This is a genomic window from Pseudomonas sp. PDM20, from assembly GCF_014852575.3.
Classification (GTDB): Bacteria; Pseudomonadota; Gammaproteobacteria; order Pseudomonadales; family Pseudomonadaceae; genus Pseudomonas.
Genome location: NZ_CM181224.1, coordinates 2072501 through 2182768, shown reverse-complemented (window position 1 = coordinate 2182768; position 110268 = coordinate 2072501). Strand labels below are relative to the sequence as shown.

At 66.1% G+C, this 110268-nt stretch carries 109 protein-coding genes and 3 rRNA genes (2 of these 112 only partly in view); 45 read left to right on the top strand and 67 right to left on the bottom strand.

Annotation, left to right across the window (positions count from 1 at the left end; all coding sequences use genetic code 11):
* A protein-coding gene (locus IB261_RS10365; RefSeq protein ID WP_081520589.1) for a hypothetical protein crosses the window boundary here: on the top strand, positions 1–38 show its end. It extends 307 nt beyond the left edge of the window; 38 of the gene's 345 nt are visible here — the last part of the coding sequence; its start codon lies off the left edge, out of view; its stop codon occupies positions 36–38.
* A gap of 78 nt (positions 39–116) precedes the next feature.
* A complete protein-coding gene (locus tag IB261_RS10360) occupies positions 117–1301 on the top strand; it encodes an MFS transporter (protein ID WP_081520590.1) in 1185 nt (394 codons plus the stop codon).
* Positions 1302–1355: 54 nt separating this feature from the next.
* Here IB261_RS10360 and cysB read toward each other — a convergent pair whose 3' ends face one another.
* From cysB to IB261_RS10335, 5 genes are all read right to left on the bottom strand, one after another.
* Positions 1356–2330 carry an HTH-type transcriptional regulator CysB gene (gene cysB, locus IB261_RS10355; protein ID WP_024765699.1) on the bottom strand — a complete coding sequence of 325 codons (975 nt, stop codon included), beginning with the start codon at positions 2328–2330 and terminating at the stop codon, positions 1356–1358.
* 167 nt (positions 2331–2497) lie between these two features.
* Entirely contained in the window at positions 2498–2983 is a 486-nt protein-coding gene (locus IB261_RS10350) for a universal stress protein (protein WP_081520591.1), read from the bottom strand.
* Positions 2984–3079: 96 nt separating this feature from the next.
* Positions 3080–3991 (bottom strand): 5'-nucleotidase, encoded by a 912-nt coding sequence (locus tag IB261_RS10345; RefSeq protein ID WP_081520592.1) that lies wholly within the window; start codon positions 3989–3991, stop codon positions 3080–3082.
* Between the two features lie 19 nt (positions 3992–4010).
* Positions 4011–4958: a putative 2-dehydropantoate 2-reductase gene (locus tag IB261_RS10340; protein WP_192383182.1), complete on the bottom strand. Its 948-nt coding sequence runs from the start codon at positions 4956–4958 to the stop codon at positions 4011–4013.
* Positions 4958–5344, bottom strand: a complete 387-nt coding sequence (locus IB261_RS10335; protein ID WP_151186546.1) for a YbbN family protein — start codon at positions 5342–5344, stop codon at positions 4958–4960. Before IB261_RS10335 ends, IB261_RS10340 begins: the two co-directional genes overlap by 1 nt.
* Here IB261_RS10335 and IB261_RS10330 point away from each other — a divergent pair.
* Both IB261_RS10330 and IB261_RS10325 read left to right on the top strand, forming a co-directional pair.
* The gene (locus tag IB261_RS10330) at positions 5343–5762 is read left to right on the top strand and encodes a PilZ domain-containing protein (RefSeq protein ID WP_081520595.1); all 420 of its coding nucleotides are present in this window, start codon (positions 5343–5345) and stop codon (positions 5760–5762) included. The genes IB261_RS10335 and IB261_RS10330 overlap by 2 nt on opposite strands.
* Positions 5763–5942: 180 nt before the next feature.
* Positions 5943–7019 carry a 3-deoxy-7-phosphoheptulonate synthase gene (locus IB261_RS10325; protein WP_081520596.1) on the top strand — a complete coding sequence of 359 codons (1077 nt, stop codon included), beginning with the start codon at positions 5943–5945 and terminating at the stop codon, positions 7017–7019.
* A 213-nt stretch (positions 7020–7232) separates the two neighbouring features.
* Here the strand turns inward: IB261_RS10325 and IB261_RS10320 are convergent, their stop codons facing one another.
* Both IB261_RS10320 and IB261_RS10315 read right to left on the bottom strand, forming a co-directional pair.
* Positions 7233–7517 (bottom strand): GNAT family N-acetyltransferase, encoded by a 285-nt coding sequence (locus IB261_RS10320; protein WP_024765462.1) that lies wholly within the window; start codon positions 7515–7517, stop codon positions 7233–7235.
* 22 nt (positions 7518–7539) lie between these two features.
* Positions 7540–8814: a hypothetical protein gene (locus tag IB261_RS10315; protein ID WP_192383184.1), complete on the bottom strand. Its 1275-nt coding sequence runs from the start codon at positions 8812–8814 to the stop codon at positions 7540–7542.
* Positions 8815–9051: 237 nt separating this feature from the next.
* On the opposite strand from IB261_RS10315, the gene IB261_RS10310 reads away from it, so the two are divergent.
* The 4 genes from IB261_RS10310 (at position 9052) to IB261_RS10295 (ending at position 11719) form a co-directional block, all read left to right on the top strand.
* Positions 9052–9741: a crotonase/enoyl-CoA hydratase family protein gene (locus IB261_RS10310; RefSeq protein WP_045208591.1), complete on the top strand. Its 690-nt coding sequence runs from the start codon at positions 9052–9054 to the stop codon at positions 9739–9741.
* A 159-nt stretch (positions 9742–9900) separates the two neighbouring features.
* Complete coding sequence (locus tag IB261_RS10305) at positions 9901–10092, top strand: hypothetical protein (protein ID WP_192383186.1); 192 nt, start codon at positions 9901–9903, stop codon at positions 10090–10092.
* A gap of 348 nt (positions 10093–10440) precedes the next feature.
* Entirely contained in the window at positions 10441–10662 is a 222-nt protein-coding gene (locus IB261_RS10300; RefSeq protein ID WP_081520598.1) for a hypothetical protein, read from the top strand.
* Between the two features lie 85 nt (positions 10663–10747).
* Entirely contained in the window at positions 10748–11719 is a 972-nt protein-coding gene (locus IB261_RS10295; protein WP_081520665.1) for a magnesium and cobalt transport protein CorA, read from the top strand.
* Positions 11720–11842: 123 nt separating this feature from the next.
* On the opposite strand, the gene IB261_RS10290 is transcribed toward IB261_RS10295, so the two are convergent.
* From IB261_RS10290 to IB261_RS10275, 4 genes are all read right to left on the bottom strand, one after another.
* Positions 11843–12580 (bottom strand): amidotransferase, encoded by a 738-nt coding sequence (locus IB261_RS10290; RefSeq protein WP_081520599.1) that lies wholly within the window; start codon positions 12578–12580, stop codon positions 11843–11845.
* A gap of 204 nt (positions 12581–12784) precedes the next feature.
* Complete coding sequence (locus IB261_RS10285) at positions 12785–13339, bottom strand: cysteine hydrolase family protein (protein WP_192383187.1); 555 nt, start codon at positions 13337–13339, stop codon at positions 12785–12787.
* A 92-nt stretch (positions 13340–13431) separates the two neighbouring features.
* On the bottom strand, positions 13432–15576 hold the full coding sequence (locus IB261_RS10280) for a 3-hydroxyacyl-CoA dehydrogenase NAD-binding domain-containing protein (RefSeq protein ID WP_192383189.1): 2145 nt from the start codon (positions 15574–15576) through the stop codon (positions 13432–13434).
* A 17-nt stretch (positions 15577–15593) separates the two neighbouring features.
* Positions 15594–16799 (bottom strand): acetyl-CoA C-acetyltransferase, encoded by a 1206-nt coding sequence (locus IB261_RS10275; protein ID WP_192383191.1) that lies wholly within the window; start codon positions 16797–16799, stop codon positions 15594–15596.
* Positions 16800–17471: 672 nt separating this feature from the next.
* Here IB261_RS10275 and IB261_RS10270 point away from each other — a divergent pair.
* Entirely contained in the window at positions 17472–18275 is an 804-nt protein-coding gene (locus tag IB261_RS10270) for a cytochrome c (protein WP_192383192.1), read from the top strand.
* Between the two features lie 138 nt (positions 18276–18413).
* Here the strand turns inward: IB261_RS10270 and IB261_RS10265 are convergent, their stop codons facing one another.
* From IB261_RS10265 to IB261_RS10250, 4 genes are all read right to left on the bottom strand, one after another.
* Positions 18414–19148, bottom strand: coding sequence for a proteasome-type protease (locus IB261_RS10265; RefSeq protein ID WP_192295394.1), 735 nt, complete (start codon positions 19146–19148; stop codon positions 18414–18416).
* 67 nt (positions 19149–19215) lie between these two features.
* Positions 19216–20025, bottom strand: coding sequence for a transglutaminase family protein (locus IB261_RS10260; protein ID WP_151186541.1), 810 nt, complete (start codon positions 20023–20025; stop codon positions 19216–19218).
* Positions 20022–20972, bottom strand: coding sequence for an alpha-E domain-containing protein (locus tag IB261_RS10255; protein ID WP_192383194.1), 951 nt, complete (start codon positions 20970–20972; stop codon positions 20022–20024). The genes IB261_RS10260 and IB261_RS10255 overlap by 4 nt, the downstream gene beginning before the upstream one ends.
* 2 nt (positions 20973–20974) lie before the next feature.
* Positions 20975–22387 (bottom strand): circularly permuted type 2 ATP-grasp protein, encoded by a 1413-nt coding sequence (locus IB261_RS10250; RefSeq protein ID WP_081520606.1) that lies wholly within the window; start codon positions 22385–22387, stop codon positions 20975–20977.
* Between the two features lie 328 nt (positions 22388–22715).
* Here IB261_RS10250 and ydcS point away from each other — a divergent pair, with 328 nt between their 5' ends.
* From ydcS to IB261_RS10225, 5 genes are all read left to right on the top strand, one after another.
* Positions 22716–23888, top strand: a complete 1173-nt coding sequence (gene ydcS / locus IB261_RS10245; protein ID WP_081520607.1) for a putative ABC transporter substrate-binding protein YdcS — start codon at positions 22716–22718, stop codon at positions 23886–23888.
* A gap of 134 nt (positions 23889–24022) precedes the next feature.
* Positions 24023–25042, top strand: coding sequence for an ABC transporter ATP-binding protein (locus IB261_RS10240; protein WP_138216385.1), 1020 nt, complete (start codon positions 24023–24025; stop codon positions 25040–25042).
* A gap of 47 nt (positions 25043–25089) precedes the next feature.
* The gene (locus tag IB261_RS10235) at positions 25090–25941 is read left to right on the top strand and encodes an ABC transporter permease (RefSeq protein WP_225601947.1); all 852 of its coding nucleotides are present in this window, start codon (positions 25090–25092) and stop codon (positions 25939–25941) included.
* Positions 25931–26752 (top strand): ABC transporter permease, encoded by an 822-nt coding sequence (locus tag IB261_RS10230; RefSeq protein WP_192383196.1) that lies wholly within the window; start codon positions 25931–25933, stop codon positions 26750–26752. Before IB261_RS10235 ends, IB261_RS10230 begins: the two co-directional genes overlap by 11 nt.
* A gap of 93 nt (positions 26753–26845) precedes the next feature.
* Positions 26846–28270 (top strand): gamma-aminobutyraldehyde dehydrogenase, encoded by a 1425-nt coding sequence (locus IB261_RS10225; protein ID WP_192383198.1) that lies wholly within the window; start codon positions 26846–26848, stop codon positions 28268–28270.
* A 250-nt stretch (positions 28271–28520) separates the two neighbouring features.
* Here the strand turns inward: IB261_RS10225 and IB261_RS10220 are convergent, their stop codons facing one another.
* The 6 genes from IB261_RS10220 to IB261_RS10195 form a co-directional block, all read right to left on the bottom strand.
* Positions 28521–29225 (bottom strand): type 1 glutamine amidotransferase, encoded by a 705-nt coding sequence (locus IB261_RS10220; RefSeq protein ID WP_081520612.1) that lies wholly within the window; start codon positions 29223–29225, stop codon positions 28521–28523.
* 228 nt (positions 29226–29453) lie between these two features.
* Positions 29454–29792 carry a ribonuclease E inhibitor RraB gene (locus tag IB261_RS10215; RefSeq protein WP_045208619.1) on the bottom strand — a complete coding sequence of 113 codons (339 nt, stop codon included), beginning with the start codon at positions 29790–29792 and terminating at the stop codon, positions 29454–29456.
* Positions 29793–30073: 281 nt separating this feature from the next.
* On the bottom strand, positions 30074–30757 hold the full coding sequence (locus IB261_RS10210; RefSeq protein WP_192222935.1) for a hypothetical protein: 684 nt from the start codon (positions 30755–30757) through the stop codon (positions 30074–30076).
* 154 nt (positions 30758–30911) lie between these two features.
* Positions 30912–31670, bottom strand: coding sequence for an SDR family oxidoreductase (locus tag IB261_RS10205; protein WP_192222934.1), 759 nt, complete (start codon positions 31668–31670; stop codon positions 30912–30914).
* Positions 31667–32644: an alpha/beta hydrolase gene (locus IB261_RS10200; RefSeq protein ID WP_192383200.1), complete on the bottom strand. Its 978-nt coding sequence runs from the start codon at positions 32642–32644 to the stop codon at positions 31667–31669. The genes IB261_RS10205 and IB261_RS10200 overlap by 4 nt, the downstream gene beginning before the upstream one ends.
* On the bottom strand, positions 32628–34103 hold the full coding sequence (locus IB261_RS10195; RefSeq protein WP_192383201.1) for a flavin-containing monooxygenase: 1476 nt from the start codon (positions 34101–34103) through the stop codon (positions 32628–32630). The genes IB261_RS10200 and IB261_RS10195 overlap by 17 nt, the downstream gene beginning before the upstream one ends.
* 146 nt (positions 34104–34249) lie before the next feature.
* Between IB261_RS10195 and IB261_RS10190 the strand changes: the two genes are divergently transcribed.
* Complete coding sequence (locus IB261_RS10190) at positions 34250–35266, top strand: AraC family transcriptional regulator (protein WP_192383203.1); 1017 nt, start codon at positions 34250–34252, stop codon at positions 35264–35266.
* Positions 35267–35285: 19 nt separating this feature from the next.
* On the opposite strand, the gene IB261_RS10185 is transcribed toward IB261_RS10190, so the two are convergent.
* The 3 genes from IB261_RS10185 to speE all read right to left on the bottom strand — a co-directional run bounded on the left by IB261_RS10185 (position 35286) and on the right by speE (position 39600).
* Positions 35286–36071 carry a sulfite exporter TauE/SafE family protein gene (locus IB261_RS10185; RefSeq protein ID WP_081520618.1) on the bottom strand — a complete coding sequence of 262 codons (786 nt, stop codon included), beginning with the start codon at positions 36069–36071 and terminating at the stop codon, positions 35286–35288.
* A 267-nt stretch (positions 36072–36338) separates the two neighbouring features.
* Positions 36339–38417: an LTA synthase family protein gene (locus IB261_RS10180; RefSeq protein WP_151186532.1), complete on the bottom strand. Its 2079-nt coding sequence runs from the start codon at positions 38415–38417 to the stop codon at positions 36339–36341.
* Between the two features lie 322 nt (positions 38418–38739).
* Positions 38740–39600, bottom strand: a complete 861-nt coding sequence (gene speE, locus IB261_RS10175) for a polyamine aminopropyltransferase (protein ID WP_192383204.1) — start codon at positions 39598–39600, stop codon at positions 38740–38742.
* Between the two features lie 194 nt (positions 39601–39794).
* Between speE and IB261_RS10170 the strand changes: the two genes are divergently transcribed.
* Together IB261_RS10170 and IB261_RS10165 are read left to right on the top strand one after the other, a co-directional pair.
* Positions 39795–40700 (top strand): DNA-3-methyladenine glycosylase family protein, encoded by a 906-nt coding sequence (locus IB261_RS10170; RefSeq protein WP_192383206.1) that lies wholly within the window; start codon positions 39795–39797, stop codon positions 40698–40700.
* Between the two features lie 2 nt (positions 40701–40702).
* Positions 40703–41179, top strand: coding sequence for a methylated-DNA--[protein]-cysteine S-methyltransferase (locus IB261_RS10165; protein ID WP_081520622.1), 477 nt, complete (start codon positions 40703–40705; stop codon positions 41177–41179).
* 26 nt (positions 41180–41205) lie between these two features.
* On the opposite strand, the gene IB261_RS10160 is transcribed toward IB261_RS10165, so the two are convergent.
* Together IB261_RS10160 and IB261_RS10155 are read right to left on the bottom strand one after the other, a co-directional pair.
* Positions 41206–41739 (bottom strand): methylated-DNA--[protein]-cysteine S-methyltransferase, encoded by a 534-nt coding sequence (locus IB261_RS10160; RefSeq protein ID WP_192222928.1) that lies wholly within the window; start codon positions 41737–41739, stop codon positions 41206–41208.
* 24 nt (positions 41740–41763) lie between these two features.
* Positions 41764–42342 carry a TetR family transcriptional regulator gene (locus tag IB261_RS10155; protein WP_192383208.1) on the bottom strand — a complete coding sequence of 193 codons (579 nt, stop codon included), beginning with the start codon at positions 42340–42342 and terminating at the stop codon, positions 41764–41766.
* A gap of 67 nt (positions 42343–42409) precedes the next feature.
* Here IB261_RS10155 and IB261_RS10150 point away from each other — a divergent pair, with 67 nt between their 5' ends.
* Positions 42410–42937 (top strand): dihydrofolate reductase family protein, encoded by a 528-nt coding sequence (locus tag IB261_RS10150; protein WP_151186527.1) that lies wholly within the window; start codon positions 42410–42412, stop codon positions 42935–42937.
* 53 nt (positions 42938–42990) lie between these two features.
* Here IB261_RS10150 and IB261_RS10145 read toward each other — a convergent pair whose 3' ends face one another.
* From IB261_RS10145 to aroC, 6 genes are all read right to left on the bottom strand, one after another.
* Positions 42991–43182 carry a PLDc N-terminal domain-containing protein gene (locus IB261_RS10145; protein WP_045208647.1) on the bottom strand — a complete coding sequence of 64 codons (192 nt, stop codon included), beginning with the start codon at positions 43180–43182 and terminating at the stop codon, positions 42991–42993.
* Positions 43183–43265: 83 nt separating this feature from the next.
* Positions 43266–43949 (bottom strand): acireductone synthase, encoded by a 684-nt coding sequence (gene mtnC / locus IB261_RS10140; protein WP_192383210.1) that lies wholly within the window; start codon positions 43947–43949, stop codon positions 43266–43268.
* Positions 43950–44113: 164 nt separating this feature from the next.
* On the bottom strand, positions 44114–44659 hold the full coding sequence (locus IB261_RS10135) for a 1,2-dihydroxy-3-keto-5-methylthiopentene dioxygenase (RefSeq protein WP_024765430.1): 546 nt from the start codon (positions 44657–44659) through the stop codon (positions 44114–44116).
* A gap of 47 nt (positions 44660–44706) precedes the next feature.
* Positions 44707–45333 (bottom strand): methylthioribulose 1-phosphate dehydratase, encoded by a 627-nt coding sequence (locus IB261_RS10130; RefSeq protein WP_151186524.1) that lies wholly within the window; start codon positions 45331–45333, stop codon positions 44707–44709.
* Positions 45317–46477, bottom strand: a complete 1161-nt coding sequence (locus IB261_RS10125; protein ID WP_192383211.1) for an MFS transporter — start codon at positions 46475–46477, stop codon at positions 45317–45319. The genes IB261_RS10130 and IB261_RS10125 overlap by 17 nt, the downstream gene beginning before the upstream one ends.
* Positions 46478–46532: 55 nt before the next feature.
* Complete coding sequence (gene aroC, locus IB261_RS10120) at positions 46533–47624, bottom strand: chorismate synthase (protein ID WP_081520629.1); 1092 nt, start codon at positions 47622–47624, stop codon at positions 46533–46535.
* A gap of 123 nt (positions 47625–47747) precedes the next feature.
* Here aroC and IB261_RS10115 point away from each other — a divergent pair, with 123 nt between their 5' ends.
* Together IB261_RS10115 and IB261_RS10110 are read left to right on the top strand one after the other, a co-directional pair.
* Complete coding sequence (locus tag IB261_RS10115; RefSeq protein ID WP_192222924.1) at positions 47748–48767, top strand: alpha/beta hydrolase; 1020 nt, start codon at positions 47748–47750, stop codon at positions 48765–48767.
* A 49-nt stretch (positions 48768–48816) separates the two neighbouring features.
* Positions 48817–49596 (top strand): hypothetical protein, encoded by a 780-nt coding sequence (locus tag IB261_RS10110; RefSeq protein ID WP_151186521.1) that lies wholly within the window; start codon positions 48817–48819, stop codon positions 49594–49596.
* Between the two features lie 70 nt (positions 49597–49666).
* Here the strand turns inward: IB261_RS10110 and prmB are convergent, their stop codons facing one another.
* A complete protein-coding gene (gene prmB / locus IB261_RS10105; RefSeq protein ID WP_192383213.1) occupies positions 49667–50581 on the bottom strand; it encodes a 50S ribosomal protein L3 N(5)-glutamine methyltransferase in 915 nt (304 codons plus the stop codon).
* A gap of 180 nt (positions 50582–50761) precedes the next feature.
* On the opposite strand from prmB, the gene IB261_RS10100 reads away from it, so the two are divergent.
* The 3 genes from IB261_RS10100 (at position 50762) to IB261_RS10090 (ending at position 52478) form a co-directional block, all read left to right on the top strand.
* Positions 50762–51358, top strand: coding sequence for a cysteine hydrolase family protein (locus tag IB261_RS10100; protein WP_081520633.1), 597 nt, complete (start codon positions 50762–50764; stop codon positions 51356–51358).
* 173 nt (positions 51359–51531) lie between these two features.
* Positions 51532–51852: a hypothetical protein gene (locus IB261_RS10095; RefSeq protein WP_151186520.1), complete on the top strand. Its 321-nt coding sequence runs from the start codon at positions 51532–51534 to the stop codon at positions 51850–51852.
* Positions 51853–51920: 68 nt separating this feature from the next.
* Positions 51921–52478 (top strand): Smr/MutS family protein, encoded by a 558-nt coding sequence (locus IB261_RS10090; RefSeq protein WP_151186519.1) that lies wholly within the window; start codon positions 51921–51923, stop codon positions 52476–52478.
* Here the strand turns inward: IB261_RS10090 and IB261_RS10085 are convergent, their stop codons facing one another.
* Positions 52479–53027: a carboxymuconolactone decarboxylase family protein gene (locus IB261_RS10085; RefSeq protein ID WP_192222923.1), complete on the bottom strand. Its 549-nt coding sequence runs from the start codon at positions 53025–53027 to the stop codon at positions 52479–52481.
* Positions 53028–53101: 74 nt separating this feature from the next.
* Between IB261_RS10085 and IB261_RS10080 the strand changes: the two genes are divergently transcribed.
* Both IB261_RS10080 and folE read left to right on the top strand, forming a co-directional pair.
* Positions 53102–53443, top strand: a complete 342-nt coding sequence (locus IB261_RS10080) for a winged helix-turn-helix transcriptional regulator (protein ID WP_081520637.1) — start codon at positions 53102–53104, stop codon at positions 53441–53443.
* A 91-nt stretch (positions 53444–53534) separates the two neighbouring features.
* Entirely contained in the window at positions 53535–54080 is a 546-nt protein-coding gene (folE, locus tag IB261_RS10075) for a GTP cyclohydrolase I FolE (protein ID WP_024765420.1), read from the top strand.
* A gap of 63 nt (positions 54081–54143) precedes the next feature.
* Here folE and IB261_RS10070 read toward each other — a convergent pair whose 3' ends face one another.
* The 4 genes from IB261_RS10070 to IB261_RS10055 all read right to left on the bottom strand — a co-directional run bounded on the left by IB261_RS10070 (position 54144) and on the right by IB261_RS10055 (position 57616).
* Entirely contained in the window at positions 54144–54995 is an 852-nt protein-coding gene (locus IB261_RS10070) for a cache domain-containing protein (protein ID WP_225606132.1), read from the bottom strand.
* A gap of 97 nt (positions 54996–55092) precedes the next feature.
* Positions 55093–55554, bottom strand: coding sequence for a bacteriohemerythrin (locus IB261_RS10065; protein WP_081520638.1), 462 nt, complete (start codon positions 55552–55554; stop codon positions 55093–55095).
* Positions 55555–55845: 291 nt separating this feature from the next.
* Positions 55846–56448, bottom strand: coding sequence for a glutathione S-transferase family protein (locus IB261_RS10060; RefSeq protein WP_081520639.1), 603 nt, complete (start codon positions 56446–56448; stop codon positions 55846–55848).
* 10 nt (positions 56449–56458) lie between these two features.
* The gene (locus tag IB261_RS10055; RefSeq protein WP_192383215.1) at positions 56459–57616 is read right to left on the bottom strand and encodes an aminotransferase-like domain-containing protein; all 1158 of its coding nucleotides are present in this window, start codon (positions 57614–57616) and stop codon (positions 56459–56461) included.
* 82 nt (positions 57617–57698) lie between these two features.
* On the opposite strand from IB261_RS10055, the gene IB261_RS10050 reads away from it, so the two are divergent.
* A complete protein-coding gene (locus IB261_RS10050; RefSeq protein WP_081520641.1) occupies positions 57699–58142 on the top strand; it encodes a MarR family transcriptional regulator in 444 nt (147 codons plus the stop codon).
* On the opposite strand, the gene IB261_RS10045 is transcribed toward IB261_RS10050, so the two are convergent.
* Complete coding sequence (locus IB261_RS10045) at positions 58139–58780, bottom strand: hypothetical protein (protein WP_081520642.1); 642 nt, start codon at positions 58778–58780, stop codon at positions 58139–58141. The two genes, IB261_RS10050 and IB261_RS10045, sit on opposite strands and share 4 nt — an antisense overlap.
* 166 nt (positions 58781–58946) lie before the next feature.
* Between IB261_RS10045 and IB261_RS10040 the strand changes: the two genes are divergently transcribed.
* Genes IB261_RS10040 through IB261_RS10030 form a run of 3 tightly spaced genes read left to right on the top strand, consistent with a single transcriptional unit; the run spans position 58947 to position 61980 of the window.
* Positions 58947–59549, top strand: coding sequence for a LysE family translocator (locus IB261_RS10040; protein ID WP_081520643.1), 603 nt, complete (start codon positions 58947–58949; stop codon positions 59547–59549).
* A gap of 13 nt (positions 59550–59562) precedes the next feature.
* Positions 59563–60762 (top strand): benzoate/H(+) symporter BenE family transporter, encoded by a 1200-nt coding sequence (locus tag IB261_RS10035; RefSeq protein WP_081520644.1) that lies wholly within the window; start codon positions 59563–59565, stop codon positions 60760–60762.
* Positions 60763–60816: 54 nt separating this feature from the next.
* Complete coding sequence (locus tag IB261_RS10030; protein WP_081520645.1) at positions 60817–61980, top strand: AAA family ATPase; 1164 nt, start codon at positions 60817–60819, stop codon at positions 61978–61980.
* A gap of 368 nt (positions 61981–62348) precedes the next feature.
* On the opposite strand, the gene IB261_RS10025 is transcribed toward IB261_RS10030, so the two are convergent.
* The 3 genes from IB261_RS10025 to IB261_RS10015 all read right to left on the bottom strand — a co-directional run bounded on the left by IB261_RS10025 (position 62349) and on the right by IB261_RS10015 (position 65360).
* Complete coding sequence (locus IB261_RS10025; RefSeq protein ID WP_192222917.1) at positions 62349–62648, bottom strand: LasR-specific antiactivator QslA; 300 nt, start codon at positions 62646–62648, stop codon at positions 62349–62351.
* Positions 62649–63338: 690 nt separating this feature from the next.
* Complete coding sequence (locus tag IB261_RS10020; RefSeq protein WP_081520646.1) at positions 63339–64229, bottom strand: bile acid:sodium symporter family protein; 891 nt, start codon at positions 64227–64229, stop codon at positions 63339–63341.
* A 369-nt stretch (positions 64230–64598) separates the two neighbouring features.
* A complete protein-coding gene (locus IB261_RS10015) occupies positions 64599–65360 on the bottom strand; it encodes an SDR family oxidoreductase (protein ID WP_081520647.1) in 762 nt (253 codons plus the stop codon).
* Positions 65361–65597: 237 nt separating this feature from the next.
* On the opposite strand from IB261_RS10015, the gene IB261_RS10010 reads away from it, so the two are divergent.
* Together IB261_RS10010 and IB261_RS10005 are read left to right on the top strand one after the other, a co-directional pair.
* Positions 65598–66602, top strand: coding sequence for an NADP-dependent oxidoreductase (locus tag IB261_RS10010; RefSeq protein WP_081520648.1), 1005 nt, complete (start codon positions 65598–65600; stop codon positions 66600–66602).
* A 492-nt stretch (positions 66603–67094) separates the two neighbouring features.
* Positions 67095–68840 (top strand): SulP family inorganic anion transporter, encoded by a 1746-nt coding sequence (locus IB261_RS10005; RefSeq protein WP_081520649.1) that lies wholly within the window; start codon positions 67095–67097, stop codon positions 68838–68840.
* On the opposite strand, the gene IB261_RS10000 is transcribed toward IB261_RS10005, so the two are convergent.
* The gene (locus IB261_RS10000) at positions 68808–70763 is read right to left on the bottom strand and encodes a methyl-accepting chemotaxis protein (RefSeq protein WP_192383217.1); all 1956 of its coding nucleotides are present in this window, start codon (positions 70761–70763) and stop codon (positions 68808–68810) included. The genes IB261_RS10005 and IB261_RS10000 overlap by 33 nt on opposite strands.
* A gap of 274 nt (positions 70764–71037) precedes the next feature.
* Between IB261_RS10000 and IB261_RS09995 the strand changes: the two genes are divergently transcribed.
* Positions 71038–71412, top strand: a complete 375-nt coding sequence (locus tag IB261_RS09995) for a hypothetical protein (protein ID WP_081520651.1) — start codon at positions 71038–71040, stop codon at positions 71410–71412.
* Between the two features lie 24 nt (positions 71413–71436).
* Here the strand turns inward: IB261_RS09995 and IB261_RS09990 are convergent, their stop codons facing one another.
* Positions 71437–72045, bottom strand: coding sequence for a flavin reductase family protein (locus IB261_RS09990; RefSeq protein WP_192383219.1), 609 nt, complete (start codon positions 72043–72045; stop codon positions 71437–71439).
* Positions 72046–72110: 65 nt separating this feature from the next.
* Entirely contained in the window at positions 72111–72389 is a 279-nt protein-coding gene (locus IB261_RS09985; RefSeq protein ID WP_081520653.1) for a hypothetical protein, read from the bottom strand.
* A 152-nt stretch (positions 72390–72541) separates the two neighbouring features.
* Between IB261_RS09985 and IB261_RS09980 the strand changes: the two genes are divergently transcribed.
* The gene (locus tag IB261_RS09980) at positions 72542–72889 is read left to right on the top strand and encodes a GFA family protein (protein WP_081520654.1); all 348 of its coding nucleotides are present in this window, start codon (positions 72542–72544) and stop codon (positions 72887–72889) included.
* A gap of 265 nt (positions 72890–73154) precedes the next feature.
* On the opposite strand, the gene mnmH is transcribed toward IB261_RS09980, so the two are convergent.
* Together mnmH and selD are read right to left on the bottom strand one after the other, a co-directional pair.
* Positions 73155–74255, bottom strand: coding sequence for a tRNA 2-selenouridine(34) synthase MnmH (mnmH, locus tag IB261_RS09975; RefSeq protein ID WP_151186509.1), 1101 nt, complete (start codon positions 74253–74255; stop codon positions 73155–73157).
* Entirely contained in the window at positions 74255–75289 is a 1035-nt protein-coding gene (gene selD, locus IB261_RS09970; RefSeq protein WP_192383221.1) for a selenide, water dikinase SelD, read from the bottom strand. Before selD ends, mnmH begins: the two co-directional genes overlap by 1 nt.
* Positions 75290–75397: 108 nt before the next feature.
* Here selD and IB261_RS09965 point away from each other — a divergent pair, with 108 nt between their 5' ends.
* Positions 75398–76435 (top strand): patatin-like phospholipase family protein, encoded by a 1038-nt coding sequence (locus IB261_RS09965; protein WP_138525199.1) that lies wholly within the window; start codon positions 75398–75400, stop codon positions 76433–76435.
* A 199-nt stretch (positions 76436–76634) separates the two neighbouring features.
* Here the strand turns inward: IB261_RS09965 and IB261_RS09960 are convergent, their stop codons facing one another.
* The 6 genes from IB261_RS09960 to kdpF all read right to left on the bottom strand — a co-directional run bounded on the left by IB261_RS09960 (position 76635) and on the right by kdpF (position 84764).
* Positions 76635–77327, bottom strand: a complete 693-nt coding sequence (locus IB261_RS09960; protein ID WP_151189646.1) for a response regulator — start codon at positions 77325–77327, stop codon at positions 76635–76637.
* A 40-nt stretch (positions 77328–77367) separates the two neighbouring features.
* Positions 77368–80025, bottom strand: coding sequence for a DUF4118 domain-containing protein (locus IB261_RS09955; protein ID WP_192383223.1), 2658 nt, complete (start codon positions 80023–80025; stop codon positions 77368–77370).
* Between the two features lie 154 nt (positions 80026–80179).
* Positions 80180–80728 carry a potassium-transporting ATPase subunit KdpC gene (kdpC, locus tag IB261_RS09950; protein ID WP_192383224.1) on the bottom strand — a complete coding sequence of 183 codons (549 nt, stop codon included), beginning with the start codon at positions 80726–80728 and terminating at the stop codon, positions 80180–80182.
* A 170-nt stretch (positions 80729–80898) separates the two neighbouring features.
* On the bottom strand, positions 80899–82959 hold the full coding sequence (kdpB, locus tag IB261_RS09945; protein ID WP_192383225.1) for a potassium-transporting ATPase subunit KdpB: 2061 nt from the start codon (positions 82957–82959) through the stop codon (positions 80899–80901).
* 12 nt (positions 82960–82971) lie between these two features.
* On the bottom strand, positions 82972–84666 hold the full coding sequence (kdpA, locus tag IB261_RS09940; RefSeq protein WP_192383226.1) for a potassium-transporting ATPase subunit KdpA: 1695 nt from the start codon (positions 84664–84666) through the stop codon (positions 82972–82974).
* Positions 84667–84674: 8 nt separating this feature from the next.
* On the bottom strand, positions 84675–84764 hold the full coding sequence (kdpF, locus tag IB261_RS09935) for a K(+)-transporting ATPase subunit F (protein WP_192383227.1): 90 nt from the start codon (positions 84762–84764) through the stop codon (positions 84675–84677).
* 321 nt (positions 84765–85085) lie between these two features.
* Between kdpF and IB261_RS09930 the strand changes: the two genes are divergently transcribed.
* From IB261_RS09930 to IB261_RS09910, 5 genes are all read left to right on the top strand, one after another.
* Positions 85086–85841 carry a response regulator gene (locus IB261_RS09930; RefSeq protein WP_138216433.1) on the top strand — a complete coding sequence of 252 codons (756 nt, stop codon included), beginning with the start codon at positions 85086–85088 and terminating at the stop codon, positions 85839–85841.
* On the top strand, positions 85822–86952 hold the full coding sequence (locus tag IB261_RS09925; protein WP_192383228.1) for a sensor histidine kinase: 1131 nt from the start codon (positions 85822–85824) through the stop codon (positions 86950–86952). The genes IB261_RS09930 and IB261_RS09925 overlap by 20 nt, the downstream gene beginning before the upstream one ends.
* Positions 86953–87059: 107 nt before the next feature.
* Positions 87060–87848 carry a XopAW family type III secretion system calcium-binding effector gene (gene xopAW / locus IB261_RS09920; RefSeq protein ID WP_192383229.1) on the top strand — a complete coding sequence of 263 codons (789 nt, stop codon included), beginning with the start codon at positions 87060–87062 and terminating at the stop codon, positions 87846–87848.
* Between the two features lie 127 nt (positions 87849–87975).
* A complete protein-coding gene (locus IB261_RS09915; RefSeq protein ID WP_192222908.1) occupies positions 87976–88623 on the top strand; it encodes a FadR/GntR family transcriptional regulator in 648 nt (215 codons plus the stop codon).
* Positions 88624–88666: 43 nt separating this feature from the next.
* Positions 88667–89932: a CynX/NimT family MFS transporter gene (locus IB261_RS09910; protein ID WP_192383230.1), complete on the top strand. Its 1266-nt coding sequence runs from the start codon at positions 88667–88669 to the stop codon at positions 89930–89932.
* Positions 89933–90117: 185 nt separating this feature from the next.
* On the opposite strand, the gene IB261_RS09905 is transcribed toward IB261_RS09910, so the two are convergent.
* From IB261_RS09905 to IB261_RS09855, 11 genes are all read right to left on the bottom strand, one after another.
* A complete protein-coding gene (locus IB261_RS09905) occupies positions 90118–91173 on the bottom strand; it encodes an AI-2E family transporter (RefSeq protein WP_081519166.1) in 1056 nt (351 codons plus the stop codon).
* 89 nt (positions 91174–91262) lie between these two features.
* The gene (locus IB261_RS09900; protein WP_412548399.1) at positions 91263–92153 is read right to left on the bottom strand and encodes a DUF4892 domain-containing protein; all 891 of its coding nucleotides are present in this window, start codon (positions 92151–92153) and stop codon (positions 91263–91265) included.
* 83 nt (positions 92154–92236) lie between these two features.
* Positions 92237–93097 (bottom strand): alpha/beta hydrolase, encoded by an 861-nt coding sequence (locus IB261_RS09895; protein WP_192222907.1) that lies wholly within the window; start codon positions 93095–93097, stop codon positions 92237–92239.
* A 9-nt stretch (positions 93098–93106) separates the two neighbouring features.
* Positions 93107–93907, bottom strand: coding sequence for an alpha/beta fold hydrolase (locus tag IB261_RS09890; protein WP_138216440.1), 801 nt, complete (start codon positions 93905–93907; stop codon positions 93107–93109).
* A gap of 229 nt (positions 93908–94136) precedes the next feature.
* Positions 94137–94784 carry a LysE family translocator gene (locus IB261_RS09885; protein ID WP_081519163.1) on the bottom strand — a complete coding sequence of 216 codons (648 nt, stop codon included), beginning with the start codon at positions 94782–94784 and terminating at the stop codon, positions 94137–94139.
* A gap of 45 nt (positions 94785–94829) precedes the next feature.
* Entirely contained in the window at positions 94830–95633 is an 804-nt protein-coding gene (locus IB261_RS09880) for an AraC family transcriptional regulator (protein WP_081519162.1), read from the bottom strand.
* A gap of 357 nt (positions 95634–95990) precedes the next feature.
* Positions 95991–96416, bottom strand: a complete 426-nt coding sequence (locus IB261_RS09875; RefSeq protein ID WP_081519161.1) for a hotdog fold thioesterase — start codon at positions 96414–96416, stop codon at positions 95991–95993.
* A gap of 15 nt (positions 96417–96431) precedes the next feature.
* Positions 96432–98099, bottom strand: coding sequence for an AMP-binding protein (locus IB261_RS09870; RefSeq protein WP_192383231.1), 1668 nt, complete (start codon positions 98097–98099; stop codon positions 96432–96434).
* A 259-nt stretch (positions 98100–98358) separates the two neighbouring features.
* The gene (sixA, locus tag IB261_RS09865) at positions 98359–98823 is read right to left on the bottom strand and encodes a phosphohistidine phosphatase SixA (RefSeq protein ID WP_151186492.1); all 465 of its coding nucleotides are present in this window, start codon (positions 98821–98823) and stop codon (positions 98359–98361) included.
* Positions 98820–99176 carry a DUF4389 domain-containing protein gene (locus IB261_RS09860; RefSeq protein ID WP_192383232.1) on the bottom strand — a complete coding sequence of 119 codons (357 nt, stop codon included), beginning with the start codon at positions 99174–99176 and terminating at the stop codon, positions 98820–98822. The genes sixA and IB261_RS09860 overlap by 4 nt, the downstream gene beginning before the upstream one ends.
* Positions 99177–99188: 12 nt before the next feature.
* Positions 99189–100211 (bottom strand): NAD(P)H-dependent glycerol-3-phosphate dehydrogenase, encoded by a 1023-nt coding sequence (locus tag IB261_RS09855; RefSeq protein WP_081519157.1) that lies wholly within the window; start codon positions 100209–100211, stop codon positions 99189–99191.
* A gap of 182 nt (positions 100212–100393) precedes the next feature.
* On the opposite strand from IB261_RS09855, the gene IB261_RS09850 reads away from it, so the two are divergent.
* The 6 genes from IB261_RS09850 to IB261_RS09825 all read left to right on the top strand — a co-directional run bounded on the left by IB261_RS09850 (position 100394) and on the right by IB261_RS09825 (position 107889).
* Complete coding sequence (locus tag IB261_RS09850) at positions 100394–102502, top strand: TonB-dependent receptor plug domain-containing protein (protein ID WP_318653079.1); 2109 nt, start codon at positions 100394–100396, stop codon at positions 102500–102502.
* A 1-nt stretch (position 102503) separates the two neighbouring features.
* Positions 102504–103424, top strand: coding sequence for an ABC transporter substrate-binding protein (locus tag IB261_RS09845; protein WP_192383233.1), 921 nt, complete (start codon positions 102504–102506; stop codon positions 103422–103424).
* Positions 103421–105337, top strand: a complete 1917-nt coding sequence (locus tag IB261_RS09840) for an ATP-binding protein (RefSeq protein ID WP_192383234.1) — start codon at positions 103421–103423, stop codon at positions 105335–105337. Before IB261_RS09845 ends, IB261_RS09840 begins: the two co-directional genes overlap by 4 nt.
* A 230-nt stretch (positions 105338–105567) precedes the next feature.
* On the top strand, positions 105568–106083 hold the full coding sequence (fabA, locus tag IB261_RS09835; RefSeq protein WP_017517389.1) for a 3-hydroxyacyl-[acyl-carrier-protein] dehydratase FabA: 516 nt from the start codon (positions 105568–105570) through the stop codon (positions 106081–106083).
* A gap of 10 nt (positions 106084–106093) precedes the next feature.
* A complete protein-coding gene (gene fabB, locus IB261_RS09830) occupies positions 106094–107311 on the top strand; it encodes a beta-ketoacyl-ACP synthase I (protein ID WP_045208787.1) in 1218 nt (405 codons plus the stop codon).
* A gap of 119 nt (positions 107312–107430) precedes the next feature.
* Complete coding sequence (locus IB261_RS09825; protein ID WP_192383235.1) at positions 107431–107889, top strand: GNAT family N-acetyltransferase; 459 nt, start codon at positions 107431–107433, stop codon at positions 107887–107889.
* A gap of 209 nt (positions 107890–108098) precedes the next feature.
* Here the strand turns inward: IB261_RS09825 and rrf (IB261_RS09820) are convergent.
* From rrf (IB261_RS09820) to IB261_RS09810, 3 genes are all read right to left on the bottom strand, one after another.
* Positions 108099–108214, bottom strand: a 5S ribosomal RNA gene (gene rrf, locus IB261_RS09820).
* Positions 108215–108319: 105 nt separating this feature from the next.
* Positions 108320–108435 (bottom strand): 5S ribosomal RNA (gene rrf, locus IB261_RS09815).
* Positions 108436–108569: 134 nt separating this feature from the next.
* Positions 108570–110268 (bottom strand): 23S ribosomal RNA (locus IB261_RS09810) (it continues 1193 nt past the right edge of the window).

The window sequence follows — 110268 nt, the reverse complement described above, 5'->3', positions numbered from 1 at the left end:
CCGAACTGGCCCAGCGCGACGACCTCGATCGCCTCTGAGCGTCGTCTTTGACGCTTTCTTGATGCCCGTTCGGCCAGACTGTTTTCTCCTTCCCTGACGCACAAGGATGTTTCGCCATGGCCGACGGCACGGATCGCAGACGCCCCCGCATTCCCGCCACCGTCTGGGCACTGGGTTTCGTCAGCCTGTTCATGGACCTGTCCTCCGAACTGCTGCACAGCCTGTTGCCGCTGTTCCTGGTTGGCAGCCTCGGCCTGAGCATGGTCGCGGTGGGCCTGATCGAAGGCATTGCCGAAGCCACCGCGCTGATCGTGAAGGTATTCTCCGGCGCCATCAGCGACTACCTCGGCCGGCGCAAGGGCCTGGTGCTGTTCGGCTACGGCCTGGCGGCGCTGTCCAAGCCGCTGTTCCCGCTGGCTACCTCCGGCGAGACCATCTTCGCCGCGCGGCTGCTCGACCGTATCGGCAAGGGCATCCGCGGCGCACCACGCGATGCACTGATCGCGGACGTTTCGCCGCCGTCGATCCGTGGCGCGTGCTTCGGACTGCGCCAGTCCATGGATACCGTCGGCGCCTTCGCCGGCCCGCTGCTGGCCATCGTGCTGATGCTCTGGCTGGGCAACAACCTGCCGCTGGTGTTCTGGTTCGCCTGCATTCCGGCCGGCGTCGCGGTGCTGGCCATCGTCTTCTTCGTCCAGGAGCCGGAACAGGCCGAAGGCACCCAGCGCTTCCGCTCGCCGATCCATCGCGATGCGCTGCGCAGCTTCCCGGCGCGCTACTGGTGGGTGGTCAGCATCGGCGCGGTGTTCACCCTCGCGCGCTTCAGCGAAGCCTTCCTGGTGCTGCGCGCCCAGGACATCGGCCTGCCGATGGCCTGGACACCAATCGTCATGGTGGTGATGGCCCTGGTATTCATGCTCTCGGCCTACCCGGTGGGCTGGTGGTCGGACCGCACCGACCGCACCGGCCTGCTGGCCATCGGCATGCTCCTGCTGGTGGCGGCCGACCTGCTGCTGGCCTGGGCTGACTCCACGCCGCTGATGCTCGTCGGCGTCGCACTGTGGGGCCTGCACATGGGCTTCACCCAGGGGCTGCTGGCGACCTTGATCGCCGACACCACGCCAGCCGACCTGAAGGGCACCGCCTTCGGCGTGTTCAACCTCGCGAGCGGAATCGCCATGCTGCTGGCCAGCGTGCTGGCCGGCTGGCTGTGGCAGAGTTTCGGCGCCAGCTGGACCTTCCTGATCGGCGCGGCGCTGGCCTTCGCCGCCCTGCTGTTGCTGCGCTGGCGCATCCACTGAAGTCAGCAATGAAAAAGCCCGGCATCTGCCGGGCTTTTTCGAGAGCGGAGGCGATCAGTAGACCGGCAGTTCGATGCCGTCGAACAGCTCGTCCAGCTCGGTCTTGTTGTGGCACTGCACGGCCTTGGCCAGCAGGTCGCGGGTCAGGTGCGGGGCGAACTTCTCGATGAAGTCGCACATGAAGCCGCGCAGGAAGGTGCCGCGACGGAACCCGATCTTGGTCACGCTGGACTCGAACAGGTGGCTGGCGTCGAGCATCACCAGGTCGCTGTCGAGCTTCGGATCGACCGCCATGTGGGCCACGATGCCCACGCCCAGCCCCAGGCGCACGTAGGTCTTGATCACGTCGGCGTCGGCCGCGGTGAACACCACTTTCGGCACCAGGCCACGCTGGTTGAAGGCTTCGTCGAGCTTGGAGCGGCCGGTGAAGCCGAATACGTAGGTCACGATGGGCTGCTCGGCGAGCAGTTCCAGGGTCAGCTTCGGCACCTTGGTCAGCGGGTGGCCCTGAGGCACGATCACGCAGCGGTTCCAGCGGTAGCACGGCATCATGATCAGGTCGCCGAACAGCTCCAGCGCCTCGGTGGCGATGGCGAAGTCGACGGTGCCGTCAGCGGCCATCTCGGCGATCTGCATCGGCGTGCCCTGATGCATGTGCAGGGAGACGTCCGGGTACTGCTTGATGAAGCCGCTGATCACGCCGGGCAGTGCATAACGCGCCTGGGTGTGGGTGGTGGCGATGGACAGCGTGCCCTTCTTTTCGTTGGAGAACTCCTGGGCGATCTGCTTGATGCTCTCGACCTTGCGCAGGATCTCGCCAGCGGTGGTGATGATGCGCTCGCCGGCCGGGGTGACGCGGGTCAGGTGCTTGCCGCTGCGGGCGAAGACTTCGACGCCCAGCTCGTCTTCCAGCAGGCGGATCTGCTTGCTGATGCCGGGCTGGGAGGTGTACAGGCTTTGGGCGGTGGCCGAGACGTTCAGATCGTGGTGCGCGACTTCCCAGATATAGCGCAGTTGCTGAAGCTTCATGGACTTTCCTCGAAATGAATGTCGCGACCCGCGATCAGGGGCTTGTCGTTTTATAACCATATTAATGGTTTAAGGAATAAAACTAGACGTTTTTTTTCGCCCTGCATGCCATTCGTCTAAAGCCCCACGGAAATTCCGGGCTTGCCCGACGTATCGTCACAAAGCCTTCAGCGGTGCTGCAGCATCGGTACCAGGTAGACCGGCACTTCGGCCAGCTGTACCAGGCGCGCGGCGGTGCGCCCCAGCGGCGTGTTCAGGCCATCCCCATGGCTGTGGCTGCCGGCGACGATGATGTCGACGTCCAGGCGCTTGGCCTCGTCGAGAATCACCATCGGCGCGTCCCCCTGCACCACGCGCACCGAGCGGATCAGCTCGGCGTCCTGGCGCGCTTCCCCCAGTTCATCGCGGAACCCTTCCATCACCCGCTGCTCGATGCTGCCCATGACGTTGGTCAGGCCGTTGGTGCGCATCTCGTTCAGCGTGCCTTCATCCAGGTAGGTCTGCAGGACGGACTCGGCGAACAGCCCCAGCGGTTCGACCGCGTGCACGACATACACCTCGGCTCCGTAGGCACGGGCCAGCGAAAGTGCGTGCTGAAGGACGTAGGGGGCGTAAAGACCGAGGTCGGTGGCGTAAAGAATCGTTCGGATCATGCGGCCTCCTCGACTGCCTGCGCGGCGGGGCCTATCCAGCAGCGTAGCAGGAGAACGCGAATCGCTCCGAGAAGGCCGGATGTCGCGGCCGGGCGACTAACCGGCGACCTTCTTCTCGTTGCTCACGCCATGGGGAACATGGCCGGTCGCCACCACTTCCCGCGCCTTCTCGCAGTGCATCGGCTGGTCGTCGAAGAACACGTCGGCGGCGAAGGCTTCGAGGAAGGCGGCCTTGTCCAGGCCACCGAGGAACAGCGACTCGTCCAGGCGGATGTCCCACTCGCGCAGGGTGCGGATCACCCGCTCGTGGGCCGGGGCCGAGCGCGCGGTGACCAGCGCCGTGCGGATAGGGCAGGACTCCTGGGGGAAGGCCTGCTGCACGCGATTGAGCGCCTTCAGGAAGGGTTTGAACGGGCCGCCACCCAATGGCTCACGGGCGGACTCGCGCTCGTGGGTCTGGAAGGCCTCCAGGCCACCCTGCTGGTAGACGCGCTCGGAGTCGTCGGAGAACAGCACCGCATCGCCGTCAAAGGCGAAGCGCAGCTCGCCATTGGCTTCCCGGCGGGTGCCGCCGGAAAGGATGGTCGCGGCAGCGAAGCCGGCGTCCAGCGCGTTGCGCACGTCCTCTATGTGGGTGGAGAGGAACAGGTGGCAGTTGAACGCCTTGAGGTAGGGATAAGGGCTGCGCCCGCCAACGAAGGCGGCGCGGGAGATGCCCAGGCCGTAATGCTGGATGGAATTGAATACGCGCAGGCCGGTATCGGCGCTGTTGCGCGATACCAGGACGACTTCCACCGGCGCGCTGTCGGTCCCGCCGTTGAGGGCGAGCAGCTTCTGCACCAGGGCAAAGGCATCGCCCGGCGGCAGGACTTCGTCCTCGCGGTCGATCTGGTACTGGCGATAGGCTTCGACGCCCTCGCTTTCATAGACCTGATGGCTTTCCCGCAGGTCGAACAGCGCCCGCGAGGAGATCGCCACCACCAGCTTGTCGCCCAGCCCTTTTGCCATGCTTCCCCCCCGGTGCTCGTCAGCGAGTCTGGTTGCGCGCGTCGATGAAACGCAGCGCGCGATACAGTGCCTCGATCTTCGGCAGTTCGCGCCCCGCCCTGCGCGCAGCTTCCAGAGGCGCCGCATAGATGGCGCCCAATTCCAGCGGCCGGCGCTGGGCAAAATCATGGTACATGCTGGGCAGGTAGTCCGGCATCGCATCGGTGGAGCTGAGCATCGCCCCGACTATGCCCTGGGGCAGCGAGTGCCCGCACGCGGCGGCGCCGGCGATGACTTCCTCCATCAGTTCGGCCACCAGGGTGCGACTGTCGGGGTTGCCCATGATCACCCGCGTGCCGCTGTCGAGCAGCACCGAGAGACCGTTGTAGGGGATGTTCCAGACCAGCTTCTGCCAGCGCGCCTGCTCCAGGTTGGGCATGGCATTGGAGTCCAGGCCGGCGCTGCGGAACAGCGCGGCACCCTCCTCCACGATCGCCTGGCGCGCTTCGGCCTCCTGCGCGGAGCCCGAGTGATAGCCAATGTTCACCCCACCGAAGGCCTGGTGTTCGATCACACCCGGCTCGGCGCGGTGCACGCAGATGAAGCAGAGTCCGCCGAGCAGGTGGATGTGGTCGGGCAGCAGCGCGCGCAACTCGTCCTCCACGGCGAGGCCGTTCTGCAGCAACAGGACCTTCGCCCCCTGCGCAGCGGCCTGAATGATCAGCGGCGCGAGGTCGGCGTTGCTGGTGGTCTTGGCGCACACCAGCAGCCAGTCGCAGGACGGCATCTTCGCCACATCGTCGTAGGCGTTCACCGGCGACAGGCTAAGCGCGCCGTGCACCTGGCTGTTCAGACGCAGGCCGTTCTGGGCGACGGCGGGATACTCGCTGCGCAGCAGGAAATGAACGTCATGGCCGGCGCGGGCCAGCATCAGGCCGTAGAAACCGCCAATGGCGCCGGTTCCGATGATGCCGATTCGCAGATTCATCAAGGCAATTCCTCAGCAGGGCGCGCCAGGGCAGCGCGCAGGGCTTGGGTCAGGGGTTCGGGGCGCAGCGGTGCGTGGACCGGGCCCAGGAAGTGGCCGTCGCGCACCAGGAACAGGGACGGCAGGTGGAAGACCTCATAGCGCTCGACCAGGCCGCCGCTGTGCCCGGCGTCGATCCAGCACAGGCGGTCGATGGGCAGGTGGAACTGCGGCAGCACCTGCCGCGCCCAGCGACAGGTGGAGCAGCCAGCGCCGGTGAAAATCAGCAGCGATACGCCCGGCAGCTCCAGCAGCCGGCGGTCGGCATCCAGGTCGGTCAGCTCCAGGGCCGGCACTATACTCAAGGTGCCACCACTATAAAGATTGCAGTCGGAGCGTTCCGTCATGCGTCAGTTCCTGCGCCACCCGTGCGATTTTCCGGTCGAGCTGGTCATCCGCAAACAGACTTTCCTGCCGCGCCAGCGGTTGCACAATATCAGCCTCGGCGGCGTCGCGTGCAATTCGCCACGGGGCTTTCGCCGCGGCACCTCCATCGAGCTGCGCATTCCCCTGCTGGGCGACTCCGCCTGCTACCCCGGCGTCATCGCCTGGAGCCGCAAGCAGGCCAGCGACTACCGCGTAGGCATTGCCTTCATCGACGAAGACACCCTGTTCCGGGCGCGCATGGTCGAGCAGGTCTGCCAGATCGAGCAGTACCGTCGCCAGCAGGAACAGGCGAGCGGCAGCAGCCTGCCCTTCGAGACCCTGGCGCTGGAGTGGATCGCGCAGAACGCCGCCGACTTCCCGATGTTTTGCGCGGTCTGACCAGCGCCCCGCAGAAAGTCGCGCAAATGCCCGTGTTGCGGGCATTTTCCTGCATCGAGCCATTGTCGAGGCTACGCCTGAACGGTTAAGGTTCGGGTTCCCCTTAGCGACACCTCTGCCTGCGCCCCATCGCACGGGGATTTCTGGCGGCCGGCACCCGTGACCTGATTGAGTACCACGATGGCTGATTTACAGATCGACGACCTTAACGTTGCCTCCAACGAGACACTGATCACGCCGGAGCAGCTCAAGCGCGAAATCCCCCTGACCGACGCCGCCCTGCGCACCGTCGCCAACGGCCGCCAGGTCGTCCGCGACATCCTCGACGGCAAGGACCACCGCCTGTTCGTGGTAATCGGCCCCTGCTCGATCCACGACATCAAGGCCGCCCACGAATACGCCGAGCGTCTGAAGGTGCTGGCTGCGGAAGTCTCCGACACCCTGTTCCTGGTGATGCGCGTGTACTTCGAAAAGCCGCGCACCACGGTCGGTTGGAAAGGCCTGATCAACGACCCGTACCTGGACGACTCCTTCAAGATCCAGGACGGTCTGCACATCGGCCGCCAACTGCTGCGCGACCTCGCCGAAATGGGCCTGCCCACCGCCACCGAGGCGCTCGACCCGATCTCCCCGCAGTACCTGCAGGACCTGATCAGCTGGTCGGCCATCGGCGCGCGCACCACCGAATCCCAGACCCACCGCGAGATGGCTTCCGGCCTGTCCTCGGCGGTCGGTTTCAAGAACGGCACCGACGGCAGCCTGACCGTGGCGATCAACGCCCTGCAGTCGGTATCCAGCCCGCACCGTTTCCTGGGCATCAACCAGGAAGGCGGCGTCTCCATCGTCACCACCAAGGGCAACGCCTACGGCCACGTGGTGCTGCGCGGTGGCAACGGCAAGCCGAACTATGACTCGGTCAGCGTCGCCCTGTGCGAACAGGAACTGACCAAGGCGAAGATTCCGCTGAACGTGATGGTCGACTGCAGCCACGCCAACTCCAACAAGGACCCCGCCCTGCAGCCGCTGGTAATGGACAACGTCGCCAACCAGATCGCCGAAGGCAACAACTCCATCGTCGGCCTGATGGTGGAAAGCCACCTGGGCTGGGGCGCTCAGCCGATCCCGAAGGACCTGTGCCAATTGCAGTACGGCGTGTCGATCACCGATGCCTGCATCGACTGGGACACCACCGAGAAGGCCGTGCGCAGCATGCACACCAAGCTCAAGGAAGTCCTGCCCAAGCGCCAGCGCGGCTGACGCTCAAGGCACGAACGAAAAAGCCGGGCATCTGCCCGGCTTTTTTTATTGTTCCGCCGCCTCGCGGGATGAACCTGTAGGAGCGAGCTTGCTCGCGAACAGAGTCTCCGCCAGCGCCAGCGTCAGGCAATTCGCGAGCAAGCTCACTCCTACGAAAAGCCAAAGAAAAAGCCCGGCATTGGCCGGGCTTTTTTCATTTCAGCGCGCTGAACGTCAGAGCGCTGTATCGGTGTGACGCTGGCGGCGTTCCAGGTAGCGCTCGACGTAGGAGCACGACGGGATGACGCTATAGCCCTTGCGCTCGGCGAACTGCAGCGCATGCTCGGTTAGAGCGGCGGCGATGCCGCGACCACGCAAGCTGTCCGGAACGAAGGTGCGGTAGATGTCGAGCGTCTGCTTGCCCAGATCCATGTAGGCCAGATAGGCGCGATGACCATCAACAGTCGTTACGAACTGGTGGCTGGTTTCATCATGCTGGATGGACAACGACTCACTCACTTGCTCTCTCCTTCGCAGGGCCTCACAACATGACCCGCACCTGATTGATCTTGTTCAGGCGGAGGAACATTTCCGCCGAGCCCGTCCCGATCATGACGGTGATATAGACTCGGCCGTTCTCCACCTTGTGCAGCACACCCTGATAATAGGCACCATCAAACGTGATGAACTGCAGGCGCTTGTCTGTGTACTGGGCAAGACTTTCAACGCTAACGAACTCATATTGCTGCGTTTTGGCCTGCGACTCAACCGTTTCCGGGGCCGAAACCATTTGATACTGGCTTTCCGGCGTGAGTTTTTCCTTAGCCGGATCGACCCACGCGAACCCCAGCGGTGTGACTGACTGCTGGTTCACTAAGACGACCGGATGCAGCATCTGGATCACATCCTTGGGCTCGAAAAATTGCAGACCGCCCCAGGCCATTCCCTCACTGGGCATCAGCTCGATGCGCAGCGAACGCGGATCTTCCAGGTAACGGCCATAGGCCTCGAGTAGCGGCTTGTCGAGCGCGACGCGCTGCTGGCGCAAGGCCTTGTCGAATTTCTCCAGCGACAGCGCGGTGTAGGCTTTCTGATCGACGCCCAGCTTGCCACGGCAGAATTCGCTGACCCGGCGCTGGTACTGGTTGTCGTTCATCTCGAAGACAACCTGGGATACCCGCGGCGGGTTCACGCGCATGTCGCCCGGACGCTCGGAAACGTTCATCAGTGTCATGCTGGTGTGCATGTCGAGCATGTCGCGAGTGTCGCTGCGCAGGTCGAAGGTCAGGGTCTGCGCGCCCGGCTGCATGCGGTAGGAAAACTCGATATCCGACTCGAGGGTGCGGTACCCCATCTGCAGCAACTCATCGACGCCGATGTTGCGGACGTTGCCGCAGGCCACTTCGCTCATGGCAGTGAAGGCGCTCTTCTCTGCCGGCTTGGCGTACAGCGATTGCATGAACGGACCGTGGATCTGCAACTCGACGCCCTTGAGGTCTGCTGCCATCTGCTCCGGCAGCTTGCCCTCATCCAGACGCTCCTTGAAGCTCAGCAACTCGCGCAGCCCATTGAACTTCAACTGGGCGTGGGAGACCTTCAGGCTGTCACCGGCCATGGGCACCCTGATCACCACGTTCTGCAGACCGACACGGCCGTCGAAGGACGAAGAGATTCCGCCATAGGTGATCTCCATGAACGGAGAGACGCGGGCGATGGCTTCGTTCACCACGCTGCGTACGGAAAGCCAGAGCGACGCCTTGATGATGAGGGCGATCGCCACGACGGCAAAAAGGGACCACTTGAGAATCTTCGACATGGCAGGCACATCCTGGATTGTGCGAGAGCGGGACGCAGGGATACTGGCAGCTTAACAGTACGCCTGAGACCTCTCCACGAACGCCGTCGGAATTTGCGTGCACAGCGCACAGAAATCGCCCGAATTTAGTGGCATGCGGCTGACTCATCAGTCAGTCAAAACGCTTTACGCACCAGGCCTGCGTCAGTATGTTCTGGCCACTTCCAACCCAAGGACTGCAACCCAGGACCCTCTGCCATGAGTGAGCTGATCAGCTACCAATTCGAAGACGGCATCGCCACCCTGACCCTGAACAACGGCAAGGTGAACGCCATCTCCCCGGCGGTCATCGAAGCCTTCAACCAGGCCCTGGACCAGGCGGAGAAGGACCGTGCCATCGTCATCGTCACCGGCCAGCCGGGCATCCTCTCCGGCGGCTACGACCTCAAGGTGATGACCTCCGGCCCGGAAAACGCCGTGAACCTGGTGGCCGCCGGCTCCACCCTGGCCCGCCGCATGCTGTCCCACCCGTTCCCGGTCATCGTCGCCTGCACCGGCCACGCCGTGGCCAAGGGCGCCTTCATCCTGCTCTCGGCGGATTACCGCATCGGTGTCGACGGGCCGTTCCAGATCGGCCTCAACGAAGTGGCCATCGGCATGACCATGCACCACGTCGGCATCGAACTGGCCCGTGACCGCCTGCGCCGTTCCGCCTTCACCCGCTCTGTGGTGAACGCCGAAATGTTCAACCCGCGCGACGCCGTGGACGCCGGTTTCCTCGACAAGGTGGTGCCGGCCGAACAACTCCAGGCCGCTGCCCTGGAGGCCGCCCAGCACCTGAAGAAGCTGAACATGACCGCCCACCGCAACACCAAGCTGAAAGTGCGCAAGCAGTTGCTGGAAACCCTGGACAAGTCCATCGAGCTGGACCGGAACCACCTGGCCTGATCGCCCGATGACCAAAAGCCCGGCCTGGTGCCGGGCTTTTTCATGCCATTACTATTACCTAAATAGCAATACTGATTAAGCCTGTTTGCTATTTTTCAAAAATTATTACGCATTAACCTATAGATGAACCCGAAACAAACCAACCCAGAGGTGTTCATCATGAAACTCAACATCATCGCCGCCGGCGTACTGGCCGCCGCTACCGCCTTCGCCGCCCAGGCCAGCTTTGCCGAAGAGTCCCCGCTGATGCAGGACCGCATGGTTCACATGACCCAGGCCGCTATTCAGCAACAACAGTCCGAGCAGTCCGCCAGCCAGGTGAATGTCGAAGCCGCTTCCAAGCAGGGCTGAAACCCTCACATCCCGCCAGCCGCCTGCAGCAGGTGACGTCATGCAACCCTGCCCGAAGCGAAAAGCCCGGCGTGATGCCGGGCCTTTCAGGGACGATGACGCAACCTCAGTGCTTTTCGACGGCCGCCACGCCCGTCGCCTCCCCTCCCTGACGAGGGTCAAGCAGCCATGAAGCCCGCCAGAGTTCCGGAAACATCCGATAGCGTCCCGCCACTCACCTCCTTGCGTCTGGTCGTAGCGCCGCCATCTATCAATTTGCCTGATACCGGGAACCAACCGGCATCGTTATTCAATCGAAATGACCAAAGCGACACTGGGCCATCACTTCCCCTGACCCGAGTCGCCAGCATGAACCGCCAAGCCCACCGCTACGCCCGCAACGGCGCCCTCGCCGCCCTGGGGCTCTACACCATCGTGATCCTGGTGGTCACCGCCCTCAGCGCCGGCTTCGACGGCGCGCGCCGTGCCCCGGTGGACAACATCGACCGCAGCGGGCTCTTCGAACGCTTCAACCAGGCGGTGCCCGTGGCACTGCAAGGGCTCCAGGAAGCGCTCACGCCTCACTCCTGATTCCGCTTCGCTGGCGCGTCGCGCCAGGCTGGCCAACACTCAATCCCTGCAGAACGACCTATCCAGCAGCAGGGTGGGCTTGAGCATGGGCCGAGTCATCGCTTCCGCCGTCTACAGCAAGGGCCGCAAGGTCTCCGACATCCCGCTCGAGGACGGCTACCGCTGGGCGTGTCAGCCCGACCACTTCGTCTGGACCGGCCTGCAGGAGCCAACGCCGGAAGAGATGTTCAACCTGCAACGGCAGTTCAACCTGCACGAACTGGCCGTGTCAGACGCGCTGGAAAAGCACAGCAGGCCGAAGCTGGAAACCTTCGGTGACGCGCTGTTCATCGTCATCTACTCACCGATCCGCGCCGATAGCCGACTGATGTTCGTCGAAACCCACCTCTTTGCCGGCATCGGCTACATCATCAGCGCGCGCCACGGCTTCTCCCAGTCCTACGCCCAGGTCCGCCAGCGCTGCGAGGCGCGACCGCTGCTGCTGGCCCATGGCACCGACTTCGTGCTCTACGCCCTGCTGGATTTCGTGATGAGCAATTACGAGCCGGTGGTCGAGGCGATCCGTGCGGAGATTGAGGAGGTGGAACAAGAGGTGCTGCGCAAGTCGCTGACCCAGGAGCAGATCGAAAAGATCTACGGCCTGCGCCGTGAAGTACTGCGGCTCAGGCGCTATGCCGCGCCCATGGTGGAAATCTGCCAGGAGCTGCAGCGCCTGGACTTCCCCTTCATCGACAAGCAGATGCGCCCCTACTTCCGCGACGTGGCGATCCACGTGAACCGCCTGCTCGAAGACCTCACCACTTTGCGCGACGTGGCCAGCCAGACCATCGAGGTCGGGCTGGCGCTGGAGTCCTCGCGGCAGAGCGTGGTGCAGCGCAAGTTCGCCGCCTGGGCAGCCATCCTCGCGTTCCCCACCGCCGTGGCCGGCATCTACGGGATGAACTTCGAGTACATCCCGGAGCTGCACTGGCACTACGGCTACTTCCTGATCATGGGGCTGCTGGCGCTGGGCTGCGTCGGGCTCTACATCAGCTTCAAGCAGGCCGACTGGCTCTGACCGCAAGCTACAGATGCCCCCGGGAAGCTCCGCCCATCCTACAAAAGCCGTTTGCCGATACGCCGTCTCCAGAATCGAAAACGCCGCTCGATTGAGCGGCGTTTTCAGTCAACACGGCAGGAGTCAGGCCGCGCTCTTCTTTTCATCACGCCCCTGCTGGACGAAGCGCATCATCCATTCGCCGACCGCCGTACCCTGGTGCGGGCGCGAGAGGCTGTCGATGCCGGACTGGAATACCGGCTCGCTGAAGATGTGCTTGCGCAGCTCGAGGATCGCCTGGGAGTAGTCGCTCTGGAACTCCGGGTGGCCCTGGAAGCACAACACCTGGTCGCCGATGGCGTAGGCGGCGTTCGGGCAGAAGTCGCTGGAGGCGATGCGACGGGCGCCGTGGGGCAGCTCGGTAACCTGGTCCTGGTGGCTGACCAGCAGGGTCAGGCCATCGCCCGGCGCCGGGCTCATCCACTCCGGCTGCTCCTCGATGCGGTAATCGTGGATACCCACGCCCCAGCCCTGGCTCGCGCGCTCGGTCTTGCCGCCCAGCACCAGTGCCAGCAGCTGGTGGCCGAAGCACACACCCAGCAGCTTGTCGCCGCGCTGGTAGAGCTTGAGCACGTAGTCCTTGAGGGTCTGGATCCAGGGATCAGTGCCGAAGGAGTCCGCCTTGCTGCCGGTCACCAGGTACGCGTCGAACTTCTCATCTTCGGGCGGGTAATGCCCTTCCACCACGTTGTAGACCGTGAACTCGGCCGGAACGGGTTGCTTGGCGAACAGTTGCTGGAACATCCAGCCATAGCCCTTGTACTGATCGATGAGTTCGGGGCGGAGGATGTCGGTTTCCAGAATGCAGATGTGCAACGACATGCAGGGGTGATTCCTGGGGGGTTGGCGGCTGATAAGAATGGTTTTCCTGACACTGATGAAACGCGCGTGAAAATTACGCCCTATTTTTTCACCACACAAGATGCCGAGGCCGATTCTTGTGTAGGAATTTCAGGGGAAATACCGGAAAAACCGACTTCCTTCAATTGCACGGATGCACAGGAGTGACGGCCGGTTGGCAAGGATTCAGCCGATGGACAGCCTTTGCAGCAGCGAGTTCGTGTCCAGGACCTGCGCGTACTCGCCCTGCAGGTTGGCCAGGGACATGGCGTGGACCTCCTCGGCACTGCGTTGCACACCGTTGAAATCGCGCTTGTCGAAGGCGAAACAGGCGTCGGCGACGACCTGCGTAGTGAAGCCCAGGTTGCCCGCCGTGCGCGCCGTGGCCTCCACCGAGTTGTTGGTGCTGACGCCGCAGATCACCAGCGCCCCGATATCCCGCACACGCAGCCAGCGCTCCAGCCCGCTGTGGATGAAAGCGTCGGGGACGTTCTTTTCCACCACGTGCTCATGCTCCAGCGGTGCCAGCGCCTCCTGGAACTCGGCGCCCGGCTGTCCCGGCCAGAACGGCGAGCCCGGCGTGCGCGACATGTGGCAGATATGTACCAGCGGCCAACCTTCCCGGCGCCAGGCCGCCAGCAGGTCGCCGATTCGCTGCTCGGCCTGCGGGTTGTTGCGCGGCTCGCGGCTGTCACGCATGCCTTTCTGCTGGTCGATGATCAACAAAGCGGGAGGCGTCATCGGAGCGATCCTGCTGAAGGGGAAGACGCCATCCTACGGTTTGCACAGGCAAGAAAAAACCGGCACAGGGCCGGTTTTTCTTGCAGGTACGGTCAGAACTGCTCGTTACGTGCGGCCTTCTCCAGCAGCAGCGCCGGCGGCAGGAAACGCTCGCCGTACTGCTCGGCCAGATACTCGGCGCGGGCGACGAAGTCCTTCAGGCCGTACTGGTTGATGAACTGCAGTGCGCCGCCGCTCCAGGCCGCGAAGCCGATGCCGAAGATCGAGCCGATGTTGGCGTCGGCGGTGGAGGTCAGCACGCCCTCCTCCACGCAGCGCACCGTCTCGATGGCCTGCACGAAGAGAATGCGGTCGCGCACATCCTCGGCGGAAATCTGCGCGTCAGCCTTCTCGAAGCGCTGCTTCAGCTCCGGCCACAGGTGCTTCTTGCCGTTGGCGGGATAGTCGTAGAAGCCGGCGCCGGCGGCTTTGCCCGGGCGCTTGTACTCGTTGACCATCAGGTCCACCACCGCGAAGGCCGGGTGTCTGGGCAGTTGCTTGCCTTCTGCTTCCAGATCCCTGCGGGTCTGCTCGCGGATGTGGGTCATCAGGCTCATGGAGACTTCGTCGCTGATCGCCAGCGGGCCCACCGGCATGCCGGCCTGGCGCGCCTGGTTCTCGATCATCGCCGCCGACACACCCTCGCCGAGCATGGCCAGGCCTTCGTTGGTGAAGGTGCCGAACACGCGGGAGGTGAAGAAACCACGGCTGTCGTGGACGACGATCGGGGTCTTCTTGATCTGCAGGACGTAGTCGAAGGCGCGGGCCAGGGTGGCGTCGTCGGTCTTCTCGCCGCGGATGATCTCCACCAGCGGCATCTTGTCCACCGGGCTGAAGAAGTGCAGGCCGATGAATTTCTGCGGCTGCGCTACCGCCTCAGCCAGGCCGGTGATCGGCAGGGTCGAGGTGTTGGAGGCGATCACCGCATCGGGCAGCGCGGCAGACTCGGCGGCAACGCTGACCTTGGCCTTCAGGCCACGGTCCTCGAACACCGCTTCGATGATCAGGTCGCAGCCTTCGAAGTCAGCGTCGCTGGCGGTCGGCTTGATCCGCGCGAGGAAGGCATCGCGTTTCTCGGCGCTCATCTGGCCCCGGCCGACCTTCTTGTCCAGCAGGCCGGCGGAATAGGCCTTGCCCTTCTCTGCCGACTCCAGGGAAACGTCCTTGAGCACCACCTCGATGCCGGCGGCGGCCGAGACGTAGGCGATGCCCGCGCCCATCATGCCGGCACCGACTACCCCGACCTTCTTCGTCTGCTGCGGCGGGATACCCTGCGGACGGGATTTGCCGGCGTTGATCTCGTTGAGCTGGAACCAGAAGGTGCCGATCATGTTCTTCGCCACCTGGCCGGTGGTCAGCTCGGTGAAGTAGCGCGCCTCGATCAGCTGAGCGGTGTCGAAGTCCACCTGCGCGCCTTCGACGGCGGCGCACATGATCTTCTCCGGCGCCGGGAAGCAGCCCTTGGTCTTATCGCGCAGCACGGAAGGCGCGATGGCCAGCATCTGCGCCACGGCCGGGCTGGATGGCGTGCCGCCGGGGATCTTGTAGCCAGCGCTGTCCCACGGCTGCTTGGCGGCCGGGTTGGCGGCAATCCACTCACGGGCCTTGCTCAGCAGCTCGTCGCGGCTGGAAGCCAGCTGATGGATCAGGCCGGCCTTGAGTGCCTGGTCCGGGCGCACCTTCTTGCCTTCGGCCAGGTACGGCAGGGCCTTCTCCAGGCCGAGCAGGCGCACCATACGCACCACGCCGCCACCTCCTGGCAGCAGGCCCAGGGTGACTTCCGGCAGGCCGAGCTGGACGTGGCTTTCGTCCAGGGCGATGCGGTGGTGACAGGCCAGGCAGATTTCCCAGCCGCCGCCCAGGGCCGCGCCGTTGATGGCGGCGACTACCGGCTTGCCGAGGGTCTCCAGGCGACGCAGCTGGCCCTTGAGCACCAGGATGCCTTCATAGAAGGCCTGGGCATCGGCCTTGGTCACCTTGATCAGTTCATTGAGGTCGCCGCCGGCGAAGAAGGTCTTCTTCGCGGAAGTGATCACCACACCGGCAATCGACTCCTTCTCGGCTTCCAGGCGCGCCACTGTGGCGGCCATGGCCTCGCGGTAGACACCGTTCATGGTGTTGGCGCTCTGGCCGGGCATGTCCATGGTCAGGACGACGATATTGTCCTGGCCTTTCTCATAACGGATGGCGTCGGTCATTTTCTTGTTCTCCGGCCTCAAACCCTTTCGATAATCGTCGCGATACCCATGCCGCCGCCCACGCAGAGGGTGGCCAGGCCGTAGCGCAGGTTGCGCCGCTCCAGTTCATCCAGCAGGGTGCCGAGGATCATGCAGCCGGTGGCGCCCAGCGGGTGGCCCATGGCGATGGAGCCGCCGTTGACGTTGACCTTGCTCTCCGGCACGCCCATGTCCTTCATGAACTTCATCACCACCGAGGCGAAGGCTTCGTTGACCTCGTAGAGGTCGATGTCCTCGGCCTTCAGCCCGGCCTTGGCCAGCGCCTTGCGGGTCGCCGGCGCGGGGCCGGTGAGCATGATGGTCGGGTCGGTGCTGGTCACCGCGGTGGCGACGATGCGTCCGCGGGCCTTAAGGCCCAGTTCGCGGCCCTTGGCCTCGGAGCCGATGAGCATGGCGGTGGCGCCGTCGACGATGCCCGAGCTGTTGCCCGGCGTGTGCACGTGATCGATGCGCTCGACGAAGCTGTACTTGCGCAGCGCGCTGGCGTCGAAGCCCATCTGCCCCATCATTTCGAAGCTGGGTTTGAGCGCGCCGAGGCCTTCGAGGGTGGAGTCGGCGCGGATGAATTCGTCATGGTCGAGCAGGACGATACCGTTCTGGTCCGTCACCGGTACCAGGGATTTGCCGAACAGCCCTTCAGCGCGGGCCTTGGAGGCCTTCTGCTGGGAGCGCAGGGCGAAGGCGTCGACGTCGGCGCGGCTGAAGCCTTCCAGGGTGGCGATCAGGTCGGCGCCGATGCCCTGGGGCACGAAGCTGGTGTGCAGGTTGGTTTCCGGGTCCAGCGCCCAGGCGCCGCCGTCGGAGCCCATGGGCACGCGGGACATGGATTCCACGCCGCCGACCACCACCAGGTCCTCGAAGCCCGAGCGCACCTTCATGGCGCCCAGGTTGACCGCTTCCAGGCCCGAGGCGCAGAAGCGGTTGATCTGCACGCCGGCGACCTGCTCGTCCCAGTCGGCGACCAGCGCGGCGGTCTTGGCGATGTCCGAGCCCTGGTCGCCCACCGGGGTCACGCAGCCCAGGACGATGTCGTCGACCTGCGCGGTGTCGAGCTGGTTGCGCTGCTGCAGCGCGCGCAGGACCCCGGCCATCAGGTTGACCGGCTTGACGCTGTGCAGCGCGCCGTCCTTCTTGCCCTTGCCGCGGGGAGTACGCACCGCGTCGTAAATGAATGCTTCGGTCATGGCGTTCTCTCTTAGAGTTGTCGTCACGCAGGCGTGGCGTGTCGGCCTACCTTAGCGGCGTATCGGCGCGCGGCAATGACCGCAGCGCTCAGCGCAATTGACCGCCACGCTCAGCCACCGACCGGCGGCGAACGGGTCGAAGGCTCTGGAAAGGGGCTGCCGGAGCAGGCAGACGAACGGTCGAAAAGCTGAACAGAGCTGTCACGGCCCGGTCATATAGAGGGAATATGCCTGAAGCTGCAGGACTTGCTGCCAGATGGTCTAAGCCCCCGCGGCACTAGGCTTAGACTCAATCAGGCAGATGATGCGAAGAGTGCCGTTGCCGGGTTTTGCCGGCTCGGCTCGATAAACCAGAAGCCAAGGCATGGGCGTCACTATCAACAGGCCGTGAGTGAGCCGTGCCAAGAACAAGAAAGGCGGAAGGACATCATGGACAAACAATCGAGAAAGTGGCGTCAGGCTAGCCTGATCGTCTTCGCAACCACCGTTGTTTTGATCATCCCCAATCTGAGTCGTCTGGTCGGCTAGGGCCAACACCCGGCAACCCCGCCGCTGCGTACCGCGTGCCGCCATTCGCGAGCCACGGTCAACGCAGCGCGGGAGCCACCTGCCTCCTGCTGCGCCCACTCCTCTGCTAATGTTCCGCGGCCCTCTCCCGCCACGGATGCGACCATGCGCCCACTGCTGCTGACGCTGCTGCTGCTCTGCCCCACCACTTTCGCCGCCACGCTCACCCTGGAACTGCCCGACGGCAGGCACGACTTCAGCACGGAACAACTGCTGACCAACCCCAAGGCGCAGGACATCGAGATTCCCGCCGACGTCTCCTACAACCGCACCATGCATTACCGCGCGATACCGCTGGCGGCGCTGCTGCAGGGCGTGAAGCCGGCCGACCACCTGCAGGCCGTGGCGCTGGATGGCTTCGCTGCCGAACTGCCGGCCGCGCCGCTGCTGGCGGAAAAAGGCTCGCGCGCCTGGCTGGCCATCGAAGAGACAGGCAAACCCTGGCCACCGTTGGCCGAAGGCAAGCCTTCCGCTGGGCCTTTCTATCTGGTGTGGACCGATCCGAAAGCCGCCGGCATCGGCCCGGAGCAATGGCCCTTCCAGGTCGCCAGCATCCGTTACCTCAAGCCGCTGGCCGAGCGCTTCCCCGCGCTGCTGCCGGCGAAGAATGCGCCTGAATCAGTGCAGAAGGGCTTCGCCCAGTTCCAGAAGAACTGCCTGGCCTGCCACCGCCTGAACGGCGCCGGCGACTCGCAGTTCGGCCCGGACCTGAACCTGCCGCACAACCCCACCGAGTACTTCGCGCCGGGCTATCTCAAGCAGTACATCCGCGATCCGCAGAGCCTGCGGCACTGGCCGGAAGCGCGGATGAAGGGCTTTGCGGCGGATGTGGTCAGCGATGCGGAACTGGAGCAGATCGTCGCCTACCTGAAGCACATGGCGGGGCGGAAGGTAAAAGCCGGCGGATAAAGGCATCCAGCTCTTGTAGGGCGCATAACGCGCCAGCGTTATCCGCCGCTTGGGGGCACGGCGGATAACCTGTTCCAGGTTATTCGCCCTACAGTGCAGGTCGTCAGGATCGGCGCGAACCCGCCCCTGCGACCGCGCTCAGTGCCAGTAATCCCCCGGCGGCGCCGGCAGTTCACCGAGCAACTGGCGCAGCCCCGCGCCCCACTGGTTGCGAATGCCCTCGAAATACGGGTCACCCTCCTGGATGCGGTACCCCGCCGGCACCTCCAGGCTGCCCTCGCGGTACACCAGCAGGTCCAGCGGCATGCCCACCGAGAGGTTGCTGCGGATGGTCGAGTCGAAGCTGATCAGCGCGCAGCGCAGGGCCTGTTCCAGCGGCGTGGCGTAGCTCATGGCGCGGTCGATGATCGGCTTGCCGTACTTGCTCTCGCCGATCTGGAAGTACGGCGTATCGCGGCAGGACTCGATGAAGTTGCCCTGCGGGTAGACGTTGAACAGGCGCGGCACTTCGGTGCCGATCTGCCCGCCGACCAGGAAGGAGCTGCCCAGGTCGACACCCTGGTTCTGACCAATATTCTCGTCGTGATCGACCACTTCACGCAGCGTCGAACCCACGAGGCGCGCGGCCTCGAAGAGATTCTCCACTGTGCCGAGGTTCGGTCCGTCGCCGCCCATGCGCTGGCGCAGCGTGCTGATCACCGACTGCGAGGTGGCCAGGTTGCCGGCGCTCTGCACCACGATCAGGCGCTCCCCCGGCGTGCCGAAGATATGCAGCTTGCGGAACACCGCGATGTTGTCGACGCCGGCGTTGGTGCGCGAATCAGAAACGAAGACCAGGCCCTGGGCGAGGTTCATGGCGACGCAGTAGGTCATGGCTTTCTCATGGCGGCAGGAACTGGCACCGATCTTATGCCGGTGCCGTCGCTTGTGCCACGCATCCTCACTGTTGCGCCTGCTGCATCTGCTGCAGATGACCCGGCGCCACGGTGACGCGGGCGTGCATCTGCTCGCCACCGCCGCCCCGGCGCATCCCGCGCACCGGGCAGGCATCGAGGTAATCCAGGCCCACCGCCAGTTTCAGGTGGCGCTCAGGGCGATCCAGCACGTTGGTCACGTCGAAGCTGTACCAGGCGTCATCGAGCCAGGCCTCGGCCCAGGCGTGGCTGGCCAGGTGATCCTCGACGTCGGTGTAGAGATAGCCGGAGACGTAGCGCGCCGGCACACCGAGGTAGCGCAGGCAGGCGAGGAAGGCGTGAGCGTGGTCCTGGCAGACGCCCTGCCCGGCCGCGAAGGCTTCGGCGGCGGTGCTGTCCACCTGGGTCGAGCCCGGCACGTAGGCGATGCGCTCGTTCAGCGCCTGCATCAGGCGAATCATCGCCTTGCGGTCGCGGCGATCGGAGCACTGGGCACGGGCGAACTCCTGCAGCGCGCCGTCGGCCTGGGTCAGCCGGGTGCTGCGCAGGAACGGCAGCGGCGACAGGTGATCGTGCTCGCGCTCGTTCTCCACGTCGATTTCCACGTGACCGTGGGCGGCGATGACAATGGCCTCGTGGGGCTCATCCAGGGTCAGTACGTGAAGGATGTTGCCGTAGGCATCGCGCTGCGGGTGTGCCGGTCGCGGCAGGTGCAACTGCCAGTCGAGCACATGCTGGCGCTCGCTTTCCTGCGGGGTCAGGCGCAGGTACTGGATGCTCGCGCGCACCTGGTCTTCGTAGCGGTAGGTGGTGTCATGGCGGATGGAGAGTTTCATGCGGCCTCCAGGTACGAGCTGTGAATGGCGTTGGCGAGCTGGCGCACCAGCCCGATATGGTCGGTGATCCAGGGATGCAGGCCACTGCCCAGCACTTCGTCGATGCCGATGTAGCGCACCCGCGCTTCCAGTTCGGCGGCCAGACGCTGGGCCGGACGGCCGTTGATGCCGGGCAGGCTGGCGAGGATCTGGCGCAGCTCTTCGGCGCAGGCCAGCAGCGAGCGCGGGACGTCCTCGCGCAACAGCAGGAGTTCGGCGATGTTCCGCGCGTTGAGGGCGTCGCGGTATAACTCGGTGTAACCCTCGAACGCCGACAGCGCGCGCAGCAGCGCGGTCCACTGGTAGTAGCCGCGTGCCGTGCCTTCGGCCGGGCCAGCGCTGTGCTCACCCAGCACCTGATGGCGCGCGTCGAGCAGGCGCAGGGTGTTGTCGGCGCGCTCGATGTAGGTGCCCAGGCGGATGAAGTGGAAGGCATCGTTGCGCATGCTGGTGCCGAAGGTGGCGCCACGGAACAGGTGCGAGCGGTCCTTCACCCATTCGCAGAAGTGGCTGATGCCGTAGCGCAGCAGGCCCTGGTGGGCGATGTCGCGCATCTCCAGCCAGGTGGCGTTGATGTTCTCCCACATGTCGGTGGTGATCCGTCCGCGCACCGCGTGGGCGCCGGCACGGGCGGCGCCGAAGCAGGAGTAGATGCTCGCGGGGTTCTGCGCATCCAGGGCGAAGAAGTTCAGCAGACGTTCGGCGTGCAGCTCGCCGTGGCGGGCGAGGTAGGCGTCGAGGTTGCCGGTGATCAGCAGCGGCATGGCCAGTTCTTCCAGGCCGTCGCCACGGCCGTCCTGGGGCATCAGCGACAGCGAGTAGGACACGTCGAGCATGCGCGCGAGGTTCTCGGCGCGCTCCAGGTAACGCGACATCCAGTACAGGTCCGAGGCGGTTCTACTGAGCATGCTTAATCCTCTACTACCCAGGTGTCCTTGGTACCGCCACCTTGTGACGAGTTGACGACCAGCGAGCCTTCGCGCAGCGCCACGCGGGTCAGCCCGCCGGGCACCAGGCGCACGTTGTCCGGCGCGGAGAGCACGAAGGGGCGCAGGTCGATATGGCGCGGGGCGATGCCGTTCTCGACGAAGGTCGGGCAGGTCGACAGGCTCAGGGTCGGTTGCGCGATGTAGGCTTCCGGGCGCGCCATCAGCCGGGCGCGGAAGGCTTCAATCTCGGCACTGCTGGCGGCCGGGCCGACCAGCATGCCGTAGCCGCCGGAGCCCTGCGCCTCCTTCACCACCAGCTCGGGCAGGTGCGCCAGCACGTGGGACAGGTCCTGCGGGCGGCGGCACTGCCAGGTCGGCACGTTGTGCAGGATCGGCTCCTGGTCGAGGTAGAAGCGGATCATCTCCGGGACGTAGGGATAGACGGACTTGTCATCGGCGACGCCGGTGCCGATGGCGTTGGCCAGCACCACGTTGCCCGCACGGTAGGCGGCCAGCAGGCCGGGCACGCCGAGCATGGAGTCGGGGTTGAAGGCCAGCGGGTCGAGGAAGTCGTCGTCCACCCGCCGGTAGATCACGTCCACCGGCATCGGGCCGGAGGTGGTGCGCATGTAGACGCGCTCGTCGCGAACGAACAGGTCGGCGCCTTCCACCAGCTCCACGCCCATCTCGCGGGCCAGGAATGCATGCTCGAAGTAGGCACTGTTGAAGCGACCGGGCGTCAGCACCACGACGCAGGGCTGTTCCACTTCACTGGCCTGGCGCAGGGTGTCGAGCAGCAGGTTCGGGTAGTGGTCGATGGGCGCGATGCGCTGGGCGCCGAACAGTTCGGGGAACAGGCGCATCATCATCTTGCGGTTCTCCAGCATGTAGGAGACGCCGCTGGGGGTGCGCAGGTTGTCTTCGAGCACGTAGTAGGCGCCGTTGCCGTCGCGTACCAGGTCGATGCCGGCGATGTGCGCATAGACGTTGCCGGGCACGTCCAGGCCCTGCATGGCCAGCTGGTACTGGTCGTTGGCCAGGACCTGCTCGGGCGGGATCAGGCCTTCCTTGAGGATGCGCTGGTCGTGGTAGAGGTCGGCGAGGAACAGGTTGAGCGCCTGCACCCGCTGGATGCAGCCGGCCTCGATGATCTTCCATTCGCTGGCCGGGATGCTGCGCGGGATGGTGTCGAAGGGGATCAGGCGCTCGGTGCCCTGGTCGTCGCCATAGAGGGTGAAGGTGATGCCCGCGCGATAGAACAGCAGGTCGGCCTCGCGGCGGCGCTGCTGCAGCTGTTCGCCGGGCATGTCCGCCAGCCAGCGGGCGAACTCCGTGTAGTGCGGTCGGCAGGCGCCAGCGGCGTCATGCATTTCGTCATAGAACACCCGAGCCATCTTCCACTCCTTGTTGCCGCTCTCACTCGGCTACAGGTGCCGTCGCAAGGCCCGTGCCAGAGGTCGATTTCCTGTCCATTCAATGACTTGCAAAGGCTGTTTGCGCAGGCCGCACTGCCATGGTGCGAAACCGCCACCGCCCCTGCGCGCCGCGCCCTTTTTGGGGCCACGGGCCGCGCCAGGGCTCGCTTGTCAGCCTCCGGGGCCAGAACTACGCTGCAAGAGCGTGGCCATTCCCCATGGACTCGCAGCGGTCAACGGAGGTGCCATTTTTCTGCGCGCTGGTTCCGCAGTGGCTCCCACAACGAAGAACAACAGGAGTCCGTCCATGTCATCAGTGCAATTGCTTTCACTGAAAGTCGCGGCGCTGGCCTTTGCCGGCGCCGGCCTGCTCGCCAGCGGCTCGTTGCAGGCCGCCGAGGCGCTCAAACAACTCGGCAATCCCGAAGGGGCGCTGGATATCATTGCCTGGCCCGGCTACATCGAACGCGGCGAGAGCGACAAGAATTACGACTGGGTCAGCCAGTTCGAGAAGGACACCGGCTGCAAGGTCAACGTGAAGACCGCCGCCACCTCCGACGAGATGGTCAGCCTGATGGCCAAGGGCGGCTACGACCTGGTCACCGCGTCCGGTGACGCTTCCCTGCGGCTGGTCTACGGCAAGCGCGTGCAGCCGATCAACATCGCCCTGGTGCCCAACTGGAAGAACGTCGACCAGCGCCTGCAGGACGCGCCCTGGCACACGGTGGACGGCAAGCACTACGGCACACCCTACCAGTGGGGGCCGAACGTGCTGATGTACAACACCAAGGTCTTCCCCAAGGCGCCGGAAAGCTGGAGCGTGGTGTTCAGCGAGCAGAAGCTGCCCGATGGCAAGTCGAACAAGGGCCGCGTGCAGGCCTACGACGGCCCGATCTACATCGCCGACGCGGCGCTCTACCTGAAGACCGCCGAGCCCAAGCTGGGCATCCAGGACCCCTACGAGCTCAACGAGGAACAGTACGCCGCCGCGCTCAAGCTGCTGCGTGAACAGCAGAAGCTGATCCACCGCTACTGGCATGACGCGACGGTGCAGATGAGCGACTTCAAGAACGAAGGCGTCGCCGCTTCCGGCTCCTGGCCCTATCAGGTCAACGCGCTGCAGGGCGAGAAGCAGCCGATCGCCTCGACCATCCCTGGCGAAGGCGTCACCGGCTGGGCGGACACCACCATGATGCACGTCGACGCCAAGCACCCGGTGTGCGCCTACAAGTGGCTGAACTGGTCGCTGGAGCCCAAGGTGCAGGGCGACGTTGCCGCCTGGTTCGGCTCGGTGCCCGCCTCGCCCGATGGTTGCACCGGCAGCCAGCTGCTGGGCGAAAAAGGTTGCGCCACCAACGGCTACGACCAGTTCGACCGCATCGCCTTCTGGAAGACCCCGCAGGCCAAGTGCGACCAGGGCCAGTGCGTGCCATACAGCCGGTGGACGCAGGACTACATCGCGATCATGGGCGGGAGGTGACGTAGCGTCCTCCCGGCGGCGGATGACCGGTCCCGGTCATCCGCCGTTTTCGTTTCAGCGCGCCCCGACCAGCACCCGCGCGCCCATGCGCTACCTTTTCTGATGCAGCCCCCGCCATTCAGGTAGCCAGCAGCATGACCACAGCCGTCCAGTTCACCGACGTGAGCCGTCATTACGGCGAGGTGCGCGCCGTCGATTCGGTGTCCATCGAGATCCGCGACGGCGAGTTCTTCTCCATGCTCGGCCCTTCCGGCTCGGGCAAGACCACCTGCCTGCGGCTGATCGCCGGCTTCGAGCAACCCACCTCCGGCTCCATCCGCATCCATGGCGCAGAAGCGTCGGGCCTGCCGCCCTACGAGCGCGACGTGAACACGGTATTCCAGGACTACGCGCTGTTCCCGCACATGAGCGTGCTGGACAACGTCGCCTACGGCCTGAAAGTGAAAGGCGTGGCCAAGGCCGAGCGCTACCACCGCGCCGAAGAGGCCCTGGGCATGGTCGCCCTGGCCGGGTACGGCAAGCGCAAGCCGGCGCAGCTCTCCGGCGGCCAGCGCCAGCGCGTCGCCCTGGCCCGCGCGCTGGTGAATCGCCCGCGTGTCCTGTTGCTGGACGAACCCCTCGGCGCGCTCGACCTGAAGCTGCGCGAGCAGATGCAGGTGGAGCTGAAGAAGCTGCAGCGCCAGCTCGGCATCACCTTCATTTTCGTCACCCATGACCAGAGCGAAGCGCTGTCCATGTCCGACCGCGTGGCGGTGTTCAACAAGGGCCGCATCGAACAGGTCGACACCCCCGGCAACCTCTACCGCCGCCCCGCCACGCGCTTCGTCGCCGAGTTCGTCGGCACCGCCAACGTGCTGCGCGGCGACCTCGGCCAACGCCTGCTGGGCGAATCGCGCCCGCACTCGCTGCGCCCCGAGCACGTGCGCTTCGGCCGTGCGGGCGACGGCGAGCTGGAAGTCAGCGGCACGCTGTTCGACGTGCAATACATGGGCGCCAGCAGCCGCTACGAGATCGAACTGGAAAACGGCGTGCGCCTGGTCGCGGCCCTGCCCAATGGCGAGCGAGAGGAGCAACGGCCGAAACCGGGTGACGCGGTGACCGCCTGCTGGGCACGCAGCGCGCTGGTGCCGCTGCTCGAGGAGCCGGCGCCGTGAGGGCGATCTCCAGCTTCCTCTACCGGCGCAGCACGCTCTACCTGCTGATGCTGCTGATCCCGCCGCTGCTGTGGTTCGGGGTGATCTACATCGGCTCGCTGTTCGCCCTGCTCTGGCAGAGCTTCTACACCTTCGACGACTTCACCATGGCGGTGACGCCGGACCTGACCCTGGCCAACTACCAGGCCCTGTTCAACCCGGCCAACTACGACATCGTCCTGCGCACCTTCAGCATGGCGATTGCCGTGTCGGTGGCCAGCGCCGTCCTCGCCTTCCCCATCGCCTACTACATGGCGCGCTATGCCGGGCCCAAGGAGAAGGCCTTCTTCTACATCGCAGTGATGCTGCCAATGTGGGCCAGCTACATCGTCAAGGCCTACGCCTGGACGGTGATCCTGGCCAAGGGCGGCATCCTCTACTGGATAATCGAGCACCTGCACCTGCTCGGCCTGCTGGACCTGCTGCTGCAAGTGCCAGGCGTGGGTGGAAACACCCTGTCCACCTCGCACCTGGGGCGCTTCTGGGTGTTCACCTACGTCTGGCTGCCGTTCATGATCCTGCCGATCCAGGCTGCCCTGGAACGCTTGCCGCCATCGCTGTTGCAGGCCTCGGCGGACCTTGGCGCGCACCCGCGGCAGACCTTCTTCCAGGTGATCCTGCCGCTGGCCTTCCCCGGCGTGGTGGCGGGCTCGATCTTCACCTTCAGCCTGACCCTGGGCGACTTCATCATCCCGCAGCTGGTGGGCCCCAGCGGGCTGTTCATCGGCACCATGGTCTACGTACAGCAGGGCGCGGTGGGCAACATGCCGCTGGCGGCGGCCTTCACCCTGGTGCCCATCGTGCTGATCGCCGTCTACCTGTCCATCGCCAAGCGACTGGGGGCTTTCGATGCGCTCTGACGCACACTCCACCGATCGCCCCTCCTGGTTCCTGCGCCTGGCAGCCTGGGGCGGGCTGGTGTTCCTGCACTTCCCGATCATGGTGATCCTGCTCTACGCCTTCAACACCGAGGAGTCGGCCTATAGCTTCCCGCTGCAGGGCTTCACCCTGAAGTGGTTCAGCATCGCTTTCCAGCGCGGCGACGTGCTCGACGCCATCTGGCTGTCGGTGAAGATCGCCTGCGTGGCCACGCTGATCGCCATGGTCCTCGGCACCTTGGCCGCCGGCGCGCTGTACCGCCGCGACTTCTTCGGCAAGGAGAGCATCTCGCTGATGCTGATCCTGCCCATCGCCCTGCCCGGCATCATCACCGGTATCGCCCTGCTCTCGGCGTTCAAGACACTGGGGATCGAGCCGGGCTTCCTGACCATCGTCATCGGCCATGCGACCTTCTGCGTGGTGATCGTCTACAACAACGTGATCGCCCGCTTCCGCCGCACCTCCTTCAGCCTGATCGAAGCGAGCATGGACCTGGGCGCCGACGGCTGGCAGACCTTCCGCTACATCATCCTGCCGAACATCGCCACGGCGCTGCTGGCCGGCGGCATGCTGGCGTTCGCGCTGTCCTTCGACGAGATCATCGTCACCACCTTCACCGCCGGCCACGAGCGCACCCTGCCGCTGTGGCTGCTCAACCAGCTGAGCCGCCCACGCGATGTGCCCATCACCAACGTCGTTGCCATGCTGGTGATGCTCGCCACCATGCTGCCGATTCTCGGCGCCTACTACCTGACGCGCGGGACCAGCGATGTGGCGGGCAGCGGGAAATGATTCCTGGCGTTTTGCGAAGCGCCCCCTCGCCAGCCCTCTCCCTTCAGGGAGAGGGCTGGCGAGGGGGGGAAACCCATTGAAGGAGGAGCCCCCATGCAAACCAAACTCCTGATCAACGGCCAGTTCGTCGCCGGCGAAGGCGCCCCGCTGGATATCCTCAACCCCGCCACCGGCACCGTGATCGGCCAGATCGCCGAGGCCAGCGAGGCGCAGGTGGACAGCGCCGTGCGCGCCGCCGACGCAGCATTCGACGGCTGGTCGCAGACCGCGCCGAAAGACCGCGCCATGCTCCTGCTGCGCCTCGCCGACCGCATCGAGGAACACGCCGAGGAACTGGCCCGGCTGGAATCCGACAACTGCGGCAAGCCCTACGCCGCCGCGCTGAACGACGAGATCCCGGCCATCGCCGACGTGTTCCGCTTCTTCGCCGGCGCTTGCCGCGTGCTGCCCGGCTCCGCCGCTGGCGAATACCTCCCCGGTTTCACTTCGATGATCCGCCGCGACCCGGTGGGCGTGGTCGCCTCCATCGCGCCTTGGAACTACCCGCTGATGATGGCCGCGTGGAAGCTCGGCCCGGCCCTGGCCGCCGGCAACTGCGTGGTGCTCAAGCCTTCCGAGCAGACGCCGCTGACCGCCCTGCGGGTGGCCGAATTCATCGCCGAGCTGTTCCCCGCTGGCGTGGTCAACCTGGTGTTCGGCCGCGGCCCGAGCGTGGGCGCGCCCCTGGTGAGCCACGATCTGGTGCGCATGGTTTCGCTGACCGGCTCGGTCGGCACTGGCAAGGCCATCATCCGCAGCGCCGCCGACAGTGTGAAACGCCTGCACATGGAGCTGGGCGGCAAGGCGCCGGTGATCGTCTTCGACGACGCCGACCTGGAAGACGTGATCGCCGGCATCCGCACCTTCGGCTTCTACAACGCCGGGCAGGATTGCACCGCCGCGTGCCGCATCTACGCCGGCAAGAAGGTCTATGACAACTTCGTCGCCGACCTCGCCAGCGCGGTGTCGAGCCTGAAGACGGGTCTGCAGAACGACCCTGATACCGAGCTTGGTCCGCTGATCACCGGGGCCCAGCGCGACCGCGTCGCCGGCTTCGTCGAGCGCGCCAAGGCCAGCCCGCACATCCAGATCGCCACGGGGGGCAAGGTGGTCAGCGGCAATGGCTTCTTCTACGAACCAACGGTGGTGGCCAACGCCCAGCAGGACGACGAGATCGTCCGCCGCGAAGTGTTCGGCCCGGTGGTTTCGGTGACCCCGTTCAGCGACGCCGACGAGGCGGTGCGCTGGGCGAACGACTCCGACTATGGGCTGGCCTCGTCGGTGTGGACGAAGGATGTCGGCCGCGCCTCACGGGTGGCGGCGCGGCTGCAGTATGGCTGCACCTGGGTGAACACCCACTTCATGTTGTGCAGCGAGATGCCCCACGGCGGCTTCAAGCAGTCCGGCTACGGCAAGGACCTGTCCATGTATGGCCTGGAGGACTACAGCGTGGCGCGGCACATCATGTTCAAGCATTGAGCCGGTGGAGGAGCGGATTACCGGTAAAAACGGTTGCGCTCTTCTGGTCAGTCCGTGCTTGCGCTCCCCCCTCACCCCAGCCCTCTCCCTCAGGGAGAGGGGGCAGTCCGTGCCGGCTGACACCAAGGCTTCATCCTGCACCGAACGGTCCCCTCTCCCGCTTGCGGGAGAGGGTTAGGGTGAGGGGTTCTTGATCTCGTAGGAGCGGACTCCGTCCGCGATGGCTCGCCGCCGTACCGAAACAGCAGGATCAGACCAACCCGGCCAGCCTCAGCCAATGCTGGTAGAACCCTTCCGCTACGCGGTTCATCGCCGCGACCTTCTGCGGCAGGTCGGCCAGCATCGCTTCCGCGCACTCCTGGCTCGGCTGGCTGGGGTCCTGGTATTCCGGGAAGCCATTGACCCAGCCGCTCACCAGTTCCTCGGTCATCTCCGGGTGGCCCTGCAGGCCGAGGATGCGCTCGCCGAAGCTGAAGCCCTGGTTCTCGCACCAGGGGCTGGAGAGCAGGCGGGTGGCGCCTTCGGGAAGGTCGAAGGTATCGCCATGCCACTGGTAGATCGGGAATTCCTCGGGCAGGTGCGCCAGCCACGGGCTCTGCCCTTCCTGGCGGCGCATCGGCTGCCAGCCCATCTCGGTGTACGGCAGGCGGTGGATATCGGCGCCCAGCGCCTTGGCCAGCAGCTGGCCGCCCAGGCAGTGGCCGATCATCGGCACGTCGCGCTCGATGAAACGGCGGATCGCAGCGATCTCGTCGCGCAGCCATTGCAGGTCGTCGTTCACGCTCATGGGCCCACCCATGATGGCGACGGCTTTCGGCCGCTCCAGGTCGTAGCCATCCAGCTCGCCCAGATCGACACGGCGTACGTCGAACGGCAGTTGCAGACGGTCGAGCAGCGCGCCCAGGTGGCCGGGCGGGCAGAAATCGACGTGGGTCAGGATCAGGATATCGGTCATGGTCACCTCCGCGCGGCAGTCTGCCGCATCGGTGGCGGTGAGGAAACCCGGCGTGTCCGCAAGCGCGTCCTTGCACGGCTGCCGTCCTGGCGCCGTTCCCCGGACGAAGAAAGGCGCGCCGTCACAGCTGGCGACGGCGCGCATTTTCATTCTTACGGGTAAAGAGCACAGGTGAAAAACGCGGGTAGAAGATCGGCCGTCGCAAGACGGCTCAACGACGTGTTGCGATCAACGCAGGGAGGTGACCTCCTGGGTCACGCCCCATCCATCGAGCGTACCGCCCAGTGGCACCACGACTTCCTCAAGGTCGTGTTCGAAATCGCCGATGGCGGCATGGGTGGCGAACATCACCTTGCTGATCTGCAGGTTCCAGCCGCCGTCATCGCGCGCTTCGACCTGGGTTCTCAGCGACTCGCCGCGAAACTGCCGGGCAGCTTTACGGGCGTTCTGTTCATCGGAAAAGATGGCGAAAAAATCGATGGGATGAATACGAGCGAAATCGAAGCCACCTTCCTTCATCCGGCGCAACACGTTGACGCTGATATCCTCCGAGAGGGGCTTTTCCATGGTACGCACCTCCTGTCGAGACGTTCAGAGTGTATTCCCCGCCAACGAACACGCCCTGCGCGGGCGTATTCCGGGCACTTCAGTGTGCCGCCGGGAAACGTCAAATGACGCAACGTCCCCCGAAATGGTGGCCAACTCCGCCGAACGCGCCGAGCGGCGCAGCGGATATCTCCCGGCCACATTGCTCAGCGTAGCGTCTGGCGGCGGGCCCTGCCGCTACTTTGACACCAAGGCCCGTTCGGCGGCGACAGGCGGCAGCCCGATGGCGCCATCCGGGATGGCTACCCACCCAGCGCCAGGCAGATGCCAGTCATGGCCACACCCAGCGCGGTGAATCCAACGGCGCCCTGCCACGGCCGCCCGCCAGCCCAGCGCGCCAGCAGCCAGCCCAGGCCGAACATCAGCAGCAAACCCGTGATCTGCGCCAGGCGCAGCGCCAACAGGTCGTCACGGATAACCAGCAGCGGCAGGATGATCGGCAAGGTCGCAAGGAAGGTATGGCCGGCCAGGATCAGCCACGCGAGCCAATGCTCGCGCCCCAGGCTCGGCGCTTCCCCGGTACCGAGCAATGATTTCAGGAAGTTGCCGCGCAGGCGCTGGACGTCGCTGCTCTGCAGGTGATCCACCATCAGGTCCGGGAGGAATTCCCGCAGGCCTTCGCGGAAGCTCTTCTCGTCCGCCGACCGGCGCAGGGCGCGCAGGCCGGCGTGGCGATGCTCACGGTCCACGCGCATGCCAACCAGGGTCATCAGGGCGTCGACCATGCCCCACGCCAGGTTGCAGCCCAGCGCCGCCAGCACCAGTTGCTGTCGTCCTGCGCCATCGGCGGCGGTGGGAATGACCGAGATGATGGTCAGCGCCATGATCACCCCGAAGGCGACCTCGCTGAGCCGGTCGAACGGATCGGTCAGGTCGCTCCAGGCCTTGCTCCAGGCGGCTTTCCAGGAAAGTCGCGATTGCTCCACGAATCAGGCTCCTTCACTGCGTTGCCGCCCCGGCCAGAAGGCGCCGGGGCGGATTTCCAGTACGCAGTCTAATGGGAGCGTCCGACAGTGACGTTGATCGCAGCCGTTCTCCAGGAGAATCTCGAAGCGGACCGTGAACGCCCGCGCGCTGCGCTCAGCGACTGAGCCAGGCCATCACCCAGCGGTTGATCGCCGGAGGCGAGAGCTGGCCGGACCAGTACATGGCGCGGAACATCGCGCCGATGGGCCGGTGCACACCGCCGCTCTGGGCCTGCCGCCACGCGGCCTGGGCGATGTCCTCGGCCACCAGGGTGACGCCCAGGCGGCGCAGCACCGGCGGCTCGAAGGTCTGGCTGGCGACCATTGGCGTGCGCACGAAGGGCGGCATCAGGTCGGCGACGCGGATGCCTAGCTCCCGCCACTCCAGTTCCAACGCCTCGGTCAGTCCGCGCACGGCGAACTTCGACGCTGAGTAGCTGGCCATCTGCGGCACGCCATAGAGCCCGGAAGCCGAGCCCATGTTCAGCACCTGCGCGCCCGGCGTGCGCTTGAGGTAAGGCAGCGCGGCATAGCAGCAATTGAGCACGCCCTGTACGTTGATGGCGATGATGCGGTTGTGCTCGGCGAGGCTGATGTCCTCGAAGCGCCCGAAACGCAGGATGCCCGCGCAGTTGAACAGCAGGCGCAGGTGCCCGTTGTGGGCTTCGGCGAACTCGCGCACCGCCGCCGATACCGCCTCGGCATCGGTGACATCCAGCGCCCGCTGCCAGGCGCCGTCCAGCTCGGCTGCCAGCGCCGCCAGTGGCTCGGGATTGAGGTCGATCAGGCCGACGCGCCAGCCGCGCTGGTGGAACAGCTTCGCGGTGGCAGCGCCGATCCCCGAGGCCGCTCCGCTGATCAGGATGGTGTTCATCGCTGCATTCCTTGCGTTGAGGTGGGTTGCGGGTGCCCGGCCTGCAAATGGCTGGCGAGAAAATTGGCGACGTCCTGCAAGGCGCGATCGGCCACGTCCAGCAGGCCGGCGTGGGCCTGGAACACGTGCCAGCAACCGGGAAACCGCTGCAGCTGCACGGTATTGCCATAGCGCCGCGCAGCATCGACGAAGCGCAGGCTGTCGTTGCGCAGCACCTCGTCCTCGCCGACCTGGATCAGTAGCGGCGGCAGGCCGCCCAGATCAGCGTGCAGCGGCGACAGCCGGGCGTCCGCGCGGGGCACGCCCGGCGGGCAGAACATGCCCATGGCACTGTCCATCCAGGCGCGGGTGATCAGCGGGTCGCCCGCTGCCGGCGCGTGGAGGTGTTCATTGGAGAGATCGGTGACCGGCGAGAAGGTCACCAGCGCACCGGGCATCGGCAAGCCCTGCGCCTTGGCTTCCAGCGCCAGCTGCAGGGTCAGGTGACCGCCGGCGGAATCCCCGGCCACCGCGATGGCAGGCGCAGGGATGCCCTTGTCCAGCAGAGCGCGGTAAGCCGCCACGGCATCTTCACGCTGAGCGGGGAAGCGATGCTCGGGCGCCAGGCGGTAGTCGATCACCCAGACCTCGGCCTTGCAGCGCCGCGCCAGGTTGGCGGTGATCGCCCGGTGCGTGGCCGGAGAGCCGATCAGATACGCGCCGCCGTGCAGGTAGAGGATCACCCTGCCCTCGCCGACACCTTCCGGCCGCCAGACTTCGGCGGGAACGCCGCCCAGCGTCGTCTGCTCCCGGTGCACGCCGCGCGGCGTCAGCGTGGCGGCCGTCAGCCCGCGCAGCAAAGCGCGCTGCGCCTTCACCGGCAACTGCGGGCCCATCAGCCCGCGGAACAGCAGGTTGAGCGCGCCACGCAGGGCGGCCGTCAGCAGCTTCTGGCGGGTCGGCAGCGGCACTTGCGGTTCAACGGATGCAGTCATAGTCGGCGAACTCCGGCTGACGGGTCTGTTGGCGATAGCGGAAGGTGAAGCCCGGCCAGTTCACGGTATTGCGCCCGCTGGCGGTCTTGTACCAGCTGCTGCAACCGCGCTCCCAGATGGTGTGCCGCAGGTCGTGCTGCAACTGGCGGTTGAAGCCCTGCTGCGCCTGCGGCTTGAGGTCCAGGTACTTCAGGCCCTCGCGCTGGATTCGCTGCAGGCAGCCGAGCACATAGGGGAACTGGCTCTCCAGCATGTAGATGATGGAGTTGTGCCCCAGGTTGGTGTTCGGCCCGTAGAGGATGAAGAAGTTGGGGAAGCCGCTGACACTGATGCCCTTGTAGGCCTCGGCACCGTCACTCCAGGCCTGGTTCAGTTCGCGCCCGGCCAGGCCGGTGATTTGCATCGGCGCGAGGAACTCGGTGGCGGCGAAACCGGTGCCGTAGATGATCGTGTCCACCGGATGCCGCACGCCGTCGCGGGTGGCGATGGCGTCCTCGGTGACTTCGCGGATGCCGGTATCCACCAGCTTCACGTTGCTGCGCGCCAGCGCCGGGTAGTAGTCGTTGCTGATCAGGATACGCTTGCAGCCCATGGGGTAATCGGGCTCCAGCCGCGCGCGCAGTTGCGGATCGCTGATGCTCTTGCGCATGTGCAGGTGGAAACTGATCCGCATGATTTTCATCATCGGCGGGAATACGGTGAAGGCCAGCGCGCGGGCCTCATGCTGGATGTACTTCAGGCCCCGGTCCAGACGCTGCAGCCAGGGCAGGCGCGACTTGATGCGGCGCTCCCAGTCGGCGTAGGGGCGGTCCGGCTTGGGAATCACGTAGGCGGCGCTGCGCTGGAACAGCAGCAGCTCGGCCACCTTCGGAGCGATCTGCGGGACGAACTGGATGGCGCTGGCGCCGGTGCCGACTACCGCGACGCGCTTGCCCTCCAGCGGTGCGCCGTGGTCCCACTGCGCGGAGTGGAACGCCTTGCCCTGGAAGCGTTCGATGCCCGGCAGCTTCGGGATCAGCGGGCGGCTCAGCTGGCCGAGGGCGCAGACCAGCGACTGGGCGCGCAGCTCCTCGCCGTCGGCGCAGGTCACCCGCCACTCGCCGGCCGCTTCGTCGAAGCTCGCCTCGCGCACTTCGCAGTTGAAACGGATGCGCTCACGCAGGCGGTACTTGTCCGCGCAGTGCCGCGCGTAGTCGAGGATTTCCGCCTGGGGCGCGAACTTGCGCGACCAATCGGCCTTGGGTTCGAAGGAGAAGGAGTACAGATGCGAAGGCACGTCGCAGGCGGCGCCCGGATAGACGTTCTCGCGCCAGCAGCCACCGACGTCGGCAGCCTTCTCGAGGATCAGGAAGTCCTGGATGCCCGCTTGCTGCAGGCGGATCGCCAGGCCCAGGCCGGCAAAGCCGGCACCGATGATCAGCACGCGCGGGGCGGCCGATCGACGGGATGATGTTGTCATTGTTGTGCTCCCGGTTTCGAAGTCCGCACAGCGGCGGATGACACCATCCTAGTGCGACTTCCTACCGCAGGTTATGGCATAGTCGGACATAAAATTGTGACTTTCGGTCACCCCTGATTTTCGGTCATTTGAAAGCCGAGGTTCCGATGCCTGCTACTCCAGCCTGGTCGCCGCGGCGCAGCGCCATCAGCGTGCAGCTCATGACGCAGTTCGGCCTCGACCACGGCATGACCCTGGAACAGTGCCTGGATGGCGCGGGCCTGGACATCGGCGTGCTCGCCGACCCGGGCGCCGAGGTGGAAGCCAGCCAGGAACTGGAGCTGCTGCGCAACATCAACCGGCAGATCGGCCAGCGCCCCGGTATCGGCCTCAAGGCTGGCCTGCGTTATCACCTCAACACCTATGGCATCTGGGGCTTCGCCCTGCTCAGCAGCTCGACCTTCCTCAGCGCGGCGCACCTGGGCCTGCGCTACCTCGACCTGACCTACGCCTTCCACCGCATGACGCTGGAGGAGCACGACGGCGAGGCGCACCTGGTGCTGGACGACTCAGCGGTGCCGGAAGACCTGCGCGACTTCCTCATCGACCGCGACGGCGGCGGCGTGCTGCGTATCCAGCGCGATCTCACCAACCAGCCGCCGCCAATCCGCCAGGCGCTGTTCCGCCGCGAGGCGCCGGCCGACCTGCAACCGTACATCGATGAACTGGGCGTGACGCCGCTCTTTGGCCAGGCGGAGAACCGCATCGTCTTCGACAGCCGCATCCTCGAAATGCCGCTGCCGGGCGCCAACCCAGAGGTGGCGCGCCGCTGCGAGGAGCAGTGCCGCGCCCTGCTCGCCCGGCGCCAGGTGCGCACCGGGCTGTCCGGACAGATCCGTGATCGACTGCTGGGTACGCCGGGGCGGCTACCGGACATGGAGCAACTGGCAGATGAGTTGCACATGACGTCGCGCACGCTGCGCCGCCGGCTGGAAACCGAAGGCAGCAGCTATCGCACCTTGCTGGACGAGGTACGCCAGGCGCTGGCCGAGGAGTTGCTGGCCACCGGGGCGATTCGTCTGGAGGAGATTGCCGAGCGGCTCGGCTATGGCGAGGTGTCGAACTTCATTCACGCCTTCCGCCGCTGGAAAGGCGTGACGCCGGGGCGTTTCCGTCGCGGCTGAGCGCTCGGGAAGCTGGCGCTTAGAAGACCAGCTTGTAGCCGATCATCGCCAGCATCACAGCCAGGCACGGCCGCAGGATGCCGTCCGGAATGCGTCCGGCCAGGTGGCTGCCGACGTAGATGCCCGGCAGCGAGCCGATCAGCAGGTAGCCCAGCAGGCCCCAGTCCATGTTGCCCATGCTGGCGTGGCCGAGGCCGGCGACCAGGGTGAGCGGTACGGCGTGGGCGATCTCGGTGCCCACCAGGCGGCGGGTGGCGAGGAACGGATAGAGGATGAACAGTGCCACGGTGCCCAATGCGCCGGCGCCGATGGAGGTCAGCGCGACCATCGCGCCGAGGATGGCGCCGGTGATCACGGTCAGGGTGTTCAGCTTCGAGCCACTGAAGTGGAAACTGTCGCCGGCATGGCGCTGGGCGAAGGCCAGCACCTGCTTCTTGAACAGCACTGCCAGCGCAGTGAGCAGCAGCACGACGCCCAGGGCGTTCTTGATCACGGCGTTCATGGCCGCGGTATCGGTGTGCAGGCTGTGCAGGAACAGCAGCGTCAGCGCCGCCGCCGGAACGCTGCCCAAGGCCAGCCAGCCGGTGATGCGCCAGTCGATGTTGTCGTTCTTGCGGTGAACCAGGACGCCGCCGGACTTGGTAATGGCGGCATAGAGCAGGTCGGTGCCCACGGCGGCAGCGGGGTTGATACCGAACCAGAGGAGAATCGGCGTCATCAGCGAACCGCCGCCGACACCGGTCATTCCAACGATAAAGCCAACGACAAGACCCGCGATTACGAAACCGATATTGCCAACATCCATCTACGCGTCCTGACTGGCGAAACTGATCACCTCGTGGTGTGGGCGGCAGGATAACGGCTTTTCTTATAATCCATTAGATCGATGTGGTCTTACTTTATAACTGCTTTTTACCGTTAATCGGGTTGCTTATTTCCTATCCGCAGCGCCTGGCATAAGCCTTGTAGGAGCGCGCCACACGCGCGATCGCGGGCATTGTCCGCGCCTACAGGATGCTCCGTCAGTGGAATGAAAAAGGGGCCCGAAGGCCCCTTTTCACTCAGCGCTCGATCACTTCACGTCAGGCTTGCCGTCCACCACGCCAGCGGTGTTGTCCAGCAGGCTCTTGGTCGCGGTCTGGATGAAGGACTCCAGGCGCACGCGCAGGCTCTCCTGGTCGGACGCGCCGTCCACACGCTTCACGCCGAAGTCGCTGCCCAGCTTGTAGTCGTAGACGCGGATATCGCCTTCCTTCGGACGGATGAGGATGCGGTTACCGGAAATCACGGCGACCACCTGCTCGCTGCCCGACGGCTTGATGACGCCGATGCCCTTGTCGCCAGCCGGCAGGTTCAGCAGGTCGCGGCCCCAGCACTGGTGACGCACTTCACCGCCCAGGCGGCCCATGATGGTCGGCACGATGTCGATCTGGGTGCCGACGGTATCGCGGGTCGCGCCGAACTTCTCCTGGATGCCCGGGGCAACCAGCAGCAGCGGCACGTTGAAGCGGAACAGGTCCATCTCGGTCAACTGCTCGGGACTGCCGAAACCATGGTCGCCGACGACCACGAACAGGGTGTCCTTGTAGTACGGCGATTTCTTCGCCTTCTCGAAGAACTGCCCCAGCGCCCAGTCGGAATAACGCATGGCGGTCAGGTGCTCGTCGAGGCTGCCGTTACCGGTCACGCGCTCCACCGGCAGGTCCTTGGGCAGTGCGTAGGGCACGTGGTTGGACAGGGTCTGCAGCAGGGCATAGAACGGTTTGCCGGTGGCTTCGAGCTTGTCCAGCTCCTCGTTGCCGCGAGCGAACATGTCCTGGTCGGACACACCCCAGGTCGGGTCGGAGAACACCGGATTGACGAAGTCGTTGCGGCCGATGAACGAGGTCATGCCCTGGTTGGCGAAGAAGCCGGACTGGTTGTCCCAGGCGAAGTCGCCGTTGTAGACGTAGACGTCCTCGAACTTGCGCGCCGACAGCAGCTGCGGCAGGCCGGAGAACTTGTGGCCACCCTCGGGCGTCTGCATCAGGTATTCGAAGCCCGGCAGGTTGGGGAAGCACGCCATGGTGGCGAACATGCCCTGGTGGGTGTGGGTGCCGTTGGAGAAGTACTGGGTGAACAGCAGCCCTTCCTTGCTCATCTTGTCGAAGTACGGCGTGATGTTGCCCTTGCCGCCCAGCGCACCGACATAGTGGCCGGCGAAGCTTTCCATCAGGATCACCACGACATTCTTGATCGGCAGGGTGCCGTCGGCCGGCGGGGTGTAGTCGCGGCGCACGGCGGCATCGTCGGCGTCGACCAGCTTGTCGTCCGGCATCACCAGCATCTGGCGCACCACATCGCGTGCCTGGTCCACCGGCAGGGTGGCTTTCCAGATGTTGTCGCGGTCTTCGGACAGGAAGCGGCTCTCGGCAGCCTTGATCAGGCTGAGGGTGCCGTTCAGGCCCAGCTGGTTGGCGAACATCGAATCGGTGGTGAAGGCATCGCCCCAGCGCAGCGGCGGGCCCTGGCGCAGGGTGCCGCGAGCGGCCACCACGCACAGCACGATCACCACCAGCATCACGGCCACGCGGATGTACCAGACGGCGGCGGACGGACCGGAAGCATCCGGACGGGTGGCACGGTCGATGCCGCGGAACAGCAGGTACAGGATCCAGGTGGCAAAGGCCCAGGCCAGCAGATAGCGAACCACCGGGTAGCCGTACCAGATCATGCTCATGACCGTCTTCGGGTCTTCGGACATGTACTGGAACACCAGGCTGTTCAGGCGCTGGTGGAACTCGCGGTAGAAGTCCATCTCCAGCACGCCGAGGAACAGCGTAATGCTCGCGGCGATGGTCAGCCAGGTCTTCCACAGCCAACGCCAGCCCATGGCGCGCACGCTGGCGATGGCGAACACCAGCGGGGCGACGATGTAGACCACCGCGCGGATGTCGAAGCGCATGCCGGTGATGAAGGCCTCGACGAAAGTGGACGCCGGGGTGCTGCCGATCAGCTCGCGGTTGTAGACGAGCAGTGCCACGCGCAGCAGGGAAAACATCACCATCAGCGCAACGACGCTGAGCGCGGTGAACGCCAGGTGGCTGGACAGGGTCGGCCGCGTGAGGCTCGCACCGGTCTGGCGGTTGGTCAGGACTTCTGATTGGCCCATTTCTTGGTTCCGTTGTGAACGTTCAGGGTTCGAAGGAGCGTCGCCATGGCCGGACAGACGGGCTGCCCGCGCGAGCGCGAAAGGCTGCGGCATTACACCGCAAAAGCAGCGGCGTCGCATTCTATTGTGCGCGCCTTAAGCGGACATTAAGCCTGGCCGTGCATTCGTTTCGGGATGATGCAAGCGTGAACCGGCGCAGGTGGGACCGCCTGACGGCGGGGATAGTGCCGGCCGGCATGTGAAGAAAATGTCCCGAAGGACGGGCAATCCGGGGCATTGCGCCCCTGCCCACCACGCGCGGGGCGTGGCGGGCAGCGCTGGATCAGTCGTTGGCCGGCTTGCCGATGGCCTGCAGCACGTACTGCGGCAGGGCGAAGGCGCCCTGGTGGATGGCCGGGTTGTAGTAGCGGGTCTGAATGCCGCTTGCAGCGAAACGCTGGGCCAGGGTGGCAACGTCGACCTTGCGCAGCGCCGGGTTGGTCGAGCCCCAGGCGAAGGTCATCGAGCCGCCGATGTAGGTCGGCACGGCCGCCTGGTAGAAGTGCCAGTCGCTGAACAGGCCGTTCATGCGCCCAGCGGTGTTGCGCACGGTGTCCAGCTGCATGAACGGCGTGCCGTTCTGGGTCACCAGTACACCGCCTTCGTTCAGGCAGCGGTGGCAGGCCTGGTAGAAGTTCTCCGAGAACAGCACTTCGCCCGGACCGATCGGGTCGGTGGAGTCGGAGATGATGACGTCGAACTTCTCCGTGGTGGTGGCGACGAAGCGCATGCCATCGTCGATCACCAGGTTCAGGCGCGCATCGTCGAAGGCGCCCTGGGAATGGTTGGGCAGGAACTCCTTGCACATGTCGACCACGGTACCGTCGATCTCGACCATGGTGATGTGCTCGACGCTGGCGTGCTTGGACACCTCACGCAGCATGCCGCCGTCGCCGCCGCCGATGATCAGCACGCGCTTGGCCGCGCCATGGGCGAGGATCGGCACATGGGTGAGCATCTCGTGGTAGATGAACTCGTCGGCCTCGGTAGTCTGGATCACGCCGTCCAGCGCCATCACCCGGCCCATGCGGGCATTCTCGAAGATCACCAGGTGCTGGTGCTCGGTGCGCACCTCGTGGAGCATCCTGTCGACGCTGAAACGCTGGCCATAGCCGTCGTAGAGGGTTTCCTGGTAATCGTGCATGCAGTGGGCTCCCGTCGGGACAAGACACTAGGAGGGGACGGCCGGGCCGCCCCGAAAGAGGCGCGCATTCTACGTGCCGGAAGATGACAGGTCGAACCCTGCTGTCGGCGCCTTCCATATAAACAGCCTGAGCGCGACAGTTTGAAAGTCAGGCGCGGGAGGACAGCCCGCCGCGCAACAGGTAAGGTCGCCGCATGAACAACACAGCCACCGACTCCCGCACCATCCGCCTGCCCTACCGGGCCCCCTGGGACTGGCAGCAGTTCCACGAGCACTTCGCCCTGCGCAGCCTGGCCGGCGTCGAATGCCTGTCGCCCCGGCGTTACGCCCGCAGCGTCCGGCTGGGCGCGGACAGCGGCTGGTTCAGCGTTACGCCGCTGGATGACTGCGCCGAGCTGGAACTGGAGCTGCACCTGCCGACCCGTCACGCCGAGGCGCTGACGGCTCGGGTGCGCAAGATGTTCGACCTGGACAGCGACCCCGCGCCTATCGCCGGGCACCTGGGCGAAGATGCCGTCCTCGGCCCGCTCCTGCTGCAAGCCCCCGGCCTGCGCCTGCCCACCGCGTTCGACCCGTTCGAGCAGGCTGTGCGCGCCATCGTCGGCCAGCAGGTCACGGTGAAAGCCGCCGTGACCATCGTCGGGCGGCTGGTGCAGCGTCTGGGCGAAATATTGCCCGGAGAAGCCGAAGGCCAGCCAACCCGCCTCTTCCCCACGCCCGAAGCCCTGGCCGGAGCCGACCTCGCCGGTATCGGCATGCCCGGCAAGCGGGTGGAAACCTTGCAGCGTTTCTCCGCCGCCTGCGCAAGCGGCGCGCTGGCGCTGCACGTGGACGACGGCGCCGATGACCTGGTGAAACGCCTCTGCGCCCTCCCCGGCATCGGCCCATGGACCGCGGAGTACGTCGCCCTGCGGGCCTTCGGCGACCCGGATGCCTTCCCCGCCGCCGACCTGGGCCTGCTCAAATCGCCCGTCTGGGGCGCCGAAGGCATCACCGCCCGCGAACTGCAACGCCGCGCCGAAGCCTGGCGGCCATGGCGCGCCTACGCCGCCGTCTATCTGTGGCACGCCTATTCCCAGGCCGGCCGCACCGGAGGATGACCATGCACTACCGCTACCACGACAGCCCCACCGGCCGCCTGCTGCTGGCCGGCGACGAAGGCGGCCTGCGGATGCTCTACATGGACCTGGAGACCCGCCACTATCCCGAGCCTGACTGGCAACAGGGCAGTCCTTTGCTGGACGAGGTTGCGCGACAGCTGGACGAGTACTTCGCCGGCAAGCGCCAGCGCTTCGATGTACGCCTCAATACTGGCGGCACCGAATTCCAGCGCCAGGTCTGGCAGGCGCTGCTGGAAATCCCCTACGGCTACACCACCGTCTATGCAGAACTCGCGCGACGCATCGGCCGGCCCAGGGCAATTCGGGCGGTGGGAGCAGCTAACGGCGCCAATCCCATCAGTATCATCGTCCCCTGCCACCGGGTGATCGGCAGCAACGGCAGCCTCACCGGCTACGCCGGCGGCCTGCCGCGCAAGGAACTGTTGCTACGCCTGGAAGGCGCGCTGGAGTCGGCTTAGCTGCAGTCGGCTCAGGAGAGTCCTGCCTAGAAATCGAAGGCGGTCTGCGCTGCCTGCGGGTCCTCGAAACCTTCCAGCGCCAGCATGCGCATCTTCGAGGTACTTCCGCCCGGCGCGGAGAAGCCGCCGGTCTTGCCGCCACTGGCGAGCACACGGTGACAGGGAATGATCAGCGGGATCGGGTTGCTGCCCATCGCCTGCCCTACCGCACGGGACAAGCCGACATCGCCCAGTCGCCGGGCGATCTCGCCGTAGGTCGTGGTTTCACCGCGCCCCAGCTGGAGAATGTCGTCGTAGACCCGGCGGTGAAAATCGCTCACCGCGGAAAGGTCCAGTGGCAGATTGCCGAAGGACACTGCCTCGCCCCGTGCATACCCCAGGATAAGCTGGCGCGCCTCGTCGATGAACGCCGGCCAGTGGGCAGTTTCGCTGCCGAGCTTGTCGAAGCGCTCGCGCACGCTGTGCACGGAGTCACCCGGCAGATAGGCGCGCGTGATCCCCTGCGGGCTCCAGGCGAGCCCGAACCAGCCGAGGTCTGTTTCGATCAGGCAGTAATGCATCGAACGAGTCTCTATCCCTGCGTCCTATCCCGCAACCCTTTCCGCCTTCAGCACGACGTCGCACCAACGCCGCAACTCTGCGCCGATGGCGCTGGCCGGATCGCCCTGGCGCTCGAAGGCCCACCACAGCTGCGCGCCCTGCCACTGGCTGGCCATCAGCCGGCCGAGTATCGGCTGCCGCTGCGGATCATCGCTCAAGCGCCGCCCCAATGCCTTGGCCAGCGTGGCGCCCCACTGCGCACCGCGCTCTCGCAGCAGCGGATCGCGCATGTCTTCCCTCAGGATCAGCAGGCCTTCGGCGTAATCCGTCTCGCCCTCGCCCACCGGGAACATCGCCACGAGCATCTGCACGGCGCCTTCCGGGCTCAGTTCGGCGCTCTCGTCCAGGCGCGCGGTCTGCTCATCCAACTGGTCCCAGGCGCGCAGCAGCACGGCGCGAAGGAACTCGGCCTTGGTTGCGTGTCGCTGCACCAGCGTCGCGGCGGAAAGCCCGACTTCGCGGCCCACGGCGGCGAAGGTCACCGCCTCCGGCCCTTCGCGCACCATCAGCGCCATGGCGGCGTCGAGTATCGCTTCGTCACTCACCGTCTTGGTTCGAGCCATGCCACCCTCTTTTATAAATGAACATTCATTTATATATTAGCGCAAAGCTTACCCAGGGAGACCCCACATGGCCAGGATTCTCGGCTACATCGCCAGCAGCCTCGACGGCTTCATCGCCACCCCGGAACACGGGCTGGACTGGCTGTTCAAGCATGACCAGCTGCAGCTGGGCGAACACGACTACGGCCTGTTCCTCCTGCGCATTCGCACGGTCGTCATGGGCCGTGCGACCTACGACTTCCTCGCCGCCGATCCAGGCCCCTGGCCCTACGGCGAACAACGCGTGCTGGTGGTGACTTCTCGCCCCATCGACGACCCGAAGGGCCCGCTGGAAATCCGCAGCGATGTCGACGCGCTGGTCGCGGAGTTGCGAGCGCTGGAAGATGGCGACGTGTGGATGCTCGGCGGCGGCCAGTTGCAGATGGCCTTCCTCGAGCGCGGGGCGCTGGATGAGCTGGAGGTGTACGTGATGCCTGAGATCATCGGCGGCGGCTTCCCGCTGTTCCCCGCCACCGGACTGCGGGTATCACCGACGCTGCTGTCGGCCAAGGTCATCGAGCCAGGCTGCGTGCGGATGCATTATCGGTTTGGCTGAGGAGCACCCTGCAGGAGCGCCCATGGGGCGCCCTGCAGGGAGCGGTACGGCAACTAGATCTTCACATTCCCCCGCGGCCCCGCTACCGCCCAGATAATCAGGCCCAGTACCGGCAGGATGACGATCACCAGGATCCAGATGATCTTCATCGACATCTCGGCGTTGCTCTTCACCACGTTGATGATCGCCCAGATATCCAGGGCAAAGATGATCAGGCTGATCAGGCCACTCAGGGTCGAACCCATATAGAAGATCCCTCTATGCGATTGTCGGCCTGATCAGCATAGCCGTCCGCGCCGCAACGGCACGGGCGTGGCCAACGGAGGGCTCAGACCCGCGCCGGGTCGATCACCGCAAAGCTGGCCACGGTGTCGTGGCCTTCCAGCACACCGCCCTCGCGGGCCAGGCCGATAGTCTGTAGGCCGGCCAGCTGCGCGGCGTCCAGCTCCTGGACCACGTCGGACAGGAAGAGGATTTCCTCGCCCGGCAGGCCGATGGCAGCGGCGATGCGCTGGTAGGAATCAGCCTCGCGCTTGGGCCCGCTGGTGGTGTCGAAGTAGCCGGAGAACAGCGGCGACAGGTCGCCGGCCTCGGAGCAGCCGAAGATCAGCTTCTGCGCCTGGATCGAGCCGGAGGAATAGACGTACAGCTGGTAACCCTCGGCGTGCCAGTGACGCAGCGCGTCGACGGCGTCCGGGTAGACGTGACCCTTGAGCTGGCCGGCACGGTAGCCCTGCTCCCAGACCATGCCCTGCAACGCTTTGAGCGGCGTGGCCTTGCGGTCTTCGGCGATCCAGCCGAGGAGGATGTCGATGCAGCGTTCGGTGTCGGCGTTCGCCTCGCCGCTGTCGGCGCGCACAGCAGCCAGCTGCTCGGCTACGGCGGGCTCGGCGGCGTGCTCGCGCACGTAGTCCGGCAGGTGCGCGGCGGCATAGGGGAAGAGCACGTCGAAGACGAAGCTGACGGCGCTGGTGGTGCCTTCGATGTCGGTGAGGATGGCTTTGATGGGCATGAAAACTCCAAAGGCCTGCCCCTGGCGCAGGCGGGGATGTGACTGTAGGAGCGAGCTTGCTCGCGAACAGACGCAGCAGCACGGTGCGTTCGCGAGCAAGGACTAGGCGTCCCCCTCGGTCCTACGAAAAGCAAGGAACGCCCGGCAACGCCGGGGCGAAAGAATCAGTCTTCCAGCAACGGAAACCGCTTGGCGATCTCATCGCCGGTGAACTTCGCGACCCAGCCCTCGGCGTTGTTGAACAGGCGGATGGCGACGAAGTGCGGACGCTCGCCCATGTCGAACCAGTGGCGGGTGCCGGCAGGCACCGAGATCAGGTCGTTCTTCTCGCACTGCACGGCGTACACGTGATCCTCGATGTGCAGGGTGAACAGCCCGCGACCAGCGACGAAGAAACGCACCTCGTCCTCACCGTGGCGGTGCTCGTCGAGGAACTTGGCGCGCAGCTCGTCCTTCTGCGGATGGTCGGCGGTGAGGCTGACCACGTCAACGGTGACGTAACCCTCCTCCTCCTGCAGGCGGCGAATCTCGTGCTGGTAGGCGGCGATCACTTCTTCCTGGCTGGCGCCGGGAACGATGGGGGCGTTGGCCGCCCAACGCTGGAAGCGCACGCCCAGCTCGCCCAGGGTGGAGGCGATGTCCTCGGCGTGGGTCAGCAGCTTCAGTGGCTGCTCGGGGTTGGATTCGTGGTAGACGGTCAGGCTGCTCATGGTCGTTATCCTTCTGGGCTGTTTCCGCAAAAGCGGGCCGGATTCGCTCAGCGCGTGCCGCCGCGAAGGCTCAAGACTTTCAATTCGCATTCGAAGAGGAATTCGAAGGCTTCGATCTGGCGCAGGGCATCGGCCATGCGTGGGCCCCAAGTGTACAGGCCGTGGCCGCGGATCAGGTAACCCGGGCAATCCGGATGCGCATCGAGCCAGGGCTGCACCTGGGCGGCCAGGCGGGCGATGTCCTGGTCGTTGTCGAAGATCGGCACGGTCACGCGGCCTTCGTGGGTGGTGACGCCGCTGAAGGCCTTCTGCAGCTCGTAGTCTTCCAGCTCCAGGCGGTCGCCGGCGGTCAGTCGCGACAGCACGGTAGCGTTGACCGAATGGGTGTGCAGCACCGCACCGATCTCCGCGCGCCAGGCGTAGAGCTGGGTGTGCAGCAGGGTTTCCGCCGAAGGCTTCTTGCCCGGCTCCAGGCTGTTGCCGGAAAGATCCGTTTCCAGCACGTCGTCCTCGCCAAGCTGGCCCTTGTGCTTGCCCGAGACGGTGAGCAGCGCGCGGTCGGCCGCCAGGCGCGCCGAGTAGTTGCTGCTGGTGGCCGGCGACCAGCCACGGCCATAGAGGAAGCGGCCGGCGTCGATGATCTGCCGGGTCAGCTGTTCACGGGTGTCGTTCATGCGGGTCCTCGTTCAGACGGGTCCAGATGATGAAGGCGGCGGCCAGCGCGGCGATGCTGGCGATGGAAAAGGTCCAGGCCGGGCCAAGGCTACCCCAGCTGTAGCCGGAGTAAAGCGCGCCGAGCGCGCCACCGGTCCCCGCCAGTGCGGCGTAGAGCGCCTGGCCCTGGCCCTGCTGGCGCGCCTGGAAGCTGCGCTGGACGAAGTGGATAGCGGCGGCGTGGAAACTGCCGAAGGTCGCCGCGTGCAGCAACTGGGCGAACAGCAACACCAGCAGGTGCCCGGCCAGCGTACCCAGCAGCAGCCAGCGCAAGGCCGCCAGCAGGAAGCTCGCCACCAGCACCTGGCGCAGGGAGAAGCGCTTGAGCAGGCGCGGCATGACCAGGAACAGCAGCACCTCGGCCACCACGCCCAGCGCCCAGAGCTGGCCGATCAGCCCACGGGCATAGCCGAGCGCTTCCAGGTGCAGGGTCAGGAAGGTGTAGTACGGGCCGTGGGACAGCTGCATCAGGCACACGCAGAGGTAGAACGCGAGCACGCCGGGCTTGAGCAGTTGCTGACGGAAGCCACCGGCGCTGGCTTCGTCCTGCCGCGCCGGCGGCTGGGCGTTAGGCACCCACCAGCTGGCGCCGACGATGCCGAGCATGATCGCCAGCAACGCCAGCGGATAGGCGTCCAGGCTAGCGAACTCGAACAGCCAGCCGAGGCCGACCACGGTGCAGATAAAGCCGATGGAGCCCCAAAGGCGAATACGGCTGTAGCTCTCGGTGCGCCCGCTCAGGTGCGCCAGGGTGATCACTTCGAACTGCGGCAGCACCGCGTGCCAGAAGAACGCGTGCCCGGCCATGATCAGCGCGAGCCAGGCATAGCTGTGGCCGAGGAATATGCCGGCGAAGCACAGCGCCGTGCACACCGCGCCAAAGCGCACGATGGCCAGCCGCTGGCCGCTGCGGTCGCCCAGCCAACCCCACAGGTTCGGCGCCACGCAGCGCATCAGCATGGGGATGGCGACCAGCTCGCCGATGCGCGCGCTGGAGAAGCCCAGGTGATGGAAATACAGCGCGAGGAACGGCGCCGTCCCGCCCAGCAGGCAGAAGTAGAAGAAGTAGAAACTGGACAACCGCCAGTAAGGGACCTGCGTCATCGGCGGCGCGACGAACCTTCCGCGAACCGGTTGGCCCGCGGAAGGTTCAGGTCGATCAGAGCTGACCGAGGACCGGAGTGCCGACCTTCACGTCGGCATTCTGCGCGCGATGGCGCAGCAGGTGGTCGAGCAGCACGATGGCCATCATCGCCTCGGCGATGGGGGTCGCGCGGATGCCCACGCACGGGTCGTGGCGGCCCTTGGTGATCACGTCCACCGGGTTGCCGTTCACGTCGATGGAACGGCCGGGGGTGGTGATGCTGGAGGTCGGCTTGAGCGCCAGGTGGGCGACGATCGGCTGGCCGGAGGAGATGCCGCCGAGGATGCCGCCGGCATTGTTCGACAGGAAGCCTTCCGGGGTCAGCTCGTCGCGGTGCTCGGTGCCGCGCTGGGCGACGCTGGCGAAGCCGGCGCCGATTTCCACGCCCTTCACCGCGTTGATGCTCATCAGCGCGTGGGCCAGTTCGGCATCCAGGCGGTCGAAGATCGGCTCGCCCAGGCCTGGCGGCACGCCTTCGGCGACCACGGTGATCTTCGCGCCGACCGAGTCCTGGTCACGGCGCAGCTGGTCCATGTAGGCCTCCAGCTCCGGCACCTTGTCCGGGTCGGGGCTGAAGAAGGCGTTCTCTTCGACGCTGTCCCAGGTCTTGAAGGGGATTTCGATCGGGCCGAGCTGGCTCATGTAGCCGCGCACGCTGATGCCCATGCCTGCCAGCACCTTCTTGGCGATGGCACCGGCCGCCACGCGCATGGCGGTCTCGCGCGCCGAGGAGCGGCCGCCACCACGGTAGTCACGCACACCGTACTTGTGGTGGTAGGTGTAATCGGCGTGGGCCGGGCGGAACAGGTCCTTGATCGCCGAGTAGTCCTTGGACTTCTGGTCGGTGTTGCGGATCAGCAGGCCGATCGGGGTGCCGGTGGTCTTGCCCTCGAACACGCCAGAGAGGATTTCCACCTCGTCGGCTTCCTGGCGCTGGGTGGTGTGGCGGCTGGTGCCGGGCTTGCGGCGGTCCAGGTCGCGCTGCAGGTCTTCCAGGGAAATCTCCAGGCCGGGCGGGCAGCCGTCGACGATGGCGACCAGCGCCGGGCCGTGGCTTTCGCCAGCGGTGGTGACGGTGAACAGCTTGCCGTAGGTGTTGCCGGACATGCGAGGCTCCGCGAAAAGACTGGGATTCGAAAAGGCCGAGCAGTATACCTGCGTCAATCCGCCCTGCGAACCTTCGCGGCCCGAGAGGATCAAAGCGCCATCAGCCCCATCCTGAAGTCATCGATGCGCCGTCTCGCCCTGTTCTGCTTCCTGCTCATTTCCTCCTTCGCCCAGGCAGCCCCCACCAGCATCCTGCAACGCCCCTATGACCTGGACACAGGTCACGGCGTGCTGCGCGGCACGATGCTGCTGCCACAGACTGACACTCCACCGCCGGTGGCCCTGCTGATCGCCGGCTCCGGCCCCACCGACCGCGACGGCAACAACCCCGAGGGAGGGCAGAACGCCTACCTGCGCAAGCTGGCCGAGGCACTGGCGGAGAACGGCATCGCCAGCGTGCGCTACGACAAGCGCGGCGTGGCCCGCAGCCTGCCCGCAGCGCCGCGCGAGGAAGAGCTCAGCGTCGAGGCCTACGTCGGCGACGTGGTGGCCTGGAGCGACAAGCTGGCCCACGACCCGCGCTTCGGCCGGCAGGTGCTCATCGGCCACAGCGAAGGCGCGCTGATCGCCAGCCTCGCCGCACCGCAAACCCATGCCGAGGCGCTGGTTTCCCTGGCCGGCAGCGCCCGCCCGATCGGCGATGTGCTGCGCGAACAGTTGCAGGGCCGCCTCCCCCCGCCCCTGCTGGCGCAAGCCGACCAGCTGATCGACAGGCTGCAGGCCGGGCAGTTGCAGCCCAGGGTGCCGGAGCCGCTGAAAGTGCTGTTCCGCCCCAGCGTGCAGCCGTACCTGATCTCGCTGTTCCGCCAGGACCCGGCCCGCGCCTTCGCCACGCTCAAGCTGCCCACCCTGATCCTGCAGGGCACCAACGATATCCAGGTCGGCGTCGAGGATGCCCAGGCACTCAAGCGCGCCAAGCCCGACAGCGACTTCCACCTGATCTCGGGGATGAACCACATCCTACGCATCGTTCCGACCAGCGGTCCGCAACAGCTCGCCTCCTACAACAACCCCAACCTGCCGCTGGCCCGCGAGCTGGTGCAGCACGTCACGACTTTCATCCGGCAGGCGCAGAACCTGCCCGGTGGCACGCTGGCGGAATCTGGAGCGAACGTCTCAAGAAATCCGCCGGTGCGTCGATAAACCACGGGAGAGCCCTGGTCACGCCCACCAGGCCCCGAGGTAGATCCCCATGACTGAAGCCGAACAGACCGCCGTCGCCGCCGACGAGGCCGCCGCCCGCCCGCACCCGTGGGCCGAGCTGGCGCCGGAACACTATCGCCTGCTGCGCCTGGCGCCGCTGCCCACCGACCGCAGCACCGGTGCGCGCCCGCTGCGCTTCGTCCAGCTCGGCCGGGTGGAACGCCACAACGCCGAGCAGAGCCTGCTGCGCCTGACCGTTCAGGTGCCCGGCCAGGTGCTGCGCAAGGAGGTGAACCTGCTGGAGGTCTGGGCGGACCACCGCAACAAGGAAGTGCGCTTTGGCGCCGATTCAGGCTTTGCCACCGATCCGCTGAACCGCGGCCTCGGGCGCTTCCTGCTGGCCCAGGGGGTGGCCTGGGCGAAAAAGAAGTGGTCACACTACCGCGTCGAGGGCGGCGCGCTGGCGATGAAGGACACGCCCAACGAAGAGGCCCGGCAGCGCCGCGACCACTTCCTGCGCGCCCAGGGCTTCGACGTGATCTACGAAGACTCGCGGTTGCTGAAGGCGCGCTACAGCGTCGGCCGGGTCAGCGAGCTGTATGACGACTGGCACAAGGAGAAGGTGCAGATACTGCCGCTGCTGGAGGCCGGCTCCATGCTGGAACAGGCCGACCAGAACCTCGCCACCCAGTCCAACGAAATCCGCCGGCTGGAACAACGCATCGAGACCTTCCGCCGCGACGACACCAGCCTGCGCTTCACCATTGCCTGCCTGACGGTGTTCGCCGTGTTCCAGGCCGGTCTGCTGATCTGGATCGCCACGCACTGAGGCGTGGCGATTCCCTGTAGGAGCGCCCCATGGGCGCGATCACGGGCATGGCCCGCTCCTACAGGTTCATTCAGGCTTTGATCCGCGACCTGAACAGCTCCTGATGCTCGCGGCACTGCTGCGCTGAAAGCAGGAACACGCCGTGGCCGCCGTACTCGAAGTCCAGCCAGGTGAAGTCCACTTCCGGGTAGAGGGCCGCCACGTGCACCTGGCTGTTGCCCACTTCCACCACCAGCGTGCCGCGTTCGGTCAGGTGGTCCCCGGCCTCGGCCAGCATGCGCCGCACCAGGTCCAGGCCGTCGTTGCCGCAGGCCAGGCCCAGCTCGGGCTCGTGGTGGTATTCGGCCGGCATGTCGGCGAAGTCTTCGGCGTCGACATAGGGCGGGTTCGACACGATCAGGTCGAAACGCTGGCCCGGCAGGCCTTCGAAACCATCACCCTGCACGGTATAGACGCGCTCGCCGAGCTCGTGGCGCTCGATGTTGATGTTGGCCACTTCCAGGGCATCGAACGACAGGTCGCCCAGCACCACCTCGGAGTCCGGGAAGGCGCTGGCACAGGCGATCCCGATGCAGCCCGAACCCGTGCAAAGGTCGAGGATTCTCGTCGGGTCGGCCGCCAGCCAGGGCTCGAAGCGGCGTTCGATCAGCTCGGCGATGGGCGAGCGCGGCACGAGTACGCGCTCGTCCACCACGAAAGGCATGCCGCAGAACCAGGCTTCGCCCAGCAGGTAGGCGGTCGGCACGCGCTCCTCGATGCGCCGGCGCAGCAGGTGCATCAGGTAGTCGCGCTCCTCGTCCTCGAGGCGGCAGTCCAGGTAGGCATCGGCCATTTCCCAGGGCAGGTGCAGCGCGCCCAGCACCAGCTGGCGGGCTTCGTCCCAGGCGTTGTCGGTACCGTGGCCAAAGAACAGTTCCTCGGCGTGGAAGCGGCTGACGGCCCAGCGGATGTGGTCACGCAGGGTCAGCAAACGGGATTCGGTCACGGCAGCAGTCCTCGCAGCTCGCAAAAAGGGGCGCATTCTAGCGGAACGCGGGGGCTCTGGGGCGCCTCCGGGCGGTTCCTGAGAAGAATGCCAATACCACTTTGGCGCGAGTTCGCAAAGATTCACAGCGGACGCGTTACGGCCCACAATGAGTGAACATGCATTTACAGGAGTCCAGACATGTCCCATCCGCTCAGCATGCTGCAGATCAGTGGGCGCGGATATCCGCCGGCCACCCTGCGCCAGAGCACTCTGTTGATCATCGACGCCCAGGAGGAATACCGCAGCGGCGTGCTCGCCCTGCCTGACCTGGACGCGGCGGTGGCGCAGATTCGCCTGCTGCTGGAGACGGCCCGGAACATGGGCACTCCCATCGTCCATGTGCATCACCTGGGCGTGGTCGGTGGCCTGCTCGACCCGCAGGGCCCGCGCGGCCGCTTCCTGCCGGAGCTGGCTCCACTGCCTGGCGAGGTGGTGGTGGACAAGCGCCTGCCCAACGCCTTCGCCGGCACCGACCTGCATGACCGCCTGCAGGCCAGCGGCCGCCTGGACCTGATCGTCTGCGGGTTCATGACCCACTCCAGCATCAGCACCACCGTCCGCGCCGCCAAGGACTACGGCTACCGCTGCACCCTGGTGGACGCGGCCTGCGCCACCCGCGACATCCCCACCCCCGAAGGTGGCGTGCTCGCCGCCCGCGACCTGCACCGCGCGGAAATCGCCGCCCTGGGCGACAACTTCGCCGCCGTGGTCGCACAGGCCCAGGCGCTGGTCTGAAGCCACTCGTCCCGACGGGCGGCAGCGACAAGCGCCCGGGGTTAGGCTCAGCTTAGGCGCGAAAGCCCGCGAACCCGCTCACCCAGCGGGTTCGCCGTGCTTCCCGACCCTGGGGTTGGAACCCCACCCCTCCCCACCGGTCATAGCCTCGTTCAACAGATGAGGAAGTCGGGATGAAGATGACCGAGAAGTTCGACCCACCCAGCCTGCGCCCGAAACGACCGGGGCGCTGGCGCTGGCGCTTTGCCGCCGCGATTGCCGCGGTGATCGCCACCTTCGGCATCCTGTCCAGCATGGCCGGCGTCGCCGCCCTGCTCCGCCGCCAGCCCGCGGTGGGCGTCCTGCACATCGAACCGGGCGCTGGCGCCGTGCTGCTGGTCATCGGCCTGTTATGTCTCTGGCTGGGCGTCACCTTCTGGCGCGCCGCCCGCCGCCGTGCCCGTGGCCGCGACGGCCTGAGCCTGTCGCCGCGACTGATGAAGCGCCGCAACTGAATTCCTGGGCGAATTTCCGCAGGACCGGCACGATCCGTTAGACTGCGCGGCTCTTCGAGGAGGTGCGCATGCAAGACGACGATTTTTCCCAGTTCGCCCGCGAGATGCGCGGCGTCAAGCGCATCACCGTGGATCAGGCCGACACCGGCAAGCCCAAGGCCGACCGCAAGCAGCTCAAGGAGCTGCGGCAGAACGCGACCGTGCGTACCGAGAACATCCGGGTGGACGGCCTGTCCGACCAGTTCGTCATCGACGTCGGCCCCGAAGACGAACTCTACTGGGCCCGCGACGGCGTCCAGGAAGGCCAGATCCGCAAGCTCAAGGCCGGCCAGATCGCCTTCGAGGGCAGCCTCGACCTGCACGGCATGAAGATCGAGACCGCCCGCGAAACCCTCTGGGACTTCATCGCCGAAGCCACTCGTTTCGAGATCCGCTGCGTCCGTGTCACCCATGGCAAGGCCGCTCGCGTCGATGGCCGCAGCCCGATGGTGAAGAGCCACGTGAATACCTGGCTGCGCCAGCACCCGCAGGTGCTCGGCTTCACCTCCTGCCTGCCACGCCACGGCGGCACCGGGGCGATCTACGTGATGCTGCGGCGCACCATGCTGGAAGGCCGCGACGAGTAATCAGACGGGAAAACGCGCGCCGTAGCTTTCCCGCTCCACCTTCAGGCCGTTCACCACGAACGACACCGAATGGTAGAACCCCACCACCATCAGGCACTCGATCAACTGATCAGCGCTGAAGTGCTCGCTCAGCCACGCCCACAGCTGGTCGTTCACGGTCGAGCTGTCGTGCAGGCTGTCCGCCAGCGCCAGCAGAGCCCGCTGCGCGGGGCTCCACAACGCAGCGTCCGGTGTTGCGCGGCAGGTGTCGGCCAGTTGCTCCTCGCTGAAGCCGGTCTTGCCGGTATAGAACGCCACGTGCACGCCCCACTCGTATTCCGCGCCGCAGCGCGCGGTGGTGCGCAGGATCAGCAACTCACGGTCCTCCAGGGCGATGCTGCCGCGGTCCAGCAAGCCGCCGGCGAAGAAGCGCTGCAGCACCCGCGGGTTATGCGCCATGGTACGGAACAGCTTCAGCGGCTCCACGCCGGTCGGCATGATCCGGGTGAACGCGGCTTGCTGGTCTTCGGGGAACGGCGGTTGCAACGGCTCGATACGCGGTTGTGTCATGATGCGCCTCCGACTGCTATCAATTAAGTAGCAATCAAGCTAGACCGCTACTGAAAAAGTAGCAAGGAGAGTCGATGACACTTCCCCTCCCCGGCAACCCCGTACGCGGCTCCGACAGCGGCCGGCCGATCATGGCGCTGCTCGACCTGCTCGGCCGCCGCTGGAGCCTGCGCGTGCTCTGGGAATTGCACCAGGGGCCGGCGAGTTTCCGCGAGCTGCAGGCGCGCTGCGAAGGCCTCTCGCCCTCGGTGCTCAATACCCGTCTGGGCGAACTGCGCGAGGCGCAGCTGGTGGAAAACGGCGCGGACGGCTACCAGCTTTCCGAGCAGGGCCAGGAGCTGGCGCTGCACTGCCTGCCGCTGGCGCAATGGGCCGAGGGCTGGGCGCAGCGCCTGGCGCCAAACCGGCAGCCATAACGCGCCAACCGGCGCGCGGGCCTTGCCAGAGGGGGCTGAGCGCCCTACCCTGCGCCACGGTTTTTATTTTTGTCATTGCCACAGGTAGATCATGTCCCTGGAACAAAACTACTCCGCGATCCTCAGCCAGCTTGGTGAGGACGTCACCCGCGAAGGTCTGGTCGACACGCCCAAGCGTGCCGCCAAGGCCATGCAGTACCTTTGCCGCGGCTACCAGCAGACGCTGGAGGAGATCGTCAACGGCGCCCTGTTCAGCTCCGACAACAGCGAAATGGTGCTGGTCAAGGACATCGAGCTCTACTCGCTGTGCGAGCACCACCTGCTGCCCTTCATCGGCAAGGCCCACGTCGCCTACATCCCCAACGGCAAGGTGCTGGGCCTGTCCAAGGTCGCGCGCATCGTCGACATGTACGCCCGCCGCCTGCAGATCCAGGAAAACATGTCGCGGCAGATCGCCGAGGCCGTGCAGCAGGTCACCGGCGCCCTGGGCGTGGCCGTGGTGATCGAGGCCAAGCACATGTGCATGATGATGCGCGGTGTGGAGAAGCAGAATTCCTCCATGGTCACCTCGGTGATGCTCGGCGAGTTCCGCGAGAACGCCGCCACCCGCAGCGAGTTCCTCAGCCTGATCCGCTGATCGCGAACCGCCGCCATGAAAAAACCGGCCCTCGGGCCGGTTTTTTGTGCCTGCAAGAAGGCATCAGCGGGTGTAGTAACCCACCGCCACCAGGTAGTGCCCGGCCTTGCGCAGGAAGGCGTGCTTGTTCTCCACCTTGCTGGTCACCGGGTTGCGCCACTGGTACTCGAACTCCGCCTCGCCCTTGGCCTTCACCAGTTCCAGCATGGCGTGGCCGATGGGGTTGCCGCCCGGGTCCTTCAACGAGTCGAAGTCGGTGCCGACCATACGGGTATTGAAGCCGTGGGCGACGAACTTCGAGGACTCCAGGTCGACCACGAAGACGTAGAGATCATCCTCGATGAAGGCCTTGTCCCGTGCGGTGATCTGCTTGAAGGCCGCTTGCGGGTCGGCTTCGACGGCCTTCACCGCCTTGTCCAGCATGGACACCGCCTGCTGCGCCGAGGCGCGCGGGATGTAGTAGCCCACCGCGAGGAAGCGCTCACCGACGCGCTGGTAATAGACGTGCTTGCGCTCCACCTTGCCGTCCGCCCAGTTCTTCCAGCGGTAGTCGGCCTGCTGCACCTTGCCGGTTTCCGGCGACTTCAAGGCCTTGGCGAACTGCTCCTGCAACGAAGGATCGAGCGTCGAGGAAACGTCGCGGTCGATCAGCACCACCGACGGCCCGCCGCTGGCGAGCATGGTGCCCTTGCTGTCCACCACGAACACATAGAGGTCGCCATCGACGAATTCGCCCTGGCGACTGAATGCGGCGAAGGCCTTGTCGCCGTCCTGCTTGTAGGCAGCCACCGCCTTGGACAGCAGCGCCTTGGCGCGCTGGTCGTCAGAGCCTGACGTGGCGCTCGACTGGGCGGCGAACAATGGGAAGGACGACAGGAAGGAAAGCAGCAGCAGTGACTTCAACAGCGTCTTCATATGCGAATACCCCCGTGGCATAGCTTGTAGTTGTGCACAGAGCATAGCCAGCCAGGGGCGATTCGCGTCGGCATTCACTGCCGAAACAGCGGGCGATTCAGCCGAAGAATCGCTTCATCGAGCGCGAAAGCCAGCCACCGTGGCCCTGGTCGCGGGTCAGCTCGTGCATGGTCGCCTTCACCGCCTCCACATAGTTGGCGTCGTCGTTGCGGATATGGTTGAACAGCCAGCGGCCGAGCAGGCCCTTGAGCTCCTCGGCGACGTCCTCGCCGGCCTCGAAACGCGTGCGGTAATCGGAAACGCGCTTGATGAAGAGTTCATGGACCTTCTTGTGCGCGCGGGTGAACTGGTAGCCGGAGTCCTCCAGCAGGGTCTCCTCGAAGGCGAAGTGCGAGATGGTGTAGTCGACCAGTTCCTCGATCACGCCGCCGAGCATCGCTCGATCGTGATGGGCCTGGGCCTCGTGCAGCTGGTTGATCATTTCGACGATGCGCTTGTGCTGTGCGTCGATCACTCCGATCCCGGTGTCGAGATCCGCCTGCCAGACCAGATAGGCCATCTTTTCCCTCCCCATGCCAGGCGACGAGACTGCCTGCCGCTCGCGCCCGGCCACATCGGTACATCCCGCATGGCAGCGCGTCCAGATTAGGGAGGGCGACAAAAAGCCGCCATGATGCCGGTCAACCCCAAAGCGCCGGAATCCGCGGTTTAGAGCGGTTTTTTCGGATTCGTCTGATGGCGTTTTGCCGGTTTTCTTCACCGACGCCCGGATCAACCTGTAGGAGCACCGGGCGCACAACGAAAAACGCCGCTTCCAGGGAAGCGGCGTTTTCAAAAAGCAAGGCGCAGATCAGTCCTGCATGCCCACATGCCGCGGGTGATCCGCCACCCGCGCCAGCCACGCGTTGATCGCCGGGAAGTTCGACAGGTCGAAGCCGCCCTGGTGAGCCACATGGGTGTAGGCGTACAGGGTGATATCGGCGATGGAGTAGGTGTCGCCCACCAGATAAGGCGTCTGCTCCAGCTGCTTCTCCATCACCTTCAGCGCCTTGTAGCCGCCCTTGTGGCAGCGCGCGTATTCCTCGCGGCGCTCCTCGGGCAGGCCGAGGTAGAACTCGATGAAGCGCGCCACCGCCACGTACGGCTCATGACTGTACTGCTCGAAGAACTGCCATTGCAGCACCTGAGTGCGCAGGCGCGGTTCGCTGGGCAGCAGCTCGCTGCCATCGGCGAGGAAGTTGAGGATGGCGTTGGATTCCCACAGGCAGGTGCCGTCCTCGAGCTTGAGCACCGGCACCTTGCCGTTGGGGTTCATCGCCAGGAACTCGGCGGTCTGCGTCTCGCCCTTGAGGATGTTGATCTCGCGCCACTGGTAAGGCAGGCCGAGCAGGTGCAGGGCCAGCTTGACCTTGTAGCAGTTGCCGGACAGTTGATCGCCGTAAACGGTGTACATGCTCATCTCCTCACTGGGCCTGGGCGTCACGGATCACCGTCGCCAGTCGACGGAGCCCTTCACCGGCGCGTTCGGGCGCCACGTGGCTGAAGTTAAGCCGCAAATAGCCGGGATTGGCATCCGGTTCGGTGAAGAAAGGCTCACCCGGCATGAAGGCCACGTTCTGCGCCAGCGCCGCGTCGAGCAGCGTGCGGGTGTCCAGCGGCTGCTTGAGCCTGAGCCAGAAGAACAGCCCGCCCTGGGGCACGTTCCACTCCGCCAGCTCGCCGAAGTGCTCCTCCAGCTGCGCCTGCATGGCGTCGCGGCGGATGCGGTAGAAATCGCGCAGCTCAGCCAGATGGCCACGGTACGCTTCGGTGCCGAACCACTGCAACGCCTGCCACTGGCCGACGCGGTTGGTATGCAGGTCGGCGGACTGCTTCAGCCGCAGCAAATGCGGGAACAGGTCCGGCGTGGCGATCAGGAAGCCCACGCGCAGGCCCGGCAGCAGCGTCTTCGACACGGTGCCGGTGTAGATCCAGCTCGACTTCTTCAGGCGGCTGACCAGCGGGGTCGCAGCGCCCTCATCGAACACCAGCTCGCGGTAGGGTTCGTCCTCGATCAGGGTCACGCCGAATTCGTCGAGCACGGCGGCCACCTCATCGCGGCGCTGTTCGCTGTAACGCACGCCGGACGGGTTCTGGAAAGTCGGGATCAGGTAAGCGAAGGCCGGCTTGCTGGTCTCCAGGCGCTGGCGCAGCGCGGCGACGTCCGGGCCTTCGGCGCCCAGCGGCACGGTCAGGCAGTTCGCGCCGAACAGCTGGAAGGCCTGCAGCGCAGCGAGGTAGGTCGGCGCCTCGAGCAGCACTTCGGTGCCCGGATCGATGAACAGCTTGCTGGCCAGGTCGAGCGTCTGCTGCGAGCCGCTGACGATCAGCACCTGGCTCGCCTCGCAGGGCACGCCCAGTGCGCGCGCTTCGGCAGCGATGGCTTCGCGCAGCGCCGGCTCCCCTTCACTCATGCCGTACTGCCCCATGCTTGCGGGCATGGCGTCCCAGTTCACCTTCGGCAGCATCGGCTCGGCGGGCAGGCCGCCAGCGAAGGACATCACCTCCGGGCGCTGCGCCGCGGCGAGGATTTCACGGATCAGAGAGCTTTTCAGTCGGGCGATGCGTTCGGAGAAGGCCATGGGAGTCACCGGTAGCGGGAGCACGGAAGAATGAGTCAAACTGCTTGACCGAAGCTACGACGCCCGAGACGGATACGTCAATATGCCTGACCTAATAAAAAATGCCCTGCAACTCCAGGCCATGGAAGCCTTCTTCTTCAGCTACCGGGCCTTCACCGCAAAACCCGACGAGATGCTGGAGCGTCGCGGCCTGAGCCGTGTGCACCACCGCATCCTGTTCTTCATCGCGCGCAATCCGGGGCTGAGTGTCAGCGAGTTGCTGTCCGCCCTGGGCGTGACCAAGCAGGCGCTGAACGTGCCGCTGCGCCAGTTGCTGGAACGCGACCTGATCCGCAGCGAAGCCTGCGACAACGACAAGCGCAGGCGCCTGCTGGAGCTGACGGCCGAAGGCGGCAAGCTGGAAAAGGCCCTGCGCCAGGAACAGGGACGCCTGCTGCAACGCGCCTTCGACGAAGCCGGAGAGGACGCCGTGCGCGGCTGGCTGGCGGTCAACCAGGCCATCGCCTGGTCGCAGGACGAAGACTAGCGGGCAGCGGCTTCCAGCTCGCGGGCGGCGCGCAGGAACATCAGCGCCAGCGGCAGCAGGCTGGCCATCGCCAGGGCTGTACCGGGCAGGAACAGCAGGACGCTGAGCAGGCACACCCCGGAGGTGACCTCCAGCCAGCCCATGACCTTCACCGACGGGTACGGCAGCTCGATCTTCAGCAGGCGGATGCCGTACCACAGCGTGACGATACCGGTGGGCACGAACAACCCCATGAAGCCCATCAGCGCGCCGTTGAATTCGCCGCTGAGCTGCTCGTCGAAGATCAGGCTGTAGACCTGCATCACCAGCGCGATGGCGATCGACAGCCCGACCGGCCAGGCCAGTCCGCGGGCGTTGAAGCGATCCTCGAGAAAACTGCGGGTACGCCACAGCAGGAAGCAGCCGAGCACCGTGCTGAGCACGCCGACCCAGAGTTCGTAGCGCTGCCACGTACTCGACTCATGCAGCGCTGCCGCGAAGGACAAGGCGAACAACACCACATTGCACAGCAGCAGCGCGAGACTCAGGAAACCGAGCAGACGCAGGTGGCCGGGGTTCCAGCGCCCGGCGAGGAAGGCCCCCGGAGCGCTCTGATCCACCAGCTCGACCTTGGGCGCGGCGTAGGGATTCTGTTCCATGGTGGCGATCTTCCATCAGTCGTACGGCTTTCCCGCACCATACCGGCGCACTCCCGCGCACGCCACTGCCGCTCGCACTGTACGGGCCACTCGGCCGCTGGCTGTTATGGGACAGCCTGGAGCCCGCGGGATTAGGCTGGTCCTACAACTAGACCGGTATACCGCCATGCCCCTCGAACTCCTCGGCGCCTTCGTGCTGTTCGCCTTCGTCACCTCCATCACCCCCGGCCCCAACAACATGATGCTGCTGGCCTCGGGCGTGAACTTCGGCGTACGCCGGACCATCCCGCACATGCTCGGCATCAGCATCGGCTTCCTGCTGCTGGTGGTCGCCGTGGGCCTGGGCCTGCACCAGCTGTTCGAGCGCTTCCCGGCCACCTATACCGCGCTGCGCTACGCCGGCGGCGCCTATCTCCTGTACCTGGCGTGGAAGATCGCCCGTTCCGGCGCGCCCGAAGCCAAGGGCGAGCACAGCGCCAAGCCGATGACCTTCCTTCAGGCTGCCGCCTTCCAGTGGGTCAACCCCAAGGCCTGGGTGATGGCCGTTGGCGCTATCGCCACCTACCTGCCAGCCAACAGCTGGATCGGCAACGTGGTGCTGATCGCCACCCTGTTCGCCGTGGTCAACCTGCCCAGCGTGGGCGTCTGGACGGTGCTCGGCAGCCTGCTGCGGCGCTGGCTGGAAGACCCGCTGCGGCTTCGCCTGTTCAATGTCGGCATGGCGGCGCTGCTGGTCGCCTCGCTCTACCCTCTGTTCACCCGCACCTGATGGAAGTTCGTGCATGACTGACACCACACCCGCCAGCGCGCCCATGCGCCCGCTGGCAGACTCCTCCCCCGCCGCCATCGTCGCCGGGTTCGTCGCCATGCTCACCGGCTACACCAGCTCGCTGGTGCTGATGTTCCAGGCCGGCCAGGCGGCGGGGCTGACCACCGCGCAGATTTCCTCGTGGATCTGGGCGCTGTCCATCGGCATGGCCCTGACCACCATCGGCCTGACCCTGCGCTACCGCACGCCGATCGTCATCGCCTGGTCCACCCCCGGCGCCGCACTGCTGATCAGCAGCCTGCCCGGCGTGCCTTACGGCGAGGCCATCGGCGCGTTCATCGTGTGCGCCGCGCTGATCACCCTCTGCGGCGTCACCGGCAGCTTCGAGCGTCTGATGCGCCAGGTACCCGGCTCGCTGGCCTCGGCGCTGCTGGCCGGCGTGCTGTTCCGCATCTGCATCGAAATCTGCAACGCCGCGCAGCAGCAGACGGCGCTGGTGGTGGCGATGTTCGTCAGCTACCTGATCGCCAAGCGCCTGTCGCCGCGCTATGCGGTGTTCGCCGCGCTGCTGGTGGGCGTAGCCCTGGCCGGCGTCCTCGGCCTGCTCAACTTCAGCCACTTCCAGCTGGAAGTCGCCAGGCCTGTGTGGACCACGCCGAGCTTCTCGCTGGCCGCCACCATCAGCATCGCCATCCCGCTGTTCATCGTGGCGATGGCCTCGCAGAACATGCCCGGCCTCGCCGTGCTGCGCGCCGACGGCTACCAGGTGCCCGCCTCGCCGCTGATCTCCACCACCGGCATCGCCTCGCTGCTGCTGGCGCCGTTCGGCTCCCACGGCATCAACCTGGCGGCCATCAGCGCAGCGATCTGCACCGGCCCGGAGGCCCACGAAAACCCGCACAAGCGCTACACCGCCGCGCTCTGGTGCGGGCTGTTCTACGGCATCGCCGGCATCTTCGGCGCCACCCTGGCCGCGCTGTTTGCTGCATTGCCCAAGGCGCTGGTGCTGTCCATCGCCGCGCTGGCCCTGCTCGGTTCGATCACCAACGGTCTGACCAATGCCATGGCCGACGCGCGCCAGCGCGAAGCGGCGATGGTCACCTTCCTGGTCACCGCCTCGGGCTTCACTTTGTTCTCCGTCGGTTCGGCCTTCTGGGGACTGGTGGCCGGCCTGCTGACCCAGCTGGTGCTGAACTGGCGCCGCGCGCCGTAAAGGCGCAACCCTTCTGCTAGCATGCGGGCGATTGCCCGAACCGGATCGCCCCGCATGCTGCACACCCTGGCTGTCGCCAATTACCGCTCGATCAACTCGCTGGTGCTGCCGCTGGGCCGGCTGAACCTGATCACCGGCGCCAACGGCAGCGGCAAGTCCAACCTCTACCGCGCCTTGCGCCTGCTTGCCGAGACCGCCCAGGGCGGCGTGGTGAATGCACTGGCGCGCGAGGGCGGGCTGGAGTCCACCTTCTGGGCCGGGCCGGAAACCCATTCGCGGCGCATGCGCACGGGCGAAGTGGAAGTCCAGGGCGGCCCGCGCAACGAAGTGAAGCGCCTGCGCCTGGGCTTTGCCGGCGAAGATTTCGGCTACGCCATCGCCCTCGGCCTGCCGCCACCGCCGGTGGTCAGCGCCTTCGGCCTGGACCCGGAGATCAAGCACGAAAGCATCTGGGCCGGCCCCTGGTACCGCCCCGCCTCGCAACTGGTGGAGCGCAACGGCCCGATGCTGCGCGCCCGCGAAGGCCGCAGCTGGCAGGTGCTGGAACAGCACATCCCGACTTTCGACAGCCTGTTCACCCAGATCGGCAGCGGCTCGGACTGCCCCGAAGCCCTGCTGCTGCGCGAGCAGATTCGCGGCTGGCGCTTCTACGACCACTTCCGCACCGACGCCGACGCCCCCGCGCGCCAGCCGCAGCTCGGCACCCGCACCCCGGTGCTGCACCACGACGGCCGCGACCTCGCCGCTGCGCTACAGACCATTCGAGAAATCGGCAACACGACAGCACTGGAAACCGCCATCACCGACGCCTTCCCCGGCGCCGAACTACAGATCGACTGCCAGCCCGGCGGACGCTTCGCCGTGGCGCTGAAGCAGTACGGCCTGCTGCGTCCGCTGAGCGCGGCGGAGCTCTCCGACGGCACCTTGCGCTACCTGCTGCTGGTCGCCGCCCTGCTCACCCCGCGCCCGCCGTCGCTGATGGTGCTCAACGAACCGGAAACCAGCCTGCACCCGGACCTGCTGCCCGCGCTGGGGCGGTTGATCATCGAGGCCTCGAAGCACACCCAGGTCTGGGTCGTGTCCCACGCCAGCCGGCTGATCGCCACGCTGGAGGAACACCCCGAGTGCAACTGCCTGCACCTGGACAAGGAGCTGGGCCAGACGCGCATCCGCGACCAGGGCATGTTCGATGCCCCGGCGTGGCATTGGCCGGATTGAGTCTACTCAGCGGCAGCAGGCGCGCACCTTCGCAGGTTGGCCAGGGCGGCGTTCCGCGAGTTCGCGATCCCCATGCGCCCCCTGCTGGGGTTCGATGGGTATCGCAAGCTCCACCCATCCTACGTCGCGTTCAACCGGCGGTATCGGGTCCACGGAGCACGTAGGGCGGATAACCCGGAACGGGTTATCCGCCCTACGACCTGCCAGGAGCGTGAGAAACCAACCGGCAAGGCACGGCGCCGCCCTGTACGACAGAGGCCGGGGATTCGCAAGCAAGCTCGCTCCCGCAGGAGCCGGTGAGATGCCAGGGAGGAGGTAGGCGCCCTACCAGCCTCCACGGGAGCGAGCTTGCTTTCGAACCCGAGACTTCAGACCTTCAGGACGGCTGGCGAGGCGGCGGCCATGAGGCGTTGCTGCAGGCGCCAGAGGAAAGCCGTTTCATAGGCAACCTGATGGAAGCCTCGTCCCTGGTCCAGTCGCCCCATATGCAAGGCCATCCAGAGGTTGGATTTGTGTCGCTCGGCGAACCATTGCTCGACGCGGGCCACGCCGGCGTCAGCGGCCGACTGGCAATCCATCGGCCACTCCAGCGCCAGCCCCGGCCAGCCATCGGCCTGCGGAATGTGGCACAGGTGGAATCTCGCGTTGCGCACCTTCTTGTCTCTCATTGAAAACTCCCTTTGCCGCGCTCGCGGGCGCGGGCGCCGATCCATGTCCAAAGGGCCGCCAGGCTCCCAATACACCCGGCGGCCTGCCGCAAATCTCAGGTGCCCGGCAGGGTGGCGAGCACCGAGGGTTCAGCCAGTTCAATTAGTCGGTAGAAGGAATTCCAGAGGGGGGTTGCCGGTGGTGCGCGGGGGTAAAAGCGGGGTAATGCATACTTCTGTACTCCTACAATGACGTGAACCGCCAACCATCCGTTACCACACGAAGGGTGGCGGGCCGCACAAGGGTGGTAAGCCGGTTGTAGGACCCGGTCGGTCCGAAGACCGCCCTGCACGGCCCGCCATAGCTCAGCGCACAGCGGGCACAAGAAGCGCCAACCGTACAGCCATGGCGCTTCCGCGCCTACAAAACCCCGGGTTACCACACCCAGGTCACGACGACCGTCGCGACCCGGAAACCTTACCGGCGGCCTTGCAGGCACAGCAATGCGGCATGCTACCGGTTCTTCCGACGCCGGTGCAGGACGCTTCCCGAGTACCTTGTCGCATTTGCGTAGGAAGATGGACCGATGCAGGAAAGGTCGCGGACGCAACCCGTTCTGTCGCCAGCCGGTTAACGCTGAGATCACCTGCAGGAGCGCGCCATGCGCGCGATCGCGGGCATGGCCCGCTCCTACAGGGAAAATCCGGGCGTCAGGCGGGCGCCTGCTCCGGTGCGGTCTTGGCCACGCCACGGCTGACCCACCAGCCGAAGAGGCCGGCGGTGAAGAACATCAGCACGCCGTAGATGGCCGCCGGGATCGCCATGGTCTTGTTGTTCAGCAGCATCGGGCTGAGCGCCAGGGCGATGGCGAGGGTGCCGTTGTGGATGCCGATTTCCATGCCGATGGCGATGGATTGCGGCTTGGACAGCTTGAGCAGGCGCGGAATCCAGTAGCCCACGGCCAGGCTCAGCAGGTTGAAGCACAGTGCCGCCGCGCCGACGATGGGCGCATAGGTGAGGAACGTCTGCCAGTCCTTGGTCACGGCCACGCCGATGATCACCGCCAGCAGCAGCGCGGAGAGGATCTTCACCGGCTTCTGCAGTGCCGCCGCCACGCCCGGCAGCAGGCGCCGCACGATCATGCCGATGGCCACGGGGCCGAGGACGATGATGAACACCTGCACCACCTTGGCGAACTGCAGCGGGATGGTCTGGCCGTCGTTCATGAAGTACAGCAGCGACATGTTCACGATCAGCGGCATGGTGAGGATGGCGATCACCGAGTTCACCGCGGTCAGCGTGATGTTCAGCGCGACGTCGCCGTGGGCCAGGTGGCTGTAGAGGTTGGCGGTGGTGCCGCCGGGCGATGCGGCGAGCAGCATCATGCCCACGGCCAGCGCCGCTTCGAGGGCGAAGCCCAGGGTAATGAGGAAGCACGCCAGGGGCAGCAGGATGATCTGGCACACCAGGCCGATCAGCACGGGCTTGGGATAACGCACCACGCGGGCGAAGTCGGCGATGGTCAGGGACAGGCCGAGGCCCAGCATGATGATGCCCAGGGCGATGGGCATGAACAGCGTCAGCAAGGGATCGTTGGTCATTGTCATTATTCTCCAACTGGAATGGGCCGATTGTTTCGGCCTCTTGGGCGCTTGTAACTGGCCTTGCAGGCCAATACCACTTCTTCCTGTAACAGAATGCGAAAGTTTGTGGCGAACGAGGCGGGATCTTGCAGGCGAGCTCGCTGTAGGAGCGCGCCACGCGCGCGATCGCGGGCATGGCCCGCTCCTACAGGAGGGGGCCAGACGCGAGCACATCGCGGCAGCGTGTAGGGCGCATAACCTGGAACAGGTTATCCGCCACATGGTTCGTGGCGGATAACGCTGGCGCGTTATCCGCCCTACGGGGCTGCAGGTGCCTCACGGAAAAAATGGTGAGGGCAGCCCGAGCACCGGGCAGCCCCGAGACGATCAGATCGCCGTCGCCCCGCCATCCACCGGCAGCGCGATACCGGTGGTGAAGCCGGCGTGATCGCTGCACAGGTAGAGCACGGCGGAGGCGATTTCCTCGACGCGGCCGACGCGACCCACCGGGTGCATGGCGGCGGCGAACTCGGCCTTCTTCGGATCGGCCTCGTAGGCGCGGCGGAACATGTCGGTGTCGATCACCGCCGGGCACACCGCGTTGACGCGGATTTTCTTCTTTGCGTACTCGATGGCGGCGGACTTGGTCAGGCCGATCACCGCGTGCTTGGAGGCGGCATAGATGCTCATCTTCGGCGCGGCGCCCAGGCCGGCAACCGAGGCGGTGTTGACGATGGCGCCGCCGCCCTGCTCCAGCATCACCGGAATCTGGTGCTTCATGCACAGCCAGACACCCTTGACGTTGACGCCCATGATGGCGTCGAACTCGCTCTCCTCGCCATCGGCCAGCTTGCCCTTCTCGATCTCGATGCCGGCGTTGTTGAAGGCGTAGTCCAGGCGGCCGTAGGCAGCCACGGTGCCTTCCACCAGCGCCTTGACCTCGGCGTCGCGGGTCACGTCGCAACGGATGAAGGTCGCCTCGCCACCCGCCGCGCGGATCAGCTCGACGGTGCCTTCGCCGCCCTTGGCGTCGACGTCGGAAACCACGACCTTCACGCCCTGCTGGGCGAAGGCCTGGGCGGTGGCGCGGCCGATGCCGTTGGCGGCGCCGGTGACCAGGGCGACCTGGCCGGAAAGCAGCTGACTCATGAGCGTTCCTCGAAAGCGTTGCGAAGCGAATGGGGATAACCGTCGCAGTCTAGCCAGCGCGTTGCGGGCGCGAAGCACTATCAGGCGGGGCGACGTCGTTGCATCCATGCCGATGATGATTCGGCCAAATCCGGATCACTGGAACCGATGGACGGACATTCCCCCGGCGGACGGAACTTGCCCCAACGCCGCGCGCGGACTATCACCTAGGCTTTCCCCCTGACTGAGTCCACTGCCATGTCCGCCCAGATCAACCGTCAGTTCCAGCTCGCCCAGCGCCCGGTCGGCGCCGCCACCCGCGACACCTTCGCCTACGTGGAAACCCCGGTCGGCGAGCCCGGCCCCGGCCAGATCCTGGTGAAGAACCAGTACCTGTCGCTGGACCCGGCCATGCGCGGCTGGATGAACGACGCGAAGTCCTACATCGCCCCGGTGGCCATCGGCGACGTGATGCGCGCCCTGGGCGTGGGCAAGGTGATCGCCTCGCAGCACCCGGACTTCAAGGTCGGCGACGAAGTGAACGGCGCCCTCGGCGTGCAGGATTACTTCCTCGGCGAGCCCAAGGGTTTCTACAAGGTCGACAGCCAGCGCGCGCCGCTGCCGCTATACCTGTCCGCGCTGGGCATGACCGGCATGACTGCCTACTTCGGCTTCCTCGACGTCGGCCTGCCCCAGGCCGGTGACACCGTGGTGGTCTCCGGTGCCGCCGGCGCGGTGGGCAGCGTGGTCGGGCAGATCGCCAAGATCAAGGGCTGCCGCGTGGTCGGCATCGCCGGCGGCGCCGACAAGTGTCGCTACCTGGTGGATGAACTGGGCTTCGACGGCGCCATCGACTACAAGGCCGAGGACGTCAACGCCGGCCTCAAGCGCGAATGCCCCAAGGGCGTGAACGTGTTCTTCGACAACGTCGGCGGTGACATCCTCGATGCCGTGCTCGCCCGCCTGGCGCCCAAGGCGCGGGTGGTGATCTGCGGTGCGATCAGCCAGTACAACAACAAGGAAGCCGTGCGCGGCCCGGCCAATTATCTCTCGCTGCTGGTCAACCGCGCGCGCATGGAAGGCATGGTGGTGATGGACTACGCCCACCGCTTCCAGGAAGGCTTCAAGGACATGGCGACCTGGATCGCCGAGGGCAAGCTGAAGTCGAAGGAAGACATCGTCGAGGGGCTGGAAACCTTCCCCGAAACCCTGGCCAAGCTGTTCAGCGGCGAGAACTTCGGCAAGCTGGTGCTGAAGGTCTGACGGCCGCTCTTACCAGGATTCCTGTGCTCGGATCGGCCCTCACCCTAACCCTGGCTGCGCGCCCCGCTCAGAGGGAGAGGGGACCGTTCGGCGCAGGATGAAACTACAGCGTCAGCCGGCACAGTCGGCTCCTTCTCCCCCGTGGGAGAGGGCTGGGGTGAGGGAAATCGCAGGCCCAGGTTTTCCGGAAAAAGACAATTGCTCCTACAGGAGCAAAAGCCCCTAACCCTCTCCCGCAAGCGGGAGAGGGAACCGTTCGGTGCAGGTTGAAGCCCTGGCATCAGCCGGCACAATCGGCTCCCTCTCCCCCTGGGAGAGGGCTGGGGTGAGGGAAAAGGCGCTGCGCCAGAATCACAGGGGGCGGGTGTTCGCGGACATGGCCCGCTCCCGGAGTTCTGCATTCCTCGCTCTATCTCGATGATTTCCGACAAGCTCTGTTGAGCCTTTCCAGCTAGGATTTCCCCTGGTCGATTCCAAGGAAGATCCCCCCGAATGTCCCTCGCCCGTTGGCTGCCCGGCCTGGACAGCCTGCTGCACTATCGTTTCGACTGGCTACCGCGCGATGTGCAGGCCGGCCTGTCGGTGGCCGCGGTGCAGATTCCCACCGCCATCGCCTATTCGCAGATCATCGGCTTCCCGCCGCAGGTCGGGCTCTACGCCTGCATCCTGCCGATGCTGATCTACGCCATCGTCGGCAGCTCGCGGCAACTGATGGTCGGCCCGGATGCCGCCACCGCCGCGATGGTCGCGGCCGCTATCACGCCACTGGCCGCCGGCAACCCGGAGCGCCTGCTGCAACTGTCGATGATCGTCGCGGTGCTGGTGGGCGCCATGTCCATCGCCGCCGGGTTCGCCCGCGCCGGCTTCGTTGCCAGTTTCCTCTCGCGGCCCACGCTGGTGGGCTACCTGAACGGCATCGGCCTGAGCCTGATCGCCGGCCAACTCGGCAAGATCCTCGGCTACCACAGCGAGACCAGCGGCTTTGTCCGCGGCCTGATCGCCCTGGTGCGCAACCTCGCCGATACGCATTTCCCGACTCTGGCGCTGGGGGTCGGCACGCTGGCGCTGATGATCCTGTTGCCGCGTCGCTACCCGAAGATTCCCGGCGCACTGGTGGGCGTGCTGTTCGCCTCGGTCATCGCCGCCGTATTCGGCCTCGACCAGTACGGCATCAAGCTGCTGGGTGAAGTGCCGCAAGGCCTCCCGCAATTGAGCTGGCCGAAGACCAGCTACGAAGAACTGGGCAGCCTGTTCCGCGATGCCATGGGCATCACCATCGTCAGCTTCTGCAGCGCCATGCTGACCGCACGCAGCTTCGCCGCCCGCCACGGCTACGCCATCGATGCCAACCACGAGTTCATGGCACTGGGCATGGCCAACATCGGCGCGGGGATTTCCCAGGGCTTCGTCATCAGCGGCGCGGACTCGCGCACCGCGGTGAACGACATGGTCGGCGGCAAGAGCCAGCTGGTCGGCGTGGTGGCCGCGCTGGTCATCGGCCTGGTCCTGCTGCTGTTCAGCAAGCCGCTGGGCTGGGTACCGATGCCGGCGCTGGGCGCGGTGCTGCTGATGGCCGGCTGGGGGCTGATCGACTTCCGTGCGCTGCGCGGCTTCTGGGCACTGAGCCGGTTCGAGTTCGGCCTGTGCGTGCTGACCACGGCCGGTGTGCTCAGCGTCGGCGTCCTGCCGGGCATCTTCGTCGCCATCATGCTCGCCCTGCTGCGCCTGCTCTACCTCACCTATCGCCCGCACGACGCGGTGATGGGCTGGGTGCACGGTATCGACGGCCAGGTGGAGCTGGAGCAGTACCCCAACGCCCACACCCTGCCTGGACTGGTGATCTACCGCTTCGACGCGCCGATCCTGTTCTTCAATGCCGACTACTTCAAACAGCGCCTGCTGGAAGTAGTGGCCGAGGCGCCCAGCGCCCGCGCGGTGCTGCTCAATGCCGAGGGCATCCTCAACCTGGATATCAGCGGCCTGACCACCTTGCGCGAGGTTCAGCAAACCCTCGACGCCCAGGGCGTGCACCTGTCCCTGGCGCGGGTGACCGGCGAAGCCCTGGCGATGCTCAAGCGCTCCGGCGCCCTGGGCGAGGTGAAACCGCCGCTGGTATTCAGCTCGGTGCGGGCCGGCGTCAACGCTTACCGGCGCGTGCATCAGCAACACAAGCGTGAGCAGGCGGCCGAACGAGTCGCGCCGGCTTCAGAGACGGAACTGCCCGACCAGCCCCTGTAGCTCGCGGCTGAGCTGCGCCAGCTCGACGCTGGAAGACGCGGTGGACTCCATGGCCTGCGCCGATTCGTCGGCGATGCCACGGATGCTGCTGACGCTGCGGCTGATCTCCTCGGCCACCGCGCTCTGTTGCTCGGAAGCGGCGGCGATCTGCTGGTTCATCTGGTGGATCACCGCCACCGCCGAGGCGATGGTGCCCAGCGCGGCCTCGGTCTGTACCGCGTCGCCGACGGTCATTTCCACCAGCGCGTGACTGCGCTGCATACGTTGCACCGATGTATTCGCGCCGTTCTGCAGGGCGGCAATCAGCGTCTCGATCTCCGCGGTGGACTGCTGGGTACGCCGCGCCAGCGCCCGCACCTCATCCGCCACCACGGCAAAGCCCCTGCCCTGCTCGCCCGCCCGCGCAGCCTCGATGGCGGCGTTGAGTGCCAGCAGGTTGGTCTGCTCGGCGACGTTCTTGATCACGTCCAGCACGCTGCCGATGCTCTGGCTCTCGCGGCCAAGCTGCTCGATGCTCTGCGTGGCCGCGCGCACCGCATCGGCCAATTGTTCGATGCGACCCAGCGTCTGGCGCACCACGTCCTGCCCGCTGGCCACTTTGCCGTCGGCCTGTTCGGCGGAGCTGGCGGCCTCTTCTGCATTGCGCGCCACGTCATGGACGGTGGCCGCCATCTGGTTCATCGCCGTAGCAACCTGATCGGTCTCGGCCTTCTGGCTGTTCACTCCGTGCTGGGTGCGCTCGGTGACGCTGGACAGTGCCTGCGCCGAAGCGGTGATCTGCCCCACGCCATCGCTCAGCCGGCTGACGATGCCGCGCAGGCTGTCGGCCATGCTGCCGACTGCGCCCATCAGTTGGCCGACCTCATCCTTGCGCCGCACCTCGATGCTCACGCTCAGGTCACCCTCGGCGATGCGTCGAGCCATGCCGATCACCTGGCGCAGCGGTCGCACGATCATCCAGGTGATCAGCATCGACGCCAGCGCGCCGACCAGCAGCGCCAGCGCCGCCGAAGCGACGATCAGCAGCGTATTGGTCCGCAACTGGCTCTGCATCGCCGCACGCTGGGCAGCGTAGGCATCGTCGACCTGCTGCATGACCAGCGCCGCTCGGTCGTTCATCTGCGCGTGGACCTGTTTTTCCTGCTCGAGGCTGGCGGTGTATTCGTCGAGCTTCTCGACGAAGGCGTTGATGTTGGTGATGACGTCCTTGAGCACCGAGACGTAGGTCGGATCGGTAATCGCTTCCTGCAGCTTGGCGGACAGCTCCAGCGCCTCGGCGGCGGACTTGATGCGACCGCTCTCGGCCTTCTCGTCACTGCCCGCTTCCATGCGCGAGCGGGCCTCGTTCAGCCCCTGCAGCACCAGGCGATAGAGCTGGCTGACCTGGGCGGCCTGCTGCAGCAGTTCCTCGCCCTTCTGGCCCTGGGAGTCCTTGAGTTCGTAGGCGCCGTCATCGGCCAGGCTGGATTGCAGGATGTCCAGGCTGTTGGACGCGCCGTTCACCGACCAGGTGGCGGCGTCCAGCGACAGGCGCCGGCTCTTGCTGGATTTCTCGAAGCTGGCGAAGGCGGCCAGGTAGTCGGCAATGCCCTGCTCCACGCGGGCCATGGCCGCAGCCTGATCCGGCCGGGTCTTGAGACGCGCCACCGCTTCGCCGAGGTTGCCGGCGTGTTCGCGCAGGCGCTTGGCCGAGGCATCGCTGGCGTCGATCACGAAGTCCTTCTCGCTCTGGCGCATCTCCAGCAACTCGCGGTTGATGGTCGACATGTCGCCGAGCAGATCGAAGCGCTGGGAAATCGCCCGCAGCGAGGTCACGCCGATCACCGCCACCACGGCCGTCAGCAACAGCACCAGGCCGAATCCGATGGCCAGTTTCTTCGCCGTTCCCATGTCGGCCAGACGACGCTGCACGAAGGCAACCATGGCTTCTCCCCCCCATCCGCAATGGCGTTGCAGGAAATCCCGAAGGTCTCCTGATCGTTATCGCTGCTTTTGCGCGGAACATTAGGAGCGCCGCCCACCGACTGGATAGAGGGTACGACGGTGATGGCACGGTGATGCTGCACAGAGATACGTGGAGGTCGTATCCAGAACACTGAACAGGACTTTCCTGACCCGGATGCGGAAATCGCCGACAGCGACCTGCCAGCCTGACCGTTCAGATTCCGACACCTGACTTTTCACTCCAGGTGCTCGGATGAACGCCTACTACCAACTGGTCCTGCAGCGCCCGCTGGCGGGATTCGCCCAAGAACTCTTTCTGCCGGAGCTGTACCGCCAGCAGCGCCGCCTCGACCCGTTGCTACTGACTCGCGGACAGCTGCCGATCCGTCACTTTGTCTGCCCGCAGGCGTATGACGAGGCCAAGGGCGAATGGCTGGACTGCTGGTTCGATGCCCAGGCCGGCTGGCGCCTGGTGCACGGCATCGTCAGCCTGATCCACGGCAGCACGCTGGACTTTACCCGCCGTGACGAACTGCTCTCCGAACTCTTCGCCCTTGGCGAACGGCTGGACGTGGCGCGGATGGGTGGCATCCACTGGCAGCTCGGGCTGGAACTGGAGTTCGCCTGACGCCGCCGCGCCAGGCGCGGAGTCCTACTTCGGACGGATCATGCTGAAGGTGTCGCGGGTGTAGCTGTACTGGGTGCCGCCCAGGCGACCGACCAGGTCCAGCTTCGCCGGGTCGACGTGGCGCTCGTCCTGCATCACCGACTCATCGATATGCGCCAGCAGCACGCGGGCGAAGATCAGCATGCTGGAGGGGTTTTCTGCCGGGTACGGCATGATTTCCGCCAACTGGCATTCGAAGGCCACCGGTGCGCCGACAACGCGCGGCGGTGCCACGCGCTCGCTGGGCACGGTGGCGATGCCGGTGTGTTCGATCTCGCTGACGCCGTGGGGCAGCCAGGCGGCGGTGGCGTTCATGTTCTCGGCCTGGTCGGCGCTGACCAGGTGGATCACCATCTCGCCGGTCTCGCGCACGTTGCGCAGGGTGTCCTTGACGCTGCCATCCTCGCGCACGCTGGTGTTGACCAGCAGGGTCGGCGGCGAATCGCTGATGACCTGGAAGAAACTGAACGGCGCGAGGTTGCTCTGGCCGTCCCTGGACAAGGTGCTAACCCAGGCGATCGGGCGTGGCGTGACAGTGGAGGCCAGCCAGCGGTAGGCCTCGACCTTGGACAGTTGGGTGAAGTCGAGTTGCATGTCGAAATCCGGGCGATGCGGTAGGGAAGGCGCGGGCCGCTTCAGGCGGCCCGGCGATACGCGGCTCAGCGGCCGGCGCGGGATTCCTTGATGTAGAAGCGCGCGCGGCTGGCCTTGTCGGCGCAACCGTCATAGGCCTCGACCTGCTGCTGGGTCTTGGCGGCGGTCAGCAGCCCGACGGCCTTGGAGTAACTGACGGTGCCGGCGAAACCTTCGGCCTTGGCCAGGTCCAGTTCGTGCCAGGCGGCATTCAGCTCGTTGGCGCAGCTGTCGCGGTTGACGGTCTTGCCCGAGCAGCCGGCAACGGCGAGCAGCAGGGCGATGATCAGGGGAATGCGCGGCATGACGAAACTCCTGGAAGTATTCGGGGGTGAATCCAGCTTAGAACGCGGCGCAGGGGCCTGCCGGACGGCGCCGCAGTATGCCACCGGACGGATGGCATTCAAGCGACTACTACACTGTTTGCCCACGGGGTATCCCGACAAGGAGAAGGATCATGGTGCACCAGGGCAGCTGCCATTGCGGGCAGATCGCGTTCGAAGTGGAAGGGGATGTCGGTGAAGTCGTGTCATGCAACTGCTCGATCTGCCGGCGCAAGGGCTCGCTGCTGTGGTTCGTGCCGCGCGGCAAGCTGAAGCTGACGACTCCTGAGAGTGCGATGAGCACCTATACGTTCAACACCCATCGCATCGAACACCGCTTCTGCCCCACCTGCGGCTGCGCGCCGCTGGCCTACGGCGCAATGCCGGACGGCACGCCGATGGCGGCGATCAACGTGCGCTGCCTGCCGGGGGTGGACCTGGCGGGGCTGACGGTGAAGGAGTACGACGGCAAGAGCGTGTGAGCACCTGTTGGTCCGCTGCAGCGTGTAGGGCGCATAACCCGGAACGGGTTATCCGCCGATGGCATAACGGCGGATAACGCTGGCGCGATATGCGCCCTACGAAACTGAAAGCTAGTCGTAGGATGGCGTGGAGCGAAGCGATACCCATCGCTCTCATGCACCGACAGCAGCATGGGTATCGCAAGCTCCACCCATCCTACGTTGGTGCTCCGTCGTGATGCCGGTGCGGGCCGGTATGGCCCGCACCTGTAGGGGAACGCCGGGATCAGCGCTCCGCGCGGAAGCGCAGGTACTCCACCACCTCGTCCTGGGTGCCGCGGAACTCCACGCGCTCGCCCTTGCTCTCACGCTGGAAGGCGTACATCGGGTCGTAGTATTCGCCCAGCAGCCCTTCGATCCAGCCCCGGTGCAGGTCCACCGCGCCGCTGCGCTTCTGCTCTTCCAGGGCCTCATCCATGATCGCCGCCAGGCGCTGGTAGCGTTCGCCGCCCAGGCGCTTGACGATGCCCGACAGGCTCTTGCGCAGGTAGGCGGCGAAGGACTCGAAGCCGCCCTCCTCGCCCACTACCTGCACATGGTCGGCGCACAGGTTCACCACGTAGTCCTTGAGGATGCGCTCCACGCGCTGCTCGAAGCTGTCTTCCAGCCACACCAGCGGGTAGTGCTGCATGCCCTGGTACAGCTCCAGCGGCACCGAGCAGCTGCCGACGATGCGCCCCTCGTCCTCCAGCACGAACTGCTCCGTGCCGGCGTGGCGCTTCTTCAGGATGTCGATGGCCAGGCGGTTCTCGAAATCGATCTGCGCCGGCTGCGGCGTGGCGCGGCGGCCGAAGGCGGAACCGCGGTGGTTGGCGTGGCCTTCGAGGTCCAGGCTGTTGGCCAGCTGGGCGATGACCTCGGTCTTGCCGGTGCCGGTCAGGCCGCCCACCAGCACGAACTGGCACTCCTCGACGGCGGCGCGGGTGGTGTCGAAGAGGAAACCGCGCATCGCCTTGTAGCCGCCGACCACGCGCGGGTATTCGATGCCGGCTTCGGTCTTCAGCCACTGCTGGGTGATCTGCGAACGCAGCCCGCCGCGGAAGCAGTACAGATAGCCCTCGGGGTTGGCCCTGGCGAAATTCGCCCAGGCCTCGATGCGCGCGGCCTTGAGCTTGCCCATGACCAGCTCGTGGCCCAGCGCGATGGCCGCCTGCTGGCCATTCTGCTTGTAGCAGGTGCCGACCTTCTGCCGCTCGCTGTCGTTCATCAGCGGCAGGTTGATCACATTGGGGAACGCGCCCTTGTCGAACTCGACCGGGGCGCGCACGTCCATCATCTTCACATCGCCGAGGAACAGTTCGCGGTAGTGGCGGGTGTTGTCGCGCATCACATCACCTCGACCGCGTGACGCTGTCGGCCGACCAGTTCGCCGATGGGCGCCAGGTCCATGCCCAGCTCCTTCGCCGTGGCGAGGAACTGCGCCTCGCCCGCAGGCTCCACCGCCACCAGCAGGCCGCCGCTGGTCTGCGGGTCGCACAGCAGCAGCTTGTGCAGCTCGGGCAGCGGCGCGATGCGTTCGCCGTAGCTGTCGAAGTTGCGCAGGGTGCCGCCGGGTACGCAACCGGCTTCCAGGTAGTACTCGACGCTGGCCAGACGCGGCACGGCGTCGTAGCTCACGCGGGCAGTCAGGCCGCTGCCGTCGGCCATTTCCACCAGGTGGCCGAACAGGCCGAAGCCGGTGACGTCGGTCATCGCCTTCACTCCGTCGAGCTTGCCGAAGCGCGCGCCGGGCTTGTTCAGGGTGCACATCCAATCCCGGGCGACGCCCACGTCTTCGGCGCGCAGCTTGGCCTTCTTCTCGGCGGTGGTGAGGATGCCGATGCCCAGCGGCTTGGTCAGGTACAGCTTGCAGCCGGCGGTGGCGGTGTCGTTGCGCTTCATGAAGCGCTTCTCCACCAGCCCGGTGACGGCCAGGCCGAAGATCGGCTCGGGAGCATCGATGGAGTGCCCACCGGCCAGCGGGATGCCGGCTTCGTCGCAGACCTTGCGGCCACCGGCGATCACTTCGCGGGCGATTTCCGGCGCCAGCACGTTCACCGGCCAGCCGAGGATGGCGATGGCCATCAGCGGGTCGCCGCCCATGGCGTAGATGTCGCTGATGGCATTGGTGGCGGCGATACGGCCGAAGTCGAAGGGATCATCGACGATCGGCATGAAGAAATCGGTGGTGGACACCACGCCGCGCTCGGCATCGATTTCGTAGACGGCGGCGTCATCGCGCGAGGCGTTGCCGACCCACAGCTTGGGGTCGAGGTTCTGCGCGCCGCTGCCCGCGAGGATGACCTCCAGGACCTTGGGGGAAATCTTGCAGCCACAGCCGGCACCGTGGCTGTACTGGGTCAGGCGGATCGGTTCGCTCATCGGGAGGCTCCGGGCAGGGAAATCAAACGGCGATTCTAGCAAAGCCCGGCTTGGCGCGGCCGCTGCCCACGGCGTATCGTCGCAGGGTTCGTCACGCGGAGTTGCCCCATGTCAAAACAGATCGCGCTGGTACTCGGTTCCGGCGGCGCGCGCGGTTATGCGCATATCGGAGTGATCGAGGAGATCGAACGGCGCGGCTATGAGGTGGTGTGTATCGCCGGCTGCTCCATGGGCGCGGTGATCGGCGGCATCTACGCCGCCGGCAAGCTGGGCGAGTACCGCGACTGGGTGGAAAGCCTGGACTACCTCGACGTGCTGCGCCTGCTGGACGTCAGCTTCCGCCTCGGCGCCATCCGTGGTGAGCGGGTATTCGGCAAGATCCACGAAATTCTCGGCGAGATCGACATCGAACAGCTGCCGATCCCCTACACCGCGGTGGCCACCGACCTCACCAACCAGCAGGAAATCTGGTTCCAGGAAGGCTGCCTGCACCAGGCCATGCGCGCCTCGGCGGCGATCCCCAGCCTGTTCACCCCGGTCATGCAGGGCACCCGCATGCTGGTGGACGGCGGCCTGCTCAACCCGCTGCCGATCGTCCCGGTGGTCTCCACCCACGCCGACCTGATCGTCGCGGTCAACCTCAACGCCACCAACCAGCGCCAGTACTCGCTGCCGGTGATCGAGCGCCCACCAGCGCTAAAGGGCCGCTTCGATTCGGTGATCTCCGGGCTGTCGAACAAGCTCAGCTTCTTCCGCCGTGGCGACGTCGAGCCGCCACCCGAGCTGATCGCCGACGCCCTGCTGCATCCGGTGCCAGCCGCCTCCGAAGAGCCCGCCGAACCGGAAATGCAGCAACCCGCCGCCGCCCCGCAGGCCAAGGGCTCGCCACGCTCGGCCACCGGCAGCCACGTGATCGACAGCAGCAGCCCGGCCTCGCTGCTGGAACTGGTGAACCAGAGCTTCGAGGTGATGCAGACCTCGCTGGCGCAGTACAAGATCGCCGGCTACCCGCCGGATATCCTGATCAACGTGCCCAAGCGCGTGTGCCGCTTCTTCGAGTTCTACAAGGCCCCCGAACTCATCGCCCTCGGCCGGCAGATCGCCAGCGATACGCTGGATCGGTATGAGGCGGAGAATCCTTATTGAGTTGAGCCGCCCCTGCAGGAGCGCGCCATGGGAGTGGGTCGCGGGCATGGCCCGCTCCTACAGGGAGCGTGATGCTCCGGAGTTTCCCTTTTGGATCAGATTTCGCCGCGAGGGACTTCGCGGACAAGGTCCGCTCCGACGTGGCAGTTTCGTAGGGCGCATAACGCGACAGCGTTATCCGCCGCGGCGGCATCGGCGGTCAGCCCTCGCGCAAGCGATAACCGACGCCTGCCTCGGTGACGATGAACCGCGGCACCGCCGGATCATCCGCGAGCTTCTGCCGCAGGTGACCGACCACCACCCGCAGGTAGTGCGTGTCCTCGGTATGCGTCGGCCCCCAGATATCCTTGAGCAGTTGCTGCTGCGTCACCACCCGGCCCACATGCCGCGCCAGGGTCGAGAGCACCGCGTACTCCTTGCGCGTCAGCGACACCTCCTCGCCATCGAGCAGTACGCGGCGATAGGAGAAATCCACACTCAGCGGCCCCACCGCGACCACCGCCTCCTGCGTCTCGCCACTGGCGCCCTGGCGCAGCAGCACGCGGATGCGCGCGAGGAATTCCTGGATGCCGAAGGGCTTGGTCACGTAGTCATTGGCGCCGCTGTCCAGCGCCAGCACCTTCTCGCTTTCGCTGGCACGCACGGAAAGCACCAGCACCGGCACCTGCGACCACTCGCGCAGTTCGCGCAACACGTCCTGGCCGTCCTTGTCCGGCAGGCCTAGGTCGAGCACCACCAGGTCCGGGCGGCCCAGTGCGGCCTGGGCCAAACCTTCCTCGCCGGTGCCAGCTTCGAGCACCTTGTAGCCGCCAGCACTGAGGCTGATACGGAGGAACTTGCGGATCTGCGGCTCGTCGTCGACGACCAGGATGGTGGCGGCGCTGGCGTTCATCGGCAGTCCGGGCTGGCGGGGGGCGTCCAGCTTGAGCCTTTCAGACAGCAGCATCAAGCTGCTCCAAGTCCGGCTGTTGCTGCAGCGGCAGGTGCAGCACGAGGGTGGTGCCGCGCCCGTCGATGCCGTCCTCGACGGTGATGCGCCCGCCGTGGGCGCCGACCATGCCCTGGCAGATCGCCAGGCCCAGCCCGGTGCCTTGCCCGCCACGATCACCGCGCGCGGCGGTGTAGAACATGTCGAAGATCTTCTCGCGCTCCGCCGGCGGTATACCCGGCCCTTCGTCGCTGACCAGGAAGCGCAGCTCGTCCTCGCCCTGCTCTACCGCCACCCGCAAGCGGCCTTGCGGCGGCGAGAAACGCGCGGCGTTTTCCAGCACGTTGACCAGCGCCTGTTCGATCAGCGCGGCATGCACGTAGAGCAGCGGCAGTTCCGGCGCTACGCTGGTCTCCACCCGATATGGGGCGACCACCGCGCGCAGGCGATTGAGCGCGCTGCCAACGATGTCGCCGGGCGATACCCAGTCGCGCGACAGCTTCAGGCCGCCATGGCCGAGGCGGGTCATGTCCAGCAGGTTCTGGATGTAGCGGTCCAGGCGCTCGGCCTCGTCGCGAGTGCTCTCCAGCAGCTCGCGGCGATCCGGCGGCGGGATGGCGTCGCCGAGGGCCAGCAGGCTGTCGATGGCGCCGCGCATGGAAGTCAGCGGGGTACGCAGGTCGTGGCTGACCGAGGCCAGCAGCGCACTGCGCAGTTGTTCGGTTTCGCCGTGCAGACGCGCGGCTTCGAGGTCTTCGGCCAGACGCGCACGGGCCAATGCCTGCGCCAGTGGCTGCCCCAGAGCTGCAAGCAGACGACGGCGCGAGCCGGACAAGGGTTGCGAATCACGCGGGCTGACGCCGAGCAGCGCCAGCGGACCGTCCTCGCCGGACAGCGGCCACCACCACCAGCGCCCGCCCGGCAGCGTGCCGGTGCCCAGGCCGGCGGGCTGATCGTGCTGCCAGGCCCAGTCGGCAGCGGCGCGCTCCTGGTCTTCCAGCGTGCGGTTGAAGCCACCCTCCAGCTTCCACTCGCCGTTGACCCGGCCAAGCAGGCAGATATCCAGCCCCTCCCAGCCGCCCAGTTGCTGCGCGGCGGCAGCCATCACTGCCTGGCGGTCGGTGGCGGCGGTGAGCTTGCGCGACAGTTCGAGCATCTGGCTGGTCTCTTCCTGCGTTTCGCGCAGCGCCTGCAACTGCCGACGCTGGCGGGCCGCGAGGTTGCCGGTGAGGCCGGCCATGAGGAGGAAGAACAGCAAGGTCAGCACGTCTTCTTCGCGCTGGATGGAGAAGGAGAAATGCGGCGGGATGAACAGGAAGTCGTAGGCCAGGAACGACAGCACCGCGCAAGCCAGCGCCGGGCCGAGGCTGCTGCGTACCGCCACCAGCAGTACGGCGGCGAGGAACACCAGGGAGATGTTCGGCAGCTCCAGCACACTGGCCACTGCCCACGCCAGGGCGCTGGCACAGCCGGCGGCCAGCGTGGCGAGCAGGTAGTTGCCCCAGGGCCAGGGCGATTGCGGACGGGCCCTGGGCGGTGCGAGGTCGGCCTCGCTGTCGAGCACGCTGATTTCCAGCCCGTCGCCCAGGCGCAGCAGGCGCGCTGCCAGGCCGCCGCCGAACAGACGGCGATACCAGCGTTGCCGCGAGCGGCCGACCAGCAACAGCGTGGCGCGACGTTCCTTGGCGTGTTCGACCAGGGTGCGCGCGACTTCGCCGCCGCGCAGTTCGACCACGTCGCCACCGAGGCGCTCGGCCAGTTGCTGGGCGTTCTGCAACTGCATGCGCGACGTTTCGCTGCGCGCCTCGCCGGTATCGACGTGGACCAGCGACCAGGGCAGATGCCGGCGTTCGGCGACGCGGCTGGCATGGCGCACCAGCCGTTCGGCGTTGTGTTCTCCATCCACCCCCACCAGCAACCTTCCGCGCACAGCGGGGGCGTCGCCGCCCTGCTGGCGATAGCGATGGGCGAGATCGTCGTCCACCCGCGCGGCGGCGGTCTGCATGGCCAGTTCGCGCAGTGCGGTGAGGTTGGTCTGGCTGAAGAAGGCGTCGATGGCGGCGCGGGCCTGCTCGGGCACGTAGACCTTGCCCTCGCGCAGGCGCTCCAGCAGCTCGCGCGGCGGCAGGTCCACCAGCAGCAGCTCGTAGGCTTCCTGCAATACCCAGTCGGGCACGGTTTCGCGCACCTGCACGCCGGTGATGTCGCGCACCTGGTCGTTGAGGCTTTCCAGGTGCTGGACGTTGACCGTGGTGTAGACGTCGATGCCGGCGGAGAGCAGTTCCTGGATGTCCTGCCAGCGTTTGGCATGGCGGCTGCCGGGGGCGTTGCTGTGGGCCAGCTCGTCCACCAGCGCCAGCGTCGGCGGATCGCCCAGCAGGCCGTCGAGGTCCATTTCCTCCAGGGTGATGCCGCGGTACTCGGAGCGCTTGAGCGCCTGCTGCGGCAGGCCGGCGAGCAAGGCCTCCGTCTCCGCGCGGCCGTGGGTTTCGACGACGCCGACGCGCAGCTTCACGCCCTGGCGCAACTGGCTCTGGGCGGCCAGCAGCATGGCGTAGGTCTTGCCGACGCCCGGTGCGGCGCCGAGGAATACCTTGAGGCGGCCACGGCCCATGGGGGGCAGGTCGGCCAGCAGGGCGTCGGCGCGGTTGGGGTCGGTCATGGGGCTATCCTCGGAGCGCGCGGGGCGCTCGTTTCATGTTTTGCCAAGGCGGAGACAAGCCCCTCTCCCCAGCCCTCTCCCTGGAGGGAGAGGGAGCTGTCCGCAGCAGGCCGGCACCCTCGTGCAGCGGCCTGGACGGCTCTGGCGCTGGAGTCTAGCGAGGCAGGCTGGCCAGGGCCATGTTCAGCGCCAGCACGTTGACCACGGCGGGGCCGATCAGCGGGCGTTCGGTGTTGGTTTCCACCAGTTTCTCCAGGCTCGCCGCCGGTACGCCGCGCTCCAGGGCGATGCGCGGCACCTGGTACAGCGCGGCGGCGGGCGGCAGTTGCGGGTCAAGACCGCTGCCGGAGGTGGTGACCAGCGCCAGCGGCACCGGTTGCGCGCCAATCTGCTGGGCAGCGGCATCCTTGGCGATGCGTTCGGCCAGCGCCGGGTTGCCGGGCGCGAGGTTGCTGGCGCTGCTGGAGACGGTGGCGAAGTCGCCAGCGGAGGGGCGCGAGTGGAACCACTGGGCACCGTCGAATTTCTGCGCGATCAGCGCCGAGCCGCGCACGTTGCCCTGGTCGTCGCGCACCAGGCTGCCGTTGGCCTGGTCGTGGAAGGCGACCTGGGCAATACCGGTGACGGCCAGCGGGTAGGCAACGCCGGTGACGGCGCTGAGCAGGACCAGCGAGGCGATGGCAGGGCGGAGTTGGTTGAGCATGTTCGTGTTCCTCTGTGAGATTCGGAGCGAGGGAATGCCCTCACCCCAGCCCTCTCCCAGAGGGAGAGGGGGTTGTTCGGCGTATCCGGCGAGATCGGTGCTTCCCGATCACTCCGAACGGTCCCCTCTCCCTCCGGGAGAGGGTTAGGGTGAGGGGGAAGCCGCGTGCCTTAGGCCAGGCCTACGCCCACCAGAATCATGTCGATCACCTTGATCCCCACGAACGGTGCCACCAGCCCACCCACGCCGTAGATCAGCAGGTTGCGCCGCAGCAGCTGCGAAGCGTCGCTGGCCTGCACGCGCACGCCGCGCAGGGCCAGGGGGATCAACGCGACGATGATCAGTGCGTTGAACACGATGGCCGAGAGGATGGCGCTCTGCGGGCTGGCCAGTTTCATCACGTTGAGTACGCCGAGTTGCGGGTAGATGCCGGCGAACAGCGCAGGAAGGATGGCGAAGTACTTGGCCACGTCGTTGGCCACCGAGAAGGTGGTCAGCGCGCCGCGGGTCACCAGCAGTTCCTTGCCCACCTGCACCACGTCCAGCAGCTTGGTCGGGTCGCTGTCCAGGTCCACCAGGTTGGCGGCCTCGCGGGCGGCCTGGGTGCCGTCGTTCATGGCCATGCCGACATCTGCCTGCGCCAGGGCAGGGGCGTCGTTGGCGCCGTCGCCGCACATGGCGACCATGCGGCCCTCGCCCTGCTCCTGGCGAATGCGCGCCAGCTTCTTCTCCGGCGTGGCTTCGGCGATCACGTCGTCCACGCCCGCTTCGGCGGCGATGGCGGCAGCGGTCAGCGGGTTGTCGCCGGTCACCATCACGGTGCGGATGCCCATGCGGCGCAGCTCGGCGAAGCGCTCGCGGATGCCCGGCTTGACCACGTCCTTCAGGTGGATAGCGCCCAGCAGCTTGCCGTCGGCCACCACCAGCAGCGGCGTGCCGCCACTCTGGGCGATGCGCTCGATCTCCTTGGCGAGGGTTTCGGGCATCTGCGTGCGGTCCATACCGATAAAGGCCAGCGCAGCGTCCACCGCGCCCTTGCGGTACACGTGGCCGTCGATGTTGATGCCCGACAGGCGCGTCTCGGCGCTGAAGGCCACCGGGGTCACGCGGTTGCGGTCCGGCTCCGGCAGGATGATCTGCGCGCGGAGGAATTCGACAATGGACTTGCCCTCCGGCGTGTCATCGGCCAGCGAGGCGAGGAACGCGCCCTCGGCCAGCTCCAGCGGCTGCACGCCGGGAGCGGTATGCAGCGCGCTGCAGCGGCGATTGCCGAAGGTGATGGTGCCGGTCTTGTCGAGCATCAGCACGTGCACGTCCCCCGCCGCTTCCACGGCGCGGCCGGACTTGGCGATGACGTTCAGGCGCACCAGGCGGTCCATGCCGGCGATGCCGATAGCCGAGAGCAGCCCGCCGATGGTGGTGGGAATCAGCGTCACCAGCAGCGCCACCAGGAACACCAGCGGCAGGTTGCCGCCGACGAACAGGGCGAAGGGTTTCAGGGTCACGACCACCAGCAGGAAGATCAGCGTCAGGCCGATCAGCAGGATGTCCAGCGCCACCTCGTTGGGGGTCTTCTGGCGCTTGGCGCCCTCCACCAGGGCGATCATGCGGTCGAGGGTGGACTCGCCGGGATTGGCGGTGATCTTCACCAGCAGAGCGTCGGAGACCAGCCGGGTGTTGCCGGTCACGGCCGAGCGGTCGCCGCCGGATTCGCGGATCACCGGCGCGGATTCGCCGGTGATGGCGGCCTCGTTGACCGCCGCCACGCCTTCGATCACCTCGCCGTCGCCGGGGATCAACTCGCCGGCTTCGACGCGCACCACGTCGCCCTTGCGCAGGCTGCTGGCGGCGACCTTCTCGAACTTGCCGCTGACCGCCATGCGCATCGCCTGCAGGCCCTGGGTGCCGGCTTTCAGACTGTCGGCGCGGGCCTTGCCGCGGCCCTCGGCGAGGGCTTCGGCGAAGTTGGCGAAGAGCACGGTGAACCACAGCCACACGGCGATCTGCACGGCAACGAAGGTCGGCACCGAGTCGCCGCCCACCGCGCAGAGCACTGTGGTCAGCACGGCGGTCAGGGCCACCACCAGCATCACCGGCGAGCGTTGCAGCTGGCGCGGGTCGAGCTTGACGAAGGCCTGCACCAGCGCCGGCTTCCACAGGGCGGACAGCGCGGTGGTCGGGCGTTTTTCGACGGCCTTGTTCAGGGCCAGTTCCTGGGTTTTCGCATTCATGGAGGCGGTTCCTCAGAAGCCAAGCGTCAGGTGATCGGCCACCGGGCCCAGCACCAGCGTTGGCAGGAAGTTCAGGCCGCCCACCAGCAGGATGGTGGCGGTCAGCAGGCTGACGAACAGCAGGCCGTGGGTCGGGAAGCTGTTGGGGCCGACCGGGGTGGCCTTCTTCGCCGCCAGGCTGCCGGCAATCGCCAGCACCGGGAGGATGTAGCCGAAGCGGCCGATCAGCATGGCCAGGGCGATCATCAGGTTGTGGAACGGGGTGTTGGCGCCGAAGCCACCGAAGGCCGAACCGTTGTTCGCGGTGCCCGAGGTGTAGGCGTAGAGCAGTTGGCTGAAGCCGTGGGCGCCGGGGTTGCTCACCGCCGAGGCCGGGCCGGGCAGGCTGGCGGCGATGGCGCCCAGCACCAGTACGCCGACCGGCATCACCAGCAGGGTCGCCACCAGCAGGCGCACTTCACGGGCCTCGAGCTTCTTGCCGAGGTATTCCGGGGTGCGGCCGACCATCAGCCCGGCGAGGAACACCGCCACCAGGACGAACAGCAACATGCCGTAGAGGCCCGCACCCACGCCGCCGAAGATCACTTCGCCGACCATCATGTTGAGCATTGCGACCATGCCCGACAGCGGGTTGAGGCTGTCATGCATGGCGTTCACCGAGCCGTTGGAGGCCGCCGTGGTGGTCACCGCCCAGAGCACGCTGGCGGTGGTGCCGAAGCGGCTCTCCTTGCCCTCCAGCGGAGCGACCTGCTCCACCGGCAGCGCGCTGAGCGCCGGGTTGGGCTGGTACTCGGCCCACAGCGTCACGCCCAGGCCCAGGGCGAACAGCACCAGCATGCAACCGAGGATGGCGCGGCTCTGGCGCAGGTCCTTCACGTAGTGGCCGAAGGTGAACACCAGCGCGGCCGGGATCAGGATGATCGACACGACCTCGAACAGGTTGCTCCAGATGGTCGGGTTCTCGAACGGGTGCGCCGAGTTCACGCCGAAGAAGCCGCCGCCGTTGGTGCCCAGCTGCTTGATGGCGATCTGGCTGGCCGCCGGGCCCAGCGGGATGGACTGGTCGGCGCCCTGCACGGTCAGCGCGTGGGCATAGTCGAGGAAGGTCTGCGGCACGCCCTGCCAGACCAGCAGCAGCGCCAGCAGCAGGCACAGCGGGATCAGCCCGTAGAGGGTGGCGCGGGTCAGGTCGACCCAGAAGTTGCCGAGGTTGTTCGTCGACTTGCGCGAGATGCCTCGGGCCAGCGCCACCAGCACGGCCAGGCCGACGGCGGCGCTGACGAAGTTCTGCACGGTCAGGCCGAGCATCTGGCTCAGGTAGCTCAGCGAAGCTTCGCCGCTATAGGCCTGCCAGTTGGTGTTGGTGACGAAACTCACCGCGGTGTTGAACGCCAGCGTCCATTCCAGGCCCGGCAGGTTCTGCGGGTTGAGCGGCAGCAGCCCCTGCAGCACGAGGATGGCGAACAGCAGCACCAGCCCCACCAGGTTGAACGCCAGCAGGGCCAGGGTGTAGCTCTTCCAGTCCTGTTCGTCTTCGGGACGGATGCCGCACGCACGGTAGATCGCCCGCTCCACCGGCAGGAACAGGGGGCTGAGGAAGGTGCGCTGCCCCTCCATCACCTTGTAGTAGAAGCGCCCGAGGAACGGTGCCGGCACCAGCACCAGCGCCAGGAAGGCGACGATCAGCAACAGGTCATGACTGTTCATGACGTCTCCTAGGAACGGTCGGCGCGCAGCAGCGCCACCAGCAGGTAGATGAACAGTCCCGTGGCCAGGACCAGTGACACAACGTCGAGCACGCTCATGATTGCTTTCTCCTCACGCGGGCGACTCCATCGCTTGGGCGGCCGATGCCGCCTGACGGAAATTTTCCGCAAGCGGCGCGTAAAGGAGCGATTCCCGGCCCCGGCGGGCGGCATAAAGAAAGCGTAAAAAACCGCTCTGGCACGGTGATCGGAAGGATTTGTATCGAGCCCGATACAGAGCGGACACGCTGGCGACACCCGCACACCGCAGCCTCGCCGACCATGGCCCGCGCACGCGATGACGGGTTAGCATGCGCGCGTCGCATGCCCCTGGCGGCCCCTGGCCATCCTGCCCCACGTTTTCCCGCGACAGGTTTCTTCATGTACCCGACCACTACCGACGACCCACGCCGCTGGACTACCCGTGCCCTGCTGGTGGATGACGACGAGCCGATCCGCGAACTGCTCTGCGGCTACCTCGCGCGCTTCAACATCGAAACCCACGGCGTCGCCGACGGCGTCGAAATGCGCCGCGCGCTGGAGAACGAAAGCTTCGACGTGGTGGTACTGGACCTGATGCTGCCCGGCGAAGACGGCCTGTCCCTGTGCCGCTACCTGCGGGCCGAGTCGGACATCCCGATCCTCATGCTCACCGCCCGCTGCGAACCGGCGGACCGCATCATCGGCCTGGAACTGGGCGCCGACGACTACATGGCCAAGCCCTTCGAGCCGCGGGAACTGGTAGCGCGCATCCAGACCATCCTGCGGCGCGTGCGCGGCACCAGCCTCACCAGTGAGGAAGGCACCCGCGGCGAACCGCGCGCCCAGGTGCGCTTCGACCAGTGGCGCCTGGACAGTGTGCTGCGCCAACTGCATGCGCCCGATGGTCTGGTGGTGCCGCTGTCCAACGCTGAATTCCGCCTGCTCTGGGTGTTCCTCGAACGCCCACGGCGGGTGCTCAACCGCGAACTGCTGCTGGACGCGGCCCGGGGCCGCACCATCGAGGCCTTCGACCGCAGCATCGACCTGCTGGTCTCGCGCCTGCGGCAGAAGCTCGGCGACGATCCGCGCTCGCCCCGGCTGATCAAGACCGTGCGCGGCGAAGGGTACCTGTTCGATGTCCGCGATATCGCCTGAGTCCGCGCCCGAGCGCGCGAAGGAAAAACCCCTGGAGCGCGCCGATAGCCTGTTCGCCCGGCTGTTCGGGGTGTTCCTGCTGGCCATCGTGGTCGCGCACCTGCTGGCCTTCGCCTGGTTCCACCATTACGGCCCGCACCGGCCCGACATGCCGCCGCCACCGCCGCCGGAGCAGGGCTTCCAGCGCGGCCCGCCACCGGAAGGTTTCGCGCCGGGCCCCGAAGGCTTCCGCCCGCCGCCTCCTCCACCGCCGCGGCTGCCGTTCTGGAGCGCGCCGTTCGCCTTCCAGCTGCTGGCGCTGATCCTCGCCGCCGGCATCGGTGCCCGCCTGCTCGCCCGCCCGGTGCAGCGCATGGGCGATGCCGCGCTGCGCCTCTCCGAAGACCTGGACAGCCCGCCGCTGCCGGAAACCGGCCCGCGGGAAGCGCGCCAGGCCGCCCACGCCTTCAACCGCATGCGCGAACGTATCCGCGAACAGGTGCAGCAACGCAGCCGCATGCTGGTGGCCGTCTCCCATGACCTGCGCACCCCGCTGTCGCGGCTGCGCCTGCGCGTCGAGGAAATCGACAACCCGCAGCTGCGCACCCGCATCGGCCAGGACCTGGCCGAGATGATCGGCATGCTCGATTCCACCCTGCACTACCTGCAGCAGGAGCGCGCCACCGAGCCGCTGCAGTGGTTCGACGTGAAGGCCCTGGCCGATTCGCTGGCCGAGGACGCCTGTGAGCGCGGCGCCGATGTCGGCGTGGAAGGCTTCTGCGCGCCGCTCAAGGTCCAGCCGATGGCGCTGCGCTCGTGCCTGAACAACCTGCTGGACAACGCCCTGCGCTACGCCGGTGATGTCAGCATCGAGCTGCGCGACGGCACCCGCGAAGTGGAAATCCGCGTCCGCGACCACGGCCCGGGCATCCCCTCAGAGCTGCGCGAGCAGGTGTTCGAACCGTTCTTCCGCCTGGAAGGCTCGCGCAACCGCAATTCCGGCGGAGTCGGCCTGGGACTGTCCATCGCCCGCGATGCCGCGCGGCGCCAGGGCGGCGACCTGACCTTCGAGGAAACCCCCGGCGGCGGCGCCACCGCCGTGCTGCGCCTGCCCAGAAGCGCAGCCACGTAACGCCGTGTAGCGACCCGCAAACAAAGCGCACAAACCCGCGACACAGGCGAGCCCGAGGCTGTCATCAGCGGAGAACCCTCCGCTTCGGCAACCACGGAGACTCTCCCATGATCAGCGGCGTGAGCAGCAGCTATGCGAGCTACTACACCAGCTCGCTCGCCCGGACCCAGACCGCCAGCAGCACCACCGCGACGCAGAGCGGTAGCACTGGCGGTTCCCAGGGCGCGGCGAAATTCCAGGAAGACCTGTTCAAGTCCATCGACAGCGATGGCGACGGCAGCATCAGCAAGGACGAACTGACCAGCGCGCTGTCCTCCAGCGATGACTCGGACAGCAGCGACATCGACATCGACGCCCTGCTCAGCGAGCTGGACAGCGACAGCAGCGGTGGCATCTCCCAGGACGAACTGGCCGCCGCCATGCCTCCTCCTCCCCCATCACCCGGCGACATGGGCGGCATGGGCATGGGCGACTCCGCAGAAGACCTGATCAGCGCCCTGGACAGCGACGGAGACGGCAGCATCAGCAGCGACGAGCTCTCCGCCCTGGGCAGCAGCGACGACGACAGCGAGCGCCTGAGCGAACTGTTCAGCCAGCTCGACGCCGACGGCAGCGGCTCGATCAGCAGCGACGAGCTTTCCAGCGCGCTGCAGGCCCAACGCCCCGACGGCCCGCCGCCGCCCCCGCCGGCTTCGGCCTCCAGCAACTCGTCCGACGACTCCTCCAGCAGTGCGTCGGACAGCTCGACGACCACCGCCTCCAGCGCCTCCTCGACCAGCGCCAACACGGGCGCCGCCTACCAGAAGCTGGTGGCCAACCTGCTCAAGCAGTACCAGAGCAGCGAAGTCACCGCCCTCCAGGCGACCAGTGGCAGCCTGGTGAACATCGCCGCCTGATCCGCGTCGATGCCCACCGCCGGAGCGCCCCCGCTCCGGCGGCCTTCTCTTCTCCCCGCATTGCCAGCCAACACGGAACTGTCCTAATCTTGGCCTCTTAAAATTCATCCGATGATTGGATGTTTCAATGCCAAGCCCCATTCAGAAGCGCTCGCTGGTGGACATCGCCCTCGAGCAGATCCATCTGCGCATCGACGACGGCACCTGGCCATTGGGCCAACGTCTGCCGCCAGAGCCCGAACTGGCCGAATCCCTGGGTATCAGCCGCAATACCGTGCGCGAAGCGGTCCGCGTGCTGACCTTCTCCGGCGTGCTGGAAGTGCGCCAGGGCGACGGCACCTATGTGCGCGCCCGCGCCAACCCGCTGGAAACCATGCTGGTGCTGGCCCGCAGCTCGGTGGAGCAGGCACTGGAGGCGCGCGGCGTCATCGAAGTGGAAGCCAGCCGGCTGGCCGCCGGGCGCCGCACCGAAGCCGACCTCGCCGCACTGCGTGAGGCGCTGGAGCGCTCTGCCGTTCATCACGGTGGTGCTCTGGATGAATACATCGCCCACGACCTGGCCTTCCACCAGCGCGTGGTGGACAGCGCCCACAACCCGGTGCTCAGCGAGCTGTACCGCTACTTCTCCCAGGTGATCCGCGCCGGCCTGGAGCGCACCATCGGTGACCCGAGCCGGCCGCAACCGGGCTTCGATCTGCACCGCGAACTGGTGGATGCCATCGCCCGCGGTGACGCGGACGCAGCCGCAAAAGCGAACCGCGCGCTGCTGATCTGACTCTGAATGCTTTCTTCTGCCTTGCTGCCCTGGAATGCCCACCATGTCCTTGCCCAATGACCCGAAAGACGCCGAGCACAAGGTGTCCTGCCCGCCCGAAGAACTGCTGATCGACGCCGAGAAAGCCGCGCCGCGCCCGCAGCGCACCTGGCTGTTGCTGCTCGGCCTGGTGCTGGTCGCGATCAACCTGCGCCCGGCGCTTTCCAGCCTGTCGCCGCTGCTCAACACCGTGCGAGACGGCACCGGCCTGTCCGCTGCCGCTGCGGGCCTGCTGACCACCCTGCCGGTGCTCTGCCTGGGCCTGTTCGCGCCGCTGGCGCCGATGCTTGCGCGACGCCTGGGCGCCGAACGAACCGTACTGCTGATCCTCTTCACCCTGGCCGGCGGCATCGTCCTGCGCAGCCTGTTCCCGGTGGCCGGGCTGTTCCTCGGCAGCCTGGTGGCCGGCGCCAGCATCGGCATCATCGGCGTGCTGCTGCCGGGCATCGTCAAGCGCGACTTCCCGCACATCGCCGGGACCATGACCGGCGTCTACACCATGGCCCTGTGCCTGGGCGCCGCCACGGCCGCCGGTGCCACCGTGCCGCTGGCAAAACTGATGGACAACAACTGGCAGGTGGCGCTGGCGTTCTGGGCGATCCCGGCCGTGGTCGCCGCGGCGATCTGGCTGCCGCAGACCCGCCAGAACCACCATGCCCACCGCGCGGTGTACAAGGTGAAGGGGTTGTGGCGCGACCCGTTGGCCTGGCAGGTGACGCTGTACATGGGCCTGCAATCGTCGCTGGCCTACATCGTCTTCGGCTGGGTGCCGTCGATCCTCATCGACCGTGGCCTGAGCGCGGTGGAAGCCGGGCTGGTGCTCTCCGGCTCGGTGATGGTGCAGCTGTTCAGCGCCCTCGCCGCGCCCTGGCTGGCCACCCGTGGCAAGGACCAGCGCATCGCCGTGGTGATCGTCATGGGCCTGACCCTGGCCGGCCTGCTCGGCCTGCTGTTCGCCCCGCTCTCGGGCATCTGGGGCTGGGCGGTAGTGCTCGGTCTCGGCCAGGGCGGCACCTTCAGCATCGCACTGGCGCTGATCGTGCTGCGCTCGCCGGACTCCCACGTCGCCTCCAACCTCTCCGGCATGGCCCAGGGCGTGGGCTACACCCTGGCGGCCTGCGGGCCCTTCCTGGTCGGTGTGGTGCACGACGCCACCGGCGGCTGGGCAGCGACCGGGGTGATCTTCGTGGTGGTGACGGTGGCGGGGATCGTCTTCGGCCTGGGCGCCGGGCGGGACAAGCTGGTGCAGGTGAAGAGCGAGCACGTCTGAATCACGTAGGGCACATGACGCCCCAGGCGTTATCCGCCATGGCGGCGGATAACCCGTTCCGGGTTATGCGCGCTACGTTGCTGTGAACTTTGGTGCGTCTGCTGACACCCTCACCCCAGCCCTGGCTGCGCACCCCGCTCCAGAGGGAGAGGGTTAGGGTGAGGGCAATCTCTCGCGCCGAAGTATCAAACCACCGGCGGCGGCGGAGGCCGTTGCGAGCTGGCCACCCACGCGCTGACCAGGTTGTAGACCACCGCCAGCAGCACCGGGCCAAGGAACAGGCCGATGAAGCCGAAGCTGAGCAGTCCGCCGAGCACGCCCAGCAGCACCACCACCAGCGGCAGGTTGCCGCCGCGGCTGATCAGGTAGGGCTTGAGGATGTTGTCCACGCCGCTGATCACGAAGAAGCCCCAGATCGCCATGAACACCGCGTAGCCGTAGCTCTCCTGGTAGAACAGCCAGATCACCGCTGGGCCCCACACCAGCGGCGGCACCATCAGCAGGCTGCAGACGAAGGTCAGCAGGCCGAGCAGAAAGGCGCCGGGAACGCCGGCAATGAAGAAGCCGATGGTGGCCAGCACGGCCTGGGCCGCGGCGGTGCCAATCACGCCGTTGACAACCCGCTGCACGGTGCCGGCGATGATGTCCATGTACTGCTGCGCGGCAGGCCCGATCAGGCGTTCCAGCACGCCATGGGCAAAGGCTTGCAGGCGCAGGCCGTCGCGATAGAAGAAGAAGATCAGCACCAGGCTCAGCACCAGTTCGAAGATGCCCGCGCCCAGCTTGGCGCTACGCGCCAGGGCCCAGTTGCCGACCTCGCCCATGTACGGTTTGAGCGCGGAGAACATCGCCACGCCCTGCTGGTCGGCCTGGTACCACCAGCCGATCAGCCGGTCGCCGATCAGCGGCACCCGCGCCATCCACTCCGGCGGCGGCGGCAGGCCGGACACCTGCAGGTTCTTCACCAGCTCGACGCCTTCGCGCACCCGGTCGACCAGGCCAAAGCCCAGCCACACCAGCGGCAGCGCCACCAGGACGATCCAGCCGATGGTCAGCAGGCCCGCCGCAGAGGCCTGGCGACCGCCCAGCAACTGCGTCAGCAGACGCATCAGCGGCCAACTGGCGAAGGCCAGCACGGCGGCCCAGAACAGCGCCGACCAGAACGGCAGCAGTACCCAGATACTCGCGCCCAGCAGGCCGAGCAACAGCAGGCGCAGCAACAGGCGATCGTTGTCGAACATTGGAAACCCCGGTTGGCTCGAAAGCCCCAGTGTAGGGCGTTTCCGCTCTCAACGTAGGATATTCAGCCTGGAGAATCAGTTCCGGAAAATCAGCGCAGCCAGGTCAGGTGCAGGCCGTCACCGTCATCCTTGCCCTGCTCCAGGCGCGCATCGCGTACGCCCTGGGCGGTGAGCGCGGCACGCCAGTCACCAGCGTGCTGGCCGGCCAGCTCGACGCGCACGCCGGTGTCCAGGCGCAAGGTGCGCACCAGCAGGTCGAGCCAGGCGCCGCCCGGCTCCTGCGGCACGTGGCTGAGGGTCAGCTCGCCGTTGGCCTTGAGCAGGCGCATCAGGGTCGCGGGGCTGGGCAGCAGTTCGCCGAGGGCGGCGGTGCTGTCCAGCTGTTCGGCATGCAGGTAGGCGCGGCGGTTGCCACGGGTAATGGTGTAGACCGCCAGCAGGCTGTCCTCGTGGGGCGCGGCGAGGCGCACCAGCAGGTAGGCCTGCTGGTCGTCCGGACCGAACAGTTTGGAGTTGCCGAACACCGAGTTGGCCAGCAGGTTGCTGGAGCCGCAGTCACGGCTCTCGCACCAGAACAGCGGCGTAGCGTCGGCCTTGAGCAGGTCCTTGCGCGCGGCGGCGAAGGCGCTCTGGCTGGAATCCTCGTCCGGCAGGCGATAGGTCACGGCGGTCAGGTCGCCGATGGCGCGCACCTCCCCTTCCATGCGCAGGCGCCCGCTGATGCGGCTGATCGAGCCCTGCGGGTAGATGCGTTCCTGGCTGGCGGTCTGGTTGAAGTCGACGATCTCCGAGCGCGGGAAGCGCGGGAGTATTTCCAGGTCGTGGCTATCGGGCAGGTCAGCGGCGCCGGCGAGGCTGGCGATGCCGAGCAGTCCACCGGCGAGCAGCGTGCGGAGCAGCCGTGACATCCGGTGCGCGTCGGTCCTGACGAAGTGAGGGTTTTCCGGCCCCTGGCGCGCGGCGGTCTGGATGTCGAGCATGCACAATCTCCCTGAAGCGATCCGTGCAGCGTCGCGGCCGGCCCTGCTTTAGTCAAGCCGCAGGGCGCTACGGGGTGTTTCCCTCAGGCCTGCAGGAAGGGTCGGAAGATCGCCGCGACGGCTTCGGCACCCGCCTCGTCATCCAGGTGCAGGTGGTGCTGGCCGGGCAGCTCGTGGACCGCGAAGGGCCTGTCTTTCAGCAGCTCGCGGGTGGCCGGCTCGACCAGCATGAGGCCCTGCTGCGCCAGCACGAGGCTGGTCGGGCATTGCACGGAGTGGACGAATTGTCGCGCATGGGCGCGGGTCAGGCGCAGCGGCGACGGCAGGGTCAGGCGTGCATCGGTGCGCCAGGTGTAGCCACCGGGTACCGGCACCAGGCCACGGGATGCCAGCAGCTCCGCCGCTTCTCGGCTTACCGCGCCGACACCTTTCATGCGCGCTTCCACCGCGCGGTCGATGGCTTCGTAGACCGGCTTGCGCTTGTTCGGCAGGGCGAGCTGGGCGCGCAGGGCTTCGCCGAGCTTCTGCGGCGAAGTCTCAGGTTCGCCGGTATAGGGCACCAGGCCGTCGATCAGCGCCAGGCGCTCGACGCGTTCGGGCATGGCGCCGGCCAGCAGCACCGAGACGATGGCGCCCATGGAATGCCCGAGCAGGGAGAAACGCTCCCAGCCCATCTGGTCGGCCACCATCAGTACGTCCAGCGCGTAGTCCCACAGCAGGTAACTGGCCCCCGGCGCACGGTGGCCGGAATGGCCGTGGCCGGCGAAGTCCAGGGCGAGGATGCGCACGCCCTCGAGCTTGGGCGCGAGGCGGGCGAAGCTCATGGCGTTGTCCAGCCAGCCGTGCAGGGCGATCACCGGACGGCCGTCTTCCGGGCCGAAGAGGTGTGCGGCCAGTTCGATGTGCGGCAGGTTCAGGCGGATTTCCTGGACTTTGGCGGTCATGGCGATTCCTTAGGCGTTGGCGCGCTGTTGCCAGCGGGCGAAGACGGTCTTGAGCAGCGCGGCGGTGTCCTGCGGGCGCTCCAGCGGGAACATGTGGCCGCCCGGCAGCGACAGGCTCTCGCCCATGGGGATGCGGCCGATCAGGCGGGCATGGTGGGGCAGCACCACGCGGCTGTGGCGCCCGCGCACCATGGTCAGCGGCACGGCCAGCTGTTTGGCGCGGCCGGGCGCGGTATGCGGCACGTTGCGGTAGATGGAGATCTCGGTGGCCGGGTCGAACTTCAGCCGCAGGCCCCGCGCGTCGACCGGCGCCAGCCCGTGGCGCACATAGGCCTCCAGGCAGTCGCGGTCGAAGCGCTTGAACAGCGGCTTGCCGGCGAAGTATTCCAGCGCCTCGGCAAAATCGTCGAAGTCCTCGCGGCGGCCGAGGGTGCGGCCGGCGGGTGTCAGCCGGTCGATGAAGCCGAAGCGCTTGGCGACGCGGATCACCAGTTGGTCGGCCAGCGTCAGCAAGGGCGAGTCGAGCATCACCACGCCGCGGTACAGCTCGGGTTTGCGCAGCGCCGCGTGGTAATGCAGCACGCCGCCGAGGGAATGGCCGACGCCCCACACGGGCTCGTCCAGCGCCTCGAGGTGGTGCAGCAGCTCTTCCACCAGGTTTTCCCAGTTGGCGTTCACCGGGAAGCGCGGGTCATGGCCGTGCATGTCCAGCCGATGGACCCGGTAATCCGGCTCCAGGGCATCGAACAACTTGCCGTAGGTCCCCGAGGGGAAGCCATTGGCGTGGGCGAAGAAGACCGCTTGCGACATGCTGCGTGAACTCAGGGGAATGACAGCCTGAATTTTCCGACAGCACCGGGGGCGCGGCAATGACCCGCGCTCCCGCGAATGACGGCACTACGGCCAAACTCCATGGCGCTCCGGCGGATTTGCCCTGATCTCTCCCTTATTACGGCGGATAACTTGTTCCAAGTTATCCGCCGTACGATGGAGTTCTCGTAGGGCGCATAACGCGGCACGCGTTATCCGCCGACAGCCCTCAAACCCAATGCGTCGCGTGGTTCACCACACTGAACAGGATGCCGCCCGCCACCAGCAGGAACACCAGTCCGCAGGCGCCGTCGATCACCGGCACCGCGCGCAGCAGGCGCCGCTGCCACAACGGTCGGGTGAGGATCACGCTGAGCAGGCTGAACCAGACGAAACCGGTGCCGAACAGCATTACCGCCACCGCGACCTTGCCCGGCGCCGACATGTCCACCGGGATCAGGCTGCTGAGCAGCGCAAGGAAGAACACCAATGCCTTGGGGTTGAACAGGTTGGTCGCCAGCCCACGTAGCCAGGGGCCAAGCCTCGACGCGGACAACTCGCCGTCGATGCGCCCTGCCCCGCCCGGCTTGCGCAATGCGCGCAGTGCGCCGACACCGAGCCAGCCGAGGTAGGCCGCGCCCACCAGTTGCAGCGCGCTGAACAGCAGCGGCGAGCGGCTGAGCAGCAACGACACGCCGGTCAGCACCAGGGTGCCGTGGACCAGGATGCCGCAGGCCAGCCCGAGGGCACTGAGCACCCCGGCGCGGCGGCCCTGGTGCAGCGAGGTACGCACCACCAGCGCGACGTCCGGGCCGGGGCTGACCAGGGCGACCGCGAACACGGCGGTAAGCATGAGCAAGACGTGAACCTCCTGCATGGCGGGATTCTCCAGTGGGAATGAAACGGGATTTTTTAGGGCGGATCAGCGCTGGCGTAGTCGCGCGGGCGGCAATCCGTAGGTACGGCGGAACAGGCGGCTGAAGTGCGCCTGGTCATAGAAGCCCAGGCTCAGGGCGATCTCCGACAGCGGCTGGCCCTTGATCACCCGCGGCAGCGAACGCTCCAGGCGCAGCTGGGTGAGCCACTGGTGCGGCGGCAATCCGCACTGGTGGCGGAAGCGACGCAGCACCTGCCAGGGGCTGAGGTCGCAGAACCCGGCGATCTCTTCCAAAGTCGGCGGGGTTTCCAGGCGCGATTCCAGCCACTCGCGAAGGCGCGCCCAGGTCGGCGCGTCGAAGCCCTGCCCCGGCTCGCGGATGCGCAGGCTGGAGGCGCGCTCCAGCAGCGCGGCCAGCGCCTGCCAGAGCTGGCCTTCCTGCGCCAGCCGCTCGCCGCCGAGCATCAGGGCGTGTGCGCGTTGCAGCTCGACCTGCAGCAGTGGATCGCGCAGTTGCGCGGCGGTCAGGCGCGGCGCGCCCTGGCGGCCATCGCTGAAGGCGCGGCAGGCGTCGTCCAGCCATTGCGGGTCGATGGACAGCACGCGGATGCGGTAGCCGTCCTCGCCCTCGCTGGAACCGTCGTGGATGCTTTCGGGACTCATCAGCAGGATGTCGCCATTCCCGGCCAGCGAGCGTTCACCGCGATGGGTGTAGCGCTGGCAGCCGTCCAGCATCAGCCCGACGTGGTAGTCGAGATGAAAATGCCGGGGAAAGGCGAAACGGCGGTACTCGGCGTCGATGAAACGGACGCCGGGCAGGCCGCTGCTGTGGTGTTCGATGCGTTCCATGGGCCTACTGTACCGGCGCGGGAACGGCGGGTCTTGGACAAAATTGCGAGGGCGCCGGGCGGCGCTCCTACAATCGCAGGGAGCGCCCTTGTAGGATGGGTGGAGCCTAGGCGATACCCATGCTGCTGGTGCAGGGATCGATGGGTATCGCTTCGCTCCACACCATCCTACGGCCGAGGCGCCGGTTCAACATTGCGAGGGCGCCGGGCGGCGCTCCTGCAATCGCAGGGAGCGCCCTTGTAGGATGGGTGGAGCCTAGGCGATACCCATGCTGCTGGTGCAGGAATCGATGGGTATCGCTTCGCTCCACACCATCCTACGGTCCCATCCAGGGACAGGCCGCTGATTGGAACTGGTTCAGCGCTCCAGCGGCACCACCGCCATGGTCAGCCGCGAGATGCAGCTCGGCTTGCCGTCATCTCCATGCAGGCGGATTTCCCAGACGTGGGTCGAGCGGCCGATATGCACCGCCTTGGCCACCGCCGTCACCCGTCCGCTGCGCAGCCCGCGCAGGTGGTTGGCGTTCACTTCCAGGCCCACGCAGTAGTACTTGCTGTTGTCCAGGCACAGGTAGCTGGCGGTGGAGCCGACGGTTTCCGCCAGCACCACCGAGGCGCCACCGTGCAGCAGGCCGTAGGGCTGGTGGGTGCGCGAATCCACCACCATGCTGGCGGTCAGCGAGTCGTCGTCGAACGCCTCGAAACGGATGTCGAGCACTTCACCGATGGTGTTCTTCAGGTTCGCGTTGAGCTTTTCCAGGTCGGGCGTGGTGCGCCAGGTCATTCCGCATTCCTTCTGTCATTCATGCCATTGCACCGCCTCGCGGCGCTCCGCCCATTCATTGAAGCGCTTGCCGTAGGTCCCTTCCACCACGTTGCGCTTGATCTTCAGGGTCGGCGTGAGGAAGCCGTTGTCCACGGTCCAGACGTCCTTGACCAGCACCAGCCCGGCCAGGCGCTCGTGCTTGTCCAGCGCTTCATTCACTTCCGTCAGCAGCTCCTGCAGGCTCTGCTCCAGCTGGCTGCGCGAGCCGTTGGCGGCTTCCTGGCGGCCTACTTCGGAGAGCACGCAGAGGCCCAGCGGGGCGATCAGGCCGTCGCCGACCACGCAGATCTGCTCGATCCGCGAATGCACGGCCAGGCGGTTTTCGATGGGCGCCGGAGCGACGTACTTGCCCTTGGCGGTCTTGAAGATTTCCTTGATGCGGCCAGTCAGGCGCAGGTGGCCTTCGGCGTCCTGCTCGCCCTTGTCGCCGGTGCGCAGGAAGCCGTCTTCGGTGATGGTCTCGGCGGTGCGCTCCGGGTCCTTGAAGTAGCCGACCATGGTCGCGCCGCTGCGTACCTGCACCTCGCCTTCGTCGCTGATGCGCACTTCCACGCCGGGGCTGTTGCGGCCGATCCAGCCGACCCGCTGCTCACCCGGCCGGCAAACGTGGGAATAACCGCAGTTCTCGGTCATGCCGTAGACCTCGAGCACGTTCAGGCCCAGACGCTGGTACCAGCCCAGCAGCGCCTGGGGCACCGGCGCAGCCCCGCACAGGGCGAAGCGCACGGCGTCCAGGCCAAGGCCGGCGAGCACCTTGCGGCCCACCAGGCGGCCGACGATGGGCAGGCGCAACAGGCGGTCGAGCTTCTGCGCCGGCATCTGCGAGTAGACGCCCATCTGGAACTTGGTCCAGATGCGCGGCACGCCGAAGAACACCGTGGGCCGCGCGCGGCGCATGTCGGCGACGAAGGTGTCCAGGCTTTCGGCGAAGAAGATCGTCTGCCCGGCATAGATCGACGCCATCTGCACGAACATGCGCTCGGCCACGTGGCACAGCGGCAGGTAGGACAGCAGGCGGTCCTCCTCGCCGACGCCGAACAGGTCGATGGCATGGCTGGCGGCGAAGGCGAAATTGCCGAAGGTGTGCATCACGCCCTTGGGCGTGCCTGTGGTGCCGGAGGTGTAGATGAGGGTCGCCAGCGTCGCGGCGTCCGGGCGCGGATCGTCGCTGATCGGCGCCAGCTGCTGCAGGTCGCTCCACTGCTGGTCGAAGTGGCCCTGCGGATGCAGCGGCAACGCGACGGTCGGCACGTCCTCGGGAATGCCGTCCTTCATCGCCGGCCAGTCGTCGAGCTTGCCGATGAAGGCCACCCGCGCTTCGGAGTGAGTCATCACCTGGCGCACGGAATCGGCGGTGAGGTTGGGATACAGCGGCACCGAGACGTGGCCGGCCATCCAGATGGCGATGTCGGCGACTATCCAGTGCGCGCAGTTCTTCGAAATGATCGCCACCCGGCTGCCTTCGGGCAGGTCCAGGCTACGCAGCCAGGCAGCGGCGCGGCGGGCCTGCTCGCCCACTTCGCCCCAGGTCAGGGTCTGCACTTCGCCGCCGGTCAGCGGCTGCACCAGGTAGCGTTTGTTCGGGTGGCTCTTCTCGCGCTGATAGAACAGGTCGAGTGGTAATCGGACTGCTTTAACCACGTGCCCCTCCTTTGTTCTTGTTGTCAGAGGTGTAGCTCAGGGATATAGCGATGGATCAACCAAGCACTTGCTTGGTTGAATATTCCACGCAGCGCAGCGGCAGACAAGGCTGGTCGTGTGAACTTTTGTAGGATTTAGCCGAAGGATGGGCTCCGGACGCTCTGCGACGGGCCCTGCGTGGAAACATCCGGGCACGATTTGCCGGCGTCGGAAATGCAAAAGGCCCCTTGCGGGGCCTTTTCGCGGAGACTTGTCTGCCTCAGGAATGCCGCGGATGGTGCAGCGACACCAGCTCCATCAGCCCCGCTACCGGCACCTCGCCTTCCAGCTCCGCCAGGGTGGCGGTGCTGAACGGCACGGCGTCGCTGCGGCTGCCATGCACCAGCAGGCCGGCCAGCGCGCCCACCAGTGGCTGGTGGGTCACCAGCAGCAGGTTCTGCTCGTTGCGGCCATCGAGGAAGCGCAGCACGTCCTTCGGATCGTCGTCCGGCGTCAGCCAGGGCGCGGTGCCGACCGAGCCTTCGAAACCCAGCGCCTCGCGGACCAGCTCTGCAGTCTCCTGGGCGCGCACGTAGGGGCTGGCGAGGATGCCATCCAGCGGCTGGCCGGCGAGCTGGGCGGCGCTCTTGAGCACCTCCTTGACGCCATGTGCCGTCAGCCGGCGCTCGGAATCGCGGCGCGCCTGGGGTTCGGCTTCGCCATGACGCAGCAGCCAGAGCTTCAAAGCTTGGGCTCCTCGTCGCGCACCGGGTGCGGCGCCGGCGGCACATCATGCGGGGCCTCGCCTTCGGGCGTATGGGCGGTCGGCCAGTCGGCGAACGGCCAGGGCTTCTCTTCGGTCTGGAAGGTGCCGAAGCGGCCGATCTGCGCGAAGTACTGGCTCAGGCTGTCACCGAAGCCCATCAGGCTGCCGCTGGGCGCGCCGTAGATGATGCGGTAGACCAACTGGATGACCACCACGGCGCCGAGGATCATCTCGGCGACGAACCAGACCAGCGCGAAGACCAGCATCCAGACGACGCGCAGGACCAGGGACTCTTTCTCCAGACGGTCAGAGGGGTGACGTTCCGCAGACATGGTGATACCTCCTCAGAAACCGGTGGTGGGAATGAAGTCGACGTCGGTCTTCGGCTCGCCGCTCATCAACGCGCCGATGACCTGTTCCAGGGTGCGGCCGCCGAACAGGATGGCGTTGAGGCCGGCCACCAGCGGCATGTAGACCTGCAGCTCGTCGGCCTTGGCCTTGAGCACCTTGAGGGTGTTCACGCCCTCGGCAGTCTCGCCCATGCGCGCCACGGCGTCTTCCAGGGTGAGGCCTTCGCCCAGGGCGAAGCCCACCTGATAGTTACGGCTCTTGGGTGACGAACAGGTGACGATCAGGTCGCCCACGCCGGCCAGGCCGAGGAAGGTCATGGGGTTGGCGCCGAGCTGGACGGCAAAGCGGGTCATCTCCGCCAGGGCGCGGGTGATCAGCATGCCCTTGGTGTTCTCGCCCATGCCCAGCGCAGCGGCCATGCCGGCAATGATGGCGTAGACGTTCTTCAGCGCGCCGCCCAGTTCGACGCCGAAGCGGTCGCCACTGGCGTAGACGCGGAAGGTGCGCCCGTGCAGTGCATCCTGCACCTGGGCGCAGAGGTCGTCATCCTCGCTGGCGACCACGGTGGCGGTCAGCTCGTGCTCGGCGATCTCGCGCGCCAGGTTCGGGCCGGAGATCACCGCGATGCGGGACTTCGGCGCGATCTCTTCGAGCACCTGGCTCATCAGCTTGAAGCTCTGCGCCTCGATACCCTTGGTCAGGCTGACCAGCATCTTGCCCGCCAGCTCCTCGCTGCGGCCGTCGAGCACCTTGCGCAGGGCGCTGGAAGGCACCGCGACGAAAATCATCTCGCACTCGGCCAGGGTCGCGGCGAGGTCGGTGGTCGGCTCCACGCCGTCATGGATGCGCACGCCCTTGAGGTAATTGGGGTTCTCGCGGCGGGTGCGGATCGCCTCGGCCTGTTCCTCGTCGCGCATCCACTGGCGAACGCGCTGTCCGTTTTCTGCCAGCAGATTGGCGAAGGCGGTGCCGAAACTGCCACCACCGAGGACGGCGATCGGTTGCTGCTGTGTCATGTCTGTTCCATTGGTGACCGCTTAGGGGCGGCGATTGGGCCATTATAAGGCCGCATCGGCGACCGGCCAGTCCGGATCGCGGGACTGGCAATCAGCGCTGCCTCGTTTAACATCCGTCCTGTGGAAAACGTCTAGCCGTAGACATTGACCGAACCCATAAGAACCGAGAACAAGGTCGTTCCGTGCATCGTCCCGTCCGCGCTCCCCTGCCGCTTTCCCTGCTTGCCGCACTGCTGGCGGGCGAGGCCGTGGCGGGCGACCTGTTCGTGGACAGCCTCGACGTCCCTGAAGTTCTGACCGCGACGCGGCTCAAACAGTCCCCCGCCGAAGTCCCTGGCAGCATGACGGTGCTCGACCGCGACCTGATCAAGGCCTCCGGCGCCCGCGACATTCCCGAGCTGATGCGCCTGGTGCCGGGCATGATGGTCGGCTACCTGTCGGGCAACCAGGCGACGGTGAACTACCACGGCACCAACGTCACCGAGGCGCGGCGCCTGCAGGTACTGGTGGACGGCCGCTCGGTGTACCGCCCGGGCCTGGCCACGGTGGACTGGAGCGACATCCCGGTGGCCATCGAGGACATCGACCGCATCGAAGTCTTCCGTGGCCCCAACGCCGTGAGCTACGGCGCCAACGCACTGATGGGCGTGATCAACATCCTCACGCGCCACCCGGCGGACAGCCAGGGCACGCGACTGAAGTACACCGCCGGGCAGAACGGCGTGCGCGACTGGTACGCCAGCCAGGGCATCCATGACCGCTCCGGCGACTACCGACTGTCACTCTCCGGGCAGGCAGACGACGGCTTCGACCACGACCAGTTCGACCGCGACTACCGTGACGGCCGGCGCCTGAGCCGCTTCAACCTGACGGCCAGCCACAACCTTGACCTGCGCAACAGCCTGGACTGGCAGCTGGCGGCGAAGGAAGGCAGCAACCAGCGCCCCTACGACTACGAGCCGATCTTCGGCAACATCGCCGCCGGCGACGACAACTCCGACCTGACCGCCCGCGACTACGCCGGCTCCCTGCGCTGGACCTTCGACATCAACCCCGAACACAGCCTCTACGTGCAGGGTTACGCCGAACACTGGGAGCGCCTGCAGGACTTCGGCGCGTGCGAGGCACAGATCGCCTTCAGTCCGCAGCTCGCGCAGTTGTGGGATATGAATCCGAAGTACGTGCAGAACTTCGCCGACACCTTGCCGCGCATTCCCCGTGGCACCGCGCAGGAGCAGGCACTGGCCCGGCAGGTGGTCCAGCAACTGGCGGCCGGTGCCTACCTGCCGGTCTGCGGGCAGGTGAACCAGAACATCCGCGAAACCCGCTACGACCTCGAAGTCCAGGACACCCTGAACCTCGCCGATGGCGTGCGGCTGGTCAGCGGCATGAGCTACCGCCACGACCAGGCCACCTCGGAAACCTACTTCGACGGCACGGTGAACAACGACATCTGGCGCCTGTTCGGCCAGCTGGAGTGGCACCTGACGCCGCACTGGCTGCTACAGGGCGGCGCAATGATGGAGGACGACCAGCTCTCCGGCAGCTCGGTCAGCCCGCGCCTTGCCCTCAACTACCTGATCACCCCGCGCCACAGCCTGCGCGCGGTGTACTCCGAGGCCGTGCGCTCGCCGGACATGTACGAGAACGACGTGAACTGGAGCTACCGGGTGCGCAACCTCTCGGCACCGGTCTACGGCCAGTCCAGTGCCTACTACTTCGCCCGCGCCCACGGCCCCGGCGATCTCGACCAGGAGCGCATGCGCTCGCGGGAAATCGGCTACAACGGCCAGTTCGACGAACTCGGGCTCGCGGTCGACATCAAAGCCTACTACGACGAAATCCACGGGCTGATCAGCGATCCCTTGAAGGTCTCCGACTTCGAACCGAGCAACGACAACGACATCCGCTTCAGCGGCGCCGAGTCCCAGCTCGACTGGCGCCTGACGAGGCAGGATCGCGTGCGCCTGACCTACGCCTACGTCGATTACGACGCCAGCAGCCGCTACGACCAGCGCCTTACCGCACGCAACAGCGGCTCGGCCGGCTGGATGCGCGACTGGGGGCGCGGCTGGTCGAGTTCGGTCTTCTACTACGGCGACGATGCACTGAACGAGCACCGCTTCGAGCGCGTCGACCTGCGCGTGGCCAAGCGCATTCCCCTGGGTCGCGCCGCACTGGAGCTGGCCGGCGTGCTGCAGCAACGGCTGGACGACGAACCGCTGACCTGGCCGGAAAACCGCTACGACAGTCGCCACCTGCTCTACTTCAGCGCCGAGGTCGACTTCTAGCATGTCTGCCCGCCGCTCATGGACGAGCCTCGGAACCCTACTCAGCGCCCTGCTCCTCGGGCTGGCCTGCCTGTTCGCACTACCAGCCCAGGCCCGTGACATCCTGCTGGTCAGCACCGAACAGAGCCAGGCCCTGCAGGACTTCGCCGAGGCCCTGGCGCAACGCCGCCCGCACGACCAGGTGCGGCTGGAATCCCCGGAGAACCTGCCGCCCGCCGCCAGTCTCGATGGCGAAACCCGCCTGCTGCTGCTCGGCAGCGGCGCGCTGAACTGGCGCCTGGCCAGTGACGATGCACCGCCGGCACTGACCCTGCTGGTCAGCCGCGTCGAAGCCCGGCAAGTGCTGGGCGAGCGCGAGCCGCCACACCTGAGCCTGCTATGGAGCGACCCGCCACCGGCACGCCAGCTGCAACTGGCGCTGCAACTCAGCCCACGCCCGCAACGCATTGGCGTGCTGATCGGTCCCAGCAGCGAATTTCTCCTGGAAGAGCTTCAGCGCAGCGCGGATCAACTCGGCGTCGAACTGGTCAGCGAGCTGCAAACCCGCGCCGAAGATAGCCGCCCGCTACGAGAACTGCTCGGTCGCAGTGACCTGCTGCTCGGGCTGGACGACAAACAGCTTTATAACGCGCAGACCATCAAGGGCATCCTCCTCAGCGCCTACGCCGAGAACCGGGCGCTGATCGGCCCCACCGCCGCCTTCGTCAAGGCCGGCAGCCTGGCCAGCAGCTACAGCGACCAGAGCGACTGGCTGGAGACCCTCGACACCCTGCTCGACGAGCCGGCGGAGCAATGGCCCCGCAGCCTCTACCCCGAACGCTTCAAGGTGCAGAGCAACCGCCAGGTGGCGCGCTCGCTCGGCATCGACCTGCAAGGCGACGCGGAACTCGCGCAGCGCCTGGCCGAAGGAGAAAAACCATGAGTTCCCGCAAGAGCTGGAACATCCAGACGCGCATGCTGGCCATCAGCCTCGGCCCGGCGCTGCTGCTGACTGTGCTGCTGACCGCCTACTTCACGTATTCGCGTCTGCAGGACCTGCGCCTGGAGTCCAACCACACCGGCCAGCTGATCGCCAACCAACTCGCCCCGGCGGCGGAATACGGAGTGATCTCCGGCAACCTGCCGGTGCTGCAGAGCCTGTTGCGGGCGACCTTGAGCACCGCCCACGTGCGCTTTATCGAAGTGCGCGATCGCGGCGACAACATCCTCGTCTACGTCGAGCACGCCGCCGATCCCGCGCAGGCGAGCACCAAGGTGGAGATATTCCACGCCTCGATCCAGCGCGAGAACATCGCCCTCAATGGCAGCGACCTGGCGAGCTCCAACGACATGCTACCGACGGCCGCACCGCCCAGCGGGGATTACCTCGGCCGCGTGGTCGTCGGGATGGCCAGCGACGCCTTCAGCGAACGGCAACAGGAAATCCTCCTCAAGGCCAGCCTGCTCGCGCTGTTCGCGCTGATCCTCACCTACCTGCTGGCGCGCCGCCTCGCCCGCCGCCTGGCCGCGCCGATCCGCACCATGGGCCGCGCCGTGCAGGCGATCCAGACCGGCGACTACCACACCACCCTGCCGGTGCCGGATGACGGCGAAGTCGGCGACCTCGCCCGGCACATCAACAACCTGGCCCGTGGCCTGCAGCAAGCCAGCCTGGAGCAGGAGCGCAGCATCGCCCAACTGGTGGCGGCGCGGGAGGAGGCCGAAGAGGCCAACCGCGCCAAGTCCGATTTCCTGGCGATGATGAGCCACGAGCTGCGCACCCCGATGAACGGCGTGCTGGGCATGCTGCAGCTGCTGGAAACCACCGAGCTGAACCAGGAGCAGGCCGAGTACAGCGCACTGGCCACCGAATCCACCGAGCACCTGCTCAAGGTCATCAACGACATCCTCGACTTCTCCCGCGTCGAGCGCGGCGCGCTGGAACTGGAGCGCATCCCGTTCAACCTGCTGGAACTGATCCAGAGCTCGATCCAGGTCTTCCAGCACAGCGCCCAGCAACGCGGCCTGGAACTGGAAATGAACGTGCAGGACGGCCTCGACAACCTCGAGGTGCAGGGCGACCCGACGCGCATCCGGCAGATCCTGGTCAACCTGCTGGGCAACGCCTTGAAGTTCACCGAGGAAGGCGGCGTGCGCCTGGAAGCCACCTGGCAGGCGCTGGACGACGAGGTGCTGTGGCTCAGCTGCTCGGTGCAGGACAGCGGCATCGGCATCTCCCGCGAGCGCCTGGAGCACATGTTCGAGGCCTTCCAGCAGGCCGATTCGTCGACCTCGCGGCGCTACGGCGGCACCGGACTGGGGCTGTCCATTGCGCGCACCCTGGCCGAACGGATGGGCGGCACCCTGGGTGCGGTCAGCGAGGAGGGTTGCGGCTCGACCTTCACCCTGGAGATCCCCCTGCCCTTCCGGGAGCGTCAGAGTGCCGCAGACGACGGGACGAACGGCGGCGACGCCCTTGCCACTGGTCAGTCCGTGCTGCTGGTGGAGGACAACCCGGTGAATCAAACGGTCATAGAAGCTATGTTGCGCAGCCTGGGTTATCGCGTCACGCTGGTGGGTGACGGCGCCCAGGCAGTGCGTACCTCGGAGCGCGGCGAGTTCGCGGCGATCCTGATGGATTGCCGCCTGCCGGTGCTCAACGGCTACGAAGCCACCCGGCAGATTCGTGCGAAACCGGGCGGCGAACAGGTACCGATCATCGCCCTGACCGCCAACGCGCTGCAGGGCGACCGCGAGGCGTGTCTTGAAGCAGGAATGAACGACTACCTCGCCAAGCCGTTCAAACGCGCGGAGCTGCAGCGGATTCTGCAGCGCTGGGTTGCTCCAGGTCGTTGATCGATGGAGCGCTTGCCCGCAAACTGCGGACCGGCCCGGGCCTGCGTCCCGACGGAGAAACCAGGCATCGGCGAAAAGTGAACAAGCGTTCGCCGATTGCTGTGACTTTCACTTAAAGGCAATAGTCTATGACTAGGCTGCCGCATGACACCGTGACAAGAACAACGGAACGCGGCGCCGCAGGCACAAGCCAAACAACGCCTGCTATCCAGGATTTTTGAGGAGCTCGCATGACCAAACAAAACGCCTTCACCCGAGAAGACCTGCTGCGCTGCAGCCGCGGCGAGCTCTTCGGCCCGGGTAATGCGCAACTGCCCGCCCCGAACATGCTGATGATCGACCGCATCACCCACATCAGTGATGTCGGCGGCAAGTATGGCAAGGGCGAACTGGTCGCCGAGCTGGATATCAACCCGGACCTGTGGTTCTTCGCCTGCCACTTCGAGGGCGACCCCGTCATGCCCGGCTGCCTGGGCCTCGACGCCATGTGGCAGCTGGTTGGCTTCCACCTCGGCTGGCAGGGCAACCCCGGCCGTGGCCGCGCCCTGGGTTCGGGCGAAGTGAAGTTCTTCGGCCAGGTCCTGCCGACCGCCAAGAAAGTCACCTACAACATTCACATCAAGCGTACGATCAATCGTTCGCTGATCCTGGCCATCGCCGACGGCACCGTCAGCGTCGATGGCCGCGAAATCTACAGCGCCGAAGGCCTCCGCGTCGGCCTGTTCACTTCCACTGACAGCTTCTAAGGGTATCCGCATGCGTCGCGTCGTGATCACCGGTCTGGGCATCGTTTCCTGCCTGGGCAATGACAAAGACACCGTCTCCGCCAACCTGCGTGCAGGCCGTGCTGGCATCCGCCACAACCCCAGCTACGCCGAGATGGGCCTGCGCAGCCACGTTTCCGGTTCGGTCAACCTGAACCTGGAAGAGCTGATCGACCGCAAGGTCTTCCGCTTCATGGGCGACGCCGCCGCTTATGCCTACCTGGCAATGGAACAGGCGATCAAGGACTCCGGCCTCACCCCCGAGCAGATCTCCAACCCGCGCACCGGCCTGATCGCCGGCTCCGGCGGTGCTTCCACCCTGAACCAGATGGAAGCCATCGACACCCTGCGCGAGAAGGGCGTCAAGCGCATCGGCCCATACCGCGTCACCCGCACCATGGGCAGCACCGTTTCCGCGTGCCTGGCCACTCCCTTCCAGATCAAGGGCGTGAACTACTCCATCTCCTCGGCCTGCGCCACCAGCGCGCACTGCATCGGCCAGGCCATGGAGCAGATCCAGCTGGGCAAGCAGGACGTCGTCTTCGCCGGCGGCGGTGAGGAAGAACACTGGAGCCAGAGCTGCCTGTTCGACGCCATGGGCGCCCTCTCCACCCAGTACAACGACACCCCGGAAAAGGCCTCCCGCGCCTACGACGCCAAGCGTGACGGTTTCGTCATCGCCGGCGGCGGCGGCATGGTCGTGGTCGAAGAGCTGGAACACGCCCTCAAGCGTGGCGCCAAGATCTACGCCGAAATCGTTGGCTACGGTGCGACTTCCGATGGCTACGACATGGTTGCCCCGAGCGGCGAAGGCGCCATCCGCTGCATGCAGCAGGCCCTGTCGACCGTGGATACCCCGATCGACTACCTGAACACCCACGGCACCTCCACCCCGGTCGGCGACGTCGCTGAAATCCGCGGCGTGCGTGCAGTGTTCGGCGACAAGGCCCCGGCCATCAGCTCCACCAAGAGCCTGTCCGGCCACTCCCTGGGCGCCGCTGGCGTTCACGAAGCGATCTACTGCCTGCTGATGATGGAAGGCAACTTCATCGCCGGTTCGGCAAACATCGACGAGCTGGACCCGGAAGTCGCTGACCTGCCGATCCTGCGCGAGACCCGCGAAAACGCGAAGATCGACACCGTCATGAGCAACAGCTTCGGCTTCGGCGGCACCAACGCCACCCTGGTCCTGAAACGCCACAACGGCTGATCGGTGATCCAAACAGGAAAGGCGCCCCAGGGCGCCTTTTTTGTTGCCTGCGATTCCGCCCTACCCTCGCGCTGCCAATCCCGTCAGGATGAGCGGAGTAGATAGCAGGAAGCGTGCAGATGGATGTTCTGATCAGACAGGCCCACAACGGCGACGCCAAGGCAATCAGCCAGGTCATCGTCGCGGCCGTCAGGGAAAGCAACGGCCAGGACTACCCGGCGAGCGTCATCGAATCGGTGGTGGCGAACTTCACGCCTGAACGGGTGATTGAGCTGCTGCAGCAACGCCTGGTGTTCGTCGCATTACTGGATGACGAAATCGTCGGCACTGGCGCCCTGGATGGCCATACCGTGCGTAGCCTCTTCATCGCACCACAGCAGCAGCGCAAGGGCATCGGCCAGACCCTGATGGGGCAAATCGAGGAAGCCGCTCTGCAGCGCGGTATAGAGGCCCTGCTGGTCCCCTCATCTCTCACCGCCGAAAGCTTCTACGCCCGCCTCGGCTATCGCCTGCTGCGCGAACAACTCCACGGCGAAGAGCGCACCCTCATCATGACCAAACCCCTCACTCCCCTGTAGGAGCGGGCCATGCCCGCGAACCGCATCCCTCACGGACCTCCGGCAAACGCCGGTCGTAGGTCGCACAACGCCTCAAGCGTTATCCGCCATCGCAACGAATAACCCGTCCCGGGTTACTCGCCCTGTATAGGGCTCCCGCATTGGCTTTTTCCGCCCCAAAAACAAAACCCCCGACCAGCTTTCGCTGATCAGGGGCTTTGGAATTAGAAGCTTGACGATGACCTACTCTCACATGGAGAAACTCCACACTACCATCGGCGATGCATCGTTTCACTACTGAGTTCGGGATGGGATCAGGTGGTTCCAATGCTCTATGGTCGTCAAGCAATTCGGCTGGATGCTCGCCTTGGCGCTCATCCGAATTCGGGTTGCTTACACTAATAAGCAAAACCCCCGGCCAGCGATGCTGACCAGGGGTCTTGGGATAGGAGCTTGACGATGACCTACTCTCACATGGAGAAACTCCACACTACCATCGGCGATGCGTCGTTTCACTACTGAGTTCGGGATGGGATCAGGTGGTTCCAACGCTCTATGGTCGTCAAGCAATTCTTTATGGACGCTCGTGGCAGATGCACACGCTCATCCAGATTCGGGTATGTGACAGGTATTTGCGGTTCACACGAACTTTCGGTTCGTTACGTCTTCACCGTACAACACGCAAATTGTTTGGGTGTTATATGGTCAAGCCTCACGGGCAATTAGTATCGGTTAGCTCAACGCCTCACAGCGCTTACACACCCGACCTATCAACGTCGTAGTCTTCGACGGCCCTTTAGGGGAATCAAGTTCCCAGTGAGATCTCATCTTGAGGCTAGTTTCCCGCTTAGATGCTTTCAGCGGTTATCTATTCCGAACATAGCTACCCGGCAATGCCACTGGCGTGACAACCGGAACACCAGAGGTTCGTCCACTCCGGTCCTCTCGTACTAGGAGCAGCCCCTCTCAAATCTCAAACGTCCACGGCAGATAGGGACCGAACTGTCTCACGACGTTCTAAACCCAGCTCGCGTACCACTTTAAATGGCGAACAGCCATACCCTTGGGACCGGCTTCAGCCCCAGGATGTGATGAGCCGACATCGAGGTGCCAAACACCGCCGTCGATATGAACTCTTGGGCGGTATCAGCCTGTTATCCCCGGAGTACCTTTTATCCGTTGAGCGATGGCCCTTCCATACAGAACCACCGGATCACTAAGACCTACTTTCGTACCTGCTCGACGTGTCTGTCTCGCAGTCAAGCGCGCTTTTGCCTTTATACTCTACGACCGATTTCCGACCGGTCTGAGCGCACCTTCGTACTCCTCCGTTACTCTTTAGGAGGAGACCGCCCCAGTCAAACTGCCCACCATACACTGTCCTCGATCCGGATAACGGACCAGAGTTAGAACCTCAAGCATGCCAGGGTGGTATTTCAAGGATGGCTCCACGCAGACTGGCGTCCACGCTTCAAAGCCTCCCACCTATCCTACACAAGCAGGCTCAAAGTCCAGTGCAAAGCTACAGTAAAGGTTCACGGGGTCTTTCCGTCTAGCCGCGGATACACTGCATCTTCACAGCGATTTCAATTTCACTGAGTCTCGGGTGGAGACAGCGCCGCCATCGTTACGCCATTCGTGCAGGTCGGAACTTACCCGACAAGGAATTTCGCTACCTTAGGACCGTTATAGTTACGGCCGCCGTTTACCGGGGCTTCGATCAAGAGCTTCGCTTTCGCTAACCCCATCAATTAACCTTCCGGCACCGGGCAGGCGTCACACCCTATACGTCCACTTTCGTGTTTGCAGAGTGCTGTGTTTTTAATAAACAGTCGCAGCGGCCTGGTATCTTCGACCGGCATGGGCTTACGGAGTAAATCCTTAACCCTCGCCGGCGCACCTTCTCCCGAAGTTACGGTGCCATTTTGCCTAGTTCCTTCACCCGAGTTCTCTCAAGCGCCTTGGTATTCTCTACCCAACCACCTGTGTCGGTTTGGGGTACGGTTCCTAGTTACCTGAAGCTTAGAAGCTTTTCCTGGAAGCATGGCATCAACCACTTCATCATCTAAAAGATGACTCGTCATCAGCTCTCGGCATTAAGACCCCGGATTTACCTAAGATCTCTGCCTACCACCTTAAACTTGGACAACCAACGCCAAGCTGGCCTAGCCTTCTCCGTCCCTCCATCGCAGTAACTAGAAGTACAGGAATATTAACCTGTTTCCCATCGACTACGCTCTTCAGCCTCGCCTTAGGGACCGACTAACCCTGCGTCGATTAACGTTGCGCAGGAACCCTTGGTCTTTCGGCGTGGGAGTTTTTCACTCCCATTGTCGTTACTCATGTCAGCATTCGCACTTCTGATACCTCCAGCAAGCTTCTCAACTCACCTTCACAGGC

Excerpts from the sequence above, each read along its gene's own strand:
- IB261_RS10360 (WP_081520590.1), top strand. The coding sequence starts at position 117 with ATGGCCGACGGCACGGATCGCAGACGCCCCCGCATTCCCGCCACCGTC.
- cysB (WP_024765699.1), bottom strand. The coding sequence starts at position 2,330 with ATGAAGCTTCAGCAACTGCGCTATATCTGGGAAGTCGCGCACCACGAT.
- IB261_RS10350 (WP_081520591.1), bottom strand. The coding sequence starts at position 2,983 with ATGATCCGAACGATTCTTTACGCCACCGACCTCGGTCTTTACGCCCCC.
- IB261_RS10345 (WP_081520592.1), bottom strand. The coding sequence starts at position 3,991 with ATGGCAAAAGGGCTGGGCGACAAGCTGGTGGTGGCGATCTCCTCGCGG.
- IB261_RS10340 (WP_192383182.1), bottom strand. The coding sequence starts at position 4,958 with ATGAATCTGCGAATCGGCATCATCGGAACCGGCGCCATTGGCGGTTTC.
- IB261_RS10330 (WP_081520595.1), top strand. The coding sequence starts at position 5,343 with ATGCGTCAGTTCCTGCGCCACCCGTGCGATTTTCCGGTCGAGCTGGTC.
- IB261_RS10335 (WP_151186546.1), bottom strand. The coding sequence starts at position 5,344 with ATGACGGAACGCTCCGACTGCAATCTTTATAGTGGTGGCACCTTGAGT.
- IB261_RS10325 (WP_081520596.1), top strand. The coding sequence starts at position 5,943 with ATGGCTGATTTACAGATCGACGACCTTAACGTTGCCTCCAACGAGACA.
- IB261_RS10315 (WP_192383184.1), bottom strand. The coding sequence starts at position 8,814 with ATGTCGAAGATTCTCAAGTGGTCCCTTTTTGCCGTCGTGGCGATCGCC.
- IB261_RS10310 (WP_045208591.1), top strand. The coding sequence starts at position 9,052 with ATGAGTGAGCTGATCAGCTACCAATTCGAAGACGGCATCGCCACCCTG.
- IB261_RS10305 (WP_192383186.1), top strand. The coding sequence starts at position 9,901 with ATGAAACTCAACATCATCGCCGCCGGCGTACTGGCCGCCGCTACCGCC.
- IB261_RS10300 (WP_081520598.1), top strand. The coding sequence starts at position 10,441 with ATGAACCGCCAAGCCCACCGCTACGCCCGCAACGGCGCCCTCGCCGCC.
- IB261_RS10295 (WP_081520665.1), top strand. The coding sequence starts at position 10,748 with ATGGGCCGAGTCATCGCTTCCGCCGTCTACAGCAAGGGCCGCAAGGTC.
- IB261_RS10290 (WP_081520599.1), bottom strand. The coding sequence starts at position 12,580 with ATGTCGTTGCACATCTGCATTCTGGAAACCGACATCCTCCGCCCCGAA.
- IB261_RS10285 (WP_192383187.1), bottom strand. The coding sequence starts at position 13,339 with ATGACGCCTCCCGCTTTGTTGATCATCGACCAGCAGAAAGGCATGCGT.
- IB261_RS10280 (WP_192383189.1), bottom strand. The coding sequence starts at position 15,576 with ATGACCGACGCCATCCGTTATGAGAAAGGCCAGGACAATATCGTCGTC.
- IB261_RS10275 (WP_192383191.1), bottom strand. The coding sequence starts at position 16,799 with ATGACCGAAGCATTCATTTACGACGCGGTGCGTACTCCCCGCGGCAAG.
- IB261_RS10270 (WP_192383192.1), top strand. The coding sequence starts at position 17,472 with ATGCGCCCACTGCTGCTGACGCTGCTGCTGCTCTGCCCCACCACTTTC.
- IB261_RS10265 (WP_192295394.1), bottom strand. The coding sequence starts at position 19,148 with ATGACCTACTGCGTCGCCATGAACCTCGCCCAGGGCCTGGTCTTCGTT.
- IB261_RS10260 (WP_151186541.1), bottom strand. The coding sequence starts at position 20,025 with ATGAAACTCTCCATCCGCCATGACACCACCTACCGCTACGAAGACCAG.
- IB261_RS10255 (WP_192383194.1), bottom strand. The coding sequence starts at position 20,972 with ATGCTCAGTAGAACCGCCTCGGACCTGTACTGGATGTCGCGTTACCTG.
- IB261_RS10250 (WP_081520606.1), bottom strand. The coding sequence starts at position 22,387 with ATGGCTCGGGTGTTCTATGACGAAATGCATGACGCCGCTGGCGCCTGC.
- ydcS (WP_081520607.1), top strand. The coding sequence starts at position 22,716 with ATGTCATCAGTGCAATTGCTTTCACTGAAAGTCGCGGCGCTGGCCTTT.
- IB261_RS10240 (WP_138216385.1), top strand. The coding sequence starts at position 24,023 with ATGACCACAGCCGTCCAGTTCACCGACGTGAGCCGTCATTACGGCGAG.
- IB261_RS10235 (WP_225601947.1), top strand. The coding sequence starts at position 25,090 with ATGCTGCTGATCCCGCCGCTGCTGTGGTTCGGGGTGATCTACATCGGC.
- IB261_RS10230 (WP_192383196.1), top strand. The coding sequence starts at position 25,931 with ATGCGCTCTGACGCACACTCCACCGATCGCCCCTCCTGGTTCCTGCGC.
- IB261_RS10225 (WP_192383198.1), top strand. The coding sequence starts at position 26,846 with ATGCAAACCAAACTCCTGATCAACGGCCAGTTCGTCGCCGGCGAAGGC.
- IB261_RS10220 (WP_081520612.1), bottom strand. The coding sequence starts at position 29,225 with ATGACCGATATCCTGATCCTGACCCACGTCGATTTCTGCCCGCCCGGC.
- IB261_RS10215 (WP_045208619.1), bottom strand. The coding sequence starts at position 29,792 with ATGGAAAAGCCCCTCTCGGAGGATATCAGCGTCAACGTGTTGCGCCGG.
- IB261_RS10205 (WP_192222934.1), bottom strand. The coding sequence starts at position 31,670 with ATGAACACCATCCTGATCAGCGGAGCGGCCTCGGGGATCGGCGCTGCC.
- IB261_RS10200 (WP_192383200.1), bottom strand. The coding sequence starts at position 32,644 with ATGACTGCATCCGTTGAACCGCAAGTGCCGCTGCCGACCCGCCAGAAG.
- IB261_RS10195 (WP_192383201.1), bottom strand. The coding sequence starts at position 34,103 with ATGACAACATCATCCCGTCGATCGGCCGCCCCGCGCGTGCTGATCATC.
- IB261_RS10190 (WP_192383203.1), top strand. The coding sequence starts at position 34,250 with ATGCCTGCTACTCCAGCCTGGTCGCCGCGGCGCAGCGCCATCAGCGTG.
- IB261_RS10185 (WP_081520618.1), bottom strand. The coding sequence starts at position 36,071 with ATGGATGTTGGCAATATCGGTTTCGTAATCGCGGGTCTTGTCGTTGGC.
- IB261_RS10180 (WP_151186532.1), bottom strand. The coding sequence starts at position 38,417 with ATGGGCCAATCAGAAGTCCTGACCAACCGCCAGACCGGTGCGAGCCTC.
- speE (WP_192383204.1), bottom strand. The coding sequence starts at position 39,600 with ATGCACGATTACCAGGAAACCCTCTACGACGGCTATGGCCAGCGTTTC.
- IB261_RS10170 (WP_192383206.1), top strand. The coding sequence starts at position 39,795 with ATGAACAACACAGCCACCGACTCCCGCACCATCCGCCTGCCCTACCGG.
- IB261_RS10165 (WP_081520622.1), top strand. The coding sequence starts at position 40,703 with ATGCACTACCGCTACCACGACAGCCCCACCGGCCGCCTGCTGCTGGCC.
- IB261_RS10160 (WP_192222928.1), bottom strand. The coding sequence starts at position 41,739 with ATGCATTACTGCCTGATCGAAACAGACCTCGGCTGGTTCGGGCTCGCC.
- IB261_RS10155 (WP_192383208.1), bottom strand. The coding sequence starts at position 42,342 with ATGGCTCGAACCAAGACGGTGAGTGACGAAGCGATACTCGACGCCGCC.
- IB261_RS10150 (WP_151186527.1), top strand. The coding sequence starts at position 42,410 with ATGGCCAGGATTCTCGGCTACATCGCCAGCAGCCTCGACGGCTTCATC.
- IB261_RS10145 (WP_045208647.1), bottom strand. The coding sequence starts at position 43,182 with ATGGGTTCGACCCTGAGTGGCCTGATCAGCCTGATCATCTTTGCCCTG.
- mtnC (WP_192383210.1), bottom strand. The coding sequence starts at position 43,949 with ATGCCCATCAAAGCCATCCTCACCGACATCGAAGGCACCACCAGCGCC.
- IB261_RS10135 (WP_024765430.1), bottom strand. The coding sequence starts at position 44,659 with ATGAGCAGCCTGACCGTCTACCACGAATCCAACCCCGAGCAGCCACTG.
- IB261_RS10130 (WP_151186524.1), bottom strand. The coding sequence starts at position 45,333 with ATGAACGACACCCGTGAACAGCTGACCCGGCAGATCATCGACGCCGGC.
- IB261_RS10125 (WP_192383211.1), bottom strand. The coding sequence starts at position 46,477 with ATGACGCAGGTCCCTTACTGGCGGTTGTCCAGTTTCTACTTCTTCTAC.
- aroC (WP_081520629.1), bottom strand. The coding sequence starts at position 47,624 with ATGTCCGGCAACACCTACGGCAAGCTGTTCACCGTCACCACCGCTGGC.
- IB261_RS10115 (WP_192222924.1), top strand. The coding sequence starts at position 47,748 with ATGCGCCGTCTCGCCCTGTTCTGCTTCCTGCTCATTTCCTCCTTCGCC.
- IB261_RS10110 (WP_151186521.1), top strand. The coding sequence starts at position 48,817 with ATGACTGAAGCCGAACAGACCGCCGTCGCCGCCGACGAGGCCGCCGCC.
- IB261_RS10100 (WP_081520633.1), top strand. The coding sequence starts at position 50,762 with ATGTCCCATCCGCTCAGCATGCTGCAGATCAGTGGGCGCGGATATCCG.
- IB261_RS10095 (WP_151186520.1), top strand. The coding sequence starts at position 51,532 with ATGAAGATGACCGAGAAGTTCGACCCACCCAGCCTGCGCCCGAAACGA.
- IB261_RS10090 (WP_151186519.1), top strand. The coding sequence starts at position 51,921 with ATGCAAGACGACGATTTTTCCCAGTTCGCCCGCGAGATGCGCGGCGTC.
- IB261_RS10085 (WP_192222923.1), bottom strand. The coding sequence starts at position 53,027 with ATGACACAACCGCGTATCGAGCCGTTGCAACCGCCGTTCCCCGAAGAC.
- IB261_RS10080 (WP_081520637.1), top strand. The coding sequence starts at position 53,102 with ATGACACTTCCCCTCCCCGGCAACCCCGTACGCGGCTCCGACAGCGGC.
- folE (WP_024765420.1), top strand. The coding sequence starts at position 53,535 with ATGTCCCTGGAACAAAACTACTCCGCGATCCTCAGCCAGCTTGGTGAG.
- IB261_RS10070 (WP_225606132.1), bottom strand. The coding sequence starts at position 54,995 with ATGAAGACGCTGTTGAAGTCACTGCTGCTGCTTTCCTTCCTGTCGTCC.
- IB261_RS10065 (WP_081520638.1), bottom strand. The coding sequence starts at position 55,554 with ATGGCCTATCTGGTCTGGCAGGCGGATCTCGACACCGGGATCGGAGTG.
- IB261_RS10060 (WP_081520639.1), bottom strand. The coding sequence starts at position 56,448 with ATGTACACCGTTTACGGCGATCAACTGTCCGGCAACTGCTACAAGGTC.
- IB261_RS10055 (WP_192383215.1), bottom strand. The coding sequence starts at position 57,616 with ATGGCCTTCTCCGAACGCATCGCCCGACTGAAAAGCTCTCTGATCCGT.
- IB261_RS10050 (WP_081520641.1), top strand. The coding sequence starts at position 57,699 with ATGCCTGACCTAATAAAAAATGCCCTGCAACTCCAGGCCATGGAAGCC.
- IB261_RS10045 (WP_081520642.1), bottom strand. The coding sequence starts at position 58,780 with ATGGAACAGAATCCCTACGCCGCGCCCAAGGTCGAGCTGGTGGATCAG.
- IB261_RS10040 (WP_081520643.1), top strand. The coding sequence starts at position 58,947 with ATGCCCCTCGAACTCCTCGGCGCCTTCGTGCTGTTCGCCTTCGTCACC.
- IB261_RS10035 (WP_081520644.1), top strand. The coding sequence starts at position 59,563 with ATGACTGACACCACACCCGCCAGCGCGCCCATGCGCCCGCTGGCAGAC.
- IB261_RS10030 (WP_081520645.1), top strand. The coding sequence starts at position 60,817 with ATGCTGCACACCCTGGCTGTCGCCAATTACCGCTCGATCAACTCGCTG.
- IB261_RS10025 (WP_192222917.1), bottom strand. The coding sequence starts at position 62,648 with ATGAGAGACAAGAAGGTGCGCAACGCGAGATTCCACCTGTGCCACATT.
- IB261_RS10020 (WP_081520646.1), bottom strand. The coding sequence starts at position 64,229 with ATGACCAACGATCCCTTGCTGACGCTGTTCATGCCCATCGCCCTGGGC.
- IB261_RS10015 (WP_081520647.1), bottom strand. The coding sequence starts at position 65,360 with ATGAGTCAGCTGCTTTCCGGCCAGGTCGCCCTGGTCACCGGCGCCGCC.
- IB261_RS10010 (WP_081520648.1), top strand. The coding sequence starts at position 65,598 with ATGTCCGCCCAGATCAACCGTCAGTTCCAGCTCGCCCAGCGCCCGGTC.
- IB261_RS10005 (WP_081520649.1), top strand. The coding sequence starts at position 67,095 with ATGTCCCTCGCCCGTTGGCTGCCCGGCCTGGACAGCCTGCTGCACTAT.
- IB261_RS10000 (WP_192383217.1), bottom strand. The coding sequence starts at position 70,763 with ATGGTTGCCTTCGTGCAGCGTCGTCTGGCCGACATGGGAACGGCGAAG.
- IB261_RS09995 (WP_081520651.1), top strand. The coding sequence starts at position 71,038 with ATGAACGCCTACTACCAACTGGTCCTGCAGCGCCCGCTGGCGGGATTC.
- IB261_RS09990 (WP_192383219.1), bottom strand. The coding sequence starts at position 72,045 with ATGCAACTCGACTTCACCCAACTGTCCAAGGTCGAGGCCTACCGCTGG.
- IB261_RS09985 (WP_081520653.1), bottom strand. The coding sequence starts at position 72,389 with ATGCCGCGCATTCCCCTGATCATCGCCCTGCTGCTCGCCGTTGCCGGC.
- IB261_RS09980 (WP_081520654.1), top strand. The coding sequence starts at position 72,542 with ATGGTGCACCAGGGCAGCTGCCATTGCGGGCAGATCGCGTTCGAAGTG.
- mnmH (WP_151186509.1), bottom strand. The coding sequence starts at position 74,255 with ATGCGCGACAACACCCGCCACTACCGCGAACTGTTCCTCGGCGATGTG.
- selD (WP_192383221.1), bottom strand. The coding sequence starts at position 75,289 with ATGAGCGAACCGATCCGCCTGACCCAGTACAGCCACGGTGCCGGCTGT.
- IB261_RS09965 (WP_138525199.1), top strand. The coding sequence starts at position 75,398 with ATGTCAAAACAGATCGCGCTGGTACTCGGTTCCGGCGGCGCGCGCGGT.
- IB261_RS09960 (WP_151189646.1), bottom strand. The coding sequence starts at position 77,327 with ATGAACGCCAGCGCCGCCACCATCCTGGTCGTCGACGACGAGCCGCAG.
- IB261_RS09955 (WP_192383223.1), bottom strand. The coding sequence starts at position 80,025 with ATGACCGACCCCAACCGCGCCGACGCCCTGCTGGCCGACCTGCCCCCC.
- kdpC (WP_192383224.1), bottom strand. The coding sequence starts at position 80,728 with ATGCTCAACCAACTCCGCCCTGCCATCGCCTCGCTGGTCCTGCTCAGC.
- kdpB (WP_192383225.1), bottom strand. The coding sequence starts at position 82,959 with ATGAATGCGAAAACCCAGGAACTGGCCCTGAACAAGGCCGTCGAAAAA.
- kdpA (WP_192383226.1), bottom strand. The coding sequence starts at position 84,666 with ATGAACAGTCATGACCTGTTGCTGATCGTCGCCTTCCTGGCGCTGGTG.
- kdpF (WP_192383227.1), bottom strand. The coding sequence starts at position 84,764 with ATGAGCGTGCTCGACGTTGTGTCACTGGTCCTGGCCACGGGACTGTTC.
- IB261_RS09930 (WP_138216433.1), top strand. The coding sequence starts at position 85,086 with ATGTACCCGACCACTACCGACGACCCACGCCGCTGGACTACCCGTGCC.
- IB261_RS09925 (WP_192383228.1), top strand. The coding sequence starts at position 85,822 with ATGTCCGCGATATCGCCTGAGTCCGCGCCCGAGCGCGCGAAGGAAAAA.
- xopAW (WP_192383229.1), top strand. The coding sequence starts at position 87,060 with ATGATCAGCGGCGTGAGCAGCAGCTATGCGAGCTACTACACCAGCTCG.
- IB261_RS09915 (WP_192222908.1), top strand. The coding sequence starts at position 87,976 with ATGCCAAGCCCCATTCAGAAGCGCTCGCTGGTGGACATCGCCCTCGAG.
- IB261_RS09910 (WP_192383230.1), top strand. The coding sequence starts at position 88,667 with ATGTCCTTGCCCAATGACCCGAAAGACGCCGAGCACAAGGTGTCCTGC.
- IB261_RS09905 (WP_081519166.1), bottom strand. The coding sequence starts at position 91,173 with ATGTTCGACAACGATCGCCTGTTGCTGCGCCTGCTGTTGCTCGGCCTG.
- IB261_RS09900 (WP_412548399.1), bottom strand. The coding sequence starts at position 92,153 with ATGCTCGACATCCAGACCGCCGCGCGCCAGGGGCCGGAAAACCCTCAC.
- IB261_RS09895 (WP_192222907.1), bottom strand. The coding sequence starts at position 93,097 with ATGACCGCCAAAGTCCAGGAAATCCGCCTGAACCTGCCGCACATCGAA.
- IB261_RS09890 (WP_138216440.1), bottom strand. The coding sequence starts at position 93,907 with ATGTCGCAAGCGGTCTTCTTCGCCCACGCCAATGGCTTCCCCTCGGGG.
- IB261_RS09885 (WP_081519163.1), bottom strand. The coding sequence starts at position 94,784 with ATGCAGGAGGTTCACGTCTTGCTCATGCTTACCGCCGTGTTCGCGGTC.
- IB261_RS09880 (WP_081519162.1), bottom strand. The coding sequence starts at position 95,633 with ATGGAACGCATCGAACACCACAGCAGCGGCCTGCCCGGCGTCCGTTTC.
- IB261_RS09875 (WP_081519161.1), bottom strand. The coding sequence starts at position 96,416 with ATGACCTGGCGCACCACGCCCGACCTGGAAAAGCTCAACGCGAACCTG.
- IB261_RS09860 (WP_192383232.1), bottom strand. The coding sequence starts at position 99,176 with ATGTCTGCGGAACGTCACCCCTCTGACCGTCTGGAGAAAGAGTCCCTG.
- IB261_RS09855 (WP_081519157.1), bottom strand. The coding sequence starts at position 100,211 with ATGACACAGCAGCAACCGATCGCCGTCCTCGGTGGTGGCAGTTTCGGC.
- IB261_RS09845 (WP_192383233.1), top strand. The coding sequence starts at position 102,504 with ATGTCTGCCCGCCGCTCATGGACGAGCCTCGGAACCCTACTCAGCGCC.
- IB261_RS09840 (WP_192383234.1), top strand. The coding sequence starts at position 103,421 with ATGAGTTCCCGCAAGAGCTGGAACATCCAGACGCGCATGCTGGCCATC.
- fabA (WP_017517389.1), top strand. The coding sequence starts at position 105,568 with ATGACCAAACAAAACGCCTTCACCCGAGAAGACCTGCTGCGCTGCAGC.
- fabB (WP_045208787.1), top strand. The coding sequence starts at position 106,094 with ATGCGTCGCGTCGTGATCACCGGTCTGGGCATCGTTTCCTGCCTGGGC.
- IB261_RS09825 (WP_192383235.1), top strand. The coding sequence starts at position 107,431 with ATGGATGTTCTGATCAGACAGGCCCACAACGGCGACGCCAAGGCAATC.